The organism is Sphingomonas sp. PP-CC-1A-547 (genome assembly GCF_003610375.1).
Lineage (GTDB): Bacteria > Pseudomonadota > Alphaproteobacteria > Sphingomonadales > Sphingomonadaceae > Sphingomonas.
Map to the genome: position 1 here is coordinate 610266 of NZ_RAPZ01000010.1, position 110707 is coordinate 720972.

119 protein-coding genes and 2 tRNA genes (2 of these 121 only partly in view) are annotated in these 110707 nt (G+C 65.1%); 57 read left to right on the forward strand and 64 right to left on the reverse strand.

Annotation, left to right across the window (positions count from 1 at the left end; genetic code table 11):
- The 3 genes from rpsA to C8J39_RS03555 all read left to right on the forward strand — a co-directional run.
- A protein-coding gene (gene rpsA, locus C8J39_RS03545) for a 30S ribosomal protein S1 (RefSeq protein WP_056060414.1) crosses the window boundary here: on the forward strand, positions 1-1176 show its 3' portion. Its footprint begins 543 nt before the window's first position; 1176 of the gene's 1719 nt are visible here — the last part of the coding sequence; its start codon lies beyond the left edge, outside the window; it ends in the stop codon at positions 1174-1176.
- 175 nt (positions 1177-1351) lie between these two features.
- Positions 1352-1630 (forward strand): integration host factor subunit beta, encoded by a 279-nt coding sequence (locus C8J39_RS03550; protein ID WP_056060417.1) that lies wholly within the window; start codon positions 1352-1354, stop codon positions 1628-1630.
- Between the two features lie 100 nt (positions 1631-1730).
- A tRNA-Leu gene (locus C8J39_RS03555) sits at positions 1731-1814 on the forward strand.
- A gap of 33 nt (positions 1815-1847) precedes the next feature.
- On the opposite strand, the gene C8J39_RS03560 is transcribed toward C8J39_RS03555, so the two are convergent.
- The 3 genes from C8J39_RS03560 to C8J39_RS03570 are packed head-to-tail and all read right to left on the reverse strand — an operon-like array spanning position 1848 to position 4584.
- Positions 1848-2900: a patatin-like phospholipase family protein gene (locus tag C8J39_RS03560; RefSeq protein WP_120299300.1), complete on the reverse strand. Its 1053-nt coding sequence runs from the start codon at positions 2898-2900 to the stop codon at positions 1848-1850.
- Positions 2897-3913, reverse strand: a complete 1017-nt coding sequence (locus tag C8J39_RS03565; RefSeq protein ID WP_220669824.1) for an SDR family oxidoreductase — start codon at positions 3911-3913, stop codon at positions 2897-2899. The genes C8J39_RS03560 and C8J39_RS03565 overlap by 4 nt, the downstream gene beginning before the upstream one ends.
- Positions 3914-3918: 5 nt before the next feature.
- Positions 3919-4584 carry an HAD family hydrolase gene (locus C8J39_RS03570; protein WP_165895112.1) on the reverse strand — a complete coding sequence of 222 codons (666 nt, stop codon included), beginning with the start codon at positions 4582-4584 and terminating at the stop codon, positions 3919-3921.
- Positions 4585-5132: 548 nt separating this feature from the next.
- Between C8J39_RS03570 and C8J39_RS03575 the strand changes: the two genes are divergently transcribed.
- The 4 genes from C8J39_RS03575 (at position 5133) to C8J39_RS03590 (ending at position 7760) form a co-directional block, all read left to right on the forward strand.
- Complete coding sequence (locus C8J39_RS03575) at positions 5133-6305, forward strand: zinc-dependent alcohol dehydrogenase (protein ID WP_056486803.1); 1173 nt, start codon at positions 5133-5135, stop codon at positions 6303-6305.
- 77 nt (positions 6306-6382) lie between these two features.
- A complete protein-coding gene (locus C8J39_RS18645) occupies positions 6383-6841 on the forward strand; it encodes a hypothetical protein (protein WP_183037926.1) in 459 nt (152 codons plus the stop codon).
- An 83-nt stretch (positions 6842-6924) separates the two neighbouring features.
- On the forward strand, positions 6925-7434 hold the full coding sequence (locus C8J39_RS03585) for a ferritin-like domain-containing protein (RefSeq protein WP_120299302.1): 510 nt from the start codon (positions 6925-6927) through the stop codon (positions 7432-7434).
- 74 nt (positions 7435-7508) lie between these two features.
- Positions 7509-7760, forward strand: coding sequence for a hypothetical protein (locus C8J39_RS03590; protein ID WP_120299303.1), 252 nt, complete (start codon positions 7509-7511; stop codon positions 7758-7760).
- 48 nt (positions 7761-7808) lie between these two features.
- Here the strand turns inward: C8J39_RS03590 and C8J39_RS03595 are convergent, their stop codons facing one another.
- The gene (locus C8J39_RS03595; protein ID WP_120299304.1) at positions 7809-9908 is read right to left on the reverse strand and encodes a phosphocholine-specific phospholipase C; all 2100 of its coding nucleotides are present in this window, start codon (positions 9906-9908) and stop codon (positions 7809-7811) included.
- A 349-nt stretch (positions 9909-10257) separates the two neighbouring features.
- Here C8J39_RS03595 and C8J39_RS03600 point away from each other — a divergent pair, with 349 nt between their 5' ends.
- The 5 genes from C8J39_RS03600 (at position 10258) to C8J39_RS03620 (ending at position 14624) form a co-directional block, all read left to right on the forward strand.
- Positions 10258-11694 carry an NAD-dependent succinate-semialdehyde dehydrogenase gene (locus C8J39_RS03600; RefSeq protein WP_120299708.1) on the forward strand — a complete coding sequence of 479 codons (1437 nt, stop codon included), beginning with the start codon at positions 10258-10260 and terminating at the stop codon, positions 11692-11694.
- Between the two features lie 167 nt (positions 11695-11861).
- Positions 11862-12152 carry an I78 family peptidase inhibitor gene (locus tag C8J39_RS03605; RefSeq protein WP_120299305.1) on the forward strand — a complete coding sequence of 97 codons (291 nt, stop codon included), beginning with the start codon at positions 11862-11864 and terminating at the stop codon, positions 12150-12152.
- A gap of 34 nt (positions 12153-12186) precedes the next feature.
- The gene (locus C8J39_RS03610) at positions 12187-12537 is read left to right on the forward strand and encodes a hypothetical protein (RefSeq protein WP_243649709.1); all 351 of its coding nucleotides are present in this window, start codon (positions 12187-12189) and stop codon (positions 12535-12537) included.
- A 78-nt stretch (positions 12538-12615) separates the two neighbouring features.
- The gene (locus tag C8J39_RS03615; protein WP_120299306.1) at positions 12616-14193 is read left to right on the forward strand and encodes an ABC transporter substrate-binding protein; all 1578 of its coding nucleotides are present in this window, start codon (positions 12616-12618) and stop codon (positions 14191-14193) included.
- A 5-nt stretch (positions 14194-14198) separates the two neighbouring features.
- A complete protein-coding gene (locus tag C8J39_RS03620) occupies positions 14199-14624 on the forward strand; it encodes a DUF4112 domain-containing protein (protein ID WP_120299307.1) in 426 nt (141 codons plus the stop codon).
- 134 nt (positions 14625-14758) lie between these two features.
- Here C8J39_RS03620 and C8J39_RS03625 read toward each other — a convergent pair whose 3' ends face one another.
- Positions 14759-16213, reverse strand: coding sequence for a L,D-transpeptidase family protein (locus C8J39_RS03625; RefSeq protein ID WP_259457492.1), 1455 nt, complete (start codon positions 16211-16213; stop codon positions 14759-14761).
- 170 nt (positions 16214-16383) lie between these two features.
- Here C8J39_RS03625 and C8J39_RS03630 point away from each other — a divergent pair, with 170 nt between their 5' ends.
- The 10 genes from C8J39_RS03630 to C8J39_RS03675 all read left to right on the forward strand — a co-directional run bounded on the left by C8J39_RS03630 (position 16384) and on the right by C8J39_RS03675 (position 26523).
- The gene (locus tag C8J39_RS03630) at positions 16384-17109 is read left to right on the forward strand and encodes an endonuclease/exonuclease/phosphatase family protein (RefSeq protein WP_120299308.1); all 726 of its coding nucleotides are present in this window, start codon (positions 16384-16386) and stop codon (positions 17107-17109) included.
- Positions 17110-17143: 34 nt separating this feature from the next.
- Entirely contained in the window at positions 17144-19432 is a 2289-nt protein-coding gene (locus C8J39_RS03635; protein ID WP_120299309.1) for a patatin-like protein, read from the forward strand.
- An 84-nt stretch (positions 19433-19516) separates the two neighbouring features.
- A complete protein-coding gene (locus C8J39_RS03640; protein ID WP_120299310.1) occupies positions 19517-19864 on the forward strand; it encodes a lipopolysaccharide assembly protein LapA domain-containing protein in 348 nt (115 codons plus the stop codon).
- Positions 19861-20535 (forward strand): orotidine-5'-phosphate decarboxylase, encoded by a 675-nt coding sequence (gene pyrF, locus C8J39_RS03645; RefSeq protein ID WP_120299311.1) that lies wholly within the window; start codon positions 19861-19863, stop codon positions 20533-20535. The genes C8J39_RS03640 and pyrF overlap by 4 nt, the downstream gene beginning before the upstream one ends.
- 177 nt (positions 20536-20712) lie before the next feature.
- Positions 20713-21348: a phosphoribosylanthranilate isomerase gene (locus C8J39_RS03650; protein WP_120299312.1), complete on the forward strand. Its 636-nt coding sequence runs from the start codon at positions 20713-20715 to the stop codon at positions 21346-21348.
- A 161-nt stretch (positions 21349-21509) separates the two neighbouring features.
- The gene (gene trpB / locus C8J39_RS03655; RefSeq protein WP_056486842.1) at positions 21510-22751 is read left to right on the forward strand and encodes a tryptophan synthase subunit beta; all 1242 of its coding nucleotides are present in this window, start codon (positions 21510-21512) and stop codon (positions 22749-22751) included.
- A 124-nt stretch (positions 22752-22875) separates the two neighbouring features.
- Positions 22876-23688, forward strand: a complete 813-nt coding sequence (trpA, locus tag C8J39_RS03660; RefSeq protein WP_183037927.1) for a tryptophan synthase subunit alpha — start codon at positions 22876-22878, stop codon at positions 23686-23688.
- Positions 23685-24536: an acetyl-CoA carboxylase, carboxyltransferase subunit beta gene (gene accD / locus C8J39_RS03665; protein WP_056060473.1), complete on the forward strand. Its 852-nt coding sequence runs from the start codon at positions 23685-23687 to the stop codon at positions 24534-24536. The genes trpA and accD overlap by 4 nt, the downstream gene beginning before the upstream one ends.
- Positions 24537-24658: 122 nt before the next feature.
- Positions 24659-25978 (forward strand): folylpolyglutamate synthase/dihydrofolate synthase family protein, encoded by a 1320-nt coding sequence (locus C8J39_RS03670; RefSeq protein WP_120299314.1) that lies wholly within the window; start codon positions 24659-24661, stop codon positions 25976-25978.
- 68 nt (positions 25979-26046) lie between these two features.
- The gene (locus tag C8J39_RS03675) at positions 26047-26523 is read left to right on the forward strand and encodes a DUF6628 family protein (protein WP_056060481.1); all 477 of its coding nucleotides are present in this window, start codon (positions 26047-26049) and stop codon (positions 26521-26523) included.
- Here the strand turns inward: C8J39_RS03675 and C8J39_RS03680 are convergent.
- Together C8J39_RS03680 and C8J39_RS03685 are read right to left on the reverse strand one after the other, a co-directional pair.
- Complete coding sequence (locus tag C8J39_RS03680; RefSeq protein ID WP_120299315.1) at positions 26520-27851, reverse strand: MFS transporter; 1332 nt, start codon at positions 27849-27851, stop codon at positions 26520-26522. The two genes, C8J39_RS03675 and C8J39_RS03680, sit on opposite strands and share 4 nt — an antisense overlap.
- A gap of 87 nt (positions 27852-27938) precedes the next feature.
- Positions 27939-28370: a response regulator gene (locus C8J39_RS03685; RefSeq protein WP_056060487.1), complete on the reverse strand. Its 432-nt coding sequence runs from the start codon at positions 28368-28370 to the stop codon at positions 27939-27941.
- A gap of 120 nt (positions 28371-28490) precedes the next feature.
- Between C8J39_RS03685 and C8J39_RS03690 the strand changes: the two genes are divergently transcribed.
- Together C8J39_RS03690 and rsmD are read left to right on the forward strand one after the other, a co-directional pair.
- Positions 28491-30071, forward strand: a complete 1581-nt coding sequence (locus C8J39_RS03690) for a pseudouridine synthase (RefSeq protein ID WP_120299316.1) — start codon at positions 28491-28493, stop codon at positions 30069-30071.
- Positions 30071-30613, forward strand: a complete 543-nt coding sequence (gene rsmD, locus C8J39_RS03695; protein WP_056060491.1) for a 16S rRNA (guanine(966)-N(2))-methyltransferase RsmD — start codon at positions 30071-30073, stop codon at positions 30611-30613. Before C8J39_RS03690 ends, rsmD begins: the two co-directional genes overlap by 1 nt.
- A 33-nt stretch (positions 30614-30646) precedes the next feature.
- Here the strand turns inward: rsmD and C8J39_RS03700 are convergent, their stop codons facing one another.
- From C8J39_RS03700 to rpsJ, 26 genes are all read right to left on the reverse strand, one after another.
- Positions 30647-31906, reverse strand: coding sequence for an MFS transporter (locus C8J39_RS03700; protein ID WP_120299317.1), 1260 nt, complete (start codon positions 31904-31906; stop codon positions 30647-30649).
- 172 nt (positions 31907-32078) lie between these two features.
- Positions 32079-33425, reverse strand: coding sequence for a HAMP domain-containing sensor histidine kinase (locus C8J39_RS03705; RefSeq protein WP_165895114.1), 1347 nt, complete (start codon positions 33423-33425; stop codon positions 32079-32081).
- Positions 33422-34114, reverse strand: coding sequence for a response regulator transcription factor (locus C8J39_RS03710; RefSeq protein WP_056050249.1), 693 nt, complete (start codon positions 34112-34114; stop codon positions 33422-33424). Before C8J39_RS03710 ends, C8J39_RS03705 begins: the two co-directional genes overlap by 4 nt.
- A gap of 439 nt (positions 34115-34553) precedes the next feature.
- Complete coding sequence (locus C8J39_RS03715; protein WP_120299713.1) at positions 34554-35204, reverse strand: adenylate kinase; 651 nt, start codon at positions 35202-35204, stop codon at positions 34554-34556.
- 52 nt (positions 35205-35256) lie between these two features.
- Positions 35257-36621, reverse strand: a complete 1365-nt coding sequence (gene secY, locus C8J39_RS03720; RefSeq protein ID WP_055872627.1) for a preprotein translocase subunit SecY — start codon at positions 36619-36621, stop codon at positions 35257-35259.
- Between the two features lie 302 nt (positions 36622-36923).
- Positions 36924-37466 carry a 50S ribosomal protein L15 gene (gene rplO, locus C8J39_RS03725; protein ID WP_056047631.1) on the reverse strand — a complete coding sequence of 181 codons (543 nt, stop codon included), beginning with the start codon at positions 37464-37466 and terminating at the stop codon, positions 36924-36926.
- Between the two features lie 120 nt (positions 37467-37586).
- Positions 37587-37763, reverse strand: coding sequence for a 50S ribosomal protein L30 (gene rpmD / locus C8J39_RS03730; RefSeq protein ID WP_055872633.1), 177 nt, complete (start codon positions 37761-37763; stop codon positions 37587-37589).
- 6 nt (positions 37764-37769) lie between these two features.
- Positions 37770-38558: a 30S ribosomal protein S5 gene (gene rpsE / locus C8J39_RS03735; protein WP_120299318.1), complete on the reverse strand. Its 789-nt coding sequence runs from the start codon at positions 38556-38558 to the stop codon at positions 37770-37772.
- Positions 38559-38561: 3 nt separating this feature from the next.
- Positions 38562-38918, reverse strand: a complete 357-nt coding sequence (rplR, locus tag C8J39_RS03740) for a 50S ribosomal protein L18 (RefSeq protein ID WP_031393749.1) — start codon at positions 38916-38918, stop codon at positions 38562-38564.
- Positions 38918-39451 (reverse strand): 50S ribosomal protein L6, encoded by a 534-nt coding sequence (gene rplF, locus C8J39_RS03745; protein WP_056047628.1) that lies wholly within the window; start codon positions 39449-39451, stop codon positions 38918-38920. The genes rplR and rplF overlap by 1 nt, the downstream gene beginning before the upstream one ends.
- Positions 39451-39846 carry a 30S ribosomal protein S8 gene (gene rpsH / locus C8J39_RS03750; protein WP_031393751.1) on the reverse strand — a complete coding sequence of 132 codons (396 nt, stop codon included), beginning with the start codon at positions 39844-39846 and terminating at the stop codon, positions 39451-39453. Before rpsH ends, rplF begins: the two co-directional genes overlap by 1 nt.
- A gap of 10 nt (positions 39847-39856) precedes the next feature.
- Positions 39857-40162: a 30S ribosomal protein S14 gene (gene rpsN, locus C8J39_RS03755; RefSeq protein WP_056015537.1), complete on the reverse strand. Its 306-nt coding sequence runs from the start codon at positions 40160-40162 to the stop codon at positions 39857-39859.
- Positions 40163-40290: 128 nt separating this feature from the next.
- Entirely contained in the window at positions 40291-40854 is a 564-nt protein-coding gene (gene rplE / locus C8J39_RS03760; protein WP_082441396.1) for a 50S ribosomal protein L5, read from the reverse strand.
- A gap of 52 nt (positions 40855-40906) precedes the next feature.
- Positions 40907-41224, reverse strand: a complete 318-nt coding sequence (gene rplX / locus C8J39_RS03765) for a 50S ribosomal protein L24 (protein ID WP_120299319.1) — start codon at positions 41222-41224, stop codon at positions 40907-40909.
- Positions 41224-41592: a 50S ribosomal protein L14 gene (gene rplN, locus C8J39_RS03770; RefSeq protein ID WP_031393755.1), complete on the reverse strand. Its 369-nt coding sequence runs from the start codon at positions 41590-41592 to the stop codon at positions 41224-41226. The genes rplX and rplN overlap by 1 nt, the downstream gene beginning before the upstream one ends.
- 163 nt (positions 41593-41755) lie before the next feature.
- On the reverse strand, positions 41756-42028 hold the full coding sequence (gene rpsQ, locus C8J39_RS03775) for a 30S ribosomal protein S17 (RefSeq protein WP_031393756.1): 273 nt from the start codon (positions 42026-42028) through the stop codon (positions 41756-41758).
- A gap of 10 nt (positions 42029-42038) precedes the next feature.
- Positions 42039-42245, reverse strand: coding sequence for a 50S ribosomal protein L29 (gene rpmC, locus C8J39_RS03780; protein ID WP_055872644.1), 207 nt, complete (start codon positions 42243-42245; stop codon positions 42039-42041).
- 4 nt (positions 42246-42249) lie between these two features.
- A complete protein-coding gene (rplP, locus tag C8J39_RS03785; RefSeq protein ID WP_031393758.1) occupies positions 42250-42684 on the reverse strand; it encodes a 50S ribosomal protein L16 in 435 nt (144 codons plus the stop codon).
- A gap of 15 nt (positions 42685-42699) precedes the next feature.
- Positions 42700-43407 carry a 30S ribosomal protein S3 gene (gene rpsC / locus C8J39_RS03790; RefSeq protein ID WP_055872646.1) on the reverse strand — a complete coding sequence of 236 codons (708 nt, stop codon included), beginning with the start codon at positions 43405-43407 and terminating at the stop codon, positions 42700-42702.
- Positions 43407-43784 carry a 50S ribosomal protein L22 gene (gene rplV, locus C8J39_RS03795; protein WP_056047621.1) on the reverse strand — a complete coding sequence of 126 codons (378 nt, stop codon included), beginning with the start codon at positions 43782-43784 and terminating at the stop codon, positions 43407-43409. The genes rpsC and rplV overlap by 1 nt, the downstream gene beginning before the upstream one ends.
- Positions 43784-44059, reverse strand: a complete 276-nt coding sequence (gene rpsS, locus C8J39_RS03800; RefSeq protein WP_031393761.1) for a 30S ribosomal protein S19 — start codon at positions 44057-44059, stop codon at positions 43784-43786. The genes rplV and rpsS overlap by 1 nt, the downstream gene beginning before the upstream one ends.
- Before the next feature lies 1 nt (position 44060).
- A complete protein-coding gene (rplB, locus tag C8J39_RS03805; protein ID WP_055872649.1) occupies positions 44061-44900 on the reverse strand; it encodes a 50S ribosomal protein L2 in 840 nt (279 codons plus the stop codon).
- Positions 44901-44904: 4 nt separating this feature from the next.
- On the reverse strand, positions 44905-45219 hold the full coding sequence (locus tag C8J39_RS03810; RefSeq protein ID WP_056047618.1) for a 50S ribosomal protein L23: 315 nt from the start codon (positions 45217-45219) through the stop codon (positions 44905-44907).
- On the reverse strand, positions 45212-45838 hold the full coding sequence (gene rplD, locus C8J39_RS03815) for a 50S ribosomal protein L4 (RefSeq protein ID WP_120299320.1): 627 nt from the start codon (positions 45836-45838) through the stop codon (positions 45212-45214). Before rplD ends, C8J39_RS03810 begins: the two co-directional genes overlap by 8 nt.
- Positions 45839-45840: 2 nt before the next feature.
- A complete protein-coding gene (rplC, locus tag C8J39_RS03820; RefSeq protein WP_120299321.1) occupies positions 45841-46587 on the reverse strand; it encodes a 50S ribosomal protein L3 in 747 nt (248 codons plus the stop codon).
- Positions 46588-46875: 288 nt separating this feature from the next.
- Entirely contained in the window at positions 46876-47184 is a 309-nt protein-coding gene (gene rpsJ, locus C8J39_RS03825) for a 30S ribosomal protein S10 (protein WP_007406109.1), read from the reverse strand.
- 301 nt (positions 47185-47485) lie between these two features.
- Between rpsJ and C8J39_RS03830 the strand changes: the two genes are divergently transcribed.
- The gene (locus tag C8J39_RS03830) at positions 47486-47860 is read left to right on the forward strand and encodes an endonuclease domain-containing protein (RefSeq protein ID WP_120299322.1); all 375 of its coding nucleotides are present in this window, start codon (positions 47486-47488) and stop codon (positions 47858-47860) included.
- 114 nt (positions 47861-47974) lie between these two features.
- Here the strand turns inward: C8J39_RS03830 and C8J39_RS18450 are convergent, their stop codons facing one another.
- From C8J39_RS18450 to C8J39_RS03855, 6 genes are all read right to left on the reverse strand, one after another.
- Positions 47975-48487, reverse strand: coding sequence for a hypothetical protein (locus tag C8J39_RS18450; protein WP_132833305.1), 513 nt, complete (start codon positions 48485-48487; stop codon positions 47975-47977).
- Positions 48488-48713: 226 nt separating this feature from the next.
- A complete protein-coding gene (gene tuf / locus C8J39_RS03835) occupies positions 48714-49907 on the reverse strand; it encodes an elongation factor Tu (protein ID WP_031393767.1) in 1194 nt (397 codons plus the stop codon).
- A gap of 213 nt (positions 49908-50120) precedes the next feature.
- Positions 50121-52217 (reverse strand): elongation factor G, encoded by a 2097-nt coding sequence (fusA, locus tag C8J39_RS03840; protein ID WP_120299323.1) that lies wholly within the window; start codon positions 52215-52217, stop codon positions 50121-50123.
- Between the two features lie 147 nt (positions 52218-52364).
- A complete protein-coding gene (rpsG, locus tag C8J39_RS03845; protein ID WP_031393769.1) occupies positions 52365-52835 on the reverse strand; it encodes a 30S ribosomal protein S7 in 471 nt (156 codons plus the stop codon).
- A gap of 50 nt (positions 52836-52885) precedes the next feature.
- Positions 52886-53257 carry a 30S ribosomal protein S12 gene (gene rpsL / locus C8J39_RS03850; protein ID WP_010164594.1) on the reverse strand — a complete coding sequence of 124 codons (372 nt, stop codon included), beginning with the start codon at positions 53255-53257 and terminating at the stop codon, positions 52886-52888.
- Positions 53258-53686: 429 nt separating this feature from the next.
- The gene (locus C8J39_RS03855; RefSeq protein ID WP_243649711.1) at positions 53687-54700 is read right to left on the reverse strand and encodes an alpha/beta fold hydrolase; all 1014 of its coding nucleotides are present in this window, start codon (positions 54698-54700) and stop codon (positions 53687-53689) included.
- Between the two features lie 155 nt (positions 54701-54855).
- On the opposite strand from C8J39_RS03855, the gene C8J39_RS03860 reads away from it, so the two are divergent.
- From C8J39_RS03860 to nusG, 3 genes are all read left to right on the forward strand, one after another.
- A tRNA-Trp gene (locus C8J39_RS03860) sits at positions 54856-54932 on the forward strand.
- A 539-nt stretch (positions 54933-55471) separates the two neighbouring features.
- Positions 55472-55669, forward strand: coding sequence for a preprotein translocase subunit SecE (secE, locus tag C8J39_RS03865; RefSeq protein ID WP_056486886.1), 198 nt, complete (start codon positions 55472-55474; stop codon positions 55667-55669).
- 13 nt (positions 55670-55682) lie between these two features.
- Complete coding sequence (gene nusG, locus C8J39_RS03870; RefSeq protein ID WP_055872668.1) at positions 55683-56219, forward strand: transcription termination/antitermination protein NusG; 537 nt, start codon at positions 55683-55685, stop codon at positions 56217-56219.
- A 262-nt stretch (positions 56220-56481) separates the two neighbouring features.
- Here nusG and C8J39_RS03875 read toward each other — a convergent pair whose 3' ends face one another.
- Genes C8J39_RS03875 through C8J39_RS03885 form a run of 3 tightly spaced genes read right to left on the reverse strand, consistent with a single transcriptional unit; the run spans position 56482 to position 59025 of the window.
- The gene (locus C8J39_RS03875) at positions 56482-57075 is read right to left on the reverse strand and encodes a hypothetical protein (protein ID WP_120299324.1); all 594 of its coding nucleotides are present in this window, start codon (positions 57073-57075) and stop codon (positions 56482-56484) included.
- Positions 57076-57086: 11 nt separating this feature from the next.
- A complete protein-coding gene (locus tag C8J39_RS03880) occupies positions 57087-58244 on the reverse strand; it encodes a M48 family metallopeptidase (protein WP_120299325.1) in 1158 nt (385 codons plus the stop codon).
- Between the two features lies 1 nt (position 58245).
- Complete coding sequence (locus tag C8J39_RS03885) at positions 58246-59025, reverse strand: hypothetical protein (protein ID WP_120299326.1); 780 nt, start codon at positions 59023-59025, stop codon at positions 58246-58248.
- A 575-nt stretch (positions 59026-59600) separates the two neighbouring features.
- On the opposite strand from C8J39_RS03885, the gene C8J39_RS03890 reads away from it, so the two are divergent.
- The 7 genes from C8J39_RS03890 (at position 59601) to rplL (ending at position 64341) form a co-directional block, all read left to right on the forward strand.
- A complete protein-coding gene (locus C8J39_RS03890) occupies positions 59601-60842 on the forward strand; it encodes an EAL domain-containing protein (RefSeq protein WP_120299327.1) in 1242 nt (413 codons plus the stop codon).
- Positions 60832-61116 (forward strand): hypothetical protein, encoded by a 285-nt coding sequence (locus C8J39_RS03895; protein WP_056060523.1) that lies wholly within the window; start codon positions 60832-60834, stop codon positions 61114-61116. Before C8J39_RS03890 ends, C8J39_RS03895 begins: the two co-directional genes overlap by 11 nt.
- Before the next feature lie 183 nt (positions 61117-61299).
- Positions 61300-61731, forward strand: coding sequence for a 50S ribosomal protein L11 (gene rplK / locus C8J39_RS03900; RefSeq protein WP_056047586.1), 432 nt, complete (start codon positions 61300-61302; stop codon positions 61729-61731).
- A gap of 4 nt (positions 61732-61735) precedes the next feature.
- The gene (gene rplA / locus C8J39_RS03905; RefSeq protein ID WP_056047582.1) at positions 61736-62428 is read left to right on the forward strand and encodes a 50S ribosomal protein L1; all 693 of its coding nucleotides are present in this window, start codon (positions 61736-61738) and stop codon (positions 62426-62428) included.
- 543 nt (positions 62429-62971) lie between these two features.
- A complete protein-coding gene (locus C8J39_RS18905) occupies positions 62972-63109 on the forward strand; it encodes a hypothetical protein (RefSeq protein WP_207897045.1) in 138 nt (45 codons plus the stop codon).
- Between the two features lie 277 nt (positions 63110-63386).
- On the forward strand, positions 63387-63902 hold the full coding sequence (gene rplJ / locus C8J39_RS03915; protein ID WP_055879768.1) for a 50S ribosomal protein L10: 516 nt from the start codon (positions 63387-63389) through the stop codon (positions 63900-63902).
- A gap of 64 nt (positions 63903-63966) precedes the next feature.
- On the forward strand, positions 63967-64341 hold the full coding sequence (gene rplL / locus C8J39_RS03920; protein WP_056047577.1) for a 50S ribosomal protein L7/L12: 375 nt from the start codon (positions 63967-63969) through the stop codon (positions 64339-64341).
- Positions 64342-64803: 462 nt separating this feature from the next.
- Here rplL and C8J39_RS03925 read toward each other — a convergent pair whose 3' ends face one another.
- Positions 64804-66219 carry a hypothetical protein gene (locus C8J39_RS03925; RefSeq protein WP_120299329.1) on the reverse strand — a complete coding sequence of 472 codons (1416 nt, stop codon included), beginning with the start codon at positions 66217-66219 and terminating at the stop codon, positions 64804-64806.
- A 284-nt stretch (positions 66220-66503) separates the two neighbouring features.
- Positions 66504-67775, reverse strand: coding sequence for an amidohydrolase family protein (locus C8J39_RS03930; RefSeq protein ID WP_120299330.1), 1272 nt, complete (start codon positions 67773-67775; stop codon positions 66504-66506).
- A 129-nt stretch (positions 67776-67904) separates the two neighbouring features.
- Here C8J39_RS03930 and C8J39_RS03935 point away from each other — a divergent pair, with 129 nt between their 5' ends.
- From C8J39_RS03935 to C8J39_RS03945, 3 genes are all read left to right on the forward strand, one after another.
- Positions 67905-70289, forward strand: coding sequence for a hypothetical protein (locus C8J39_RS03935; protein ID WP_120299715.1), 2385 nt, complete (start codon positions 67905-67907; stop codon positions 70287-70289).
- 88 nt (positions 70290-70377) lie between these two features.
- Positions 70378-70608: a hypothetical protein gene (locus C8J39_RS03940; RefSeq protein ID WP_056047557.1), complete on the forward strand. Its 231-nt coding sequence runs from the start codon at positions 70378-70380 to the stop codon at positions 70606-70608.
- Between the two features lie 52 nt (positions 70609-70660).
- Complete coding sequence (locus C8J39_RS03945; protein ID WP_120299331.1) at positions 70661-70948, forward strand: hypothetical protein; 288 nt, start codon at positions 70661-70663, stop codon at positions 70946-70948.
- A gap of 115 nt (positions 70949-71063) precedes the next feature.
- Here C8J39_RS03945 and zwf read toward each other — a convergent pair whose 3' ends face one another.
- The 4 genes from zwf to C8J39_RS03965 all read right to left on the reverse strand — a co-directional run bounded on the left by zwf (position 71064) and on the right by C8J39_RS03965 (position 76759).
- On the reverse strand, positions 71064-72563 hold the full coding sequence (gene zwf / locus C8J39_RS03950) for a glucose-6-phosphate dehydrogenase (RefSeq protein WP_243649712.1): 1500 nt from the start codon (positions 72561-72563) through the stop codon (positions 71064-71066).
- Positions 72564-72646: 83 nt separating this feature from the next.
- Entirely contained in the window at positions 72647-74194 is a 1548-nt protein-coding gene (locus tag C8J39_RS03955; protein ID WP_165895116.1) for a sodium:proton antiporter, read from the reverse strand.
- A 244-nt stretch (positions 74195-74438) separates the two neighbouring features.
- Positions 74439-75224: a SapC family protein gene (locus tag C8J39_RS03960; RefSeq protein WP_056060547.1), complete on the reverse strand. Its 786-nt coding sequence runs from the start codon at positions 75222-75224 to the stop codon at positions 74439-74441.
- 62 nt (positions 75225-75286) lie between these two features.
- Positions 75287-76759, reverse strand: a complete 1473-nt coding sequence (locus C8J39_RS03965; protein WP_243649713.1) for an FAD-binding oxidoreductase — start codon at positions 76757-76759, stop codon at positions 75287-75289.
- A 187-nt stretch (positions 76760-76946) separates the two neighbouring features.
- Here C8J39_RS03965 and C8J39_RS03970 point away from each other — a divergent pair, with 187 nt between their 5' ends.
- The 3 genes from C8J39_RS03970 to C8J39_RS03980 all read left to right on the forward strand — a co-directional run bounded on the left by C8J39_RS03970 (position 76947) and on the right by C8J39_RS03980 (position 79821).
- Complete coding sequence (locus C8J39_RS03970) at positions 76947-77315, forward strand: hypothetical protein (RefSeq protein ID WP_244647169.1); 369 nt, start codon at positions 76947-76949, stop codon at positions 77313-77315.
- Between the two features lie 272 nt (positions 77316-77587).
- Positions 77588-79297, forward strand: coding sequence for a DEAD/DEAH box helicase (locus C8J39_RS03975; protein ID WP_120299335.1), 1710 nt, complete (start codon positions 77588-77590; stop codon positions 79295-79297).
- Between the two features lie 5 nt (positions 79298-79302).
- Complete coding sequence (locus tag C8J39_RS03980; RefSeq protein WP_120299717.1) at positions 79303-79821, forward strand: thioredoxin family protein; 519 nt, start codon at positions 79303-79305, stop codon at positions 79819-79821.
- 582 nt (positions 79822-80403) lie between these two features.
- Here C8J39_RS03980 and C8J39_RS03985 read toward each other — a convergent pair.
- The 7 genes from C8J39_RS03985 to C8J39_RS04015 form a co-directional block, all read right to left on the reverse strand.
- Positions 80404-81018: a glutathione S-transferase family protein gene (locus C8J39_RS03985; protein WP_120299336.1), complete on the reverse strand. Its 615-nt coding sequence runs from the start codon at positions 81016-81018 to the stop codon at positions 80404-80406.
- A gap of 162 nt (positions 81019-81180) precedes the next feature.
- A complete protein-coding gene (locus C8J39_RS03990) occupies positions 81181-82050 on the reverse strand; it encodes a dienelactone hydrolase family protein (RefSeq protein ID WP_120299337.1) in 870 nt (289 codons plus the stop codon).
- A gap of 34 nt (positions 82051-82084) precedes the next feature.
- Entirely contained in the window at positions 82085-83149 is a 1065-nt protein-coding gene (locus C8J39_RS03995; RefSeq protein WP_120299338.1) for an MBL fold metallo-hydrolase, read from the reverse strand.
- Between the two features lie 447 nt (positions 83150-83596).
- Positions 83597-84274: a DUF1013 domain-containing protein gene (locus C8J39_RS04000; protein ID WP_055873545.1), complete on the reverse strand. Its 678-nt coding sequence runs from the start codon at positions 84272-84274 to the stop codon at positions 83597-83599.
- 99 nt (positions 84275-84373) lie between these two features.
- Positions 84374-85396, reverse strand: coding sequence for a glycosyltransferase family 1 protein (locus tag C8J39_RS04005; protein WP_120299339.1), 1023 nt, complete (start codon positions 85394-85396; stop codon positions 84374-84376).
- A 161-nt stretch (positions 85397-85557) separates the two neighbouring features.
- The gene (locus C8J39_RS04010) at positions 85558-86442 is read right to left on the reverse strand and encodes a UDP-2,3-diacylglucosamine diphosphatase (RefSeq protein WP_120299340.1); all 885 of its coding nucleotides are present in this window, start codon (positions 86440-86442) and stop codon (positions 85558-85560) included.
- Positions 86443-86734: 292 nt separating this feature from the next.
- Entirely contained in the window at positions 86735-87715 is a 981-nt protein-coding gene (locus C8J39_RS04015; RefSeq protein WP_120299341.1) for an NAD(P)H-quinone oxidoreductase, read from the reverse strand.
- A gap of 123 nt (positions 87716-87838) precedes the next feature.
- Between C8J39_RS04015 and C8J39_RS04020 the strand changes: the two genes are divergently transcribed.
- The 14 genes from C8J39_RS04020 to C8J39_RS04085 all read left to right on the forward strand — a co-directional run bounded on the left by C8J39_RS04020 (position 87839) and on the right by C8J39_RS04085 (position 102215).
- The gene (locus C8J39_RS04020) at positions 87839-88033 is read left to right on the forward strand and encodes a DUF1192 domain-containing protein (protein ID WP_056060574.1); all 195 of its coding nucleotides are present in this window, start codon (positions 87839-87841) and stop codon (positions 88031-88033) included.
- 143 nt (positions 88034-88176) lie between these two features.
- Positions 88177-90495: an ATP-dependent Clp protease ATP-binding subunit ClpA gene (gene clpA, locus C8J39_RS04025; RefSeq protein ID WP_056060577.1), complete on the forward strand. Its 2319-nt coding sequence runs from the start codon at positions 88177-88179 to the stop codon at positions 90493-90495.
- A gap of 285 nt (positions 90496-90780) precedes the next feature.
- Positions 90781-92466, forward strand: a complete 1686-nt coding sequence (locus C8J39_RS04030; protein WP_243649714.1) for a diguanylate cyclase — start codon at positions 90781-90783, stop codon at positions 92464-92466.
- A gap of 61 nt (positions 92467-92527) precedes the next feature.
- Complete coding sequence (locus C8J39_RS04035) at positions 92528-92725, forward strand: hypothetical protein (RefSeq protein ID WP_120299342.1); 198 nt, start codon at positions 92528-92530, stop codon at positions 92723-92725.
- 73 nt (positions 92726-92798) lie between these two features.
- Entirely contained in the window at positions 92799-93038 is a 240-nt protein-coding gene (locus tag C8J39_RS04040; protein ID WP_056060585.1) for an exodeoxyribonuclease VII small subunit, read from the forward strand.
- A gap of 13 nt (positions 93039-93051) precedes the next feature.
- Positions 93052-93942: a polyprenyl synthetase family protein gene (locus C8J39_RS04045; RefSeq protein WP_093396812.1), complete on the forward strand. Its 891-nt coding sequence runs from the start codon at positions 93052-93054 to the stop codon at positions 93940-93942.
- Positions 93943-93964: 22 nt separating this feature from the next.
- Complete coding sequence (gene coaD / locus C8J39_RS04050) at positions 93965-94471, forward strand: pantetheine-phosphate adenylyltransferase (protein ID WP_056060588.1); 507 nt, start codon at positions 93965-93967, stop codon at positions 94469-94471.
- Between the two features lie 212 nt (positions 94472-94683).
- Positions 94684-95412, forward strand: a complete 729-nt coding sequence (locus C8J39_RS04055; RefSeq protein ID WP_120299343.1) for a peptidylprolyl isomerase — start codon at positions 94684-94686, stop codon at positions 95410-95412.
- 7 nt (positions 95413-95419) lie between these two features.
- Complete coding sequence (queA, locus tag C8J39_RS04060; protein ID WP_120299344.1) at positions 95420-96445, forward strand: tRNA preQ1(34) S-adenosylmethionine ribosyltransferase-isomerase QueA; 1026 nt, start codon at positions 95420-95422, stop codon at positions 96443-96445.
- A gap of 8 nt (positions 96446-96453) precedes the next feature.
- Positions 96454-96909, forward strand: coding sequence for an EF-hand domain-containing protein (locus C8J39_RS04065; protein WP_243649715.1), 456 nt, complete (start codon positions 96454-96456; stop codon positions 96907-96909).
- A gap of 1 nt (position 96910) precedes the next feature.
- Entirely contained in the window at positions 96911-98062 is a 1152-nt protein-coding gene (gene tgt, locus C8J39_RS04070; protein WP_120299346.1) for a tRNA guanosine(34) transglycosylase Tgt, read from the forward strand.
- On the forward strand, positions 98059-98256 hold the full coding sequence (locus C8J39_RS04075; RefSeq protein ID WP_197978314.1) for a hypothetical protein: 198 nt from the start codon (positions 98059-98061) through the stop codon (positions 98254-98256). The genes tgt and C8J39_RS04075 overlap by 4 nt, the downstream gene beginning before the upstream one ends.
- Before the next feature lie 8 nt (positions 98257-98264).
- Entirely contained in the window at positions 98265-101096 is a 2832-nt protein-coding gene (locus C8J39_RS04080) for a pitrilysin family protein (RefSeq protein WP_120299347.1), read from the forward strand.
- Between the two features lie 144 nt (positions 101097-101240).
- Complete coding sequence (locus C8J39_RS04085; RefSeq protein ID WP_120299348.1) at positions 101241-102215, forward strand: cell wall hydrolase; 975 nt, start codon at positions 101241-101243, stop codon at positions 102213-102215.
- Positions 102216-102362: 147 nt separating this feature from the next.
- Here C8J39_RS04085 and C8J39_RS04090 read toward each other — a convergent pair whose 3' ends face one another.
- The 7 genes from C8J39_RS04090 to C8J39_RS04115 form a co-directional block, all read right to left on the reverse strand.
- The gene (locus C8J39_RS04090) at positions 102363-102593 is read right to left on the reverse strand and encodes a hypothetical protein (RefSeq protein WP_056060610.1); all 231 of its coding nucleotides are present in this window, start codon (positions 102591-102593) and stop codon (positions 102363-102365) included.
- Positions 102594-102698: 105 nt separating this feature from the next.
- A complete protein-coding gene (locus tag C8J39_RS04095) occupies positions 102699-102911 on the reverse strand; it encodes a cold-shock protein (protein ID WP_031394996.1) in 213 nt (70 codons plus the stop codon).
- 278 nt (positions 102912-103189) lie between these two features.
- Positions 103190-103603 (reverse strand): glycine zipper 2TM domain-containing protein, encoded by a 414-nt coding sequence (locus C8J39_RS04100; protein ID WP_156362209.1) that lies wholly within the window; start codon positions 103601-103603, stop codon positions 103190-103192.
- A 77-nt stretch (positions 103604-103680) separates the two neighbouring features.
- The gene (locus C8J39_RS04105; protein ID WP_120299349.1) at positions 103681-104127 is read right to left on the reverse strand and encodes a DUF3597 domain-containing protein; all 447 of its coding nucleotides are present in this window, start codon (positions 104125-104127) and stop codon (positions 103681-103683) included.
- Positions 104124-105437, reverse strand: coding sequence for a hypothetical protein (locus C8J39_RS04110; RefSeq protein WP_120299350.1), 1314 nt, complete (start codon positions 105435-105437; stop codon positions 104124-104126). The genes C8J39_RS04105 and C8J39_RS04110 overlap by 4 nt, the downstream gene beginning before the upstream one ends.
- Positions 105434-105676 carry a hypothetical protein gene (locus C8J39_RS18455; RefSeq protein WP_132833308.1) on the reverse strand — a complete coding sequence of 81 codons (243 nt, stop codon included), beginning with the start codon at positions 105674-105676 and terminating at the stop codon, positions 105434-105436. The genes C8J39_RS04110 and C8J39_RS18455 overlap by 4 nt, the downstream gene beginning before the upstream one ends.
- 548 nt (positions 105677-106224) lie before the next feature.
- Complete coding sequence (locus C8J39_RS04115; protein WP_120299351.1) at positions 106225-106554, reverse strand: hypothetical protein; 330 nt, start codon at positions 106552-106554, stop codon at positions 106225-106227.
- Between the two features lie 170 nt (positions 106555-106724).
- Between C8J39_RS04115 and C8J39_RS04120 the strand changes: the two genes are divergently transcribed.
- Positions 106725-106997 (forward strand): BrnT family toxin, encoded by a 273-nt coding sequence (locus C8J39_RS04120; RefSeq protein ID WP_120299719.1) that lies wholly within the window; start codon positions 106725-106727, stop codon positions 106995-106997.
- On the forward strand, positions 106957-107256 hold the full coding sequence (locus C8J39_RS04125; RefSeq protein WP_120299352.1) for a BrnA antitoxin family protein: 300 nt from the start codon (positions 106957-106959) through the stop codon (positions 107254-107256). Before C8J39_RS04120 ends, C8J39_RS04125 begins: the two co-directional genes overlap by 41 nt.
- On the opposite strand, the gene C8J39_RS04130 is transcribed toward C8J39_RS04125, so the two are convergent.
- On the reverse strand, positions 107253-108689 hold the full coding sequence (locus C8J39_RS04130) for an SEFIR domain-containing protein (protein ID WP_120299353.1): 1437 nt from the start codon (positions 108687-108689) through the stop codon (positions 107253-107255). The two genes, C8J39_RS04125 and C8J39_RS04130, sit on opposite strands and share 4 nt — an antisense overlap.
- Positions 108689-110707: the 3' portion of an excinuclease ABC subunit UvrA gene (uvrA, locus tag C8J39_RS04135; protein WP_120299354.1), read on the reverse strand. 876 nt of this gene lie beyond the right edge of the window; 2019 of the gene's 2895 nt are visible here — the last part of the coding sequence; its start codon lies off the right edge, out of view — the gene reads right to left on this strand; its stop codon occupies positions 108689-108691. The genes C8J39_RS04130 and uvrA overlap by 1 nt, the downstream gene beginning before the upstream one ends.

Genomic DNA, 110707 nt, shown 5'->3' on the forward strand with positions numbered 1-110707 from the left:
GAAGAGACGCGCGCAGAGCAGCGTTCGGGCCTGATCCTCAGCCTGGCCGAGGGTCAGATCATCGATGGCGTCGTCAAGAACATCACCGATTACGGTGCGTTTGTTGATCTCGGCGGCATCGATGGCCTGCTGCACGTCACCGATCTCAGCTACAAGCGCGTCGGTCACCCGAGCGAAGTCCTGAACATCGGCGACACCGTCAAGGTGCAGATCATCCGCATCAACAAGGACACCCAGCGCATCAGCCTCGGCATGAAGCAGCTGGAGAGCGATCCCTGGGATGGCGCGATGGTCAAGTACCCGGTCGGCGCGAAGCTCACCGGCCGTGTCACGAACATCACCGAATATGGTGCGTTCGTCGAGCTGGAAGCGGGCATCGAAGGCCTCGTCCACGTGTCGGAAATGTCCTGGACCAAGAAGAACGTCCATCCGGGCAAGATCGTGTCGACCTCGCAGGAAGTCGACGTCATGGTCCTCGAAGTCGATTCCGAGAAGCGTCGCATCTCGCTCGGCCTCAAGCAGGCTCAGGCCAATCCTTGGGAGGCGTTCGCTGCCGCCCATCCGATCGGTTCGACCGTCGAAGGCGAAGTCAAGAACGCGACCGAGTTCGGTCTGTTCATCGGCCTCGACAACGACGTCGACGGCATGGTCCACATGTCCGACATCGCATGGGGTGTCTCGGGCGAGGACGCGCTCAACCTGCATCGCAAGGGTGAGACCGTCGAGGCTGTCGTGCTCGACATCGACGCCGAGAAGGAGCGTATCTCGCTCGGCATGAAGCAGCTCGAGCGCGGCGGGCCTTCGGCCGGTGGCATCGCAGCGGCAGGCGACAAGCTGAACAAGAACGCGATCGTTACCGTGACCGTTCTCGAAGTCCGCGACGCGGGCCTCGAAGTGCAGCAGGGCGACGATGGCGCGACTGGCTTCATCAAGCGCACGGACCTGGGTCGCGATCGCGACGAGCAGCGTCCGGAGCGTTTCCAGGTCGGCCAGAAGTTCGACGCGATGGTCACCGGCTTCGATCGTTCGAAGAAGCCGACCTTCTCGATCAAGGCCATGCAGATCTCGGAAGAGAAGCAGGCTGTCGCTCAGTACGGTTCGTCGGACTCGGGCGCGACCCTCGGCAACATCCTGGGCGAGGCTCTCAAGGCTCGTACGGACGCCGAGAAGAAGTAAGTGTTAAGAAAAGCCTAACGGCTTATCGATGAAAACGCCCGGCATGTCTCGAACATGTCGGGCTTTTTATTGTCAGATCCACTTTGGTTTTTGACTGTTCGGTAATAAGTGCTAATGCCTCGCAGGTTGACCTGTATCAATCTGTACGCGTTTTTTTAGATGGGCGGGGGCTCGAATGATCCGATCTGAACTGGTCCTTAAGATCGCCGAGGCGCATCCGGACCTACAGCCTAACGAAGTGGAGCTGATCGTCAGCACCTTCTTCGACGAGATATCCAAGCGACTGGCCGCCGACGGTCGAGTCGAACTGCGCGGTTTCGGTGCATTCTCCACGCGTGCGCGCGATGCGCGGACCGGCCGCAACCCGCGTACCGGCGAAGTCGTCGAGGTCGAGGCCAAGCGCGTGCCCTATTTCAAGCCGGGCAAGGAAATGCGCTCACGCCTGAACGTGTGAGCGGTACCATTGCGCGGGACCGTAGACAGTCGAAGAATATGCTGCCGGCCTGGCAAGATGGGTTGACGCTGCGCGCGACCTCGTCTTGTTGGGCGCGTGTGCGGACGTGGCGAAACCGGTAGACGCAGGAGACTTAAAATCTCCCTCCCTAGGAGTGCGGGTTCGAGTCCCGCCGTCCGCACCAATCCTATTTATCTCACCGGACCTGCCTGACCGCTCATCGGTTGGCGCCACTGGGTTGCTGGTAATCGATCTTGGCGATGTTGAAGCCGGGAACGCCGATCGACAGCGTTCCGGCCTTTACCCCCTCGACGGCCAGCATCCCGGCGCGACGACCTGCCGTCCAGCGCTGTTCGATCGTGGGGCCTGAGAAATCTAGCGCCTTGCCGGCGACTTCATCGGCCTGCTCGGTATAGGCGAGTCGGACCAGCGACAGCGCGAAATCCTCGCGGCCGGCATGCGCCGCCTGCCATCGTTCGATCGTGCGGCGGGATTGCGCGGCGAAGATCAGATCCTGCATGCGGCTCGTCGCCTCGCCCAATGTCGTTGGGCGCGGACCGTGGAGCGGCAAGAGGTCGACCGCGATACAGAGTGTCGGTCGCGGTGGCGGTTCGCTGAGGACCGGATCGAGCGGCAGGTTCGCGGACAGGCCGCCGTCGACCACCCAACGTCCTTCGATCTCGACCGGCGGGAAGGCGACCGGCACTGCGGCGCTGGCACGGATATGATCGGGTCCGATTTCCATCGTGACGCTGTCGAACACGACGTCGTCGCCGGTTTCGAGGTCGACGGCGGTCGCGGTGTAGCGGCACGAGCTGGCGTTGAGGCACTCGAAGTCGACCAGCCTCTCCAGCGTTGTCGCGAGTTGGTCGGTTTCGAAGATCGACGGCTGGCTGTCCGTCCACGGAGTCACTGCGGAGAACATCGGTCCGAAGATGCCGGGGCGACCGAGCGTTGCGGCCCAGCCCACCGCGTTCGTGCGGCGGCTGGTTTCGAGGGCACTCAACCACGGAAGGGTAAGCGCTCCGGACGGTGCGGGTCGCCAGAACGTCCGCAATTTTTCGATCCGACGATCGGGAGCGGAACCGGCGATCAGGGCTCCGTTGATCGCACCGATCGATGCGCCGATGATCCAGTCCGGTTGGAGATCGTGCTCATGCAGTGCTTCGTAGACGCCCGCCTCGAACGCGCCGAGCGCGTTGCCGCCGCTGAGGACTAGTGCGACGTCGAAGTCGCGCGCGGCCCCTGCCCGTTCGACGTCAGGTGTCACCGGCTTGTGTCCTTCGGCCGGCTGAGCGCGACCGCTATCCCGGCTCCGACGACACCGAGCAACAGAATGGCGGGGTGGAGTTTCTGTGCCTGCAACACGGTGCTCGATTTCCGCGCGTGGACGTCTTGGCTTCCGCGCAACGCATCGACGCGCGGCTCATAGAGGTTGTCGCGACGCGCCGGGTCGCCGGGATCGTCCGGCTTCTGCTGCGCGACGGTGCCGACCAGTTCCATGATCTTGTCGCTCAACCGTGGCGCGGCGCGCGATAGGAGCGAGGACAACAGCCCCCCGCCCCCGGCATACAGCGTGCGCCGCGGCGTTCCGCAGGCGAACAATACCGCATCGGCGACGACCGAGGGCGCGTAAAGCGGCGGCGGCAGGCGTGGTGGCTGGTCCATGAAATTGCGCGCGTGCTCGGGGAATGGCGTGTCGATCGCGCCGGGCTTGATCAGCGTCACCGAGATCGCGGCGCCCTCCTGCTCCAGTTCCATCCGCAGCGTATCGGTCAGCGCCTGCACCGCATGCTTGGTCGCGCAATATGGTCCCTGCTCGACGATCGCGCGGTCGCTGAGGATCGACCCGACGTTGATGATGGCGCCGCCGCCACGGCTCCGCAGATGCCGCGCGGCGACCAGCGATCCGTGCAGCACGCCGAAATAGTTGACGTCGAATACCCGGCGGTGATCGGCGACCGGGACCTGCTCGAGCGTGCCGTAGGTGCCGGCGCCGGCATTGTTGACCCAGCTGTCGAACCCGCCGAACGCTTTGATCGCGACGGCGGCGACCCGCTCGACCGCGGCCATGTCGCTGACGTCCGCGGCGCAGATCGCGATGCGTCCGCCATCGGCGGACAGGCGATCGCGCAGGGCCTCCAGTGCCGCTTCGTTGCGCGCGGTCGCGACGACGGCGGCACCGCGTTTCACGGCCTCTTCGACGATCGCGAGGCCATTACCGCTGGTTGCGCCGGTGACGACGATGATCTGATCGCGGAGGGGTTTCAGGGTGATGGCCATGGCGATCAGCGTCCCAGCGGCGAGGTTGCGTAGCTGGCGAGCAGGGCCGCCACGTCGTCGTAGATCGCGATCGCGCCTGCCGACTGAAGTTGCTCGTCCTTGAACTTGCCCGATCGGACCGCGACCGCGGCAATCCCGCATTTGGCCGCGGCCTCGATGTCGTAGGGCGTGTCGCCGACGACGATCACCTCGGTGGGATCGATGTTCGGCAGCTTCTTGAGCGCGGTCGCGAAGATGTCGGGGGCGGGCTTGGTCTTCTCGACGTCGTCGCTGCTCGTTGTCGTGGCGATCAGGTCGCGTGCGTCGAGCAGGTCTATGTAATGGTCGAGTTCTGCCTCGGAGGCGGACGATGCCAGTACGACCTGCTGCCCGAGACCATGCGCGTGCGCCAGCAGGTCGTGCGCCTGCGCGAACGGCTTGGCGGTCTCCAGGTATTTCGCCTTGAAGATCGCGCCGTGCGTGTCGCCGAGCTTTTCCTGCTGCTCCTCGTCCGCGTCGGGCAGCAGCGTCGGCACGAGCATGTCGGTACCCTTGCCGATCTGGTCGTGGATCACCTGCCGGTCGAACGACCCACCGACGGTCGCGAACGCCTCCTCCCAGGCGAGTACGTGCATGTCGTTGGTGTCGACCAGCGTACCATCGATGTCGAAGAGAATGGCTTTGATCTGCATGAGGCTATCCCGGATCTGAAATCGTGCACCCGCCCGTCGGAACGCCGCGGCGCCGTGCAAGGCGTGGCGGGCGAACGGCGTCGACAGACTGCAATAGCGTCCTAACGGTCCACACTCCGAATTGGCCCCGGCGTCCGCGAACTTGGTAGGGCGATCGCCGTTGCGCAGAGCAAGCCGCAGCATCAATGTCGCAACCGCAACGATGTCGCAGAGCGATCAAGCTCCACAAGTCCTTACGATTTATGGACTTTCATTGTATAATCTCGATTTAGTTTAAGTTCATCGATATTGATCACAATCAACATGAAATTTTAACTGCGGATATTGGCGTGACGCAGGAACGATGACGCCACTTTGATCGCTATACTCCCCGGGATACGTTCACGCTGACGGCGACGACGCGGAAACGTCGCGGCCGAGACTTCGTGGCGACAGTGCATAGTGTTGATGATGATCAGGCGGCGTTTGCGCCATTGCCGAGTCATGTCTGACGCGATGTCGTGTCGTGCGTGAGCACTAGGCTGCAATTCTATGACGGAGATCTTCTGATGCGCGCACTTGTTTGGCATGGAAAAGGCGATGTTCGGGTCGATACTGTTGCAGATCCCGAGATCAAGCATCCGCGCGATGCGATCATCAAGGTCACGGCCTGCGCGATCTGTGGGTCCGATCTTCATCTGCTCGACGGATACCAGCCGACGATGCAGGCGGGCGACATCTTGGGCCACGAGAACATGGGCGTCGTCGTCGCACTCGGCTCCGAAGTGACCAATTTGAAGATCGGCGACCGCGTCGTCGTGCCGTTCACGATCAGCTGCGGCGATTGCTTCTTTTGTCGCAAGGGCCTGTTCTCGGCATGCGAGCGGACGAACCCGAATGCGGAGATGGCGATCAAGGCGATGGGCCATTCGCCCGCCGGCCTGTTCGGGTTTAGCCACATGCTGGGCGGTTATTGCGGTGGCCAGGCCGAGTATCTGCGCGTGCCGATGGCCGATATCGGCCCGATCAAGGTGCCCGACAGCGTCACCGACGAGCAGGCGCTGTTCCTCTCCGACATCTTCCCGACCGGCTATATGGCCGCCGAGAATGCGCAGATCGAGCCGGGCGATACCGTGGCGATCTGGGGTTGCGGTCCGGTCGGCCAGTTCGCGATCCGATCGGCGCTGATGCTGGGCGCGGGCCGCGTGATCGCGATCGACGAGGTGCCCGAGCGTCTGGCGATGGCCGAGGCTGGCGGTGCGGAGACGATCAACTTCGCCGAGGTCGACAGCGTCTATGACGAACTCCAGTTCCGCACCAAGGGCCGCGGCCCCGACAGCTGCATCGACGCGGTGGGCGCAGAGGCTTCGGGTCATGGCGCGATGGATGCGGTGATCGACAAGGTAAAGGCGGCGACGTTCCTCGCCACCGACCGCGTCCATGTGCTGCGCGAGGCGATCATGAGCTGCCGGATGGGCGGTACGGTGTCGATCCCCGGCGTCTATGTTGGGATGGGCGACAAGATCCCGATCGGCGCGATGATGAACAAGGGGCTGACGATCAAGACCGGCCAGACGCACGTCCAGGCCTATACCAAGCCGCTGCTCGCGCGGATCGAGGCGGGCGACATCGACCCGAGCTTCGTCGTGACGCACCCGGCCAGCCTCGAGGATGCGCCCGAAATGTACCAGAAGTTCCGCGACAAGCAGGACGGGGTCATCAAGGTCGTGCTCCGGCCGTAACCCCTCCTCGGCCCGGTCCGCTCCCGGCGAGCGGACCGGGCCGGTTTTTGATCCGCTACATTCAGAAGGACATACCGATGAGTGACAAGGTTCATACCCCCGTTCCCGGCAATCCAGCGAGCAAGGGCGCACCGGACGGCGTCTCGGACTCGCCACGCGGCAACGATGACGTCCACGGCCGCAGCGAAGGCGGCGAGAGCGGTGGTGGGTCCTATCCCAACCCGCATGCCGGCAAGACCGAGACGAACACCGGCTTCATGGCGCATGGCGGCCAGACCGACATCGCCTATCACGGCGGTGGTCAGGCCGGCGAAGATGGCGGCAATGCCGGAAACGGTGTCGCAGGCTCGGATGGCGGTGACCGCACGACGATCGCCGCCGACCCCGATGCGGATCGCGAGCCCCATGTGATCGCTGGCGAAGGTCGCACGATCGAGGTCGTCGAGACATCGGGCATCGCCGAGGCCGAGGCCAGCGGCAAGATCGGCACCGATGCCAACTACGAGAACGAGCAGAAGCAGCCCGGCGCCGGCTGAGGTCGCCGCGCCCAAGTCTGCATTTCCCGCAATTCCAAACCAGCCGCCGCGCATTCCGCCGGTGAGCCCATAAGGATGATCCCATGTCTGCACCCGAAGATCTCCAGGAAATCTACACCGACGAGCTGAAGGACCTGTGGTCCGCGAACGACCAGATGAAGAAGGTACTGAAGAAGATCACGTCGAAGGCGAGCGACGCATCGCTGAAGGACATGCTGACCAAGTCGCAGGCGGATATCGAGAAGCATACCGACCTGCTCAAGGACCTGATCGCGTCGAACGACGAGAAGGTCTCGAAGGAGCATTGCAAGGGCATGGAAGGCCTCGTCGCCGAAGCCACCAAGCATGTGCTCGAAGAAGGTCCCGAAAAGGGTCCGCTGCTCGATGTGATGATCATCGCACAGTATCAGCGGATGACGCATTACGGGATCGCCGGGTTCGGCACGGCGACGGCGTACGCCAAGGCGCTGGGTCTCAAGGACGACCACAAGAAGCTGAGCGCGGCCACCAAGGACATCTACGGTGGTGATGAATATATGACGAAGCTCGCCGAAACGACCGTCAACATCGACGCCGAAGACGAAGACGAATAACGTCGAATGCCCGCCGGCATGCAGTCGGCGGGCATCCGCATCCCATACAATGCTGGACGGAAGAGACGAGATCCATGACGACCTATCCGCTGAGTGAGCCAGCCACGATCTACCGCACCGACACATCGGGTGGGGAGCGGAAGAGCGTTGCGCGCGGGTCTTTGGCCGACTGTGCCGACATTCTGGCCGGTTGGTCGTCGGAGGATCGCGCTACGGTCGAGATCGAGGTGGACGACATGGCACTGCGCTATGGATCGGACGAGATCGAGGAGCTTCTCCAGTTCCTGCGCGAGGAAGAGGCCGATCGGAAGTCTCCCGCCGGATGACGCGTTTGCGGCTGTGCGGTCGCGTTGGCCTCGGTGGACCGACCAGGTCTACGCGTGCGCGTCAGGCGGAAATGGATCGCTGCACGTGATCCGGCCCGGCGCATCGACGCGGCCGGACACGCGACGCCGAAATTGGGGAGCCGTCGCTGTGGACACCGTGACGTCGTACCAGCCGAAACTGTCGCGGAGAGGCCAGCGATAGCGTGTTTCGGCCAATGGTATCACCTTGGGCGGCATGCCGATCGCCGCAACGCTCGCCACCAGACCATGATCGCGCTGGCTGCCAGGCAGTCGCAGAACGAGATCGTCCGCGGTCGTGATCCACTGCATCCGGTACAGGTGCGCTGGATCGTTTCCGCTGCCGGCGAAATGGCGGTGGAAGCCGTTCGGGCCGAGCACCCACAGATCGTAAAGGCCCGCGTCCTCGAACGGCCAGTGCCCGTCCAACGCGTGTCCGGGCTCGACGGTGAAGCGGCGCGGCGCTTGGGCCAGGCCGGTGCGGTCGTAGACGTGGAACACCGCCGCCTGCGTCCCTTCCGCAGTGAATCGTAGATGGATCGCGCGATCGGCGATCCTCTCGCTGACGGCCAAGACATAGGGCAGCGGACGAGCGCGGCGGATGCCGGGTTCCTGCCATGGGTGCAGCGACCCGGCTGGCGCTTGGGGGCTTATCTGCTTGGGGATCGCCGCGGCCCGGATGGCATCGGGCCGTGGATCGGGCATCGCGGCGAACGGCGCAGGGTCGGCCGCAGTGAAGTCGAACGCGGACGTCAGGTCGCCGCAGACCGCGCGGCGCCACGGCGCGATGTTGGGTTCGTGGAAGTCGAACCGGCGTTCGAGGAAGCGGATCACCGAGGTGTGATCGAACACCTGCGAATTGCCCCACCCGCCCCGGCTCCACGGCGAGACGACGTACATCGGCACGCGCGGGCCCAACCCATACGCCCGGCCGCGATAGGCGGGCAGATCGAGCGCGGCATCGCTTTTGCTCGGGTGGAGGTGATAGCTGCCATCGAGATCGACCGTCGAGCCGCCGAGCAGCGTGCCGTCGGCGGCGTGCGCGGGTGGCGCCGGCGGCGGGACGTGATCGAAGAAGCCGTCATTCTCGTCGAACATCACGAGCAGCACGGTTCGCGCCCAGACCTTGGGGTCCGCGGTTAGCGCGTCGAGTACGTCGGCGGTATAGGCGGCGCCTTGCGCAGGACTTGATGGGCCGGGGTGCTCGGAGCCTTTCGCGGTGGCGATGACGTAGGACACTTGCGGCAGTCGCCCGCCGAGCACGTCGGCGCGCAACACGTCGAGCCCGCGGGTCGTCAGCGCGCGCTCTCGTAATGCAGGATCCCCATCACCCCGGTGCGCATCGCGGAACGCGGCGAAGCCGACCAGCGGGTTGTCGGTGAAATTGTCGGCCATGTCCTGGTAGATGCGCCAGTCGACACCCTTCGCCTGCAACCGCTCGACCACCGTCGTCCAGCGATACGGATCGGCAGCGCCACCGTCCGCGGGAAAACTGTCGTGCGAATTGCCGATCGCCGGACCACCCAGCGTACCGCCGGGATCGTTGGTGCCGCTCCACAGGAACAGGCGGTTTGTGTTGGTCCCGGTCTGGACCGAGCAATGATACGCGTCGCAGACCGTGAACGCCTCCGCGAGCGCGAACTGGAACTGGATGTCCTCGCGTCGATAATGCCCCATCGCGCGCTGGCTCTTGGCTTCGGGCCAGTGCGCCATCCGCCCCTCGTCCCACCCGCGCTGTGCATCGGGCCAGCTATGCGGCGTGCCCTCCATCCGCATCAGGTCGAAATTCGTCCGCGTGGCGAGGTGGAACGGCAGGACCGTGCGCGCGCCGCCGGGGGCGGTTCGATCGCTCTGGTACCAGACCGGCGCCGGCCTCGTCGCGTCGGCCTCGAACGGGACGGGGATCGGCAACCGGTCCGCAAACCCGCGGACGCCGCGCAGCGACCCGAAATAATGATCGAAGCCGCGATTCTCCTGCATCAGGATGACGACGTGCTCGACATCCATGATCGAGCCCGTCTTCACCTCGGGTGCAATCGCCGCCGCCCGCGCGATCGCCGCGGGAAACGCGGACAGCGTCGCACCGGACAGGCCGGCGGCGAGCAGCGTGCGACGAGAAACTTCTGTCATGGCCACGATCCGAATGATGAACGCGCACGATCTGCGCGCGCGCGGGATCGCACAAGATACTGTGCGCCTGCTCCGTATGCCCGATGCGTGTCATGTGCGTGACACGAGGCCTCGCGCGGGGCCGGGCGTCGACGCCAATGATTGGCCCGACGATCGCATCGCTCCGGTTGAGCCTGTGGACCCGCTGCCATATGCTGTGATCGCCGTGCCGGACGATCCCGGCATTTCGCTCGATCGATCCGGCGATTGCCACGTACGATCCCTCGATCGCACCTTGGGTCTTACCGCGGCGACGATCGACGACGACATGACGGTTCAGCCGAACGCGACGCCAACAACGGAGACGATTATGACCACCGCCTATGACACCAAGCTCGGGCTCTACATCGCCGGCGAATGGCTGAGCGGCGACGGTCGCGAGACTCGCGACGTGCTGAACCCGGCGACCGGTGCGGGACAGGCGGCGTTGCCGCTCGCCAATGCCGCGGACCTCGATCGTGCACTGGAGGCGACGCAGCGCGGCTTTATCGCATGGCGTGCGACCCCACCGGAAAAGCGTGCCGCGATCCTGGTCCGGACCGCGCAACTGCTGCGCGAGCGCGGCGATCACATCGCGCGTATCGCAACGCTGGAGCAGGGCAAGATCCAGGCCGAGGCGAAGGGCGAGGTCGCGTTTGCCGCCGCGCTGCTCGATTTCCATGCCGCCGAGGGCCTGCGCGTCTATGGCCGCGTGCTGCCCCGCCCATCGGGTACGCGCAGCCTGGTCCTGCACCAGCCGGTCGGCCCGGTGGCGGCGTTCTGCGCGTGGAACTTCCCGATCATGAACGTGGTGCGGAAGATCGCGCCAGCGGTCGCGGCCGGCTGCTCGATCATCATCAAGCCGTCCGAGGAAACCGCGGGTAGCGCGGTCGAGGTCATGCGCTGCTTCGAGGACGCGGGGTTGCCCGGTGACGTCGCGCAGTGCGTGTTCGGCGTGCCGGACATGGTGTCGCGCCACCTGCTCGCCTCACCGATCACGCGGAAACTAAGCTTCACCGGATCTGTGCCGGTCGGCAAGGCGCTGATGAAGCTGGCCGCCGATACGATGATGCGGACGACGATGGAGCTGGGCGGGCACGGCCCGGTGCTGGTGTTCGACGATTGCGATCTGGAGAAGACGCTCGATACGCTCGTCGCGCACAAGTTTCGCAACGCGGGCCAGGTCTGCGTCGCGCCGACGCGCTTCCACGTACAGGATGGCATCTACGACCGGTTTGCCGCCGGTTTCGCCGAGCGGACGCGCGCGCTGAAGATCGGCGACGGCATGGATGCGGCGAGCCAGATGGGCCCGATGGCCAACGCCCGCCGTCCCGATGCGATCGCCGAGCTGGTCGGCGACGCGACCGGGCACGGCGCGAAGCTGCTCGCGGGTGGCGACTATGGCGGCCAGGGCGGGTTCTTCTTCCAGCCGACCGTGCTGGCCGACGTACCCCTGTCGGCGCGCGCGATGAACGAGGAGCCGTTCGGCCCGGTCGCCCTGCTCAGCCGGTTCGCAACGGACGAGGACGCGGTGACCGAAGCCAACCGCCTGCCGTTCGGGCTGGCGGCGTATTGCTTCACCGAGAATGGCCGTCGCCAGAACATGCTCGGCGACGCGATCGAGGCGGGAATGATCGCGATCAACAATGTCCGGCTCAGCTATCCCGACAGCCCGTTCGGCGGCGTGAAGGAGAGCGGGCACGGTTCCGAGGACGGTCCAGAGGGCATTGCCGCGCATCTGGTCACGAAGGCCGTGCATATCAGCTGACCGGGCGGTGCAAGGCCTTCCGCGGACGGTCGGCCTTGCACGCCGTTGCACTGGATACCGGGGCACGCCCCCGCCCGTTCGATCAAGGCTATCCGGCGTCGGCACCGTCTACCGTTCAGGTTCGGCGCGCTAATCAGGGCGCGGCTTACGGTGACGGGGAGGTGACGATGACGACGATCAAGGGAAGCATGCTGGTGTCGATGCTTGGGCTGGCGTGCCTCGGAGCCTGCGCCTCGACCGGCACGAACGACCGGGCGACGACGGGACTATGCCGCCCCGATGCCGCCGCGGCGCTCGTCGGACAGAGCGCGCCTAGCGACACGAATATTCTTCGCCGGACGGGAAGCGCCGTGGTCCGTCGGCTCGCACCGGGCGATCCGATGACGCGCGATTACCGGCAGGAGCGCGTGACCGTCATTGTCGCGGACGGCCGAGTAGTCTCCGCATCCTGTGGTTGAGCGCGCAGTCTTGATGCGAGCGGTTATCTGCGCATTGGCCGGGACGTTCATCACGGGTTGCACGGCGCAGGTCCCGGTCGAAGGTCCGATAGCGCTTGGCCAGACCGCGTTCGTCGACGGACCGAAAGTGCGCGCGGACCGGGTCATCGAAGACAGTCGATGCCCGGTTGATGCGCAATGCGTCTGGGCGGGGCGGCTCGTGGTGCGCGCGACAGTCATGGGCGGCGGCTGGTCCAGGCAGATCGAGCTGACGCTCGGCATGCCCGTCAACGTCGCGGACGGCGCGCTGACCCTGGTCGCGGCCAGCCCGGTGCGGCGGGTGGATGCTCATCCCGCAAAGGGCAGCGCCTATCGCTTCACCTTCGAATTTCGGGGCGGCCGGTAACGTCGCGAGGCGTTTATCGGGTGGTGCGCGGTGCCCTCTGCGTTGCCCCGCGGGACGTCCGGGCCTACACCGTCGAGGATGCTGACGTCGACGATCCACCAGATTCTTGTGCTGCGATCGGATTCAGGCGGTCGACCTGGTTTGCGACCGGGCGCTGAACGCAGACGACGCACGCGGCTTACGGCGAGCGTCGCGCTATTCGCCGGGTGCGCGGTGCTGGCCGCGTGCGATCGGCGGCCGGATACCGGCGCAGTAGTGGTCAGCGCGATCGGCGGGGTCCCGCATGTCGCCGATGCCAGCCGCGTCGCACTCGACACCCCTGCCCGCCTGCTGATGGATTCGACCGCGCAGGGGCTGGTGCGGTTCGATGCCGCGGGGCAGATCGAGCCGGGGATCGCCGAGCGCTGGATCGTGATCGATGGCGGGATGAGCTACATCTTCCGCCTGCGCGAGGGCGACTGGGGCGATGGTACGCCGGTTACGGCCGAACAGGTGGTGACGATGCTCCAGCGACAGATCGGCGGCCCCGATACCGCACGAGCGGCATCGGGCGCACGCAATCCGCTCGCACCGTTCCTGACCGCGATCGACGAGATCGTCGTGATGACGCCGCAGGTGATCGAGGTGCGGCTGTCACGGCCCCGCCCCGACCTGCTGAAGCTGTTCGCACAACCCGAACTCGCGCTGCTGCGGCTGCGCCCGACCGGCGGGACCGGACCGTTCCGCGTGGCACATCGCGGTCGTGCACCGTTGCTGCGCCCGGCGTTCGATCCCGGCCAGGCCGATCCCGACGACCAGCGCGAGGCAAAGCCGCAGGAGGACGTCCGGCTGATCGGCGAGCGTGCGGCGCGGGCGATCGCGCGGTTCGCCAATCGCGACTCCGATCTGGTGAGCGGCGGCAGCTTCGTCGACTGGCCGTTGCTGGCGGTGACCAGTATCGCGCCGGCGAACATCCGCGTCGATCCGGCGGCGGGGCTGTTTGGCTTGGCGATCGTCCGGCGCGACGGGTTCCTGGCCGATGCCGCCAACCGCGCCGCCGTGTCGCAAGCGATCGACCGGTCGGCGGTGACAGCGGCGGTTGCGCCGAACTGGGACCCGGCGGACCGTCTCCTGCCCGATATCCTCGACTCCGCCTCGCTGCCGCAGGTGCCAGCATGGACGCTGTTGACGCAGGACGAACGTCGCGCCGCCGCGCGCCAGCGGGTTGCAGGCTGGAAACAGCAGATTCCGGGTCCGATCGAACTGCGGGTCGCGCTGCCCACCGGGCCGGGGGCGACGTTGCTGTATGCGCAGGTCGCGGCGTCGCTGATGGCGATCGAGATCGTTCCCCGTCGGGTCGGGATCGACGACGCGGCGGAGCTGAAGCTGGTCGATGCGGTCGCGCCCTATGACAGCGCGCGCTGGTATCTCGCGGCGGCGTGCGTTGCGTGCGGCGATGCGGCGCGGACGGCGCTGGAGGCGGCACGCGAGGCGCCGACGCTCGCCGAACGCGGTGCCAGGATCGCCGCCGCCGATGCCGCGATGAACGAGGACGTGGCGTTCATCCCGCTGGCGCGGCCCTTGCGCTGGTCGCTGGTCTCTACTCGCCTCAGCCAGTGGCAGGCGAACACCCGCGCGTGGCACCCGTTGAACCGGTTGCGCGCCGATACCAACTAGGGTCGATGAACCCGCGCACCACCCGCATCGCCCCCGGCGAGATCTTCCAGACGCTGCCGCTTGGCACGGACGCGCTGTCGGTGCGCCGCCGCGTCGAGGCGATGGAGCGCGTGATGGAGGGGTTGTTCGTCATCCCCGGCACCAACCGCAAGGTCGGCATGGACGTCGTGCTCGACCTTATCCCGTTCGCCGGCAGCACGATCGCAGCGGCGGTCGGCGCGTGGATGGCGTGGGAAGCGCGCAACATCGGCATGTCGAAGATCCAGATGGCGCGGATGTTCGGCAATGTCGGGATCGACTGGGCGTTCGGGATGATCCCGTTCGTCGGCGCGATTCCGGATTTCTTCTTCCGCTCGAACACGCGCAACCTGCGGATCATCAAGCGTCATCTCGACAAGCATTATCCTTCGACGACGACGCTTCAGGGATAAGACGCTCTATACGAGTCATTCCCGCGGAGGCAGGAACCAATACTGACTGACCTCACGAATGAGCCCGAATATTAGCCAGTATGGATCCCCGCCTGCGCGGGGATGACCCAGGGGTGTGCGAGTTAGAGTAGCTATTACGGCCCGACGTCCGCATCACGTGCCGCCGGCTTGTAGCTCGCACTCGTCCCAAGCCCAAGCGCGACCGCGACGCGGTCGTTCCAGCCATAGGGATCGGCGCGGATCACGGGCTCACCGGAGTCGTCGAACAGCACGGTCTGGTACAACAGCCGCACCGGTATTTCCTTGGGCAACTTGACGAACGTCTCCTTGCCGGTCGCGCGGGCGGCGTGCCACTGATCGGTAACGCCCTCGTCCTTCGCGAGCAGCTCGGCGAACCCGAGCGCATCCTCGACCCGGACGCAGCCATGGCTGCGCTGGCGCTGGATCTCCGCAAACAGCTGTTTCGCGGGCGTATCGTGCAGATAGATCGCGTGCTCGTTGGACATGTCGAACTTGACCAAGCCCAGCGAGTTCTTCGGCCCCGACTGTTGCACCAGCCAGCCGTTCTTCCACGCCAGGTTGTTGGCGCGCAGATACCCGGCACCCTTGCCCGCCATCTCCTTCTTCTCGACCGAGCGCGGCACCGTCCAGGTCGGATTGGCGACGAGCCGGAAGATCGGCGACCCGAGCTGCGGCGTTTCCTTGTCGGGTTCGCCGACCACCACCTTGCGGCTGTCGACCAGCTTGCCGTCTCGCCAATAGCTCAGGCGTGCCGCCGCGAGATTGACGTCGATCCGCGTGGTGGGCGCATTGCGATCGAGCCAGCGGAGCCGCTCCATGTTGACCGCGATCGCGCGCGCCCGGTCCGCGTCGGACAGGTTGAGGATGCCGAGCGCCGCGCTGCCGATCATGCCGTCCGGCTTGATGCCGTAATCGGCCTGCATCTTCTTGATCGCGAGGATCATCGCCGGGGTCAGGCGATCGCCCTGCGCCGCCGCCTTTTCGAGATAATCGAACGCGACGAGTTGGTGCGCGATCGCAGGGACGCGCGGATCGGCTTCGCCCGGCTTGATCGGCTTGCCCGTGTCGGGAATCGCGGACGCCGGAGTCTGTTCCCATTTCGGCGTCGCGAGATAGGCCTTCGATAGGCGCGCGTAATTCTCGTCCTGCGGCGCCAGCCCTGCGAGCCACTTGCCGACATCGCCGGCCTGAAGCGCCGCGGCAAGGCCACGACCGAGATCGAGCTGCGGGCGCGGCACGGTGTAGACGTCGAACAACTTGGTCGGATCGGTCGCGCCCTGCGACAGCGCCTTGCCGTATGCGAGCGCGGCCTTGGTCAAGGCGTCGTCGCCGGCACCGGGCTGCGCGCTCGCATCGAAACTCATCCGGTCGAGGCCGTGAGCGCCGCGCGCCGCGATCGCCTTGCGCAACTGCCCGGCGGTGGTGGTGGACCACCCGGTCGACGCAGCCGCCGGAGCCGCCGCCGCCGCGGGCTGCTGCGTGTTCGAGGCGGTCGTCGTCTTCACCTCGCACGCCGAGACTGCACACGTCATCGCCAGCAGCGATGCACCGATCAAACCAAGACGCACCAGCAATTCCCCCACAATCTGGACACACAACGCTCGGGTGTGGGTCTCCGCTCCACGACGGAGGAGCGCCGACGTAATTCTTCCACAAGATCGACCGCCCGTGCCTTTTGCATGTCACGCACCGTCATTCTGCAACCCGGATCGCGCCCGTCGCGTTATAGGGCCCACGCATGATCAAGGTCGCCAGCTACAATATCCACAAGGGCATCGGGCTCGACCGTCGGCGCAATCCCGAACGCGTGGTCGAGGTGCTGCGCGAGATCGATGCCGACGTGATCGCGCTGCAGGAAGCGGATCGGCGCTTCGGGGCCAAGGCCTGCGTGCTGCCGCATCACCTGCTGGAGGAGCATAGCGACTGGAAGCCGGTCGATTTCGGCCTGCGCGCGCTCAGCATGGGCTGGCACGGCAATGTCATCCTGGTGCGCAAGTCGGCGCGGGTGGTCGACAGCGAGCCGCTCCACCTCCCCTCGCTCGAGCCGCGCGGGGCGGTGATGGCCGACGTCCAGTTCGCGAGCGGCATGTTGCGCGTGCTCGGCATGCATCTCGATCTGTCCGGCCTGTGGCGACGCAAGCAGGCCGCCGCGATCATGAACCACGTCGATACCTGCGCGCAGGCGCATCCGACGGTGATGATGGGCGATCTCAACGAATGGAGCGCTGGCGCCGGATGCCTGCGCGATTTCGGCCGCGACTATGCGTTCGCCGAGACGGGCGCGAGCTTCCATTCGCGGCGCGCGGTCGCTCGGCTCGACCGGATCATGGTGTCGTCGGACTTGAACGTGGTCGAGTGTGGCGTCCATGCCAGCCCGGCGGCGCGGAAAGCCTCGGATCACCTGCCGATCTGGGCTATTCTGGAAACGAAAACGCCGACGAACCGAACCGGGGCCACCAGATAAACCCCGAGCGATACCGTCGGCATGAGGATGTAGAATGCGCGAGAAGGAACTGCGACTGGCGCTCGTCTGCTATGGCGGGATCAGCCTTGCGGTCTACATGCACGGCATCACCAAGGAGATCTGGCGCCTCGTCTGCGCCAGCCGCGCGTTCCACGACGGCGACACGCCGAAGGGCGGCAGCGAAGGCGTGTATCACGCGCTGCTCCAGGAGATCGAGGCGCATGGCGCGATCCGCGTCCGCGTCCTGGCCGACATCATCGCGGGCGCCAGCGCGGGCGGGATCAATGGCATCTTCCTCGCGCAGGCGATCGCGACCGGGCAAAGCCTCGACCCGCTGACCGACCTGTGGATGACGTCCGCCGACGTCGAGGCGCTGATCGATACCGAAGCGGCACCCAAATCGCGATTCTCGAAGGCGTGGGCGATGCCGCTCGCATGGATGGCGGCGGGGCGCAGCACCGACAAGGTCGACGCGCTCGACGATCCCACGCGTGAGGAGGTGCGGACCAAGCTGTCGCATTTCATCCGCTCGCGCTGGTTCGAGCCGCCGTTCGGGGGGAAGACCTTCACCAACCTGCTGCTCGATGCGTTCGACGCGATGGCGGCGAGCCAACGCGGGCCCCGCCTGTTGCCGCCGGGCCAGCCGCTCGACCTGTTCGTGACGGTCACCGACTTTTCGGGGCATCCCGAGCGGTTACAGCTCAATTCACCGGCGGAAGTGGTCGAGACCGAACATCGCCTGGTGGTCGATTTCACCGACAATGGCGGAGCGTGCGATACGCTCGCACCACCTGCAGAACTGGCGTTCGCGGCCCGCGCGACGTCGAGCTTTCCGGGAGCCTTTCCGCCGTTCACGGTCGCCGAACTGGACGGCGTGCTGAAGGATCGCGCGATCGTCTGGCCGGAGCGTCCTGCGTTTCTCGCGCGCGTGCTGCCACGGCATACCGCCGCCAACGCCGCCGAGAACGCCGTGCTGATCGACGGTTCGGTGCTCGCCAACGCGCCGTTCCGACCCGCGCTCGACGCGCTCAAGGAACGGCCGGCGCGGCGCCAGATCGACCGGCGGTTCATCTACATAGACCCCTCGCCCGACATCAAGCTGCGGCTCAACCGCGGCGGCGGCACGCCTGGCTTCTTCCAGACGATCATCGGCGCGATCAGCGACATTCCACGCCAGCAACCGATCCGGGACAATCTGGAGGCGATCGCAGAACGCTCGGCGCGGATCGACCGGATGCGCGGCATTCTTACCGCGATCCGTCCAGAGGTGGAGGCCGACGTCGAATCATTGTTCGGCCACACATTGTTCCTCGACCGGCCGACCGCGCCGCGACTGATCGCTTGGCGGCGACGTGCGCAAAAGGCGGCGGCGGCGAGTTCGGGCTATGGCTTCGTCGCGTACGGCCATCTCAAGCGCAGCGCGGTAATCGAGACGCTGGCGTTGCTGTTGTTCGATGCCGGGGAACATCACCGGCCGCGGCGGCTGGCACAGATCCGGGCCGCGATCGTCGCGCATGTCGCCGCATCGGGCGCGGACCTGCTCGGATCGGGCCATGCGGGTGGGGCCAGTGCGGCGTCGATTGCGTTCCTGCGGACCTTCGACATCGGCTTCCGCATCCGTCGACTGCGGCTGTTGGCGCGGCGCTTGTCGGAGGTTGAGACCGCCGCCGACGAACCCGAACTGGGGCCGATGCGCGACGCGATCTACGAGTCACTGTCGCCGTATCTAGATCGGTTGCGCGCCGAAATGCATGCCGGGCTCCACGATGCGGTACGGGCGATGCGCGGCGATGCGACCGCGGTACTGGAGACGCTCGGCCGGACGTTCGACTTGGAGCGCCTCGATGCGGAGACCGACCAGCGGCTGGCGGAGGCGTTCGCCGCGCTCGCCAAGCCGACACGGCGGACGCTGTTGCTGGCCTATCTCGGCTTTCCGTATTTCGACACCGCGACGCTGCCGCTGTTGCAGGGCGAAGGCCTCGACGAGTTCGATCCGATCAAGGTCGACCGGATCGCGCCCGACGATGCGACCTCGATCCGCTCCGGCGGCGCCGAGGCGACGTTGAAGGGGATCCAGTTCGGCACGTTCGGCGCGTTCTTCAGCCGCGCCTACCGCGAGAACGACTATCTGTGGGGGCGGCTGCACGGGTCGGAACGGATGATCGACATCACCGTCTCGACGCTGCCGTCGACCGTCCGCATGAAGCCGGGCCGGGTGGCGGCGATCAAGCGCGCGGCGTTCCTCGCCATCCTCGACGAGGAGGAACCACGGCTCACCGCGATCCTGCCGCTGATCGCGCAGTTGCGGACCGAAATCGGCTAAAGCTGGCCAAAACGCCGATGTGGCGGTAGCTCTGCGTTTCCAACCGCGTTTCGGCGCGATCGGGGTATGATAAAGGGTCGCCGCATGCAGTTCCTGAAAATCCTGTTCTGGTGCCTGCTGGCGTTCATCGCCGCGGTCTTCACCATCAGCAACTGGAACGCCGTCCAGATCCAGCTCTGGGGCGGGCTGATCGCGGACGTGAACCTGCCGCTGCTGCTGTTCGTGACGTTCCTGATCGGGTTCGTGCCGACGATGCTCTACAATCATGCGATCCGGTGGCGGCTGCGCCAGCGGCTGTCGACGTGCGAGCGCGAGTTGCTGGACCTGCGCACGCCGCGGCCGGAACCGGTGGCCTTCGTGCCTGCCGAGCCGTCGGCAACGATCGCACCGATTGGTGCGGCGACCGTTACGCCGCCGGGGTCGCTCCTGTGAGCAACCGTATCTACGTCGCACTCGACACGCCCGACCTCGCCCGTGCCAAGACGATGGCGACGCGCGTCCGCCACCATGTCGGCGGGATCAAGCTGGGGCTCGAATTCTTCTGCGCGCACGGCCAGTCCGGCGTGCATGCGATGGCGGAACTCGGCCTGCCGATCTTCCTCGACCTGAAGCTCCACGACATCCCGAACACGGTGGCCAAGGCGGTGCAGGCGTTGGGCGCGCTGAAGCCGGCGATCCTGACCGTGCATGCGAGTGGCGGGCGGGCGATGCTGGAAGACGCGAAGGCTGCTGCCCCGCTCGGCACGAAGGTGATCGCGGTGACGATGCTGACCAGCCTCGACGCGACCGATCTCGCCGCGACCGGCGTCATCGGCAACGCACACGACCAGGTTTCGCGGCTCACCGAACTCGCCTGCGAGGCGGGGGTCGACGGGATCGTCTGCTCGGGTGCGGAAGTTGCCGCGGCGAAGGCGATCTGGCCCAAGGGGTTCTTCGTGGTGCCCGGCGTGCGCCTTCCCGACGGCCAGGTCGGCGACCAGAAGCGCGTCGTCACCCCGCGCCAGGCGATGGACGCCGGCGCCTCGATCCTGGTAGTCGGCCGCCCGATCACGCAGGCCGAAGACCCCGACATCGCCGCCCGCGCGATCGGCGCGACGCTTTAACCCAAGGCTTAACTTCATAATCCTCCCCCGCCAGGGGGAGGTGGCGCCGAAGGCGTCGGAGGGGGAGGACACGGAACGTCGGTCATCTCTTCCCGCCCCCTCCGTCAGGCTGCGCCTGCCACCTCCCCCTTGCGGGGGAGGATCGTTGGACCTCCGCGATACGTTTTAGGAACCCTCATGACCACCGCCAAGATCTGCGGCCTCTCCACCCCCGCCACGCTCGACGCCGCGATCAAGCACGGGGCGAGCCATGTCGGGTTCGTGTTCTTCCCCGCCTCCCCGCGCCACGTGACCTTCGCCAAGGCGGCCGAACTCGCCGCGCGCGTACCGCGGCATGTCGCGAAGGTCGGCGTGTTCGTCGATCCCGAGGACGACATGCTCGAACAGGCGGTCGGCTCGGCCGCGCTCGATGTGCTGCAACTCCACAAGGTCACGCCAGCGCGCACCGCCGCGATCCGTGCCAAGTTCGGGATCGAGACCTGGGTCGCGGTCGCGGTCCGCACGCGCGGCGATCTCGACGCGGCGCACGGGTTCGTCGGAGTCGCCGACCGCATCCTGTACGACGCGAAGACTCCGGACTCGGCGGCGCTGCCCGGCGGGATGGGCTTGCGGTTCGACTGGGACCTGCTCGACGGCTTCAGGCATCCGCTGCCCTGGGCGCTCTCGGGAGGGCTCGATCCGGCGAACGTAGCAGAGGCAATCCGGCGGACTGGGGCGGAACTGGTCGACGTGTCGTCCGGAGTCGAAAGCGAACCCAGCACCAAGGACGAAACGAAGATCGCATCGTTTCTGAAAGCTGTCGCCACGCGCTAGCACCACCCCGGCGAAGGCCGGGGCCCAATTGGGGGAGACCTGTGACAGTCCCTTCCCGCCGCCATTATGACCTTTCCAATTGGGCCCCGGCCTCCGCCGGGGTGGTCGTTAGCGGAAACGGAAGGGGTGACAGCGATTTACGAAGTGCTAAACGCCCAGTCATGAACGCTCCAACCCTCGCCCCCAACTCCTACCGCGCCCAGCCCGACGAGCGCGGCCATTTCGGCGACTTCGGCGGCCGCTATGTCGCCGAGACGCTGATGCCGCTCGTCCTCGAACTCGACGAGGCGTACCGCGCCGCCAAGGCCGACCCCGCCTTCAAGGCGCAGTTCGACGATCTGCTCGAACATTATGTCGGCCGCCCGAGCCCGCTCTACTACGCCGAACGGCTGACCGAAGCGCTGCGCGAATCCGCGCCCGAGGGCATGGGTGCGCAGGTCTGGTTCAAGCGCGACGAGCTCAACCACACCGGCGCGCACAAGATCAACAACTGCATCGGCCAGATCCTGCTTGCGATGCGGATGGGCAAGACGCGGATCATCGCCGAGACCGGCGCTGGCCAGCACGGCGTTGCCACCGCCACGGTCTGTGCGCGCTTCGGCCTGCCGTGCGTGATCTACATGGGCGCCAAGGACGTCGAGCGTCAGGCGCCCAACGTGTTCCGCATGAAGCTGCTCGGCGCCGAAGTCCGCCCGGTGACGAGCGGCGCGCACACGTTGAAGGACGCGATGAACGAGGGCATGCGCGACTGGGTCGCGAACGTCCACGACACCTTCTACATCATCGGCACCGCCGCCGGCCCGCATCCGTACCCGGAGATGGTCCGCGATTTCCAGAGCGTGATCGGCACCGAGGCACGTGCGCAGATGCTGGAGCGCGTCGGTCGCCTGCCCGACATGCTGGTCGCGGCGATCGGTGGTGGCTCGAACGCGATCGGGCTTTTCCATCCGTTCCTCGACGATGCCGACGTGCAGATGCTCGGCGTCGAGGCGGCGGGCCATGGGCTAGACAAGCAGCACGCGGCGAGTCTCGCGGGTGGCTTTCCGGGCGTGCTCCACGGCAACAAGACGTACCTGCTGCAGGACGAGGACGGCCAGATCACAGAGGCGCATTCGATCTCGGCCGGGCTCGACTATCCCGGTATCGGCCCCGAGCACGCCTGGCTGCGGGACATCGGCCGCGTCCAGTATGACAGCGCGACCGACACCGAAGCACTCGACGCCTTCCAGCTGCTGTGCCGGACCGAGGGCATCATCCCCGCACTCGAACCATCGCACGCGATCGCGACCGTGACCAAGAAGGCCCGCGAGATGCGGCAGGATCAGATCATCCTCGCCAACCTGTGCGGCCGCGGCGACAAGGATATCTTCACGGTGGCCGAAGCGCTCGGGGTAGCGATATGATCGCACTTTTGCTCCCCTCCCGCTTGCGGGAGGGGTCGGGGGAGGGCCTGTTCGCTCCTCGGACCTTGAACTCGGGGCTATGTCAGCCCCTCCCCCAACCCCTCCCGCAAGCGGGAGGGGAGCTTTGAGCCGGCTCGCCGCCACCTTCGCGCGCACCGCCGCCGCCGGCCGCGCCGCGCTCGTCGCGTTCGTCACCGCGGGTGATCCGACTACCGAGGCGACCGGCCCGATCCTCGACGCGCTCGTTGCGGGCGGCGCGGATGCGATCGAGCTTGGCATGCCGTTCACCGATCCGATGGCCGACGGCCCCGCGATCCAGGCCGCCAACATCCGCAGCCTCGCGCAAGGCACGCGCACCGCGGACATCCTCGCCACCGCCACCGCCTTCCGCGCACGCCATCCGGACGTGCCGCTGGTGCTGATGGGCTATGGCAACCCGATGCTCCGGCGTGGCGCGGACTGGTTCGCCGAGGCAGCTGCCAACGCCGGTGTCGACGGCGTGATCTGCGTCGACGTGCCGCCCGAGGAAGACGATGCGCTCGGCCCGCAGTTGCGTGCCGCCGGGATCGACCTGATCCGCCTCGCCACCCCGACCACCGACGCCGCCCGCCTGCCGACCGTGCTCGATGGCGCGAGCGGCTTCCTCTATTACGTATCTGTCGCGGGGATCACCGGGCTCCAGCAGGCGCAACAATCCTCGATCGAGGACGCCGTCGCCCGCCTGAAGGCACAGACCGACATCCCGATTGCGGTCGGCTTCGGCATCCGCACGCCTGAGCAGGCCGCCAATGTCGCCCGCGTCGCGGACGGCGTCGTCGTCGGCTCGGCGATCGTCGAACTCGTCGCGCAGCATGGTGCCGCTGCGGCCGAGCCCGTCCGCGCCTATATCAAGTCTCTCGCCGACGCCGTTGCGAGCGCAAGGAAAGTATCCGCATGAGCTGGCTCAACAGCGTCCGCAACGTCCTGCCCTTCGTCGCGAAGCGCGAGACGCCCGAAAATCTCTGGCACAAGTGCAAGGGTTGCGGGCAGATGGTCTTCACCAAGGAGCTCGAGGACAATCTCTATGTCTGCCCGAAATGCGATCATCACGACCGCATCGGGCCGAAGATCCGCTTTGCGCAGCTGTTCGACGAGGGCAGCTGTTCGGAACTGCCGGCGCCGAAGGTCCCCGAGGATCCGCTCAAGTTCCGCGACCAGAAGCGCTATACCGATCGCCTGAAGGCGGCACGGACGGATAACAGCGAGCAGGACGCGCTGATCAACGCGCGCGGCGCGATCGACGGCCACCGTGTCGTCGTCGGCGTGCAGGATTTCGGCTTCATGGGCGGGTCGATGGGCCTAGCCGTTGGTGAAGCGTTCGTGCGCGGCGTCGAGGCGGCGATCGAGGACCGCGTGCCCTACGTGATCTTCACCGCATCGGGCGGCGCACGCATGCAGGAGGGTATCCTCAGCCTGATGCAGATGCCGCGCAGCACGGTCGCGATCCAGATGCTCCACGATGCCGGCCTGCCGTACATTGTCGTGCTGACCGACCCGACCTCGGGTGGCGTAATGGCGGCGTATGCGATGCTCGGCGATGTCCAGATCGCCGAGCCCAAGGCGACGCTGGCGTTCACCGGCCGTCGCGTGATCGAGAGCACGATCCGCGAGAAGCTGCCCGAGGATTTCCAGACGAGCGAATATTATCTGGAGCATGGGCTGATCGACATGGTGGTCCACCGGAAGGACCTGCGCGAGCAACTCGGCACGGTGATCGGGTATCTCAGCGCGCGCGAGGCCGCGTAACGAACCTACTCCCTCTCCCCTTCGGGGAGAGGGTTGGGGTGAGGGGCAGCCCAGCAGCGCCGCGCCCCGGTACAGCCCCTCACCCCAGCCCTCTCCCCGGAGGGGAGAGGGAGCCTAGAAGAATGCCCGACCACGCCGTTTCTTCCTCGCCCGCAGTTCAGGCGCAGCTCGACCGCCTCACCGCGCTGTCGCCCGGTGCCGACATCCTCGGCCTCGAGCGCATCACCGCATTACTCTCGCGCCTCGGCAACCCGCACCTCGATCTCCCCCCGGTGTTCCACGTCGCGGGTACCAACGGCAAGGGTTCGACCTGCGCCTTCCTCCGCGCGGCGATCGAAGCCGCCGGGCATAGCGTCCACGTCTATTCCTCGCCCCACCTCGTTCGCTTCAACGAACGCATCCGCCTCGCGGGCAAGCTGATCGAAGACGACCTGCTCGCCGCCTTGCTGTCGGAAGTGCTCGACCAAGCCTTAGATCTGCAAGCCAGCTTCTTCGAAGTCACCACCGCCGCCGCATTCCTCGCTTTCGCCCGCACGCCAGCGGCAGCAACGATCGTCGAGGTCGGTCTCGGCGGGCGGCTCGACGCGACCAACGTCATCCCCAACCCGGTCGTCACCGGCATCGCCGCGCTTGGCATCGACCACCAGTCGTTCCTCGGCGACACATTGCTGGAGATCGCCGGCGAGAAGGCGGGCATCGCCAAGCCCGGCGTGCCGCTGGTCACGATGGACTACCCCAAGGCCCTCCGCGCGAAGATCGCTGCGGTCGCCGATGCCGCCGGCGCACCGGTGTTCGCCCGCGGCACCGACTGGACGAGCGAGACCGCACGCTCGACCGTCCGCTACGAGGACACCGGCTTTTCGGCCGTCACCAACCGCCCCCGCCTCGTCGGCGCGCACCAGTCGCGCAACCTCGCGCTCGCGATCGCGATGCTTCGTCACCAGGGCGCGCTGCACGTTCCCGAGGCGGCCATGCGCGCCGCCGCCGACTGGGCGCACTGGCCCGCGCGGATGCAGCGATTGTCGGATGGCCCGCTGCTCGCGCGATTGCCCGACAGCAGCGAATTGTGGCTCGACGGCGCCCACAATCCCAACGCCGCGCAACCGGTCGCGCGCGCGCTGAGGACGCTCGCCAAGGGCCGCCCGGTGACGCTGATCCTCGGCATGCTCGCGAACAAGGATGCGGACGCCGTGATCCGCATCCTGTCGCCTTCGGTCGGCCACGTCATCGCCATCCCCGTCCCCGGCCACGCCCATCACGCGCCCGAGGCACTTGCGACGCTCGCCCGATCGTTCGGAAAGACCGCCGGAACAGCCGCCACGCCCAGTGAAGCGCTAGGCTCGATCGCCGCACAAACCGACCAGCCGCAACTCGTGCTGATCGCCGGCTCGCTCTACCTGGCCGGTGAAGTGCTCGCCGCAAACGACCAACCGCCGGACTGAGTCCTTATTGCTATTGACTATCAATAACCAACAGGCGACTTTGTGGATACCACCACGGAGTCGCGTGAATGACCGATACCCGCCCCAATTCGACGACCAACTCGACGGCCGCCTCGACACAGACCATCGCCAGCGCGACCTCGCTGCTGCCCCATGCGCTACCGCCTTGTGAAAACGCGCGAATCGCGTTGTTTGCGATGCGGCGAATGGGCGCGCACGGCCTCGCCGACGCTCGCGCTTCGCACACAATGTTCACCGCGTTCGGCCAAGGCTTCCGTCGCCCGCTGGTGCTGTTGAGGGCGCTGATGGCGGACCTCGCCGGCACCTCGGCGGGCACGATCGCGATCGCCCCGTGCTGCTGCGCGCGGATGACGCCGGCGGAATCGGCGATGCTGTCGGTACTCGCGCGCGTCGAGACCGCGCCCGAGACCGCACGTTACCTGATGGCCGACCTGCTCGGCGTCCGCCGTATCGACGGCGTCCTCGCCAGCGCCGCCGCGGTCGCAGCCGCCTTCGCCGACGAGGGTCGCCCGATCACGCTCTAGACCGGATCACCGGCGCGGGCGTCGCCTTCACCCTCGACGCCCGCGCTGCCGATCGAACGGTCGATCATCCCCGACCGGCTCATCCACCAGAACAATACGATCCCTGGTACTGCGAGCGCCGTCGTCAGCAGATAGAAATCGACATAGCCAAACGCCTCGATCAGCGCGCCGGCGGTGGTGCCAGTGACGATCCGTCCGACGATGCTTGCCGCCGCCGAGATCAGCGCGAACTGTGCCGCGGTGAAGCGCAGGTCGCACAGAGCCGAGAAGTACGCGATCACGACGACACCGCCAAAGCCGCTGGAGGCATTCTCGAAGCCGATCGCCGCCGCCATGCCGAGGTTCGAGTGCCCGGCCGCCGCCAGCGCCGCGAACGACAGGTTCGAGACGCCCATCAGCACCAGCGACAGCAGCACCGATCGCTTCATCCCTATCCGCGCGTACAGGATGCCACCGATGAAGATGCCCACCAGATAGGCAATGAAGCCGATCCCGACATCGTAGAACGCGATCTCGTCGCCGGTGAAGCCGAGGTCGTCGAACAGCAACCGCAGCGTCAGATTGGCGAGCGTGTCGCCGACCTTGAAGATCAGGATGAAGGCGAGGACGATGAACGCCCCTTCGCGCGAGAAGAACTGAACGAACGGCCCCCAGATCGCGCGAAAGCCTTCCGCGAGACCGCAGCGTTCGATCGGTGGACGGCGGCGTTCGGGCTCACCCAGCGCCAGGCCAGCCACGACCGCGGGCAATGCAAAGACGACGCACGCCAGATAGGCCGCGTTCCAGCCGGCGCGTTCGGCGACCACCAGCGCCAACGCCCCCGAACCCGCCGAGCCGATCCGCCAGCCATATTGGCTCATGCCCGACCCAACACCCAACTGGCGCGGTTCGAGCGTCTCGATCCGGAACGCGTCGATCACGACGTCAAAGGTTGCGCCGGCCGCGCCGACGAGAATCGCTGCGGTCGCTGTCGCCGCAATGCTCGCGGCAGGATCGACCAAGGCAAGATTGATCACCGCCGCGACGACAAGTGCGGCCGTCACGATCAGCCAAGAGACGCGCTGGCCCAGTCTCCCGATGATCGGAAGCCGGACGCCATCGACCACCCACGCCCACAGGAACTTCAGGTTGTAGACGAGGAAGGCGAGGCTGAACGCCGTCACGGTCTTCTTGTCGATACCGCTGGCTGCCAGCCGCGTCGTCAGCGTCGCGCCGATCATCGCATACGGAAAGCCCGAGGATATGCCGAGCGCCAAAGCTCCCAGTGGCGCCTTCTCCGCATACGGCCGGAAGCCGTCGCTCCAGCGCTTGCCTACGGTTCCGTTCATCGCACTTACGCTCCCCACTCGCTCGCGCGAACCCTAACGGGAAATCGCGGATGCGCTACCCGTCAGGCGATAGAGCGTGGGGAAACGTCACGCCGTCCGCGGAAACAATGTGAAGCCCGACGGCACGCGCGTCGGCTTACCACCTCCGAGCATCGCCTCGATCGCCTCGATCGCCGCGATCAGGTCGCGCGGCATATAGGGCTTGGCCATGCAGCCGGCGGCGAGCGTGGTTGCTTCGACCGGACAGCTTCCCGTCACGAACATTACCGGCACGCCGCGAGCCTGTGCCGCGCGCGCGACGTCGATGCCGGAGCCGTCCGCCAGGTTCACGTCCACGAGCACCAGATCGATCACCGTGTCGCTCGCCAGGATCGGCAAGGCCTCAGCGACCCGGTCGATCGTCGCGACGATCGTGAACTTCGCATCGGTCAGGAAATATTCGGTGTCGAACGCGACCAGCGGTTCGTCTTCGACCACCAAAAGCCGGACAATCTGCCGCTTCTTCTTCCCGAACAACATTGCCGACAGGCCCCCGGACGCGAACGAAAGGTCGTTACGCTCGCGAGTTCTAACGCACCGCCGCACGAACGGTCGCAAATATTTTCGCGCTGGACGCCGATCCATAGTATCAGCCGCGCCATGACGACTTCAAAAGACGATAACCCGACTGCCAGCCCGTCGAACGACGCGCCCGCAACCTCCCCCGAAACGCCGACCGCACCGATCAAGGGCGACCGTATCGCCAAGCTCCTCGCGCGCGCTGGGATCGCCTCGCGCCGCGATATCGAGCGGATGATCGCCGAGGGGCGCGTCGCGCTCAACGGCAGCATTCTCGACACGCCGGCGACGATCCTGCGCAACCTCAACGGCGTGACGGTCGACGGCGACCCGGTCGAGGCTCCGAGTTCGGCGCGGCTGTTCCTGTATCACAAGCCGACCGGGCTGCTCGTCACCGAGCGCGATCCCGCCGGCCGTACGACGATCTACGACCGCCTGCCGCAGGATCTGCCGCGGCTGGTGCCGGTCGGGCGGCTCGATCTCAACACCGAGGGGCTGTTGCTTATGACCACCGATGGTGGCCTCAAGCGCCAGCTCGAGCTGCCCGCGACCGGCGTCGAGCGTGCCTATCGTGCGCGTGCGTATGGCAACATCACGCAGCCGCAGCTCGAGGAACTGATCGAAGGGATCGAGATCGAGGGCGTGCGCTACGGCTCGATCAACGCGAATATCGAGCGGCGCACTGGCGCGAACGTCTGGATCGAAATGATCCTGACCGAGGGCAAGAATCGCGAAGTCCGCCGCGTGCTGGAGCATCTCGGGTTGCAGGTCTCGCGGCTGATCCGGACGCGTTATGGCCCGTTCGTGCTCGGCGACCTGCCGCCGGGGCAGATCGGCGAAGTGCTGCAGCACGACGTCGTCGCGTTCCAGAAGGAACTGACGAAGGGGCGCCCCGAGGGTCCGGGCGCGCGCGCGAATATCGGGATCAGTGCGAGCGCCGGTGCGGGTGCCGGGATCGGCGCGCGGTCTAGCCAACGGGGTAGCAATGCGCCGCGGCCTGCTCCGACGGCACGGCCAGCGCCGGGTGCGCGTCCAGTTTCGGGCGCGCGGCCTGCCGTTGGTTCGCGTACGCCGGTTCGCAGTCCGTATGCGGCGCCTGCAAGCTCGGGCTTTTCGAGCGGCGCGGTACCGACCGATCGGCCTTCGCGACCGGCGCGTCCGGAGCGGATCCGTCCGACCGCGGCGATGCAGCGCGGCGACGTCAACGATCCCTGGGCGCGGCCGGATGTGCGGAATGCCGCTCGGCCGGCGGGAACGCATCACGCCCGGCCGACGAGTGGCGAGACGTCCAAGCCGTATTTGCGGCAGGAGCGTGCGGATCGCGGCGAGGAGCTGAGCACAAGCCCCAAGATCAAGCATTTCCGCGCCGCCAAGCCACCGCGGGAGCGCGCTGCGCCGTCGCGCGTCGGTGCTGGCGCTACCGTGCAGCGTCAGGAACAGCCGCGGGGCTTTCGCCCACAGGCCGACGATTCGCGGGGGCGTAGCTCGCTCGACAAGCGCGCGGCGCGGAGTGCCAGCGGACGTCCGGGTGCCGAGCCACGGCCGGTGCGGTCGGAGGGTCCGGCGCGGCCTGAGCGCGGCAGTCGTCCTACTGCGCCTGGCAAGGGTCCGTCGGGAGGGCGCGGTCATCCGCCCCGTGCACCACGTGGAGGGAAGCGCTGATGCGGATCATCGCAGGACTGTACCGCGGCCGTCAGATCGCCGCACCCAAGGGTGACACCACGCGTCCCACCGCCGACCGGATGCGCGAGACGTTGTTCTCGATGCTGACGAGCCGCGTCGGGAGCTTCGAGGGGTTGGCGGTCGCCGATCTGTTCGCCGGCTCAGGCGCGCTGGGGATCGAGGCGCTCTCGCGTGGCGCGGCGACGTGCATGTTCGTCGAATCGGACAAGCTGGCGGTCGACGCGCTCAAGGCGAACCTCGCCAAGCTGGAGATCCGCGGTGATGTCCGCGCGACGTCGGTGATGGCGCTCGGGCCAGCACCGGCGCCGCTCGACGTGATCCTGATGGATCCGCCCTACAACACCGGCGCCGGATTGGTCGCGCTCGACAAGCTGTCGCGGCTGGGTTGGGTCGGACCGGCGACGTGGATCAGCCTGGAGACGGCGAAGGCCGAGGTCGTCGAACTGGCTGGCTTCGAGGTTGACGCCACGCGCGTGCACGGCAAGGCGCGGCTGACGCTGTTGCGGCCGGTGTCCGCGTAAAGGCAGGCTCTTCCGCAGAGGCGGGAGAGCATTCTACCTGTCGGTCGTGCGGCCGAGGATCAGCAGCCCCCCAAGGCTCAGCACCCCGGCCGCCATCAGATACCCGCCGACCAGCCACAACCCATGCGGGGCCAGTGCCTCTGCGACGATCGGCGCCAGCGCACCGCCGAGTACGCCGCCAAGGTTGAACGTCATCGACACGCCGGTGTAGCGCACCCCCGCCGGAAACAGGCTCGGCAACCACCCGCCGAGCGGTCCGTAGGCGAACCCCATCACGAACAGCGCGCCCGACAGCCACAGCCATACGGTGAACAGCGATCCCGAGCCCAGCATCGGCCCCATCAGCGCGCCAACGCCGATGCACCCGGCAAACCCAATCGCGAGCATTCGTGCTGCGGAATGCCGGTCCGCGAGCACGCTGGCCACGATCACGCCGCCCGCCAGGAACCAGATCGCGACGAGTTCGACGCCGAGGAACGCCTCGCGCGAATAGCCGAGCGTCTTGGTGCCGTAACCAAGAGCGAACGCGGTCGCGAGGTAGAATAGCGCGAAGCATGCGATGACCCCGAACGTGCCAGCCAAGGTCGCGCGGAGATGGTGCGTGAGCAGCGTCGCGATCGGTACCTTGGGGAGCGCCTCGGTAGCCTCCGCTTCGAGGAACGCGGGCGTCTCGGTCAGCTTCAGCCGCACCCACAGGCCGAGCCCGACGAGAATCGCGCTGAGCAGGAACGGAATGCGCCAGCCCCAGGCGAGGAACTGCGCCTCGTCGAGCACGAGTCCGATGATCAGGAACAGCCCGTTGGCGGCGAGGAAACCCACCGGGGCACCGAGCGGCGGGAACATGCCCCAGGTGTTCTTGCGGTGCGGCGGTGCGTTCTCGACAGCCAGCAGCGCCGCCCCGCCCCATTCGCCGCCCAAGCCGAGCCCCTGCCCCAGCCGCATCAGGCACAGCAGCGCGGGCGCGATCCAGCCGACCTGCGCGTACGTGGGGAGGAAGGCGATGCCGACGGTCGATCCGCCCATCAGCAACAGCGATGCGACGAGGGTGGACTTGCGCCCGATCCGATCGCCGAAATGCCCGAACACGATCGCGCCGACCGGGCGCGCGACGAAGGCCAAGCCAAATGTGGCATAGCTCAGCAGCAACTGCGCCGAGGCGGACTGGCCCGAGAAGAACAGCGGCCCGAACACCAGTGCCGCGGCGGTCGCGTAGATGTAGAAATCGTAGAACTCGACCGCGGTGCCGACCAGGCTGGCGGCGAGGATGCGGCGATGGGAGGCGAGCGTCGTCATGAACACGGTCTCGCCGCGGTCGCTGTGTAGGTCAACCGGTTGCCACTGCGAATCCTCCCCCGCCAGGGGGAGGTGGCGCGAAGCGACGGAGGGGGAGGAGACGCAACCGAGGTTACCCTTTCCTCCCCCTCCGTCTGGCAAGCGCCAGCCACCTCCCCCTGGCAGGGGAGGATCAGACTGGGAGGACTATACGGGCGACGAGACCGGGCGCGTTGTCGGCGAGTTCGAAGTGGCCATCGTGGAGCCGCGCCACCGCCTCGATCAGCGCCATCCCAAGTCCCGCACCGGGGGTCGATCGTGCGCTGTCGAGGCGGCCGAAGCGCTTCAACGCCTGCGCACGATCGGCGGCGGCGATACCAGGGCCGCGGTCCTCGACCTGGATCGCGACGCCGTCGGTGCGGTGGACGATCCGCAGCGTGACTTCGCCTCCCCCGGCGCCGTGGCGAAGCGCGTTGTCGATCAAGTTGGTGATTGCCTGGCTGATAAGCTCGCGGTGGAGTTTCATCGGCGGCGGGCGATCGTCGATCGCGATCGTGAAGACCAGGCCTGCGTCTTCCGCGACGGGGGCGTAGAGCTCGCCGATCTCCTCCAGCAGACTGGCGGGCGAGACCTCGATGAAACGATCGCGCGAGACCGAGCCAGAACGGCTGATCTCGATCACCATCGTCAGCATCCGCATCACCAGGTCGGTCTCGACCAACAGGCCACCTAGCGCTGCCTCCCGCGCATCGGGATCGGCGATTAACACCGCCTGCTCGGTCTTGGTGCGCAAGCGCGCGAGCGGCGAGCGGAGGTCGTGTGCGAGGCTGTCGGTGACGATCCGCAGTTCGGCCATCACGCCTTCGAGCTTGCCGAGCATGACGTTGAGGCGGGCGGCAAGGCGGTCGAACGCATCGCCGCCCCCCGCGATCATATCGACGCGGCGAGATAGGTCACCTTCACCAGCTGCTTCGATTGCCTTGGCGATGCCGTCGAGACGGCGGCTGACGTAGCGGGTCAGGACCAATCCTCCGACCACGCCGAGCGCTAGCGATAGGAAGACGGCGACCGCGAGCGCACGTTCGATCGCGCGCTCCTCCGCGGCGATCAGGTCGAGATTGCGGCCGGTCAGGAGCCAGTAGCTGCCAAGCGGATGGAGCGCGTACCCCGTCTCGCGTGCGGACCAAAGTTCGTCTGCTCCGAGTCGCGCGATGCGAAACTGCGTAATGCGGAGCGGGACTGCGAGGCGCTCGGGCGCGATGCCGACGACTGCCCTGCCCTTCGGATCGATCACCGCCAGGACGAGTGAGACGTCGCCGGGGACGACTGCGCTATCGATCGCCTGACGGATCGCGGGAAGCCCGCCACCGCGCCAGACCGCGCGCAGGGCTTCCGATTGTTCGGTGGTCTCGCGCCGGATCGCGTCGATCGCGTCCGCGCTGGTGGTCTTCCAGACGAAGCCGACCAGCGCGAGGTTGGAGATCAGCGCCAGCGCGATCGAGAGCAGCGCGATTCGGGCTGTTACCGAAAGGCGAATCACCCTTCTACGGCGAGCCGGTAGCCTGCGCCGCGGACCGTATGGAGGATCGGCGTCGGGAATCCTTCCTCGAGCTTGCGGCGGAGACGGCCGATATGGACGTCGACCACGTTCGAGCCTGGGTCGAAATGATAGTTCCAGATCTTCTCGAGCATCATCGTGCGCGTGACGACCTGGCCGGCATGGCGGGCGAGGAATTCGAGCAGGTTGAACTCGCGGGCGCCCAGCGGGATCGAGCGACCGGCGCGTGAAACGGCGCGGGCGAGCAGGTCGATCTCAAGATCGCCGACGGACAGCTTCGTCTTCTGCGGCTCGGTAGCGGCGCGATCAGAACGGCGGAGCATGGCCTCGATCCGTGCAGAGAGTTCGGCGAACGAGAAGGGCTTGCAAAGGTAATCGTCGGCGCCGGCCTTGAGGCCATCGACGCGGTCGTCGACGGCGGCGAGCGCGGACAGGATCAGAACCGGTGTGGCGATGCCCGCAGCGCGAATCGCGCTGACCATCGACAGGCCATCGAGACCAGGCAGCATGCGGTCCGCGATGATGAGGTCGAAAATGCCCTCGCTGGCGAGGAACAGGCCGTCGCGGCCGTCTGCACAGGCTTCGATTGCATGGCCGGCCTCAGCCAGGCCCTTGGCAAGATAGGCGGATGTCGAGGCGTCGTCCTCGACGATCAGGATCTTGCGGCTCAACGCGGTATCACCTTCCCTGCCACCGATTTCGGTCACCATCTCCTGCCCTTATAAACGGAAAGGCCGGCGGAAAGAACCCTTCCCGCCGGCCCCCACGGTACCCCCGGGAGTGACGGGCACCGATCTCTGGAAACTCATGCGGCCGTTGCTGGCCACGTGTTCGTTCTAGGATCGAGCGGGGGTCAGGGCGATGACCGAGGGGTGACAATTTCGTCATGTTGATGTTGTTGTAGGCCTGAGACGAAAGCGCCTCAGTCCGCTGCCCCACTCCTACCCCGTCATCCCGGCGCACGCCGGGACCCATGGTTGCGGAATGGGGAGTGGTAGCACGCTCTCGCTTGGTCCGCCGTATCCGTGGGTCCCGGCGTTCGCCGGGATGACGGAAGAGGGGCGAGAGCGTGGCCCATAACTACGGCCCCGCCTCCGCGGCGGAACACACTTACTTCTTGTCGAGGATCGCAGCGATCGCCGAGCCGACGTGTGCGATGTCGGCCATTCCGTCGACGCGGTGGACCAGGCCTCGTGCGTCGTAGATCGGCAGGATCGGTGCCGTCTTCGCACGGTATTCGGCCATGCGGTTGTGGACCGTTTCCGCATTGTCGTCGGGTCGACGCTTGAACTCGGTCGAGCCGCATACGTCGCAGACGCCGGCCACGGCAGGCTTCTTGTAGCGATCGTGATAGCCAGTGCCGCATTTGGCGCAGGTGTAGCGGCCGACGACGCGGTCGATCAATGCGGCTTCGTCGACGCCCAGTTCGATGACGTAGTCGAGCGTCCGGCCGCGGTCGGCGAGCAGACCGTCGAGCGCCTCCGCCTGAGCAGCCGTCCGGGGATAGCCGTCGAAGATGACGCCGTTCGCCGTGTCCGGCTGGTCGAGACGCTCGCCGATGATGCCCGACACGATCTCGTCAGAGACTAGACCGCCCGACTCCATCACCGACTTCGCCTGAAGCCCGACCGGCGTTTTGGCGGCGACCGCTGCACGCAGCATGTCGCCGGTCGAAAGCTGCACCATGCCGCGCTCGCTGACGAGCGTGGCGGCTTGCGTACCCTTGCCCGCGCCGGGCGGTCCAAGAAGGATGATATTCACGAAACGCACTCCCCTCGTTCGTGCAGGAATTAAACCGGGTTAGCCCCGCAACTTAACGAAGTCGATTGCCCTTGAGCTTCGCCTTCTTGATCAGGTCGCCATACTGGTGCGCCAGCAGGTGCGACTGGATCTGCGTCACCGTGTCCATCGTCACGTTGACGACGATCAGCAGGCTGGTGCCACCGAGATAGAACGGAATCTGCAACGCGGTCACCAGATACTCCGGCAACAAGCAGATGATCGTCAGATACGCCGCACCGATCACGGTGATGCGCGTCAGCACGTAATCGAAGTAGTTCTCGGTGTTCTTGCCCGGGCGGATGCCGGGGATGAAACCGCCATTGCGCTTCAGATTGTCGGCGGTTTCCTCGGGGTTGAAGACGACCGCGGTGTAGAAGAACGAGAAGAAGATGATGCCGGCGCCGTACAGCAGCATGTACACAGGGCTGCCGTGCTGCAGGTACTGGTTGAGCGTGATGATGAAGTCACCCCACTTCGATTCACCCGCGACGCGCTGTCCGGCGAACTGCGAGATCGTCAGCGGCATCAGCAGCAGCGACGACGCGAAGATCGGCGGGATGACGCCGGCAGTGTTGATCTTCAGCGGCAGATGGCTGCGATCGGCCTGCATGCCGCGCTGCGTCTGGCGCTTGGGATACTGGATCAGGATGCGGCGCTGCGCGCGCTCCATGAAGCAGATGAAGAGGATCAGCACGACCACCGCGACGACGATGCCGATCAGCTTGATCGGATCGAGCGAACCCGAGCGGCCACCTTCGAGCAGGTTGACGAGCGTGACGGGGAGATGCGCGACGATGCCGGCCATGATGATCAACGAGACGCCGTTGCCGATGCCGCGGCTGGTGATCTGCTCGCCGAGCCACATCAGGAACATCGTACCGCCGATCAGCGAGATGACCGCGGCGACGCGGAACATCATGCCGGGCTCGATGACCGCCTGGATGCCCTGCGCGGCGCCGAGCGTCTCAAGGCCGACGGCGATGAAATAGCCCTGCACCGCGGTCAAGCCGACGGTGCCGTAGCGCGTGTACTGGTTGAGGCGCTTGCGGCCCGATTCGCCGTCCTTCTTGATGGCGGCGAGCGTCGGCGACAGCGAGGTCGCGAGCTGCACCACGATCGAGGCGGTGATGTAGGGCATCACGCCGAGCGCGATCAGCGACATGCGGCTGAGCGAACCACCCGAGAAGGTGTTGAAGAAATCAAGCACACCGCCCTGCGTCTGCTGCGAGAGCAGGCCGAGCGCGGTCGGGTCGACACCCGGCAGCGGGACATAGCTGAGCAGGCGGAAAATGATCAGCGCACCGATCGTGAACCACAACCGCTTCTTGAGGTCGGTCGCCTTCGCGAATTTCGAAAGGCTGATGCTTTGCGCCATCTGGTCGGCTGCGGATGCCATGCGTGTGATCGTCCTGGAAACAAAGAAGGCGGGATGCGTTGTGACCGCCCCCGCCGCTCATATAGGCGCAGCAGCGCGCTTGTCTAATGGCTAGACGAATTCCGGTCGCCCCCTGTCCCGTTCGTCCTGAGCGAAGTCGAAGGACATTGCCCAAAGTGACGTACCCTTCGACTTCGCTCAGGGCGAACGGAGGAAGAGAGGTCGCTGATAGGGATCGACAGGAAGTCGGCGGCGAGAAGACGCCAAGTCAGGCAAATAAAAAGGGGGCCAGCGCTTTCGCACCCGCCCCCTTTTTGTCCGGCTTAAGCCTTGAACGACGCCTTGTGCGCCGCACGCTCCTTGTACTTCACGCCCTTCTTGGCGGCAGCCTTCTCGGCTGCGGGGACGAAGTGGATCACCTCGACCTTGCCGCCGATCTTCTCGACCGCTTCGATCGCGCCCTTCGACGCGCCGTCGACGGTGAACGAGAGGACCGTGGTCAGCTCGCCCTTGGCGAGGAGGCGGACGCCGTCCTTGCCGCCGCGTGCCAGGCCAGCGGCCTTCAGCGCGTCGTGGTCGAGCGTGGCGTTAGCCTCGATCTTGCCGGCGTCGACCGCGAGCTGGATCGCGCCGAGGTTGACCTCTGCGAAGTCCTTGCGGAAGATGTTGTTGAAGCCGCGCTTAGGCAGACGCATGTGCAGTGGCATCTGGCCGCCTTCGAAGCCGGCGATGGACACGCCCTCGCGGCTCTTCTGGCCCTTCTGGCCACGGCCTGCGGTCTTGCCCTTGCCCGAGCCGATGCCGCGTCCGACGCGCATCTTGGACTTACGGGCACCTTCGTTATCGCGGAGTTCGTTGAGCTTCATGGTAATGCACTCGCTTTCGCTTGTTACGCGCTGGTTTGAAATCACCGGGTTCGAATCCGGAAATAAGGAAGGGGGCCGTTAGCCCCCTTCCCGGTATTTGTCACTAGGTAGCGTGAAGGCTCAGCCTTCGACGGATACCATGTGCTGCACCTTGCGGATCATGCCGCGGACCTCTGGGCTGTCTTCCAGCTCGCGGGTCTTGTGCATCTTGTTGAGACCGAGACCGATCAGCGTTGCGCGCTGATCCTTCTCGCGGCGGATCGGCGAACCGGTCTGCGTGATCTTGATGGTTGCCATGATCGCTTACTCCGTGATCGCAGCTGCATCGGCCTCGGCGGTCTTCGAACCACCATGGCCGAGCAGGTCGGCGATCTTCTTGCCGCGACGCTGTGCGACGGCCTTGGGCGAGGTCTGCTCGCCAAGGGCCTCGAACGTGGCGCGGATCATGTTGTAGGGGTTCGACGTGCCGACCGACTTGGTCACAACGTCCGCAACGCCCAGCGATTCGAAGACTGCGCGCATCGGGCCACCGGCGATGATGCCCGTACCCTGAGGCGCCGACCGCAGCGTGACCTTGCCGGCACCGAAGTGACCGTTGCCGTCATGATGCAGCGTGCGACCGTCCTTCAACGGAACGCGAACCATCTTCTTCTTGGCAGCAGCCGTCGCCTTCGAGATGGCTTCCGGCACTTCGCGTGCCTTGCCATGACCAAAGCCTGCACGACCCTTGCCGTCGCCGACGACGACCAGCGCTGCGAAGCCGAAGCGCTTACCGCCCTTGACCGTCTTCGAGACGCGGTTGATGTGCACGAGCTTCTCGATCAGCTCTTCGCCGCCATCGTCCGCACCGGGACGACCGCCACGATTGTCGCGACCGCGACCGCCGTCGCGACCACCGCGATTGCCGCCTGGGCCACCGCTGCGGTTACCGCCGGGGCCACCACGACCACCGCCGCCACCGGGACCGCCGCGACCGCGACCGCCACCGTTGTTGCCCTGGTAGCCAGTGCTCTGCGGAACGTTCTGAGCCGTGACGTCCTGTGCGGTCGTCTCGGGAGCGATTACTGCCGGCGTGTTGTTTTCGTCAGCCATGTCTTAGAACTCCAATCCGGCTTCGCGCGCGGCATCGGCAAGAGCCTTCACGCGACCGTGGTAGAGGAAGCCGCCGCGATCGAACACGACCTGGGTCACGCCCGCTGCCTTGGCAGCCTCGGCGACGCGCTTGCCGACCGAAGTCGCCGCGTCGATGTTGGCGCCGGACGTGCCGCGCACGTCCTTCTCCAGCGTCGAGGCCGATGCGACCGTCGTGCCAGCGGCATCGTCGATCACCTGGGCATAGATGTGCTTGCCCGAGCGATGCACCGACAACCGCGGACGGGTGCCTGCACGTGCGCGGAGCGCGGTACGGTTGCGGCGACGCCGCTTGGCGAAAAGAGAAAGTCCCTTGGTCATTACTTCTTCTTCCCTTCCTTGCGGAAGATGAACTCGCCGTCGTACTTAATACCCTTGCCCTTGTAAGGCTCGGGCTTGCGCCACTGACGAATTTCCGCGGCCAGCTGACCGACCATCTGCTTGTCCGAACCCGAGATCTCGATCGTCGTGTTGTCGGGGGTCTTGACTTCGATCCCCTCCGGCACGTCGATGTTGACGTCGTGGCTGTAGCCGAGCTGCAGCTTGAGGTTGCGACCCTGCGCTGCGGCACGATAGCCGACGCCGGTGATCAGCAGCTTCTTGGTGAAGCCTTCCGACACGCCGGTGACCAGGTTCTGCACCATGGTCCGCTGCATGCCCCAGAACGCGCGCGCGCGCTTAGTGTCGTTGGCCGGCTGCACCGAAATGCCGCCGTCTTCGATCGTGTAGCTGATCTCGTCGCGAAGCGGCATCTTGAGGGTACCCTTGGGGCCCTTCATGGTCAGCTGCTTGTTCTCGATGGTCGGCGTGATGCCCGCCGGTACGGTGACCGGCTTCTTACCAATGCGGCTCATCAGAACACCTCCGCGAGGACTTCGCCGCCGACATTCTGCTCGCGTGCTTCGGAATCCGACAGCACGCCGCGGGGCGTCGAGACGATGGTGATGCCGAGGCCGTTACGGACGCGCGGGAGTTCCTGCGAGCCGGAATAGACGCGACGGCCGGGCTTCGAGACGCGCGCGACATGCTTGATCGCAGGCTGGCCCTCGAAATACTTCAGCTCGATGCGAAGGCCGGCCGCGGGGCCCATCTGCTCTTCGCTATAGCCACGGATATAGCCTTCGCGCTGCAGAACGTCGAGCACGCGGACGCGCAGCTTCGACGCCGGCGTGAGGACAGAGTCCTTCTTCGCGCGCTGGCCATTACGGATACGGGTGAGCAAATCACCCAGGGGATCGGTCACTGCCATGATTTAGTCCTTACCAGCTCGACTTCGTGACGCCGGGGATGAGGCCCTTGTTGGCCAGATCGCGCAGCTGAATACGGCAGAGCCGGAACTTGCGGTAATAGGCGCGCGGGCGACCGGTCAGCTCGCACCGGTTACGGATGCGGGTCGGGTTCGCGTTGCGCGGCAGTGCCGCCATCTTGAGGCGAGCGATCAGACGCTCTCCGTCGTCGAGCGTCTTGTCCGCTGCGATTGCCTTCAGTGCCGCGTACTTCGGGGCATACTGCTTGACCATGCGCTTGCGGCGCTCGTTCTTGTTGACTGAACTCAGTTTCGCCATCGACTTAAGTTCTTTCTTTGCTAGCTCCCCTTCCGCTTACGGGAGGGGTTGGGGGAGGGAAGGACCAACGCCTGTTAGGCGCGAGGCCCCTCCCCTGACCCCTCCCGCAAGCGGGAGGGGGACTTAGATTAAGCTGCCTTCTTCTCGTCGGCAGCGTCGTCTTCGATCGGGAACGGGAAACCGAACAGACGGAGAAGCTCGCGAGCCTCGTCGTCGGTCTTTGCGGTCGTCGTCACGATCACATCCATGCCGCGGACCTTGTCGACCCGGTCATAGCTGATTTCTGGGAACACGATCTGCTCCTTGATACCGCAGGCATAGTTGCCACGGCCATCGAAGCTCTTCGGGTTGAGCCCGCGGAAATCGCGGACGCGGGGAAGAGCGATCGTGATGAAACGGTCGAGGAACTCGTACATGCGCTCGCGGCGAAGGGTGACCTTCACGCCGATCGGCATGCCTTCACGCAGCTTGAACTGCGCGATCGACTTCTTGGCCTTCGTCACGACAGGCTTCTGGCCGGCGATCAGCTCCATTTCGGAAGCAGCCTGGTCGACCTTCTTCTTGTCCTGCGTGGCTTCGCCGACGCCCATGTTCAGCACGATCTTGTCGAGCCGCGGGATCTCCATGACGTTCTTGTAACCGAACTTCTCGGTCATCGCCTTGATGATCGTCTCGTCGTACAGCTTGCGCATGCGCGCGACGTAGACGGCCTCGGTGCCGGTGTTCTCAGCGCCAGTGTTCTGATCAACCATTGATCTTCTCCCCGGTCTTGACGGCGACGCGGACCTTCTTGCCGTCCTGCTCCTCGAAGCGGACGCGGGTCGGCTTGCCGTCGGCGGTCACGTGCGCGACCTTCGAAACGTGCATCGGTGCTTCCTTGCGGATCAGGCCACCCTGCGGGTCACCCTGAGTCGGCTTGGTGTGGCGCACGGCGATGTTGACGCCCGATACGACGACCTTGTCGGTCTTCGGCATGGAGGCGGTGACTTCACCGGTCTTGCCCTTGTCCTTGCCGGACAGGACGATGACCTTGTCACCCTTCTTGATACGCTGCGACGCCATTACAGCACCTCCGGCGCGAGGCTGATGATCTTCATGTGCTTCTTGCCGCGCAGCTCGCGAACGACTGGGCCGAAGATACGGGTGCCGATCGGCTCCTCGTTCTTGTTGACCAGCACCGCGGCATTGCCGTCGAAGCGGATGACCGTACCGTCTGCACGGCGGATATCCTTGGCGGTACGCACGATCACCGCGCGGTGAACGTCGCCCTTCTTCACACGGCCACGTGGCTGCGCTTCCTTGATGCTGACGACGATGATGTCGCCAACGCCTGCAACACGACGCTTGGAACCCCCAAGCACCTTGATGCACTGCACCCGCTTCGCGCCGCTGTTGTCAGCGACGTCGAGATTGGACTGCATCTGGATCATGGATCCGTATCCCTTCTCTGTCTCTGGGGTCGATACCGACCGAACCCCGCCTAAAAAATCACCCCGCCACGGACGAACCGCAGCGGGGAGGAGCGGCCGCTTAGCCGTTCCCGTTTACGAAAACAAGAGCGCAGGGAGTTGCCCCCCTGCCCTCGTGTTTGATTCAGCCCTCGGCCGAAGCCCGCTCCGGCGTCGCGTGGGTGTTGACCCGCTCGATCACCTTCCAGGTCTTCAGCTTGGAGATCGGTGCGGTCTCTTCGATCCGCACGGTCTCGCCCTGCTTGAACTCGTTGCTCTCGTCATGAGCATGATACTTCTTCGAGCGACGGATGATCTTCCCGTAGAGCGGGTGCTTCACCTTACGCTCGACGTTCACGACCACCGTCTTGTCGCCCTTGTCGGACACGACCAGACCGGTCAGCACGCGCTTCGGCATGATACGTTCCTTACTTCGCGGCTTCAGCGCTGGTGCGCTGAGCCTGCAGGGTCTTGATGCGAGCGATGTCGCGGCGGACCTCACGAACGCGGCTCGGCTTTTCGAGCTGGTTCGTGGCGGCCTGGAAGCGCAGGTTGAACTGCTCGCGCTTCAGTTCGCCGAGCGACTCCGACAGCTGGTCGTCGCTCTTGGTCTTCATGTCGTCGATACGAGCCATGATCTTACTCGCCTCCCAGATGCGAGGTGTCGCCCAGGCGAGCAACGACCTTTACCTTGATCGGCAGCTTCATGGCCGCCCGCTCGAACGCCTCGGCGGCGATCTTGCCGTCGACGCCGTCGAGCTCGAACAGGATCCGACCCGGCTTGACGCGAGCGGCCCAGTATTCCGGCGCGCCCTTGCCCTTACCCATGCGGACTTCGGCTGGCTTTCCCGAGACCGGAAGGTCTGGGAAAATGCGGATCCACAAACGCCCCTGGCGCTTCATGTGACGCGTGATCGCGCGGCGGGCCGCCTCGATCTGGCGTGCGGTGATCCGGTCGGGTTCCATCGCCTTGAGGCCGTAGGAGCCGAAATTGAGCGAGAAGCCACTCTTGGCGTCGCCCGAAATCTTGCCCTTGAAGGCCTTCCGGAACTTGGTCTTTTTTGGTTGCAGCATGTCTGTTCCTGCCCCTTAGCGACGATCGTCGCGCTGCGGCCGCACGCCGGAGGTTTGAGCCTCCATCATGATGCGGTCGTACGACGTCGGATCGTTGCCGAGAATCTCGCCCTTGAAGACCCAGACCTTCACGCCGCAAACGCCGTAGGACGTGTGCGCCGTAGCCTCGGCATAATCGATGTTCGCGCGCAGCGTGTGCAACGGAACCCGACCCTCACGATAGCTCTCCGACCGTGCGATCTCGGCGCCGCCAAGACGGCCACCGCAGTTCACCCGGATGCCCTCGGCACCGAGACGCATCGCCGACTGGACCGCACGCTTCATGGCGCGACGGAAGGCGATACGACGCTCGAGCTGATCGGCGATGCCCTGCGCGACGAGACGCGCATCGACTTCCGGCTTGCGGATCTCGACGATGTTCAGCGACACGGTCGACGACGTCATCTTGCCGATCGTCGAACGCAGCTTCTCGATGTCCGCACCCTTCTTGCCGATGATCACGCCGGGGCGTGCAGCGAAGATGGAGATGCGGGCCAGCTTTGCCGGACGCTCGATGACCACCTTGGAGATCGCGGCCTGCGGCAGCGTCTTCATGATGAATGCGCGGATCTTGAGATCCTCGAGCAGAAGCCGACCATAGTCGGCGCCTTCGGCGTACCAGCGGCTATCCCAGGTACGGTTGATCTGCAGACGCAGACCGATGGGGTTGCTCTTCTGACCCATTATGCTTCTTCCTGCTCGCGCACGACGATGCGCAGACGGCTGAATGGCTTGAGAATGCGGGTCGACTTGCCGCGGCCGCGGGTAGCGAAGCGCTTCATCGTGATCGACTTGCCGACCGAAGCCTCGGCGACGACGAGTGCGTCGACGTCGAGGTTATGGTTGTTCTCGGCGTTGGCGATGGCCGAGGCCAGCACCTTGCGCGCTTCGATCGCCATGCCCTTGGTCGAGAAGGCGAGGATGTTCATCGCATCGCCGACCTTCTTGCCACGGATCAGCGCGGCCACGAGGCCGAGCTTCTGCGCGGAACCACGGATCTGCGTACCGACCGAAAGCGCCTCGTTGTCCGCGACCTTGCGCGGGCTGACTTGCTTAGACATCAGCGCTTGCCCTTCTTGTCGGCGGAGTGGCCGGGGAAGTAGCGCGTGGGCGCGAACTCACCGAGCTTCATGCCGACCATGTCTTCGTTGACCGAGACGGGCACGAACTTGCGGCCGTTATAGACGTTGAACGTGAGACCCACGAACGACGGCAGGATCGTCGAGCGACGCGACCAGGTCTTGATCGGCGAACGCGCGTTGGTGTCCTGGGCGGTTTCTGCCTTCTTGAGCAGATGAAGGTCCACGAAGGGGCCCTTCCAGACTGAACGAGCCATGTTAGCCCTTCCTCTTCGTCGAATGACGCGACCGGATGATCATCTTGTCGGTCGACTTGTTATGACGCGTGCGCGCACCCTTCGTCGGCTTGCCCCAAGGCGTAACCGGATGACGGCCACCCGAGGTACGGCCTTCACCACCGCCGTGCGGATGGTCGACCGGGTTCTTGGCGACGCCGCGCGTCAGAGGACGGATACCCATCCAGCGCGAACGGCCTGCCTTGCCCAGGTTCTGGTTCTGGTTGTCGGGGTTCGAGACCGCGCCAACCGTCGCCATGCAATCGCTGCGGATGTAGCGCTGCTCGCCCGAGTTCAGGCGGACCATCACCATGCCCTTGTCGCGACCGACGACCTGCACGTACGTGCCGGCCGAACGGGCGATCTGGCCACCCTTCATCGGCTTCATCTCCACGTTGTGGACGATGGTGCCGACCGGCATCTGACCGAGTTCCATGGCATTGCCTGGCTTCACGTCGGTCTTCTTGGCCGCGAGGACCTTGTCGCCGACGGCCAGACGCTGTGGCGCCAGGATGTAGGCGAGTTCCTCGTCCGGGTACTTGACCAGGGCGATGAACGCGGTGCGGTTGGGATCATACTCGATCCGCTCGACAGTGCCTTCGACGTCCCACTTGCGACGCTTGAAGTCGATGTAGCGGTACTTCTGCTTGTGACCGCCGGCGATGCCGCGCGAGGTCACATGGCCCTTGTTGTTACGACCGCCGGTCTTGTGCTTACCTTCGGTCAGCGCCTTGACGGGGCGACCCTTCCAGAGCGACGACTTGTCGACCAGGATGAGACCGCGGCGTGCCGGCGATGTCGGATTATAATGCTTGAGTGCCATGGCCTCAGATCCCCGTCGTCACGTCGATGGACTGACCGTCCTTCAACGTCACGATTGCCTTTTTCATGTCGGAGCGCGAGTAGTTCGTGCCCTTCCACTTCTTGGTCTTGCCCTTCTGGACGAGCGTGTTCACGCCGACGACGTTCACGTCGAACAGCGCCTCGACGGCCGCCTTGATCTCGGGCTTCGTGGCATCGTTCGATACCTTGAACACAACCGCGTTGAACTCCGACAGGGTCGTCGTCTTCTCGGTGATGTGCGGGGCCAGGATAACGTCGTAATGACGATTATCGATGCCCGCCTTCTGCTTCTTAGCCATGGAAGCGCGCCTCCAGCTTTTCGACAGCGGCGCGCGTCAGCACCAGCGTGTCATGCTTCAGGATGTCGTAAACGTTCGCGCCGGCAGCCGGCATCACGTTCACTTCGTACAGGTTGCCCGCAGCGAATGCGAAGCTGGTGTCGACCATGTCGCCGTCGATGACGAGCGCACGCTTGCCGAAGCCGAGCTTTGCGAGATCGCCCTGCAGCGTCTTGGTCTTGCCACCCTCGACAGCCAGGCTGTCCATGATGACCAGCGAACCCGCCTTGGCGTGGCTGCTGAGAGCCATCCGCAGGCCGAGCGAGCGAACCTTCTTGTTCAGCGAAGGGTTGAAGTCACGGACGCGTGCGCCGTGTGCCTTACCACCACCGATGAACACTGGTGCGCGACGATCGCCGTGACGAGCCGTACCGCCGCCCTTCTGGCGACCGAACTTCTTGCCGGTGCGTGCGACGTCTGCGCGCTCACGGGTGCCACGAGCCGTCTCGCGACGCTTCTCGAGCTGCCAGGTGACGACACGGTGCAGGATGTCGGCGCGCGGATCGAGGCCGAAGACCTCGTCGTTGAGCTCGATGTCCGCTGCCTCAGTGCCGGCGAAAGATGAAACCTTGATCTTCACGCTCAGCCCTCCTGGCCGTCGGCTGCAGGTGCGTCGGTCGTTTCGGCCGGCGTGTCTGCTGCGGTGTTGCTGTGCGCGATCTTGAGACCGGCGGGGAACGGTGCGTCGGCGTGGCGCGCGACCTTCACCGAGTCCTTGACGAAGAGCCAGCCGCCCTTGGAGCCAGGAACCGAACCCTTGACGAACAGGAGACCACGCTCGACGTCCGTCGATACGATCTCGAGGTTCTGCTGGGTGCGATACTTGTCGCCCATGTGGCCGGCCATCTTCTTGTTCTTGAAGACCTTGCCCGGATCCTGGCGCTGACCGGTCGAACCGAGCGAACGGTGCGAGACCGATACGCCGTGGGTCGCCCGCAGACCGCCGAAGCCCCAACGCTTCATGCCGCCCTGGAAGCCCTTACCCTGAGTCTTGCCCTGGATATCGACGATCTGGCCTGCGACGTAGTGGTCGGCCGAAATCTCGGCGCCGACGTCGAGCAAGCCGTCTGCGTTCACGCGGAACTCATGGACGACAGCCTTGGGCTCCACTTCGGCCTTGCCGAAATGGCCGCGCTGCGGCTTTGCGACATTCTTCGACTTGGCGACACCTGCACCAAGCTGGACGGCAGTGTAGCCGTCACGATCCATTTCGCGAACGGAAACGACCTGATTGCCTTCGAGTGCCAGAACGGTGACCGGCACGTGCCGACCATCTTCCTGGAACAGGCGGGTCATCCCCATCTTCTTCGCGATCACGCCAGTACGCATGATCTTGTCCCTTCCTAGACAGAGGCCCCGTCGGACTATTCCTCGGGGGCTTGCGGACCATGTCCGGAGCGAACTCCATGATGCGTCCACCTGACCCCATCCCCGGCAAAAGCCCTGAATGGAGTCGGTTCAACCCGGTAAATACGAAACGTGCCCCCGTCCCGGGCTGGTGCTTCCGCGAATGCGGAAGCGTGACGGGGGACGCTGCCCCGTCGGTTTTCACCGACGGCGGTATCCCAATGTCGAACGGCGCGGGACCGTTACCGATCGACCGCGCCGCGCCAGCCCTTAGGCGAGCTTGATCTCGACGTCAACGCCAGCGGCGAGGTCCAGCTTCATCAGCGCATCGACCGTCTGCGGCGTCGGCTGGACGATATCCAGCATACGCTTGTACGTGCGTACCTCGAACTGCTCGCGCGACTTCTTGTCGATGTGCGGGCCGCGGTTCACGGTGAACTTTTCGATGCGCGTCGGAAGGGGAATCGGACCGCGGATGAGCGCGCCGGTGCGGCGTGCGGTGTCGGCGATGTCGCCAGTGGCCTGATCGAGCACACGGTGATCGAACGCCTTCAGACGAATGCGGATATTGCTGTCCATAGTCCCTACCGATGCGAAAGAGCGGGCCCGTTTCCGGGCTCTTGCTGGTTGATGTTTAAACCGAAGGCGGGCCATTACGGGAGAGTCGGGCGAAATGCAACCGCGGGGAGCGGGTTTTCCAGGCGACGGGCAATATCGAGGTGCGCCCTGCCCTCCCCCTCCGTCACCTTCGGCGCCACCTCCCCCTTGCGGGGGAGGATTGAAGATGTCGACGCGCTGCCGCTAAGGTCGTCCCCTCTACTTGATCCTCCCCCGCCAGGGGGAGGTGGCGCGCGAAGCGTGACGGAGGGGGAGGCAAGCGATGCGGCTCGAAGGATCCCTACAAAGCCACAGCAACGCCAAGCGCCTGCGAAAACAGATGACCCCGCCAGAGATAGCGCTCTGGTTGGCACTCAGGCAGAACGAAGAAGGCCTACGCTTCCGCAGACAACACGCCGCGGGCCTTTACGTCCTGGACTTCTACTGCGCCCCAGCCCGACTCGCGATCGAAGTCGACGGCGAAGCCCACAACCACGGCAAACGCCCTGAACGAGACGCAGCGCGAGAGGCATGGCTAACAGCCCAAAACATCCAAGTCCTCCGATACCCAACCCGCGAAATGCTAGTCAACCTCGACGACGTCATCCGCCAGATCACGTCCGTCGCGCTCCAACGCCGAACCATCATCGAGAGCTAATCGCCCCCTCCCCCTCCGACGCCTTCGGCGCCACCTCCCCCTAGCGGGGGAGGATTGTAAGTTGCCGGCTCGCCCCCATTGGTTCCCCCTTGTGCTAGGTGGCTATCGCACCACTCAAAGTATCGACGGTGAGGGACTCGTCGCAAGAATCTCGGGACTGGCGATAATCGGCTCAAGCGGTGGCAGGTCTTGCTCGGCTTCGTAGATGCCACGCGTGGCGTCGCTATAGGCTTGGATCGCAAGCCTACAAAGGTAGTCCGCCCACAGCAGAAGTAGCGGCAGGTCTCGCATCCAAACTTGATGATCGTTCCGTAGATTGATTGCCGATGGATGTAGCCCAGCCTCACTGGTGAACCCATGCACGAGAGTATGACGGGGCTCGACGACGCGCGAGAAGCCATTCCGAAGACCGGTCAATTGTTGATCCAGACGGGATCCGTCGCGAGCTACTAAATCTCGAAGCCTTGCAAGCTTATCAACCATCGGCGTGCGCTGCGCCTTCTCGGTGGTAAGCGTGACACCCGCCAAAAATGACTGATGCCACCATAATTTGGCAGTCACGCTTTCCGCTGAGGCAACCGTAGTTATGAATCGTCCGATATCTGCATAGTCGGAATCACGCAGCATATCGTGGCCTTCCTCAGCAAGCGTGGCCTGTAAGCGACGCGTCAGAACGCAACACTCCCGAACGGACGCTACCCGGCAACCTGACCGAGACGCCATACTCGTAGTTGTGTGATGGCGGACAGCACTGATCAATTTGTCGAGCACCGCACCCTCCAAACACGAAAAAGCCCGGCCTCTCTCGCGAGAAGCCGGGCTCTTTTCGATCAACTCCCGAAGGAGAAGATGCTTACTTGTCGATCTGGCTGACGACGCCTGCACCGACGGTACGGCCGCCTTCGCGGATCGTGAAGCGCTGGCCCACGTCCATGGCGATCGGTGCGATCAACTTGATGCCGAGCGACACGTTGTCGCCTGGCATGACCATCTCGGTGCCCTCAGGCAGCTCGACGGTGCCGGTCACGTCCGTCGTACGGAAGTAGAACTGCGGGCGGTAGTTGGCGAAGAACGGCGTGTGACGGCCACCCTCTTCCTTCGACAGCACGTACACTTCCGAGTTGAAGTCGGTGTGCGGCTTGATCGTGCCTGGCTTGCAGAGCACCTGGCCACGCTCGACTTCGTCGCGTGCGACGCCGCGGATCAGTGCGCCGACGTTATCGCCAGCCTGGCCCTGGTCGAGCAGCTTGCGGAACATTTCGACGCCCGTGACCGTGGTCTTGCGGACGGTCGGGTGGATGCCGACGATCTCGACTTCCTCGCCAACCTTGACGATGCCGGTCTCGACGCGGCCGGTGACGACCGTGCCACGACCCGAGATCGAGAACACGTCCTCGATCGGCATCATGAACGGCTTGTCGAGCGGACGCTCAGGCTGCGGGATGTAGTCGTCGACAGCCTGCATCAGCTCGGTGACGGCGTCGGCGCCGAGCTTCTGGTTCGAACCCGACAGTGCGCAGGTAGCCGAACCCTTGATGACGGGGATGTCGTCGCCCGGGAAGTCGTACGAGCTGAGCAGCTCGCGGATTTCCATCTCGACCAGCTCGAGGATTTCCTCGTCGTCGACCAGATCGACCTTGTTCATGAACACGACCATAGCAGGCACGCCGACCTGGCGTGCGAGCAGGATGTGCTCACGGGTCTGTGGCATCGGGCCATCGGTCGCCGAAACGACGAGGATCGCGCCGTCCATCTGGGCTGCGCCGGTGATCATGTTCTTCACATAATCGGCGTGGCCCGGGCAATCGACGTGCGCATAGTGACGGTTGGCCGTCTCGTACTCGACGTGTGCGGTCGAGATCGTGATGCCGCGCTCGCGCTCCTCGGGAGCCTTGTCGATGTTGGCGAAGTCGACGGCGGTACCGCCGGTCGTCTCTGCCAGAACCTTCGTGATCGCAGCGGTGAGCGACGTCTTGCCATGATCGACGTGACCGATGGTGCCGATGTTGAGATGCGGCTTGTTCCGCTCAAATTTTGCCTTGGCCATTGTTTCCTACCTTCTGATTCGTATTCCGGTGCCACCCCGGGAACCGCGCGAACGCGGCCCAATAGCGGCTGTTAAAGCGTTGCGCCAGCCCCTGCTTGGGGAGAGGCCGACGCGGAAGTGAATTCCGCGTCGTCGAACTTCGGTCGCTGACCGAAGCCGGCCGGCCTTTCGGCGTCTCCGAGCCAGGAAAACCTAGCTCGATGCGCCTCGGGCTTACGCCAGCTTAGCCTTCACCTCGTCAGCAACGTTCTGCGGCACTTCGTCATAGTGCGAGAACTGCATCGAGTACTGCGCGCGGCCCTGCGTGAACGAGCGGAGCGAGTTCACGTAGCCGAACATGTTGGCCAGCGGCACCATCGCCTCGACCGTCTGCGCGTTGCCGCGGCTGTCGGTGCCCTGGATCTGGCCACGACGGCTGTTCATGTCGCCGATGACGTCGCCCAGGTAATCCTCCGGGGTGACGACTTCGACCTTCATGACCGGCTCGAGCAACGTGATGCCCGACTTCTGTGCGACTTCGCGCATCGCGCCACGTGCACAAATTTCGAACGCCAGTGCCGACGAGTCGACGTCGTGATACGCGCCGTCATACAGCACGATCTCGAAATCGATGATCGGGAAGCCGACCAGCGAACCCGACGCAGCGGTTTCGCGGAAGCCCTTCTCGATCGCGGGCAGATATTCCTTCGGAATGTTGCCGCCCTTGATCTCGTCCTTGAACGTGATGCCCGAACCGCGCTCGCCCGGCGTGACCTTGACCTTCACGCGACCGAACTGGCCGGTACCACCCGACTGCTTCTTGTGCGTGTAGTCGACGTCGACCGGCTTCTTCAGATACTCGCGATATGCGACCTGAGGAGCGCCGACGTTCGCCTCGACCTTGAACTCACGCTTCATGCGATCGACCAGGATCTCGAGATGGAGCTCGCCCATGCCCTTGATGATGGTCTGGCCCGACTCGGGGTCCGACGACACGCGGAATGAAGGATCCTCGCGTGCGAGACGATTGAGCGCGACGCCCATCTTCTCCTGGTCGGCCTTGGTCTTCGGCTCCACCGACAGCTCGATCACGGGCTCGGGGAATTCCATCCGCTCGAGAATGATCGGTGCGTTCATCGCGCAGAGCGTGTCACCGGTCGTGGTATCCTTGAGACCCGCGAGAGCGACGATGTCGCCAGCGAAAGCCTCCTGGATATCCTCGCGGCTGTTCGCATGCATAAGCAGCATGCGACCGACCTTTTCCTTCTTGTCCTTGACCGAGTTGGTGACCTGCGATGCGGTCTCCAGCTTGCCCGAGTAGATGCGGGCGAAGGTCAGCGTACCGACGAACGGATCGTTCATGATCTTGAACGCCAGTGCCGAGAACGGAACCTCGTCCGACGAAGGACGCTCGTCCGGCGTCACGCCGTCGAGCTTCAGACCCTGGATCGCGGGAACGTCGAGCGGCGAAGGCAGATAGTCGACGACGGCGTCGAGCAGGGGCTGAACGCCCTTGTTCTTGAACGCCGAACCGCAAACGACGGGGACGAACGCCATGCTCAGCGTACCCTTGCGGATCAGCTTCTTGAGGTCGGCGACGCTCGGCTCGTTACCTTCGAGATAGGCCTCCATGAGGGCATCGTCCTGCTCGACGGCCATCTCGATCAGCTCGCTGCGATACTTCGCGGCCTTTTCGACCAGATCCGCGGGGATCTCGGCATATTCGAACTTCGCGCCCAGGCTCTCTTCGAGCCAGATGATCGCACGGTTCTCGACGAGATCGACGAGGCCCTTGAAGCCGCCTTCCATGCCGATCGGGAGATACAGCACGGCCGGACGCGCGCCGAGACGATCGATGATCGAATTCACGCAGAAGTAGAAATCGGCGCCGGTGCGATCGAGCTTGTTGACGAAGCACATGCGCGGCACGCCGTACTTGTCGGCCTGACGCCACACGGTCTCGGACTGCGGCTCGACGCCGGCAACGCCGTCGAAGCATGCCACTGCACCGTCGAGCACGCGGAGCGAACGCTCGACTTCGATCGTGAAGTCGACGTGGCCAGGCGTATCGATGATGTTGATAAGGTGCTCCTCGCCCTTACCTTCTTCGGCGCGCCACTTGCAGGTGGTCGCAGCCGACGTGATCGTGATCCCGCGCTCCTGCTCCTGCTCCATCCAATCCATCGTCGCGGTGCCTTCGTGCACTTCGCCGATCTTGTAGGACTTGCCGGTGTAATAGAGGATGCGCTCGGTCGTCGTCGTCTTACCGGCGTCGATGTGCGCCATGATGCCGATGTTGCGGTAACGGTCGAGCGGATGGCTGCGGGCCATGATCGTGCTTCCTTAAGGATATGGGGAGCCGAACGTGCCGGCTCCCCAATATATAGGTGTTTGCATGACAGGCGAAAGACCGCCCGTCACACGGATAGCAATGCTAGGCTTCAAAGCCCGCTGTTACCAGCGGCAGGAAGCCCGCTGTTACCAGCGGTAGTGCGAGAATGCACGGTTGGCTTCCGCCATCCGGTGCGTATCTTCACGCTTCTTGACCGCGTTGCCACGGTTGTTGGCGGCATCCATCAGCTCACCCGACAGCCGTGCGGCCATCGTGTTCTCGCTGCGCGAACGCGCCGCACCGATCAGCCAGCGAATCGCCAGCGCCTGTGCACGCTCGGGACGAACCTCGACCGGCACCTGGTACGTTGCACCACCGACGCGGCGCGAACGGACTTCGATGCCCGGCTTCACGTTATTCAGCGCATCGTGGAAAACGCCGATCGGATCGCGCTTGGCGCGGCTCTCGACGGTTTCGAATGCACCGTACACGATCAGCTCCGCGACGGACTTCTTGCCGTCCAGCATGACGCTGTTCATGAACTTCGACAGAACCTCATCCCCGAACTTGGGATCAGGCAGGATGACCCGCTTTTCGGGACGACGACGACGTGCCATTTTGTATTCCTTCTAAACTTCAGCCTTGATGGGTCAGATAACTGCCCGGCTTACTTCGGACGCTTGGCGCCGTACTTGGAACGCGACTGACGCCGGTCCTTCACACCCTGTGTATCGAGCACGCCGCGCAGGACGTGATAGCGAACACCGGGAAGATCGCGGACACGACCGCCACGGATCAGGACAACCGAATGCTCCTGAAGATTGTGGCCCTCGCCCGGGATGTAGCTGATGACTTCGCGCTGGTTGGTCAGGCGAACCTTGGCCACCTTGCGCAGAGCCGAGTTCGGCTTCTTCGGGGTCGTCGTGTAGACGCGCGTGCAAACGCCACGCTTCTGCGGATTTGCTTCCATCGCAGGGACCTTCGACTTGGCCTTCTGCGGATCGCGGCCCTTGCGGACCAGCTGGTTGATCGTCGGCATTGAAGCCTTCACCTTTCAAGTGGTTACTTTGCTGGAGCCATGAGGCGCCTGAGAATACAAAAAGGACCATAGGAACGCGGGAGCGCCCCTCAGGTCCTGGAATGCATCCAGCAATGTTCAAGCATGCCCGGCGGGAAACACTCCCGAAGAACAGGCCGCGCCTATAGGTCAGGAGTCGGTTGCGGTCAACGGGGCGGAATCGGTTTGGGTTGGGGGTAGGTTATTGGTTTCTTGGGGGTGGATGCATCCGCGACCAGCGACCGCCCATAGCTGGTGACCACCCCTCCTGATCCTCTCCCGCCAGGGGGAGGTGGCACCGTAGGTGACGGGGGGGGGGGGGGGCGCGCAACATACGTTGTCGCCCCCTCCCCCTCCGTCTGGCAAGGGCCAGCCACCTCCCCCTGGCGGGGGAGGATCAAGAGGTTCCGGCTACCGCGATCGCGTCCCGAGCACCGCCAGCAGCGTCTTCTCGAATCGCGCAGGGTCCTCGACCTGCGGCGAGTGGCCCAGCCCTTCAAGCATCACCAGGTTGGCATTCGGCATCTGCTTCACCGCCCGCGGCGCGACTATCGGCACAGGCTCGAGGAACTTGCGCAAGTTCGCCGGCGCCTGCGCCCGGCCGAACGCGGTCTTGTCCAGAGTCCCGATGATCAGGGTGGTCGACGGCGTGATCCGGTACAGTTCGTGCGCGACCGATTGCGTCTTGATCATCTCGCTCGTCTTGGCCTGCGCGAGCGCCACGGTGTCGCGCCCTGCCCCCTGGTACATGCCCGCCTGCATCCAGACCCAGCGATCATAGGATGGCTTCCACACGCCGTGGTAATAGTTCTCGAGCTGATACGCCTTGATCGACGCGTAGCTCGTCTTCTTCTCGTTCGCCCAGAGCGTGTCGACGTCGGTATAGGGCACGCCTTCCTCGCCGCGATCCTTCAGGCCGAGCGGATTGACGAGCACCAGCTTCTCGATCGAGGCCGGGTAGAGAATGGCGTATCGCATCGCGAGCATGCCGCCCATCGAGTGCCCGACGAACGTGGCCCGCGTGATGCCACGCGATTCGAGCAGCCGCTTGGTGAACGTCGCGAGCATCTCGAAGCTATACTGTGCTGCGCGAGGCTTGGACGATTTGCAGAAGCCGATCTGATCGGGAACGATCACGCGGTAGCCGACCTCGCTTAACGCCCGCGCGGTGCTGCCCCAGGTCGCGCCGCAGAAGTTCTTGCCGTGGAGCAGGACGACCGTGCGACCATTGGGACGCTGTGGTGCGATATCCATGAACGCCATCTGCGCAGGGCTGCCGACGATATCGACTTCCATCGTCTGCACCGGCCACGGATAGGTGAAGCGTTCGAGCTGCGGCCCCAGATCGGGCACTTGCGGCACCGGCCCCGCCCCCATGAGCAACGCCGCCACCGGCAGCGCCAGCGTCATCAATCCCGCCTTCATACGATTACGTTCCCCACACCCAACGAGACGACTTCACGGTTAACGGGGGAATAAGACTTCGTCCAATTCATGATCCTCGCGCCGATGGTCCCGGACGAATTGCACGCAAGACGCTTGCCCTTCCCGAAAACGCTGGGTAAGGGGCGCGTCCGTGTAGGAGTGTAGCTCAGTTGGTTAGAGCGTCGGTCTCCAAAACCGAAGGCCCTCGGTTCGAATCCGAGCACTCCTGCCACCCCCTTTAAATTCTTGGCAAAAATCGCGGCGGTTGCTCCCGCCGTTTTCGCGCGTCCATCACGATTGCAGAAATTGCATTTCATAATGCAATTTTCGCAATTGATCTATGATGTGCTGCGATGCACAACGATCAGGCCTTTCAGGCATCCTCTCCTAAAAACTTTCACGGCCGGTCTTGTACCGGCCTTTTTTTTGGTCTCGATCGCGCGTACACCATCCGTGCCGTCGTCAAGCCGAACGATAAATAGAAACCGTGGGAGCGGAGCCGCCGGTCAAACCGGCACCGGCAAGACGATCGTGCGGGGGATCGAGTGACCCAAGCGCTCTCCCCCGCCACTTCTCCCGGTCACCGCCGTGTCGCTTTCGATACGACGCGCGCCCCTCTCCTGCCGCGCACTTGCTTTCACCTGTGACGGCAGCTATCTGCCGCGCTTCCGACAGCGAGGACGGACCTGCCGCCGCTGCCCTTCACAGGGAGCGGCTAGTGGGTCTATGTCTCGCATCTCAGTTTCTCAATCAGCGGGTTCGAAGAACATCGTGGCGAAGACGTCCCCCCTCGAATTCATCCAGCAGGTCCGCAACGAGACCGCGAAGGTCACGTGGCCGACGCGTCGCGAGACGGTCATGACCGGCGTGATGGTGGTGATCATGACGACGATCCTCGCGGTCTTCTTCTTCGGCGTCGACTCGATCCTGCAAGCGATCGTTTCCCTGCTCCTCAAACTCGCTCAGTAAGCAAGGTTCCGTCATGGCGCGCTGGTACATCATTCACGCCTATTCGGGCTTCGAGGGCAAGGTCCGCGACTCGATCATGGCCGAGGCGACCCGGATGGGTCTCGAACAGCTCGTCGAGCAGATCGAAGTCCCGACCGAAACCACGACCGAAGCCCGTCGCGGCAAGAAGATCGCGGTCGAGCGCAAGTTCATGCCGGGCTACGTGCTCGCAAAGCTGAACATGAACGACGACGTGTATCACCTGGTGAAGAACACGCCGAAGGTCACCGGCTTCCTCGGCAGCATGGGCAAGCCGCAGGCGATCAGCGAGGCGGAAGCCACGCGGATGCTGAACAGCAAGGAAGAAGCCGCTGCTGCGCCCAAGCAGAAGGTCAAGGTCGACTACGAGATCGGCGATCAGGTCAAGGTCCTCGACGGTCCGTTCGCGACATTCAACGGGCTCGTGGAAGAACTCGACTTCGACCGCAGCCGCGTCAAGGTTTCGGTGTCGATCTTCGGGCGTGCGACGCCTGTGGAGCTCGAGTTCGAGCAGGTCGAAAGAAGCAAGTAAGGCCAAGCCGCACGCGATTAGCCCAAGGCTAATCGCGAGACGGCGCCAGCCCGGCCGGCGGGCCCAAGGCCCGGCCGACGACGCGGGATTTATTCCCGCGTCGCGTTACCATTTAGTTTGTGTCGACATATAAGGCTTGTTTCCCCGCGAAGGCGGGGATCCAGACTGGGCTCCCGCCTTCGCGGGAGAACAAGGCAGGCGTAGTGATCGCCCTAGACCGTGCCTATGTCCGGTCGGGATAACTGCCAACCGATCGCGAGCCTCAAAACCGAACGCTATCCGCCACCACCCGAGCCGCCGCCGCGCTACGGTCGTAGTAGTACAAACTCGGCGCCTCGTACGTCACCAGATACAGCTTCCCACCGATCACCGCACCACGTGCTTCGCCATGCCGCTGCAACGTCTCGTTCTGCTTCGCGAAGGTGTAGGTAAAACGCACGCCCTTGCTGCCGGCGAACTGGATCGGCGCGATCGTGTCGATCGCCATCGACGATGCGTCGCGCGCGATACGGTAGCTGTTCTCGAGCAGCACCGGGATGTCGGTGATCAGCATCGTCGCCGAGACCTTCGGCAACGGCTTGTTCTTCTTGTCGACTTCGCGAAACAGCGGCCTGCCGGACTCGATGCCACCATAGAAGCTGAGATCGTTCAGTTCGTCGCCGTCCTGCGTCCAGGTTTCTGCATTCCGACCGGGGCGCTCCGAGAGCTTGTTCCACTCCGCGCCCGGCTGCACGGTCATCGCCGACTTGGCGACCGCGATGCGCTGGCCGGCGGGGATGAGCTTGTTGCCGGCCGCGACGGGGGCTGCGCACGCGAGCGTTGCGACCGCGGCGAGCAGAGCGAGTTTCTTGGACATGGTCGTCCTCCTTACGAGATCAGCGTGGCGATGAGCGCGGCGTCGGTCGCGGCGGGCTTGAGGCGGAGATACGTCGCGAGCGCGGCCTGGCCTTCGGCAACCTGCTGGCTGCGGAGCAACGCCAGCCCGAGACCGCGATACGCCTCGGGCGGCGCGTCGCCCTTGCCGATCGCCTCCTGGTAGAATTGCGCAGCACTGACGAGGTCGCGGGGATTGCCACGCTCGCGGTACAGGTCGCCGCGGGCGCACAGCAGCGGCGTCGTCCAACCGGTACCCTCCGCCAGATTGGCGAGCAGATACTCGCTGCCGCCGAAATCGTTGAGCTTGATCTGGTCGCTGAGGAAGATCGGCAGCCACGTCGCCATCGCGGCCTGATGCGTGTCGACGACCGCCGGCTTGACGTCATGCGCCTCGATCGACGCGGCGCGGAGATACGTGGCGCGCGCGAGATCGGTCGGGTGCGTGGCGAAGAAGCCCGCGACGTATTTCTGCTGCACCTTACGCTTACGACCGATCGCAGTGGCGTCGGCCTCGCCCATCATGTGATCCCAGACGTCCGCAGCGGCCGACGACGGATATTGCGAGCGGGCTAGATATTGGAAGCCAGTCATGTCGGCCTCGCGTTCCTGATCGCGCGTGAACGAGAACATCTGTCCTTGCGCAGCATAGCGAATGTCGCCGCTGTTACGGAGCAGGACGGACGCCCACGCCATCAAGTCGGTGCCGCTGCGCCGATTCTTGAACCGCAATAACGAGTGGCGAAGCTCGAAATGACCGAACTCATGCCCAAGAACCGAACCCAGCTCAGCCTCGTTGCGAACCCGCAGCAAAAGCCCAGACCAAACTACCATCGCGCCATTCGGCGTCATAAACGCGTTAAATTCGGGAATCTCATCAATGTAGAGCCGCACGGACTTGCAACGATCGTCGCCGACGGTTCGGCAAAGGACCCCTCTCACATAGGCGTTCAGCGCGGCGTCACGAATAAGCGAGCGGGACTCGCGGAGCCCCCGTTCCTGTTCGTCCGATTGCATCCAGATACCGCGCTCGTCGACCGTCGTCGGTGTATAGGCCTGCGTATAAGTCGGTAGAGGCAGGCGCTTGTCCGCGGCGAACGCGGACGTACCGATCGCGGTGGCGAGCAGAAGCCCGACCATAGGGATCCGCATCTCAGTGCGCCGAAGCTACGGCGGGCGCGGCTGCAACAGTAGTGACGGCGACTGGAGCTTCGGCCGGCTTACCCGGGAAACCCTCTAACAACTGCCGCACGCGCTTGTCCGCGCCCTCCGCGTCACGGACGTCCCCGCCCATCTGCATATCTGCGTTCAGCCAGACGAGTTCGCCGGTACGCAAGTCGACCAGCCCAGCGAATCCCTTGTGCACGCCCGCCGTGACGCCGACGCGCGCCATCGCCGCGAAGACCTGCAGCACCTTCCGCCCAGTCGAGCCGAAATGATCCTCGGTGGTGATGAACAGCGCATAGTCCGCTTTATCGAGCCCGGGCAGCGCGCGGACATCGGGGCCAAGCCCCCATTCGAACTGGTCCTTCCGCTTCTTGGTGGGCAGACGGTTGCCCTTGAAGAACTGATACTCGATCACCGACGACGCGACCGCCCCGAACAGTTCCTGATACTCCGTGACCTTGGCCGAACCCGCGCCGACCGGATCTACATAGCCGACGACGCTGTTTCCTAGACCGGTCTGCGCCTTGGCGAGCGCGGTGGCGATGTTCTCCTTCGCCTGATCCGTCCAGTCGGCGTTCGGCTCGTACATCCCGCCGGTCGACTGCGCACCGACCCGGATCGACGGCCGCATCAACACGATCCGCGCCGTACCGGGCGCCAGGACGAAACCAGGCTTCAATCCCGTCTTCTCCTGCGCATACGCCGGCGCGATCGCCGAAACCCCGAGTATCAGCGCGACCAGAGTCGCCCGGCACAAAATGATCATACCCACCCCTGTTCCCGGATGCCCCCATCCGATTCCCGGTGATACTAGAGTTGGTAACGTCAATCGGCCGAGAATTATTCGGTTCAAAATGAGTGCTTTCAAGTCTCCGCCCCGTCGCGCTCATCTCATCCGCATGATCTGCACGTCACACCCGTCCCGGCCATTCAATAAGGTCTTGGCCGATATGATCGCTGGGTAGAAAGCGATGCACCGAACATGGCCGGCGTTGCTTCGATCCTTTTACTTGCGCCGCAATATCATTCGGCAACGAAAATATATTTCAGTCGCGATATGTCGGACAGGTCACTCCAGCTGTCATAGATTTGTTCATTATCATTGAGTTGGCTTACGTCCTCGTTGTCGACCCAAACCGCATGATTCGCGTTAAGACTCGATTAACCATCATCAATCATATAGCGCTAACACTTGTAGGACAGTCCACGTATAAGACGTTGCATAGTTGCCAGTACGCTTTCGCATATGACGACCGGCGTATTCGATAAACTCTATGTACCCCATGACCAGCTTGACTCGCATGCAACCGTATTCAGCGATCCGCCTACAGGAAATGACTGATGCCCTTGACGAACACGGCCCTGAAAACATCGTCCTTGCGTGGCGATCACTTACGCTCGGCCAGTGCGGGGAGTCGTCTTTCCCCGGATTTAACCGGGACCGGTCATCGCATCTTGTTTCTCGATCTTGAAAATGCGGCTCACAACGGCGTTCATCGTGAACTCGAAGAGATGGGCCACAAAACCGCGTGGATCGGCATGGCCAGCGAAGAACGTGCCGGGCTGGCGTTTCAACCGGATCTGATCGTGATGAACCCGGATGCCTCGATCGGCAATCGTCACGCGTTCATCGCCTTATTGGACAAAGAACAGTTTTCCGGGACGCTGACGCTGTTACGGCCAAGCGTGCATTTCCCCGACGCTATCGCCCTCGCAGAACAGTCCGGCATCGGTCATGTCGACTGGCTCGACACGCCCTATTCCGCGCAGGACATCGTCGACCGCCTGGCCCATATCGTCCGGCAACCGCATGACGGCGACATCGGCGATCGCCACTTCCTGTCCTGGCTGATCCAGCAAGGCCGGCTGCTGCCCAATCTCACGCATGAATTTCATGAGAAACGCAGCCTGCACGACGATAGCATCGCTGGCTACGAAACGCTGACGCGGTTGCGCAATCGACCGTCGCTCAACCCGGAGCATATCTTCGCGCCATCGACGATCCTCTCGCTGGAGGTCGCCGCGACGTCGCTTGCGGTGGAAGCGGCGGCTCGCCTGCTCGCGGCGCTGGCAGCGGACGGCAAGCCGGTACCGATCGCGGTGAACTGCAGCGCGGCGGTGCTCGCGCATCCGGATTTCCTCGCCGCGATGCCGATCCTGCTGCGACGCCATCATGTCGCCCCCGGCATGCTTGGGATCGAACTCACCGAGATCAGCTATTCGGGGCTCGACGGCCGCCTGCTGGAAAACATGCGCGAGCTTGGCACGATGGGCGTTCCCATCTCGCTCGACGATTTCGGCAAGGGCGCGACCAACTTCGACCGCATCTCCGACCTGCCAGTGTCCGAGGTCAAGATCGACCGGAAGATCTTCCAGAAATGCCGCAAGGGTGAGTTCCCGCCGTCGCTGCTGAAGGAAATCATCGATTATTGCCGGAGCCGGTCGATCGGAACCGTGATCGAGGGCATCGAGACCGCCGACGACCTCGTCCTGGCGAAATCGCTCGGAGCCGATTGTGGGCAAGGCTTTTACTGGGGAAAACCCGTGCCGATTGAATCGATCGTACCCCATCATGGTGCCTGACAACAGGTTCGGCCGCTTTATAGGCCGGACGCTCGACGAGGCTGAGCCCGTCGCCACGAACCCGGTCGAAGGTGAACGGCCCTCGATGCGGCTCGAACTCCGTGAGGTCGAGGGGCTCGACCTTTCGCCACCCCTCGTGCTTGCAGGTGCCTGGGCATGGTTGTTGTTTCACGAGGCTGGCGGGCTGATCAGCTATTCAGATGGATACGCCACGCGGTCGGCCTGTTACGCCGCAGCCAAGCAGATCGCCTGGCCAGTCGACGTCTTCGAATAAACCGCGGTCGATCGCGCAGCCTCCCCCGTCTCCGCCTCCGCCTCCGCGTGACGACGCGAACGCCGGTTGCCGCCCCCCGCGTTTTCGGCTATGCGCGCCGGCTTCCACCTTCATTGATGGAATTTGCGGGAGGCTGTCGCGAGACGGCCGCCATAACCGCTAGGCTCACATAAAGAGAGTGACATGGCTAAAAAGATTACCGGATACATCAAGCTGCAGGTGCCTGCAGGCGAGGCAAAGCCCGCGCCGCCGATCGGGCCTGCGCTGGGTCAGCGCGGCGTGAACATCATGGAGTTCTGCAAGGCGTTCAACGCCGGCACGAGCGAACTGAAGAAGGGCATGCCGATCCCGACCGTCATCACGGTCTATGCGGATCGCTCGTTCTCGTTCGAGACCAAGACCCCGCCAGCATCGTACCTGATCAAGGAGGCCGCCGGTCTCAAGTCGGGTTCGAAGGAGCCGGGCAAGGTCGTCGCCGGCACGATCAAGCGCTCGCAGCTGAGCGAGATCGCCACGACGAAGATGAAGGACCTCAACGCCAACGATATCGACGCTGCGACGAAGATCATCGAAGGCAGCGCCCGCGCAATGGGCCTCGAAGTGGTGGAGGGCTGATATCATGGCTAAGCTGAGCAAGAAGCAGAAGGCCGTCACGGTCGACCTCGTCAAGCTGCACGGCATCGACGAGGCCATCGGTCTCGCACGGTCGGGCGCCACGTCGAAGTTCGACGAGACGATCGAAGTCGCGCTGAACCTGGGCGTCGATCCGCGTCACGCAGACCAGATGGTCCGCGGCGTCGTCACGCTGCCCAAGGGCACCGGCAAGACCGTCCGCGTCGGCGTGTTCGCCCGCGGCGCGAAGGCTGAAGAGGCCCTCGCAGCAGGCGCAGACGTCGTCGGCGCCGAAGACCTGATGGAAATCATCCAGGGTGGCACGATCGATTTCGATCGCTGCATCGCGACCCCGGACATGATGGGCATCGTCGGTCGCCTCGGTAAGGTGCTGGGTCCGAAGGGCCTGATGCCGAACCCGAAGCTCGGCACGGTGACGATGAACGTCGCGGCCGCCGTCCAGGCAGCCAAGGGCGGCCAGATCGAATACCGCGTCGAGAAGGCCGGCATCATCCACTCGGGCATCGGCAAGGCGTCGTTCCCGGCGGAAGACCTGCGCGCGAACTTCGACGCACTGGTCGACGCAGTGGTCAAGGCCAAGCCGACCGGCGCCAAGGGCAAGTACGTCCAGAAGGTCGCGATCTCGTCGACCATGGGTGCAGGCATCAAGGTCGACACGACCGAGGTTGCTGGCGCGTAAGCCGCACGTGGCTAGCGAAAGCTGGCCACGAGACGGCGAGCGCCCGGCCGGCGCGGGCAACCGCGACCGACGAGGACGGGATTTACTCCCGTCCTGCCGCTACAGTTAAGAAGGGCCGGGAGCGATCCCGGCCCTTTTTCCGTGCGGGCCATATCGGTCGTTCGGCTAAGATCGCCCCTACCCCACTCCGTCATCCTGACGAAAGTCAGCATCCAGGGTTACAAACGTCGCCCCTCTCGGCTCTGGATCCTGACTTTCTTCAGGATGACGGAGGTCGTGGGAAAATACGTGAACCGCGCGCCATTATGGTCCACGTCATGACGCATGATCGAAGCTTCCTGCCACTGTGGCGCGGTAACGCTGTCCGCCGACCTACCGCCTGAATGGGTAGCCGACTGCAACTGCTCGATCTGTCGGCGTTATGGAGTCCTGTGGGCTTATTACCGGGCCAGCGAAGTACGCGTCGCAGCATCCGTTCCGATCGACATCTATAGTTGGGGTGCCAAGACATTACGCTTCCATCGCTGCGGCGAATGCGGATGCGTGACGCATTGGACCAAGGTCGACCCCGCGATCGACCGGATCGGCATCAACGCCCGCCTGATGCCGCCCGACATCCTGGCGGCGGCCCGCATGCGCCGGCTCGATGGCGCGGATACCGGGCTATACCTCGACGCCTGACCCTCTCGGCAATTGACTCCCCCGCCAATTCCGCTAAGGCGCGGCTTCGTTCGGCGGGCTTGCTCGTCGAACTCCGTCCGAGACAGTGGGTGCAGCGGGTTTGCCGGTGCTTAATCTCCCACCTAGACGGGGAATGAGATTTTGCGGAGCGCCTCGTGCGCCTGCCCTCTCCCATGCCCCATCGACGAGACACCCGGAAGCGCGGGCTTGTCTGCGCCTCCGGTAGTAACCGGGTCGTTCGTTTCGGCGGACAGCCCGATAAAACGTGGAGAATGGCATGGATCGTGATCAAAAGACCGCGGCCGTAGCCGAGCTGAACCGTACCTTTTCCGAGGTCGGCGTCGTCGTTGTCACGCGCAACCTCGGCCTGACCGTCGCACAGTCCACTGTGCTGCGGAACAAGATGCGCGACGCCGGCGCGACCTACAAGGTCTCGAAGAACAAGCTTGCCAAGATCGCAATGGACGGCACCGACTACAGCTCGCTGGGCGACATGCTCACGGGTCCGGTCGGTCTGGCCAGCTCCATCGATCCCGTCGCGGCCGCCAAGGTGGTCGTGGAATTCGCGAAGACGAACGACAAGTTCGAAATCGTGGGTGGGGCGATGGGCGCGACGACCCTCGACGTCGACGGTGTGAAGGCGCTCGCAACGCTGCCCTCGCTGGATGAACTGCGTGCCAAGATCGTTGGCCTCATCGTCGCACCCGCGACGAAGCTGGCAACGATCACGCAGGCTCCGGCAGCGCAGCTCGCGCGCGTGCTTTCCGCCTACGCGGAGAAGGAAGCCGCCTGATCTTGCAGGCCTTTCGTTACCTTTTTGAACTGATGGGGCACGAGCCCCGAGATGGAGATTTATCATGGCAGACCTGAACGCGCTCGTTGAGAGCCTGAGCGAACTGACCGTTCTCGAAGCAGCTGAGCTTTCGAAGCTGCTCGAAGAGAAGTGGGGCGTTTCGGCCGCAGCAGCGGTTGCAGCACCGGCAGCAGGCGGCGGCGCCGCTGCTCCTGCAGCAGAAGAGCAGACCGAATTCGACGTCATCCTGACCGGCGACGGTGGCAAGAAGATCAACGTCATCAAGGAAGTCCGTGCGATCACCGCGCTCGGCCTGACCGAAGCCAAGACGCTGGTCGAGTCGGCTCCCAAGGCCGTCAAGGAAGGCGTGTCGAAGGACGAGGCAGCCAAGATCAAGGCTCAGCTCGAAGCAGCTGGCGCTACGGTTGAGGTTAAGTAAGCCGCAGCTGGAGAGACGATTTAGCGTAGCCTAAATCGCACTCCAGCAAGGCCGGCCGGCGGCATTCATGCCGACCGACGAAGCAGGGGCTTTGCCCCTGCTGGCCGCAGCTAAGAAAAAGGGCGGCCCCAGCGATGGGGTCGCCCTTTTTCGTGTCTGGTGATATCGCGTTGCTCATTCCAGCAGGGCTCGCTTCACGCCGGTTCCGATGCGCATCCAAGGTTCCGCAACCAGTCGCGCGCGTAGTGATGGGCGTCGGACGAAAGCAGTCAGCCTTCTGCGGCATAGCTGCGCTGTCCAGCCTCCGCCGCAACCGCGGCATTGTTCTCCCGCGAAGGCGGGAGCCCGGTCTGGGTCCCCGCCTTCGCGGGGAAACAAGTTTTACGTGTACGCCCGGTGTTACCGCTCGAAGCAAGGACATGACCGGGTGTCGAAGGTCAGCACGCCGCGCGAGCCCCTCACCTACCGATCGAACGTTACCGCATGCGGCCGTGCGGCAACCGTCGTGTACATCCGCGCCGGCGCATCGAGCCAGAACGGCGCGAGCTTGGCGGAGTCGACACGTTCGATGCCAACCACCCACGCGCGCGCTGCCTGCGCCTCGTCGCCAGCCGTCACGTACAGGATGTTGGTCGCGACGACCGGCACGAACATCGGCCGGTTGGCCGCGGTCATCGTCCGGATCGCCTCCCGCGCGATCGCCGTCACGGTACGGATCGTCCGCGTTTCGCCAGCCGCCAGCGCGAACGGCGGGGCGACGGGCCGCATAACGGGCGCCGCGTTGAACTGCGCAAGGTCCTGATCCTGATCGGCGTGCGCGGTAAGCAACGCGACGCCGGTGCGGATCGCTTCGGCCGACGCGGTGCCCGTGTTGGTCACGACGAGTTCGCACTCGACGGTTGCGCTCAGCAGATTGAGGCCGGCGCGCAGCGGGCGCAGTTCGCAGGTCAGCCGGGCACGCGCGGCGACTGGCGGAGTAGGTGGCGCCTTGCCCCTAGGCTCGAGAAATTTGGGCGCGGCCATTGGCACGGCAGCAACGGGTTCGACCGCAGATGCCGTGGCAGGGGTGACAGCCGCCGGGGTTTGGACCGGTTCGGAGACGACTGGCTTTGGGGCGACGGGTTTGGGGGCGACGGGCGGGGCGACCAGCTTCGCGGCAACGGGCGGCGGAGTCGGATCGGCATAGGCTTCGGGTTCGATGCTCCCGTACCGGTGGCTGCGCGGCTTGCGGCGGAGCGCCCACAGCGCGCCGAGAACCACGACAATCGCCGTCAGCGAAAGCCACAGCGGCATCGCGCTGCCCTTTTCCGGCGTCGAGAGGGTGGATTCCGGGGTTGAGGCCGGCGTCGTTGCTGGCACCGACGCGGTGGGCTGCGGCGCGGTGGGCTGCGGCACCACTTCGGTGGTCGGGGTCTGCGGTGGCGACGATTGGAGAGCGGGGTCGGGCGCGGGCGCGGCGACGGGTGCCGGTTCGGCCGATGTCGGCGGACGCATTGGCTCGTCGTCCGAAGCGCGCTGTCGGGTCGTTTGTTCCGGCGTTGTCCGGGTGGTTACTCGTTCGCGCGTGGGCGCTTCGGTCGTCGTGCGATCGACGCCTGCACGTTGCGTAGTCGCGCGATCCGTGGCTGGCTTTGCCGCAGCGGTCGAGCGGGGAGTACGACGGGGGGCGGGCGTGGTGTTCGGCAGGACGATCGTCGGCGCGGCGGGCACCGGAATCACGGCGGCATCGGGGTTCGCCTGCGTGCCGGGGGTCTGGAGGCGCTCCAGGCCGCGCACGGGTGCGGCCGGCTCGGTTTGCGCGGCCGCCGGGGTCGCTGTGGCGGCCAGGACGGTCATGGTGGCGAGCAGGGCGGCCAGCGCCCCGCGGTCGGTCGTCATCGTCGAAATCCCCTGCGCGCGGTCGTCGCGGCGTTGTGGGCGGGGGAGGCTGAACGTGACCCGACGGCAACCCGTGATGCGACGAGTTGCTTCTGGGTAGCGGTGAAACGTTGACGGCATGTGAGCTGCTGGCATCGGTGGACTGCACTCCGCCCTTGCCAGCGGAGAGTGTTGCCGCAGGTATCGGAAAGAGCGGACACGGAGCAGGGCGCTTCCCTTACCTCCCCCTCCGTCTGGCAAGGGCCAGCCACCTCCCCCTTGCGGGGGAGGATCAGTAGGCTGGCTTACTTGGGTGCGACGACCACTGAGCCGCCCTTCATCACGAAGGCGGGGTGTTCCAGTTGGCGGACGTCGGCGAGCGGATCGCCGTCGACTGCGACGAGATCGCCGAACCGGCCCGGCTGGATCGCACCGACGTCTGCGGTTCTGGCCAACGCGGTCGCGGCGCTGGAAGTGGCGGCCTGGATCGCCTCCAGCGGCGTCATGCCCCATTCGACCATCTTGGCGAACTGGAGCGCGTTGTTGCCGTTGGGATAGACCCCGCCATCGGTGCCGAACAGCATCTTCACACCGGCGGCGTGCGCCGCGCGGAAGGTCTGGCGCTGCTTGAGGCCGACCTGGCGTTCCTTCTCCAGGCTCTCCGGGAAGACACCGTTCTTGGCGCCCTCGGCGAGGATATAGTCGTCGTCGTAGATATCCATGTCGAACCACGCCCCGCTCGCCTTGGCCAGCTTGAACGACTCGGCGTCGGCGAGGCTGGCGTGTTCGATCGTGTCGACGCCTGCGCGCAGTGCGTCGTTGATCCCCTCGGCGCCGTGCGCGTGGACCGCGACCTTCATGCCGAGCATGTGCGCTTCCTCGACGATCGCCTTGATCTCGGCGAGGCTGATCTGCTGCGCGCCGACGGCGTCGGTCTTCGAGAGGACGCCGCCGGTCATGCAGACCTTCACAACCTCGGCGCCGTATTTGCGGATCGTCCGCACGGCGCCGCGAAACTCGTCGGGGGTGTTGGCGATCTGCGGGTGCGGGACCTGAATAGAGGGCGGGAACTCGGTCGCGTCGCAGTGGCCGCCGGTGGCGCCGAGCGCGTAGGTGGCGGGGACGATGCGTGGGCCGGGAACATAGCCGCGCTCGATCCCTTGTTTCAGCGCGACGTCGTCGTAATTGGCCGAGCCGACGTTGCGGACGGTCGTGAAGCCCGCATCGAGCGTCTTCCGGGCATTCGCCACGCCGACGACGGTCCAGAAATTGTCGGTGAATTCGAGCTGCCGATAGCCGCTGAGCGTCGGGTCGCTGGTCAGATGGACGTGCATGTCGATCAGGCCGGGGAGCAGCGTCCGCTCTCCCAGATCGACGCGTTCGGCGCCGGCGGGCACCGCGTCGCCCTTGCGGCCCACTGCGGTGATGCGGCCATCGACGATCGTCACCTGCGGGTTGTCGACTCGCTTGCTCGCAAGGACGTCGATCATGTGCGCTGCGGTAACGACGACGGTCTTCGCATCGGCATTGGCGGTGGTCGTCGCGAGTAGCGTCGCGATGAGAATGCGCGCGATCATGTAGGTCCCCTTCCCCGTGTTACGCGCTGTGTGCGGTACCGCGGGCGATCGGGCAAGTGCCGCATCTTGCCCTATTGTCGACACCGGTACAGGCCATCTGTGATGCTTCCGACGACGAGATCGCCCGTGATGATGCTTCGATTTCTTCCGTTCTGCGCGCTGGCTGCTGCGCTGGTGCCCTTGGCTGCGCGCGCCGATCCGGCACCGTTCGACCTGACCGGGCCCAGCCTGCGCGTTGGCGTGACGCATGGGACGACGACGTTGCCGATCGCGCAGGTGCCGAGGCTCGCGACCGGTGACCGCGTGTCGATCGCGGCGGATCTGGCCGTCGGCAAGAAGGACGACGGCGCACGCTATCTGCTGGTCGCGGCATTCCTGCGCGGGGCGACCGAGCCGCCGCCGAAGTCGTGGTTCTTCAAGGCCGAGACGTGGAAGGCGAAGAAGAACGCGCTGGCGCTAACGGTACCCGACGGCGCGCGGCAACTGGTGGTGTTCCTGGTGCCCGAGAGCGGCGGGTTCGATGCCGTCGTGTCGGCGGTGCGCAAGCAGCCGGGGGCGTTCGTGCGTGCGGTGCAGGATCTCGACCAAGCGTCGCTCGATCGAGCGCGGCTCGATGCGTTTCTCGACGGGATCCATGCGCTGGAGCGGACGCGGCCGGAGCGGATCGAGGCGGTATCGCCGCTGCTGTCGCGCAGTCTGGCGATCAAGCTGAAGGCGGAGTGCCTCGATCTCGCGGCGGACCTGCAAGCCTCCTGCCTGACGCAAAGCCGCGATTCGCTGGTGCTGGCGGATGGGCAGAGTTCGACGCTGGCGGATACTCTGGTGGGGGCGCCGACCGATCTGGCGCTGCAATTGAGCGCGACGCCGGAGGGCGGGCTTGGCTATTACAGCCCGTATATCGGCGTGGTGCGCGATCTGGCGAAGATCTTCGGCGCGTTCCAGACGACGCAGTTCCGGTACATTCCGGCACTGGCGCGGGCGCATGACGATCGGCTGGCGCTGCTGCTAAACGCCGCGCCGTCGTTTGCCAGCCCGAAGTCGGTGATGGTCGTGGCGATGCCGGTGATCGAGACGGACGCGTCGCAGACCCCGACGATGCGGCGCGCGGAGGCCGATCGGCTGGTCTGCGCGGCCAAGCCCGATCTGGTGCTACCGGTCGAGGGGGCGCCGCTGATCTATGCGACCAAGTTCGCGCATGACATGAGCTTGCGGGTGACGACGCCGCAGGGGGGCGTGGTCGAACTGCCGGTGCAGGCCGATGCCGAGCGTGGCGGCTATGTGCTCGACCAGGTCGGGATGCGGACCGCGGGATTGAGCAGCGTGACCGATGCGACGTTGCACGGCCGCTGGGGCTTCACGCCGTTCGATGGACCGCGGTTTTGGTTGCAGGTGCCGCGTGCGGGCGGGTGGCAAATGGTCGATACCGACCCCGAGAGTCTCGTGGTCGGGCGTGACAACGCGGTCTCGCTGGCGGGGCCGACGCCGAGTTGCGTGGAGTCGGTGACATTGGTTGGTGCGGCGGGCGATGTACCGCTCGCGTGGACGTCGACCGGCGATCGCATTGGCCTGACCTTGCCGTTGGCTAAGATCGCGCCGGGAAAATTGTCGCTGCTCGTGAAGCAATACGGGGTCGAGGCGCCGGACAAGATCGCGTTGATCGCACTCGCAGAGGCAGGGCGGATCGATGGTCTGACGCTGTATGCCGGCGATGCGTCGGGGACGCTGAATGGGACGCGGCTCGATCTGGTGGCGTCGATGACGATCGACGGGGTCGCGTTCAAGCCGGGCGACGTCGTGCGGGCGGACAAGGCGGATCGGCTGGCGCTGGTGGCGGGTACGGTGCCGACGTTCGCGGCGGGCCAGGCGAAGACGGCGCTCGTGACGCTGACCGATGGACGGAAGCGGTCGGTAAAGTTCACCGTCGCGGCGGCGCGGCCCAAGGCGACGCTGATCGCGAAGAGCGTGGTCGTGCCACCCTCCCCTGGCCTGCCGGTCGTGCTGGCCGGGGATACGGCGATCGCGCAGGGTGCCCGCCTGACGTTCTCGCTGCGTGCGGAGGGAACACGATTTTCTGCGGGCGACAGTGTCGAGATCGCGACGGCGGATGGCGCCATGACGACCAGTGTCACGTCGGGGCGCGGGCTGACGGTGCAGGACGATCGGATCGCTGTAGCATCGGTGGAGCCGGGCAAGGCGCTCGGGGTTTCCGCGCATGGGCCGCTCAAATGGCGACTGGTGCAAGGCGGCGTTGCGGGGGATTGGGTGCCGCTCACGACGCTGGTGCGGACGCCGGCATTGGCTGGGGTCGCGTGCAAGGAGACCTGTACGCTGACCGGGACCGACCTGTTCCTGATCGAGTCGATTGCGGCGAATGCCGGGTTTGCCGACGCGATTCGCGTGCCGGACGGGTTCACCGGGGCTTCGCTCGCGGTGCCGAAGCCGGTCGGCGGGACGCTATTCCTGCGGCTGCGGGACGATCCGGGCGTAACGGCGTCGATCGCAGTCGGTTCGTAGCGTTCGCCGTTTGGCGCGCGATCAGTAGTCACCATCGCTGGCCCGTTTGCGGTGGCGGCGGGCGGGCGATTGTCGCTATGGGGCGCGGATGACCGCATCGGATCTCCAGAGCCTGTTCGTCACCAACCTCGTCCGGTACAATAGCGGCGACCGGCGACGGTGGCGGCTGATCGTCGGCGACGTGAAGGTCTACAGCCTCGCGACGCACGCGCATTGCAACTGGGCAGTGACCCCGTCGGGCAGCGCGAGCGAGGTCGACGCGGTCGAGCGGCTGGCGGACCGGCTGCGCGAGGATCATCCCATCATCACCGCCGGCTGACGGCGTCTCATATACCCTGGCGGACGGCCTTTTATCTACGCAGGAGCGACACATGGCGAAGCAATATTGGGCGCAGATCATCGAACTCGACGAGGAAATGACCGCCGCTACGATTCCGGGCGCGACCGATCACGAAGATGCAGCGGATTCGCTGGTGGCGGATTTCGTCGGCGCGATGGGCGGAGAGATCATTTCCGGCGCGGTGCGCGTCTGGGTGCAGGGCGGGGTCGAGAAGGTCTATGACTGGAAGGCGGACTTCACGATGCCCGACATGGACGACATGGGTGACGAGGACGAGATGGAGGTCGAGGGCGAGATCGAGCTGACCGAGCGGGTTTGACCCTGCTCCCCTCCCTGAACTGGAGGGGTTGGGGGTGGGTCGGCCTGTTGGCGGACGTCGTCCGTTCCAAGCAGCCGCCCCCCCCCTGCCCCTCCCTATCAGGGAGGGGTGAAAGTCAGGGGACGGTTTGGCCTGCCGGCGCGAGTTCGTGCCACGTGTGGTCGTCGTGCGCCAGGAGCGCGTCCGCAGCGGCTGGGCCTAGCGTCCCGGCCTCGTAGAGTTCCGGCATGCCAGCGTCATGGGCCCAGAGGTCGAGGAACGGCTGTACCGCGGCCCAGCCCGCCTCGATCGCGTCCGCCCGTTGGAACAGCGTCTGGTCGCCGACGAACAGGTCGTAGATCAGCGACTCGTATCCGGTCAGATGACCGATATCGAAGGCGTCGGCATACCGGAAATCGAGCGCAATCGGCGCGGTCGCCACTTCAAGGCCGGGTCGCTTGATGTTGATGTCCATGCTCAGCCCTTCGTCGGGCTGGATCTGGATAATCAGGCGGTTGGGCGGCAGCATGTCGGCGGCGGCACCGGGGAACGACGCGAATGGGACCGGCTTGAAGGTGATCGCGATCTCGGTGTCGCGACACGCCATTGCCTTGCCGGTGCGCAGATAGAACGGCACGCCCGCCCAGCGCCATGTGTCGACCATCAGCTTCAGCGCGACATAGGTTTCGGTCCGGCTGTCCGGCGCGACGTCGGGCGAGGCGGTGTAGGCGGGGACATCGACCCCCTTCACTTTTCCCGCGGTATACTGGCCGCGGACGCCGTTGCGCTTCGCCTTGCCGGGCGAATAGACGCGAACGGCTTTGAGCACCTTGCCCTTTTCGTTGCGGATCGCCTCGGCATCGAAGCTCGCGGGCGGCTCCATCGCGACCATCGCGAGCAACTGGAACAGGTGGTTGGGGACCATGTCGCGTAGCGCGCCGGTGCCGTCGTAGAACTTGCCGCGGGTGCCGACGTCGACCGTCTCGGCGGCGGTGATCTGGACGTGCGCAATGCAGTCCGAATTCCAGACGCGCTCGATCATCATGTTCGCGAACCGCGCGGTCATGATGTTCTGGACGGTTTCCTTGCCCAGGAAATGGTCGATCCGGTAGATTTGCGCCTCGGACACGCGGGCGAGGATGCGTGCGTTGAGATCGCGGGCGGAGGCAAGGTCGTGGCCGAACGGCTTCTCGATCGCGATCCGGCGGAAGCCATGCGGCGTCTCTGCCATCAGGCCGTGGTCGGCGAGCTTGTCGACGATCGTGCCGAAGAACTTCGCGGGCACCGCGAAGTAGAACGCGACGTTGCCGTTCACCCGGGCCTTGAGTTGCTCGAAGACGTCGTCCTTGGTGAAATCGCCCTGGAGATAGCCGACTCGGTCCTTGAGCCGCGCCCATGCGTCGCCCTTCTCGCCATCGCCCTCGCCGCCCTTCGCATCGAACGTGCCAAGCGCCTCGCGCAACGACTGGTCGTTTCCTTCGTCGATGCCGACGCCGAGCACATGGAAATCATTCCCGACCAGCCCGAGCCGGGTCATGTTGATCAATGCCGGCATTAACAAGCGGCGGGTCAGGTCACCGAAGGCACCGAAGATCACGAGCGTCGTCGGCGGTGCGGGCTTCACGGACTTGCTCACGAATTCGCCTCTGGCATGCATCGACCCTTTCTGCGGTGGTTCCTTCAAACCGCATAGCGTGTGCCGATGTTCCCCGCACGCCCTCAGGTCGCCGTGAGGATGTTGTCCCCGAACGCACGCGCGTCGACCTCCGCCCAGTCGAGTTCTTCCTGCAGGCGGCGATAGACGTCCTCGGCTACCTCGCCCTTGTCGCGCATCTCGTGGAGCACGACACGCTGGCAGGCGATCATTTCCAAGTGGAGTTCGTCGAATTCGGAGGTCGCCTGCGGATCGTCCGCTTCGGCGGTGACCTTGCCCGCCGCGCCATAACGGAACCTCAATGCATCCGCCGCCGCGCCCTCGCGTGCCGGCAGCACCGCAAGTCCAGCATCGATCAGCCGCTTACGCGCGGGGGCGATCTCGTCGGCCAGCCCGGTATCCGCGCCAAGTTCCAAGCGACGGATCAGCGGGCCGAGCGTCAGCCCCTGCAGCACCAGCGTGCCGATCACCACACCGAATGCCGCCAGCACGATCAGGTCGCGCCCCGGTACCGACCGCGGCAGCGCGAACGCGGTCGCGAGCGTCAGCAGGCCTCGCATGCCCGACCAGGACAGGATGATCGACGCATTCCACGGGGGCGGCTTGGGCAGCCAGGACGGCGCGTAGCGGTTGGCGATTACGCCCTCGACGAACCGCACGAAGAACACCCAAGCGATACGCATGACGAGTACGGTCGCCAGCACCGCGGCGGCGAACCCGATCGCGGGCCAGCGCTCGGCGGCGGGCAGGCCGACCAGCACGTCGCGCGATTGCAGCCCCATCAATGCGAACGCGATGATGTTGAGGACGAGGACCGCCGCCGACCATACCGCCGCGCCCTGCAACCGATCGCGCGCGGGCTGGCCGATCGGGCGGCGCTGCGACACGATCATCCCGAACGTGACGACCGCGAGCACCGGCGAGATATGCAGCCGCTCGGCGAGCAGCCAGATCCCGAACGTTACCGCAAAATCGGCGAGGCTCGCGCCGAGCGTCCGCGCGAACAGCGGCGTCACGCGGAGATACAGCCACGAGGCGATGACGCCGAGGACGATCCCGCCCGGCACCGCCGCGGCGAGCGCGAGTGGCGTCACCGGCGTGTCGGAATGCGTCGCGAACGCCACCGCGAGCCCGAACAACAACAGCGCCGTGGCGTCGTTGAGAAGGCTCTCCCCCTGCAGCAACAACAGGCCGCGGCGCGGGATGCCGACTTCGCCGAGCACCGCTTCCGATGCGGCGGCATCGGGCGGTGCGACGATCGCACCCAAGGCGAACGCGGCGGCTAGCGGTAAACCGCCTAGCGTGACACCGACTAGGGCGACCGCTGCGGCGGTGACGAGTACGGCGAACACGGCGAGACTCAGCAGTGGGAACCAGTGTCGCCGCAACGCGCGCGGGCTGGTGTGATACGCGGCGTGGAGCAACGCAGGTGCGATGAACAAGGCCAGCGCCAGATGCGGCTCGACCATGATCTTCGGTGCGAATGGCAGCGCGGCAAAGCCGATCCCGGCCACTGCCAGCAAGGTGGGATACGGCACGTTCAACTTGCGCGCGAGGACCAGCAGGACCAGCGCGGTCAGCAGGATGACGTCGAGACTTTCGAATAATTCCACGGGCACGCAACGGGTGGGAGGAGCGGACGGGCCCGCCGCATTGCGCAGGCCAAAAAAAACCACCCCGTGCGTATCGCACGGAGTGGCCTAGGTTCAGGGAGGAGGGACGCTAGAAGCGTCCCGTACGGCGCCGCGAAAGGGGGGGACACGATGCCGTACAGGACCTAAATGGGTGAGCGCCGTTTTGGTTCAACCCCTGCTGCACCGCACCCCAAATAATTTTCGCGGCCTGCCGGTTTCGCTATCAGACGTTGAACTGCGCAGGGGCCGGCATCTGCTGCTGCGGGGTCATGCCGAGCTGCGCCTGGCGCGCGAAGATGTCGCGCATCAACGACAGCGAGAACAGGTGTGCGTACAGCAGCGGGAGCATGCCCGACTTGCTCATCTTGCGCAGCGCGTCGCCGCGCAGGTCGATCAGCTTTTCCTCGTTGATCATCTGGAAGCCGCGATAGACGAACGGCTGCTCGGCGCCGTCGGGCTGGATCGTGACTTCGCCGTCCATCAGCAGTTCGAGTTCGCGCAGCTCGTTCATGAAGTTCTGCGTGCGTGCGCCGGCCTGTTCGAACGACTCGTTGAAGCCGAGGATGTTCTTGGTCAGCTCGGTCGGCTGGCCGTTCTCGAACAGCGCATCGCCGTCCTCGAAATCGCCGATCGCCTGCGAGGTCGGGTCGAAGCAGAGCGACAGCTCCTGCGCATCGGGATGCAGGCGCGCGAGCATGTACGGGTAACGGCGGACGTACGCCGGTACGTAGAAGGTGTTCTCGGTCAGCTTGCCGTCTTCGCCGACGAACACGTTGACGCCCTCGTTCAGGCCCATCAGCGCGAGCGGGATCGCGTCGTCACCGACCGAGAAGACGATCGGCATGTGACGCTGGACTAGCGGAAACTCGTCGACGGTGATCGGGATCGCATGCTGGCCGACCAGGAACGGCGCGCTGTCCTGCGGGCGGACCTTGTAGTTGGCATGCGTGTCGCTCGAAAGCGGCTCGAGGCCATTGTAGAAAAGCGGAAGCTGGGCGGTGCTGGCCATGTTACTCTCCGGATCGGTCGGTCGAAATGCCGGTGGCTCATGCCACCGATTGGGGCGAGGCTCTATGGTGCGCCGGGCGGGCGTGCAAGTGTGACAAGCTTGCCGGGGTTGAGGATGCCGAGCGGATCGAGCGCGGACTTGATCGCGCGGAGTGCCGTCATGCGGGCGGGCGACGAGAGGCGTTCGAGTTCGTCGCGCTTCATCTGGCCGATGCCGTGCTCCGCCGAAATCGAGCCGCCGGCCGCAACGACGAGGTCGCCGACGAAGCGGGTGACGACCGGCGCATCCTCGGCATACCAATGCGAAGGGTCGGTGCCGGGCGCGGCGCGGACGTGGAAATGGACGTTGCCGTCGCCGAGATGGCCGAAGCCGCTCGCGTGCGTGCCGGGGAAATGCGCGTCGCACGCCGCCGCCGCCTCGATCATGAAGCGCGGCATCGTCTCGACCGGGATCGAAATGTCGTGCTGCGTCGCAGGGCCAAGCGCGCGTTCGGCGGCGGAGAGCGAGTCGCGCAGGAGCCAGAACGCCTGCGACTGGGCTTCGCTGGTGGCGATCGTCGCGTCTTCGATCGCGCCGTCTTCGAGGGCTTTGCCGAGCAGGCGTTCGAGCAGCGCGGACGGGGACTCGCCTTCGGTGGTGGCCGAGGTCGCCTCGATCAGGAGGTGCCAGGGGTAGCGGCCGGCGAGTGGCGCGCGGGCGTTCGGGAGGTGCGCGATGGCGGCGTCGAGCGACTCGGCGGGGAGTATCTCGAAGCTTTCGATCGCGTCGGTCTTCGCCTGCATCGTGCGCAGGAGCTTCAGCGCGGCCTGAGGGGACGCTATGCCGACCCACGCCGTGCCGCGCCCTGCGATTGCGGGGGCGAGGCGAAGCGTGGCGGCGGTGACGATCGCCAGCGTGCCCTCCGCCCCGATGAAGAGCTGGTCGAGGTCGTAGCCGCGGTTGTCCTTCTTGAGCGCGGACAGGCCGTCGTAGATCGTCCCGTCGGCGAGCACCGCTTCGACGCCTGCGACTAGGCCGCGCATCGTGCCGAACTTGAGCACCTGCGTGCCACCAGCATTGGTCGAGACGAGGCCGCCGATCGTCGCCGTGCCACGCGCGCCGAGCGTCAGCGGGAAGCGCCAGCCCTGCCCTTGCGCAGCGCCGTCGAGGTCGGCGAGGATCACCCCGGCTTCGGCGATGGCGAGCCCGGCGTCGGCATCAAGGCTGCGGATGCGGTTCAGGCGACGCAGCGACAGAATCAGCGCACTGCCGTCGGCGGGGGCGGTCGCGCCGCCGACCATCGAGGTGTTGCCGCCTTGCGCGACCAGCGGAACGCGGTGTTCGGCGGCGGCCGCGACGATCAGCGCGACTTCGGCGGTCGAGGCCGGTGCGAGCATCGCAAGCGCGGCGCCGTGGAAGCGGCCGCGCCAATCGTGCAGCCAGGGATCGATATCGGCGGGGTCGGTGACGATCGCCTTCGCGTCGAGATGCGAGGAGAGCGATTCGAGCATTGCCGCCTGCGAAGGCGTCAGGATTGCTGACTGAATTTCGGCCATGTACGCGGCGCTAGACAAAATTCATCGCGCGTTCAACGATAGGCGCTAACGATTACGTCAGCATGATCCAGACACCATGATTCACCCCGCGATACCCGCCACCCTGCTCGCGCTCGCGGGTCCCTTTGCTGTGGCATTGCGCGATGTACCGTCACCCGGGCAGTCTTCGGGATTCGAGCTTGATGGCATGCAGATCGCGCAGGTCTCGATCCACGAACGCATCATCATCCGCGTCCCCCGGATGAGCCGAGCCCCCGTCCGCACCTACGCGCCGCCGACCGAGTGGAAGGAGCATAAGGGCCCCAAATGCATCGCGGTCGACGAGATCGCCGGCGCCATGCTCAACAAGGATGGCGCGGTCGACCTGGTGATGGACGACACGACGCGGTTGCGCGCGCGGCTCGACGGAGACTGCAAGCCGCTCGATTATTATTCGGGGTTCTATCTGCGGCCGGGCCCGGACGGGATGATCTGCAAGGACCGCGATGCGATCCGGATGCGATCGGGTGCGCGTTGCGAGATCGAAGGGTTCAAGAGCTTGCGGGCGAAGAAGTAGCGGGGGGCCGGCCAGTCGCGTGTGTGGCGAACGCAGTCTCACCTAGCTCCGCCATCCTGACGAAAGTCAGGATCCAGAGTAACTGACGGTACGCTGCTTGGCTCTGGATCCTGACTTTCGTCAGGATGACGGGGGTTTTTGCGGAAATACGCCGCCCGCCGCCCGGTCCCCACCCTCGATTCACCGCGTTTCCTTGACATTTGTCGTTAAATCGGCGAGCGCCGGAACGCTTGAGGGCAGTGCATTTCACCCTCCATTTACCGGACATTTGCATGAGTTTTGCCGATCTCGGCCTCTCCGACGAACTGCTAAAGGCAGTCACCGACTCCGGCTATACCGAGCCGACCCCGATCCAGGCCGGCGCGATCCCGTCGGTGCTGATGATGCGCGACATCATCGGTATCGCCCAGACGGGCACCGGCAAGACCGCGTCGTTCGTGCTGCCGATGATCGACATTCTCGCGCATGGCCGCAGCCGCGCGCGGATGCCACGCTCGCTGATCCTCGAGCCGACGCGCGAACTCGCCGCGCAGGTGGCGGAGAATTTCGAGAAATACGGCGTCAATTCGAACCTCTCGATGGCGCTGCTGATCGGTGGCGTGTCGATGGGCGACCAGCTTGCCGCGCTCGAAAAGGGCGTCGACGTCCTGATCGCGACGCCGGGCCGGCTGATGGACCTGTTCGGGCGCGGCAAGATCATGCTCAACGGCTGTTCGATGCTGGTGATCGACGAGGCGGACCGGATGCTCGACATGGGCTTCATCCCCGACATCGAGGAAATCTGCACCAAGCTGCCGAAGCAGCGCCAGACGTTGCTATTCTCGGCGACGATGCCGCCGCCGATCAAGAAGCTGGCGGACAAGTTCCTGACCAATCCCAAGACGATCGAGGTATCGCGCCCGGCGTCGACCAACCTCAACATCAAGCAGTATCTGGTGCCGGTGCCGAGCCAGACCGCCAAGCGCGATACGCTGCGCCGCATCCTCGCGCAGGAAGAGGTGACCAACGCGATCATCTTCTGCAACCGCAAGACGACGGTGCGCGACCTCAACAAGGTGCTGAAGCAGGCAGGCTACAAGTCGGGCGAGATCCACGGCGACATGGAACAGCCGCAGCGGCTGGCCGAGCTCGAGCTGTTCAAGTCGGGCGCGGTGACGATCCTCGTTGCTTCGGACGTCGCGGCGCGCGGGCTCGACATCAAGGGCGTGTCGACGGTGTTCAACTATGACGCGCCTTGGCATCCCGACGACTACGTCCACCGGATCGGTCGGACGGGGCGCGCCGGGGCGACGGGGACGGCGTACACGTTCGTAGCGCCGGACGATGCGGAGAATATCGTCAATATCGAGAAGCTTACCGGGCAGACGATCGAGCGGTTGAAGGTTGCCGAGCCGAAGACCGCACCGGTCGCTGCCGTGGCGGAGGACGACGAGGTCGCGCCGCGTCGCGATCGGTCGCGGAACCGTCGTAGCGGGCGTTTGGAGGATGTCGCGCCGGATGCCGCTGCTGTGGACACTGGCCGCGAGCGGTCGCGGACGCGTCGTGTTCCGCGCGAGGACACGGTTGCGCCAGCGGTCATCGCCGAGGTGTTGGCTGCGGTCGAGCCAGTGGTGGCGAAGCGGCCGCGCTGGGAGCGGACGCCGATCGACGAGCCCGTGCCCGCGGTCAAGCCGCGCGTTGCGGAGCCCACACGGGTCGAGCCGGTGCAGGTCGAGCCCGCGTATGTCGAACCCGAGTATGTCGAACCGGTTCGCACAGCGCCCGTTCGGTCTGAGCCAGTGCAGACGGAGCCGGTGCGGTCGGAACCGGTTCGCTCGCAAGCTGTTCGTTCGGAAGTAGCAAAGGTCGAACCGCCTCGGACGGAGCGCATTCCTGCGGATCCAACCGGTGGTCGCCGCCAACCGGTCGCCGATACGCCGGCGGATGGCTGGAACGGGCCATTCCCGAGCTTCCTGAATGCCGTGATCGGAGGATATGAATGATGTCGATGCGCCGTCTCGCCGCGCTTGCCTTGCTCGCAACTGCCGTGGCCGCCCCCGCCGCGCCACGCGCGAAAGTCGTGGCGCCGCACGTCAACACGGCGAGCTTCGACAAGCTACCCCAGCCCTTGCCGCTGCCGTATAATGAGTCGGCCAACGCCAATGCGCAGGTTGCGGCGGCACGTGCACGCGCGCTGAAGACGCACAAGCGGTTGTTGATCGACCTCGGTGGCAACTGGTGCCTCGATTGCCGCCTGCTGGCAGGAACGATCGACCTGCCCGAGATGAAGCGCTTCGTTGACAGCAAGTTCGTTGTCGTGACGGTCGATATCGGCCGCTTCGACAAGAATGGGCAGATTGCGGCGGGCTACGGGATCAAGGGCCGCCTCAAGGGCGTGCCGGCGGTTCTGATCGTCGATCCGCGCAGCAACAAGTTGCTGAACGCCGGGCATGAGACCGAACTGGCGGATGCGCGGTCGATGGGGCCGCAGGCCTTGGCCGACTGGCTGGCGAAGTGGGCGGCCTGATCGGAATTTGAGAGTCGGCGTGCGCTGATTGACGCCTGGCGACTGACGCCGACATCCTTGGCTGATCTGGGTCGTGGTGGGCGTTGCCTCGCCGAGGCCGGCTCGATTGGATTTCGATCGACGATCGACGATCGGTGCCACGTCGTGAAGAAGTGGTTCCTGCTTGCCAGAACCGGGGTCGATAGACGGTATTAGCTGGCCGGTAGCCTTCTGGCCACGGCGGCGGTCACGCGGTCTGAGCCGCAAGCGTGTTTCCCCGCGAAGGCGGGGCCCCAGTCTGGGCTCCCGCCTTCGCGGGAGAACAAGGGGGCGGTAGCGATGTTGTTGGTCCGCAGGTACGGGGCCTGCCGGATCATGGCCGGGCCAATCCCGGGTGGTGGAACGAGTTTGCAACCTTCGAACTCGCAATACGCAATCGGTTCTGCCAGGAATCCAGTTGCAACACGCCCGGGCGGGCCAATAGCAGCGTCATCCTGACGAAAGTCAGGACCCAGGATACCAAAAGTTAGCGCCTGTGGCTCTGGATCCTGACTTTCGTCAGGATGACGGGTTGAGTGGCTGGTCGCACGCCGTCGGTCGACCTCAAGCTGCGGCTGCGATCAGGGCGTCGTCCAGATCTCCAGCCCGCTTGTACGCCGGACGCTCGATCAAACGGGCGGCATAGTCCGTGAAGGTTGGGCGCTTAGGCAGCCAGCCGAACTGCATACCCCAGATCACTTGCGATCCGACATAGACGTCGGCGGCGGTGGCGCGGTCGCCGGCGATGTACGGGTGCGCGGCAACCGCCTGTTCGAGGACGTCGATGACGCGGTCGAGGCTGCCATAACCGATCATCCGCTGTTGCGCGGCGTCCGGCACTACACCGAGTGCGCGGTTACCAACGGCCGCTTCGACGGGGCCGGCAGCGTAGAAAAGCCAGCGATAATAGTCGGCGCGTTCGTCATCGCGTGGCGCGAGGCCGGCTTCGGGGAATGCTTCGGCGAGATAGGCGCAGATCGCAGCACATTCTGTGATGGTTTTGCCGTTGTCGACCAGAGCGGGGACCTTGGCCATCGGGTTGATCGCGCGATACGCGTCGGCCTTCATCGATTTGTCGTAGTCGAGGACGACGGTCTCGTACTCGGCGCCGACCTCTTCGAGCATCCAGCGCGCGATGCGACCGCGCGACATCGGGTTAGTGTACAGGGTCAGGGCCATGCGACTCTCCTTGAGAACGGATCGTGAACAATGGTCTCATGGAGCAGGGGTTCGGTCAAGGCCGTGCAGAATGTTTCCCCGCGAAGGCGGGGATCCAGACTGGGCTCCCGCCTTCGCGGGAGTACAAGGATAAGGGGCGCCGTACAGTGGAGCCCCCTCACCTCACACCAGCGCCTTGTCGAACAGCGCGAGCATGCGGGCCCAGGCCTTGTCCGCCTGGACCGGATTGTAGACCTTTGAGTCGGGCGGGCACCAGCCGTGCATGGTGCCAGCGTACACCTCGATCTCGGCTGGGAGTTTCGCCGCGGCAAACGCGGTGCGGAGCGTGTCCTTCTCGGTCGGCGACCGCGCGTCGTCATTGGCGGCGATCGCGATGAGGTATTGCGCCTTCATCTGCGGGATCAGGAGGTGCGGGCTGTCGGGCTTGTCGGTGACGAAGCCGCCGCCGTGGAAGGTCGCGCCTGCGCGGATGCGGTTCGCCACGGCTGCAGCGGTGCGCATGACCATCGGGCCGCCCATGCAATAGCCGGTGGTGGCCATGCCACGCTTGCGATCGACCTGCGGTTGCGCGTCGAGGAAGGCGGCGAAGGCTTTCGCGTCGCGAACCGTCCCTTCGGACGTGAGGGCTTCCCGGAATGGGGCGATGCGGCTTTTGACTTCGGGTTGGTCGTAGGATTCGCCGGGCTTCAGGAACGGCGCCTTGGTCGAGCGGTAGAACTGGTTGACGACGAGCACTGCATAGCCCGATTGCGCGAGGCGGTCGGCCATCTGGCGGAAGGCGGGGCGCAGGCCCATGATGTCGGGCCAGACCAGCACGCCGGGGTGCTTGCCGGTGGCGGGCGCGACGAAATAGGCGTCGGCCTTGCCGTCGGGCGTTGCGATCGACACGTCGCGACCCTTGATGACCGCAGCGTTCGCGGGCGCGGGGAGCAACATCGTCAGGCCCATCGCGCCGGTCATCACGCCGAACTGGCGGCGCGAGACTCCGGCCAGATAGGCTTCGTTATCGTCTGCTGTATGCTCGTCGCACATGGGCCTATCCTCGTGAATTCGGCCGCATGCTAACTCAGGCCGCGCGCCACCACCATACGCCATCGTGCGTGTCGCGGGTCGCTCGGCCTTCGACTTCGAGGCGGCGGAGATGCGCGAGTGCCTCGCCGGTCGCCATGCCGAGCACGTCGGGTCCGATCGCGCGGCGGAACAGGCGGCCGAAACAGTCGACTGCGCGGCGGGGTTCGGCGAGGAAGACGGCGAGCTCGTCGAGCCGTTCGCGGTGTTCGCGGTCCATCGCGTCGAGACGGGTGTGGAGGCCGGTGAACGGGTCGCCGTGGCCTGGGAGGACGAGCAGGTCTGCTGGCAGCGTCTTTAGTTTGGTGATCGAGGCGAACCATTCGCCCAGCGGGTCGGCGTTCGGTTCGGTGACGCCTAGTGAGACGTTGGGGCTGATGCGGGGGAGGACCTGGTCGCCCGCGATCAGGATGCCGCCGGCTTCGTCGTACAGGCACGCGTGTTCGGGAGAATGGCCGGAGCCGGTGACGATCCGCCAGTCGCGCGCTCCGATGGTGAGCGTGTCGCCGTCTTCGATGCGGGTGTAGCTGAGCGGGAGCGGCGTTATGATCTTGCGGAAGCCGGCCCAGCCCTTGGCGGTGGCGTGGTCGATCTGCGCGGCGTCCCAGCCTGCGCTGCGCCAAAAGACGAGCATTTCGTGCGGGACGGCGTCGCGGGCGTCGGCGGCGAGCATGCGCGCGGTGAGCCATTCGGCTCGGGTCATGATGAGGGGGGCGGCGTGGTGGTCGCACATCCAGCCGGCGAGGCCGATATGGTCCGGATGGAAGTGGGTACCGATCATTCGCGTAATGCGAACGTCCGCCTTGGGACCTTTGAAAATGGCTTTCCATGCGTCGCGTGCGGCCGCGGTGCTCATGCCGGTGTCGACCAGCGCTTCGCCGTCGGTGTCGGCGAGGAGCCAGCAATTTACGTGGCGCAAGGGGCCGGGAATGTGGAGGCGGACCCAGTCTATGCCGGGGGCGACCTGCATCGTTTCGCCCGATGCGGGCTCCGCGCCGCCGAAGGGGTAGGTCAGCCCTTTGTGACTGGTCGGCGCCAAATCGGTGTCGGGTGCGGTTGCCATCCGTTGCGGTTAGCAACTGGATGTGGCCGGAGATAGTGCTGCTTGCAGCTGACCTTCTCTCGATCCTCCCCCGCTAGGGGGAGGTGGCACCGCAGGTGACGGAGGGGGAGGACACGGGACGGACGTTTCGCATGCCTCCCCCTCCGTCTGGCAAGTGCCAGCCACCTCCCCCTGGCGGGGGAGGATTAGGTTGGGTTTGGGTGAATTTGCCCGCGCTCCGTCACTCCGAACTGGTTCGGATCCTATCCGGTTGAAGCGGGGGAAGCTTGTTTCCCCGCGAAGGCGGGGACCCAGACTGGGCTCCCGCCTTCGCGGGAGAACATGGAGGCGCGGACTGTTCGACATCACGGCCGCCGCCTTGTGCGTCGACTAATCTCGCTAGCCGTATCGTATGAGGTTAGCGTGGGCTCACCCCTGCCCCCTCCCGCTTGCGGGAGGGGAAGTGCGTCAGCGCTTGAAGGGGTCGTCGAACAGCGGCTTGACGGGCAACACGCCGCCGTCTGCCACGAACTGCGCGTCCGCTGCCGCCTGGGTGCGTTCGGCGCGGAGCTGCTGGAGGAGCACTTCGCGGTCGCCTTCGAGGCGCGTGTCGGTCGGCGCTTCCATGCCGGCTGCCTTCGCCGCCTTCGCCACCGCTGCGTCGAGCTCGCGCTGCGAGGTCAGGCCGAGCGTGACCGGGTCCTTCGGCGTGATGTTGGCGATGTTCCAGTGGCTGCGATCGCGGATCGCGGCGATCGTCGTGCGCGTGGTGCCGATCAGCAGCGAGATCGCGCCGTCTGTGATCTCCGGGTGATTGCGGATGATCCACGAGATGCCGTCGGGCTTGTCCTGGCGCTTCGAGACCGGCGTGTAGCGCGGCCCCTTGGTACGGCGGACCTGCTCGGGGCCCTTGATCATCTTGAGCTGGTAATCGGGATCGGCGGCACCCTTGTCGATCTCGTCCTGCGTGACCTCATGCGCGCGCACGGGATCGCGGCCGGTCAGCTTGGTCGAGGTGGTGTCGTCGGCGATCGCCTGGATCTCGAGGATGTGCAGACCGCAGAAGTCCGCGATCTGCTCGAAGCTGAGCGCGGTATTGTCGACCATCCAGGCGGCGGTCGCGTGGGGCATGAGCGGCTGGGCCACGGCGGAAACTCCGTAAAAATAGAAAGGGCCGCCCCTTTCGGAGCGGCCTGACATGAGAGAGACTTAGTGCGCGCGGCGCTATCAAGCAAGCGAACAAGCTCAGGCGGCCATGAGCTTTCCTTCGAGGGGGACGAGCGCGTGGAGGAACTGGCGTGCACTGGCAGGCCAGCTGTAGCGCGCGGCATAGGCGGCGCAGGTGACGCTGTCGCGGGTCAGCGCGGTGGCGATCGCGATGTCGAGGTCTTCGTGCATCGCGCCGACGCGGTCGTCGAGGACGTCGATCGGCCCGGTGACCGGGTAGGCCGCGACGGGTGTTCCGCAGGCCAAAGCTTCGATCATGACGAGGCCGAACGTGTCGGTGCGGCTTGGGAAGACGAGGACGTCTGCTGTGCGATAGGCGGCAGCGAGGTCCAGGCCGGAGCGCTGGCCGAGGAAGACGGCGTCGGGGAAGCGGCGGGCGAGCGTGGCGCGCGCGGGGCCGTCGCCGACGACGACCTTGGTGCCGGGATGCGCGGAGGACAGGAACGCCTCGATATTCTTCTCGACCGCGACGCGCCCAACATACAGGAGGATCGGGCCGGGCAGCGCCGCTATCTCGGGATCGCGCGCGCCGTCGAGGCCGAACTGCGCGAAGTCGACGCCCCTGCCCCATTCGCGGACCTGGTGCAGGCCTTGGGCTGCGAGCGTTGCCGCGACCGAGGGCGTGGAGACTAGGATCGACTGGGCGGGGCGGTGGAACCAGCGGATGTAGCGCCAGATCCAGTCGGGGTTCGCGCCGGTGCGAGCGGCGATATAGTCGGGAAACTGCGTGTGATACGCGCTGGTGAACGGGAGCGCGCGGGCCAGGCACCAGTTGCGGGCGGCGAGGCAGACCGGCCCTTCGGTGGCGAGGTGAATTGCGTCGGCACCGAAGGCGGCGAGCATGCGACCAACGGCACCCGAGCGGGCGAAGGCGAGGCGAATCTCGGGGTAGGTCGGGCAGGGCATCGAGGCGAAGCGTTCGGGGGAGACTACCAGGACCTCGTGGCCGACGGCTTCGAGCTCGCGCTGGACCGACTGGAGGGTGCGGACGACGCCGTTGACTTGCGGGCTCCAGGCGTCCGTGACGATTGCGATACGCATCGTGTCTTCTCCGTTTTGCCCCTCTCCCATGGGGAGAGGGAGGGGCCCGGCCGGCGCAGCCGGGTGGGAGGGTGAGGGCACGCTTTAACTCGCGTCGTGGACTTGCCCTCACCCGCGTCGCTGACGCGACTTGCCCTCTCCCCGGCGGGGAGAGGGTTAAGTCAGGCGGCCAGGCTTATGACCTTGTCGCGTTCGCGGGCGGCGATTTCGTCGCCCCAGTGGAGCAGCTCCATGCGGCCGTCGAAATGCTCGACCAAGGCCGTGCAGCCCTCGACCCAATCGCCATCGTTGTAATAGGCGACCCCGGCGATCTCGCGCATTTCGGCGGTGTGGATGTGACCGCAGACCACGCCTTCGACGCCGCGGACGCCGGCGGCGTGCGCGACGACTTCCTCGAAGTGCGAGATGAAGGCGACCGCGTTCTTGACCTTCGCCTTGGCGTGCTTCGACAGCGACCAATAGGGCATGCCCATGCGGCGGCGCGCGCCGTTGACCCAGCGGTTGAGGCCCATCAGCATCGTGTAGGCAGCGTCACCGATATGCGCGACCCAGCGGTGTGCGAGCGTGATCGCGTCGAACTCGTCGCCGTGGAGGACCAGCAGGCGGCGACCGTCGGCGGTCTCGTGGATCGCGTTGCGGCGGATCGAAATGCCGCCCAGGTCGAGCCCGGAATATTGCCGGAACACCTCGTCGTGGTTGCCGGGGATGTAGACGACGCGGGTGCCGCGCTTGGCGCGCTTGAGCAGGCGCCAGATCACGTCGTTGTGCGCGGCGGGCCAGTAGAATTTCTTCTTGAGGCGCCAGCCGTCGATCATGTCGCCGACCAGGTACATCGTCTCGCTGTCGACGTGATCGAGGAAGTCGTTGAGCATCCCGGCGTTGCAGCCACGCGTGCCGAGATGGACGTCGGAAATCCAGATCGTACGATATTGGCGGCGTTCGACGACCGGCTCGGGTACGGCAGGCCGGGAGTGGATGAAGTCGGCGATATCGGTGATGTCGGCGCCAACGAAGCTAGATGGCGAAAACGTCGTAATGGCGTTCATGAGCCTGCCCCCGCAAAACTATCCTTGCCGCGAGTATTAGGCGAGTATTGTTACACGGTAGTCGCAGTCCGGTGACTGTTCCAAGTCATGGGCGAGGATAGATTGTTTTCCCGCGAAGGTGGGAATCGAGACTGGGCTCCCGTCTTTGCGGGAGAACAAGATACAATTCCACCCCGGCGAAGGCCGGGGCCCAAATGGGGATGCTGAGTAAGGACCCGGTGTGCGTCATCACAACGACCTTACCACTTGGGCCCCGGCCTTCGCCGGGGTGGCGGCATTAGTGGTATGCCCCTCACTCCATCGTCAGCACGATCTTCCCGACGTGGTCGCCTGCTTCCATCCGCGTATGCGCCGCCGGGGCGTCGGCGAAGGCGAACACGCGGTCAATTACTGGCTTCAGCTTGCCGGCCTCGACGTGCGGCCACACCGTCCGCGCGAGTTCGTCCGCCACCAGCGACTTGAACGCCGTGTCGCGCGGGCGGAGTGTGGAGCCGGTCAGCGTCAGGCGGCGGCGCATGATCTCGAACAGGGGGACGGTTGCCGTCGCGCCGCCCATGACCGCGATCGACACGTGGCGGCCGTCTTCCGCGAGGCATTGCAGGTTGCGGGGCACGTAGTCGCCACCGACCATGTCGAGCACCGCGGCAACACCCTTGCCGCCAGTGATCTGCTTCACGCGCTCGACGAAATCCTCCGACTTGTAGTCGATCGCGTGGGTCGCCCCGAGGCTCAGCGCCGCTTCGCACTTCGCCTTCGAGCCTGCCGTCACGATGATGTCGATGCCGAACACGTTGCACAGGCCAATCGCCATCGTGCCGATGCCCGAAGTGCCGCCGTGGACGAGGACGGTGTCGCCCTCCATCGCGTAGGCGCGCTCGAACAGGTTGGTCCAGACGGTGAAGAGCGTCTCGGGCATCGCCGCCGCCTCGACCATCGTCAGCGCCTCGGGGACGGGGAGGCACTGGCCGAACGGCGCGACCGCATATTCCGCATACGCGCCGCCCGAGATCAGCGCGCAGACGAGCTGGCCGATCTGTTCGTCGCCGACGCCTTCGCCGACTGCGACGATCGTGCCGGAGATTTCCATGCCGAGAATCGAGGGGGCACCCGGCGGCGGCGGATACTTGCCCTGGCGCTGCATCACCTCCGGTCGGTTGACCCCGGCGGCTGCCACCTTGACCAGCACCTCGCCCTGCCCCGGCTTGGGCACGGGACGGTCGACGAGGACCAGCACTTCGGGACCGCCGGGCTGTTCCGGATCGATCGCCTTCATCACCTCGGGTACACGTAAGTTACTGGATTGGTTTTCGGGTATCGCGGTCATTGCTCGTCACGTCCCTTTAGATTTCCGCGCCTTATTGACATCACTCGGGTGCGGGTCAACGTTACAGAAACTATGGAACCGGACGACACCCCCTCCCGTCCCGACGATCTGCTCGACGCGCTCGTGCGACAGGACCTCGATCCGTTGTCGGTCGCCGAGCTCGATGCGCGGATCACCGTGCTGCAGGGCGAGATCGCGCGCTGCCAGCTGAAGAAGGACCGCGCGGTCAGTCACCGCGCCAGCGCCGACGACCTCTTCAGGCGGTGATCGCGCTGCCCGCCTCCACAAGCGTCGCATTTAGGCAGCGCAGGAACGGACGGGGCCGGGTTCAAGTGCTTGATGCGACCGATATCAGTTCCGACATAGTGGCAAAGGACTCGCGTTCTCGCGGCCCGACAGGAGTATTGTAAATGCCATCATTTGCACCCGCCCTCGAGACCACGCTGCACAAGGCGCTCGAGGCGGCATCGTCCCGGCGCCACGAATATGCGACGCTGGAGCATCTGCTGCTCGCGCTGATCGACGACGAACATGCGTCGAAGGTCATGACCGCGTGCAACGTCGAGATCGGCGATCTGAAGAACACCGTCTCGCACTACCTCGACAGCGAACTCGATGCGCTGAAGGTCGATGCGGCGACCGATCCCTCCCCCACCAGCGGGTTCCAGCGTGTCGTCCAGCGCGCGATCCTGCACGTCCAGTCCTCGGGCCGCGACGAAGTGACCGGCGCCAACGTGCTCGTCGCCTTGTTCAGCGAGCGCGAGAGCTATGCCGTCTATTTCCTGCAACAGCAGGACATGAGCCGCCTCGATGCGGTCAGCTTCATCAGCCACGGTGTCGGCAAGGGCGGACAGCAGGCGACCGAAGCATCCACGCCAAAGGGTGCGGACGACGAGAAGCCGGCCAAGGGACAGGAGAAGGGCAAGACGGAAAGCGCGCTCAAGCAATTCACGGTCGACCTCAACGAGAAGGCCAAGAACGGCAAGGTCGATCCCCTGATCGGGCGCGGGCCGGAGGTGGATCGCACGATCCAGATCCTGTGCCGCCGGTCGAAGAACAACCCGCTCTATGTCGGTGATCCCGGCGTCGGCAAGACCGCGATCGCGGAGGGGTTGGCGCGGAAAATCGTCGAGGGCGATGTGCCCGACGTGCTGTTGCCTGCCGTCATCTACTCGCTCGACATGGGCGCGTTGCTGGCGGGTACGCGGTATCGTGGCGACTTCGAGGAGCGGCTAAAGGCGGTCGTCAACGAGCTCGAGAAGCTGCCAGACGCCGTGCTGTTCATCGACGAGATTCACACCGTGATCGGTGCGGGTGCAACGAGTGGCGGGGCGATGGATGCCTCGAACCTGCTCAAGCCGGCGCTGTCGGGCGGCACGATCCGCTGCATCGGCTCGACGACGTACAAGGAGTTCCGCAACCACTTCGAGAAGGACCGCGCGCTGCTGCGGCGCTTCCAGAAGATCGACGTGAACGAGCCGACGATCGAGGACACCATCAAGATCCTCGCGGGCCTGCGTTCGGCGTTCGAGGATCACCACAACGTCAAGTATACGCCCGATGCGATCAAGTCGGCTGTCGAGCTGTCGGCGCGGTACATCAACGACCGCAAGCTGCCGGACAAGGCGATCGACGTGATCGACGAGGTCGGCGCGATGCAGATGCTGGTGCCGCCGAACAAGCGCAAGAAGACGATCACGCCGAAGGAGATCGAGCAGGTCATCGCGACGATGGCACGCATCCCGCCGAAGTCGGTCTCGACCGACGACAAGTTGGCGCTGGCCACGCTCGAGACGGATCTCAAGCGCGTGGTGTTCGGGCAGAACGCGGCGATCGAGAAGCTGTCGTCGGCGATCAAGCTGGCGCGGGCAGGTCTGCGCGAGCCCGAGAAGCCGATCGGCAACTATCTGTTCACCGGACCTACGGGTGTCGGCAAGACCGAAGTCGCCAAGCAATTGTCGACGATCCTGGGCATTCCGCTCCAGCGGTTCGACATGTCCGAATATATGGAGCGGCATTCGGTCAGCCGTCTGATCGGTGCGCCTCCGGGCTATGTCGGGTTCGACCAAGGCGGTCTGCTGACCGATGCGATCGATCAGAACCCGCACTGCGTCCTGTTGCTCGACGAGATCGAGAAGGCGCATCCGGACCTGTTCAACATCCTGTTGCAGGTGATGGATAACGGGCGGCTGACCGACCAGCATGGCAAGTCGGTCGATTTCCGCAACGTCATCCTGATCATGACGACCAATGCGGGTGCCAGCGACATGGCACGCGAGACGGTCGGCTTCGGCAACCTGTCGCGCGAGGGCGAGGACGAGGTGGCCGTGACGAAGATGTTCACGCCGGAATTCCGCAATCGTCTCGATGCGGTGGTGCCGTTCGGGTATCTGCCGACCGAAGTGGTGGCGCGGGTGGTGGACAAGTTCATCCTCCAGCTCGAGCTGCAGCTGGCGGACCGCGGCGTGCACATCGTCCTCGACGACGAGTCGAAAGCGTGGCTGACGACCAAGGGCTATGACAAGCTGTACGGCGCACGGCCGATGGGTCGCCTGATCCAGGAGAAGATCAAGCAGCCGCTCGCCGAGGAACTGCTGTTCGGCAAGCTGGTCCATGGTGGCGAGGTGACGGTGAAGATGAAGGACGGCGCGCTGTCGTTCGCGATCGAGCCGGCTGCACCGAAGAAGCCGAAGAAGAAGGGCAAGACCGAGACGGTCGACGCCAGCTGACGATTATCAACCTGGTTCAGCGAGAGCTGGACCAGGTTTGATTTGGAAAAGCTGGATGAACAGCACTCCAAATTCTACCAATCCGCTTTCGGCTCGCGCCCGGTTCCGTCGTTAAGACACGATCGGCGGTGAGCACGAAACGACCTCGCGAAGCCGATAGCGTGGTTCGAATTGCGAGCCAAATCGGCATAAATCGATCCAGTATGGTCGAAATCCGATTGATTACGCCGTCGTACGGGCGCCTCTTTACCATTAATTGGCGAAGGCGGCTTAGACGGTGTCTGCATGACGTTCGGGTTTCGTATCACTTGGCTCATCGGCATCGTTGCGACGGCGTTGGCGATGCTCGGTGCTGCACCGGCCGAGGCCCGGACCGGGCAACTGCTCGATGTCTGTATTACGCGGGCTACCCCAGGACTTTCCGTACCTGCCTTGTTTCGAACGCCTTCACGGTTCGACTGCACCACCCCCCAGTCGGCCTATGGTTCGGGCGATTTCTGGGTTCTGTCGCAGGTTTTGCCGACGAACCTGACGCACATCCCTGATCTGCGTGCCCTGACCGCGAGCGTCTGGCAGGATCGCGTCACGCTCTTCGTTCTTTATGCAGACGGCGCAATCCGCCGCACCGGGTTCACCAGTCGTACGTCCGGCCGCCATCTCATGATCGGCGCAACCCTGTCTCTGACGCTGCCGCCGCACGTTGCGCCCCCCGTCCGCCTGCTTTGGCACGTCGAGGGTTCGGCGAATTTGCGGGGCGTCGTACTCGGACCGACACTCGCAACGGCCGCGGAAGCCGCAGAGAGCGAGATCATCCTGTCGGCGCTGTATGCAAGCTTCGGCGGGATGGCGATCGCGTTGATCGTCTACAATCTCGCGTTGTGGGGGGCGCTTCGACAGTCGTTCCAGCCGGTCTATTGCCTGCTGGTGCTGTGCTTGCTCGGATACGCCTTTTCGTCGTCGGCCGCGCTGGGCCAGCTTGTGCCGTCGCTCGACAACAACGTCCGCTTGAAGCTCAACGTATGCCTGCTGGCGATCTGTGCGGGCATGGTCCTCGTCTTCGCGCGTGCTTTCTTCGAGCGCACAGTGTTCGACGGCTGGCTGCGCCCCGCCAGCAACGTGGCGCTCGCGACGCTCGCTACTGCCGGGATTGCGTTCGCGATCCTGGCACCGTGGCAGATCTACTGGCTCGATCGGTTGCTGACGCTCAGTTACATCCCGCTGATCGCGCTGGTGCCGCCGGTGCTGTACCGAGCCTGGCGGGTCCGCAGCAGCTACCTCTGGATGTTCACGCTCGCCTGGGGCGCGCCCATCGTCTTTGCCAGCCTGCGGATCGCCGGTGCGCTGGGGCTGATGTCGTGGAGTTTCTGGATCGATAATTCGACGATGATATCCATGATGCTGGAGGCGTTGCTGTCCAGCCTGGCGATCGCGTACCGGATCCGGCTGCTCAGCGTCGAACGCGACGACGCGCGCGAACAGGAGATCGCGGCGCGGTTGCTGGCGGATACCGAACCCCTGACTGGGTTACTTAATCGTCGTGCGTTCCTGGATCGCGCGATCGGACGCACGGGCGATCAAATGCTGCTGATTGCCGACGTCGATCACTTCAAGCACGTCAACGAGACGATCGGCCACGATGGCGGCGACGAAGTCCTGAGAGTCGTGGCGCGGGTGTTGCGCAACGCGGTGCCGCCCGACGCTCTGGTCGCGAGGATCGGCGGCGAGGAGTTCGCTATCCTCATCGACGCGACCACGCCGGTCCTGCCCGACACGATCCTCGAGCGATTGCGCAGCCAGCGCATGCCGTTCGACATGGCGATAACCGCCAGCATCGGCTGCTGTACGGGGCCGCTGCAGCGCGAATCGGACTGGAAGGCGCTGTATCGCAGCGCCGATCGCGCGCTGTTCGCGGCCAAGGGCGCCGGGCGCGATCGGTCGCGCGACGCAGGCATACTGCCGATTGCCGCTTAAAGCCGGTTCGCTTGCGAAACGGCAACGCGTGAGCCATGATCGCACGCCTGGGAGATCGACGATGCGGAACCGGAAACTTGTGCTGGCGGTGGCGGGGCTTGCGCTCGTGACGCTCGCCGTGCGTCATCCGACCGCAGACTTCCGGCTGATTACGCACGACAACAGCGACCCGTCGCCACACCGGATGCAGGCCGTCGTCGATTTCGGACTGGTCGGTGTCTCGGTCTTGTACACCTGGACCGTCAACCGCCTGCGGTAAGCGCCTGCCGCATATCTGGCGTCCTCTCGCGCGTCCTTGACCCTCGTCGCGTGCCTGCGCCATAGCGACGGACATGGACACGCCGATCGAAGACCTCGCGTTCGAGGATGCACTGAAGGAACTCGAGCTTATCGTCGGGAAGCTGGAAAGTGGCGACACGCCGCTTCAGCAGGCGATCGAGCTGTACGAGCGCGGCAACAAGCTGCGCCAGCGTTGTGCCGACCGGCTCGATGCGGCGCAGGCGCGGATCGAGGCGATCCGGCTCGACGGCGACGGCAAGCCTGCCGGCGTCCGCCCGTTCGCGGCGGGCTGACGCGGTGAGCGGGATGCCCGTCACGCTTGATGCCGCGCTTGCCGAGGTCTCCGCGGAGATCGACCGGCAATTCGACCAGTTGCTGACCATTCCGGACGATCCGCGCGGCGACCTGTACCGCGCGATGCGGCATGCGGCGATCGGTGGCGGCAAGCGACTGCGGCCCTTGCTCGTGTTCGCGACCGCCAATCTGTTCGACGTGGCGCGCGAATGCTCCGCACGTGCGGCGACCGCGATCGAGGCGATCCACGTCTATTCGCTGATCCACGACGACCTGCCGTCGATGGACGACGACGACATGCGCCGCGGCAAGCCGACCGTGCACAAGGTGTTCGACGAGGCAACCGCGATCCTGGCGGGCGATTGCCTGCACGCGATGGCGTTCGAGATCCTCGCCGATCCGGCAACGCACGCCGATCCGTTCGTTCGGATCGAACTGGTCATGGACCTCGCGCGGGCTTCCGGGCCGAACGGTATGGCGGGTGGCCAGAAGATGGATATCGAGGCGGAGAACACGCGCTTCGACCTCAACACCGTGACTCGGTTGCAGCAGATGAAGACGGGTGCGCTGATCTCGGCTTCGGTCGAGGCTGGCGCAATTCTCGGGCGGCTGCCGCCGGAAGGTCGCGTGGGACTTCGCGGCTATGCGCATGACCTGGGGCTCGCGTTTCAGATCGCCGACGATCTTCTCGATGCCGAGGGCGACGAGGCGGTGGTCGGCAAGTCGCTGCGCAAGGACGAGGTGGCGGGCAAGGAGACGTTCCTGTCGCTGCTCGGGCCCGAGCGTGCGCGCGAACAGGCGCGGATGCTCGTCGACCAGGCGGTCGCGCATCTGCACAGCTATGGCAAGGAAGCCGACCTGTTGCGGGATATCGCCCGTTTCGTGCTCGAACGCGACCGCTAGAACTACAACCGGGGAGATCGGCATGACGGCACGGATTGGGGTTTACCCGGGGACGTTCGATCCCGTCACGCTGGGGCATATGGACATCATCCGGCGCGGCGCGAAGCTGGTCGACCGGCTAGTGATCGGCGTCACGACCAATCCGTCGAAGTCGCCGATGTTCACGATCGAGGAGCGGATGGCGACGGTGCGCCGCGAGGTTGCGGACGTCGATGGCGATATCGAGGTGGTCGCGTTCGATTCGCTGCTGATGGACTTTGCCGAGCGGCAGGGCGCGAAGGTGATCGTCCGGGGCCTGCGGGCCGTCGCTGATTTCGAATATGAATATCAGATGGCGGGGATGAACCAGCAGATCAATCCGCGCGTCGAGACGGTGTTCCTGATGGCCGACGTAGCGTTGCAGCCCATCGCGAGCCGGCTGGTGAAGGAGATCGCACTGTACGGCGGAAATATCGCCAAGTTCGTGCCGGAGTCGGTGCGCGAAGAGGTGGTCGCGCGGGTCGAGAAGATCGGCCGCAAGGGTAGCTGACTTTCTTTGGCCCTCCCTGGAAGGGAGGGTTGGGGGTGGGTCGGGTTCCGCTTGGCCGAACGTTTGAGGCTCAAGCGAGCCTACCCACCCCCAGCCCTTCCCTTTCAGGGAGGGGAGCAGTGATCCCCCTCACGTTCAGATTGGCGCAAGCGGGGATTTGCTCTAAGTGGCGGCAGCCTGGTTGCGCCGGGCCTCTTTCGAGTGGGAATTTGATGCGCTTTTTCGTCGGAATGTTCGCGTTGCTCGGGTGCCTGGTCACGGTACCGGCTGGTGCAGCGCAGAAGAAGGAAGTCGTGGCGCCTGCCGTTCGCGCGACCCCGCCCCTGACCACGGATACGCAGAACCTGCTGCTGCTCGACCTGTCGACCGGCGGGCGCGTGACGATCTGGCTGCGCCCGGACGTCGCGCCGCTGATGGTCGAGCGGATCAAGACGCTCACCCGCCAGCATTTCTATGACGGCCTCGCGTTCCACCGCGTGATCGATGGCTTCATGGCGCAGGGCGGCGATCCCAAGGGCGACGGCACCGGTGGCTCGACGCTCCCCGACGTGAAGGCGGAGTTCAATTACCTGCCGCATGTTCGTGGTGCCGTCTCGGCGGCGCGGTCGGACAAGGAGGACAGCGCGAACAGCCAGTTCTTCATCGTCTTCCAGCCGCGACTGAGCCTCGACAAGAAATATACCGTGTTCGGTCGCGTGCTCGACGGAATGCAGTATGTCGACGCGATCGAGCGCGGCGAGCCGCCGGCGAACCCGTCGCGGATCGTCCATGCGTATATCGCGGCCGACAATCCTCCGGCGTACATGGCTGGGCCGCCTGCCCCCGCGCTCGGTGCACCGGTGACGTTGCCGGGCACGGCTTCGGGGCCGAGCGCGGCCAAGCCAAAGCTCGCGCCGGCCGCTCGCAAGGCGCCGGTAAAGAAGGCTCCTGCAAAGAAGTGATTCCACGTTGAACGTCGACCTTTTCGACTTCGACCTGCCGACCGACAACATCGCGCTCCGCCCCGCGGCGCCGCGCGATGCTGCGCGGATGCTGGTGCTCGAAGGTGATGCGACCCGCGATGCGGGCGTATCCGACCTGCCGTCAATGCTCCGGCGCGGCGACATGCTCGTGTTCAACGATACGCGCGTGATCCCGGCGCAGCTCGACGGGCGGCGCGGCGATGCAAAGATCGGCGCGACGCTCCACAAGCGCGAGGGGCCAAGGCGGTGGCGCGCGTTCATTCGCAACGCGCGGCGGCTGCGCGATGGCGACGTGATCGAGTTCGGCAACGGCGTCAGCGCAGCGGCGGTCGATCGCGAGGACGATGGGAGCTACGCGCTAGTGTTCGCGGGCGACGAGCCGGTCGAACTGCTGCTGGAACGCGCGGGCCACATGCCCCTGCCCCCGTATATCGCCGGCAAGCGCCCCACCGACGAACGCGATGCGGACGATTACCAGACGATGTTCGCATCCGAGCCGGGCGCGGTCGCGGCGCCGACCGCTGCGCTGCACTTCACGCCGAAGCTGATGGCAGCGCTGGAGGCGGCGGGGATCGAGCATGCGACGCTGACGCTGCATGTCGGCGCGGGGACGTTCCTCCCCGTGAAGGCGACCGACACCACCGAGCACAAGATGCACGCCGAGTGGGGCCGGATCGACGCCGCCACCGCCGATCGGCTTAACGCGGTCCGCGCGAACAATGGTCGCGTCATCGCGGTGGGGACAACGTCGCTGCGGCTGATCGAGAGCGCGACCGGCGAGGACGACGTGATCCGTCCATTCGACGGCGACACCGCGATCTTCATCACGCCGGGATACCGGTTCCGCGGGATCGACGGGTTGATAACCAATTTCCACCTGCCGCGCTCGACGTTGTTCATGCTGGTGTCGGCGCTGATGGGGCGCGAGCGGATGCAGGCGGCATATGCGCATGCGATCGCCGGGAAGTATCGTTTCTACAGCTATGGCGACGCCTCGCTTCTGCTGCCATGACGGGCGGCATGCTGCTCGCGCTCGCTCTGCTCCAGGCCATCGTTGCCGCCCCGCCGCCCGCGGGCACACCGCAGCCCCCCGCGACGATCTTCGCTGAGCCGGCTGCGCTGTTCATCGCCGCGTGCGATGCGAACGGTGATGGCCGCGTGACGCAGGCCGAACTAACCGTGGGCATCGTGCGGAGTTACGCCACGGCTGAAGGCGCCGCGTCGGGCTCGATCGGGTACATCGCCTTTGCCGACTGGGCGCAGGCGTGGCTCGGCGATCGCAACGCATTGCCGAGCCCGTTCGAGGTCGACCGCGATGGCGATAACCGGATCACGCTGGCCGAACTCCAGGCGCGGTTCGCGCAGTTCTTCGCGCGGTTCGATCGCGACAAGGATGGCATGCTGACTCGCGCCGAACTCATCACCATCCGCGGCGCGCCGGCCGGCGATCGCTACGGCATCCGCAAGAAAAAGTAACATGACCACCCGCCCTCGCTTCGACTTCACCATCTCCGCCACCGACGGCAAGGCGCGTACCGGCGTCATCGCGATGCAGCGCGGCGACATCCGCACGCCTGCGTTCATGCCGGTCGGCACCGCCGCGACCGTCAAGGGGATGAAGCCCGCTGACGTTGTCGGTGCGGGCGCGGACATCATCCTCGGCAACACCTATCACCTGATGCTGCGGCCGGGGGCCGAACGGGTCGCGCGACTGGGCGGACTGCACGCGTTCTCGGGCTGGTCGAAGCCGATCCTGACCGACTCCGGCGGCTATCAGGTGATGAGTCTCGCGGACCTGACCAAGCGCTCCGAGGAGGGCGTGTCGTTCAAGTCGCACCTCGACGGCACGCGGCATCTGCTGAGTCCCGAGCGGTCGATCGAGATCCAGCGGCTGCTCGGCTCGAACATCGTCATGGCGTTCGACGAGCTCGTGCCGACGACTTCGACGCGGGAGGTGCAGGCGGCGGCGATGGAGCGATCGATGCGCTGGGCCAAGCGGTCGCGCGCGGCGTTCGATGCGGGTGAAGATCACGCCGAGAACAACGCGATCTTCGGCATCCAGCAGGGTGCGCTGAACGAGGGCTTCCGCAAGTCGTCTGCGGATGCGCTGATCGATATCGGCTTCGATGGCTATGCGGTTGGCGGGCTCGCGGTCGGCGAGGGGCAAGAAGCGATGTTCGGCTGCCTCGATTTCGCGCCGGACCAGTTGCCGGTCGACAAGCCGCGCTATCTGATGGGGGTCGGCAAGCCCGACGACATCGTCGGTGCGGTCGAGCGCGGGATCGACATGTTCGATTGCGTAATGCCGACCAGATCGGGGCGCACCGGCCAGGCCTTCACGCGGACCGGCCCGATCAACATCCGCAACGCGAAGTTTGCCGAGGACATGGGGCCGCTCGATCCCGCCTGCCCCTGCCCCATCTGCGCGACCTGGGGCCGGGCGTATCTGCATCATCTCGTCCGATCGGGCGAAATGCTTGGCGCGATGCTCATGACGGAGCATAACATCTGGTTCTACGAAACGCTGATGGCGGATCTGCGGGCGGCGATCGCCTCGGGCACGCTGACGCAGTTCGCGAATGAATTCCGTGCGGTGTATGCCCGGAAGAGTGAAGGAGAGCCCAAGTGACCATCAAGATCGACAGCGACACCCCGAACGAAATCCTTGCCGCCGCGAAGGAAGCGAAGTTGCAGGCGGAAGCCGCCGCGCACAACGCCGCGGAGAAGGCCAAGAGCTGGCCGCTCGCGAAGATCGGCCTGGGCGTCGGCATCGGCTCGGCGGCGATCGCGGGCGCGGTGCTGTTCGCGAACCGCAACAAGTAAGGATCCCGATGCGCCTTCTCCGCTCCGCTTTGCTGCTGACCGCAGCTTCTTTCCCGGTAGCGGTGGGGGCGCAGACCGCACCTACCCCGACGCAGGTTTCGGTTAAGCCGATCGCCTATACCGAGCGCACGCTGCCGAACGGCCTGCGGGTGTATGCGATCCGTGACACGGGCACGCCAAACGTGTCGGTGCAGGTGTGGTACGACGTCGGCTCGAAGGACGATCCCAAGGGCAAGTCCGGGTTCGCGCATATGTTCGAGCATCTGATGTTCAAGTCGACGCGCAACCTGGTGTCGGAGCAGATGGATCGGCTGACCGAGGATGTCGGCGGCTATAACAATGCGTCGACCAACGACGACTATACCAATTATTACGAAGTGATTCCGGCCAACCACCTCCAGCGTCTGCTGTTCGCGGAGGCGGACCGGATGGCGAGCCTCGTCGTCGAGCCCAAGAGCTTCGGCTCGGAGCGCGACGTGGTGAAGGAGGAACTGCGCCAGAGCACGCTCGCGCGGCCGTACGGCAAGCTGTTCTCGCTCTATTATCCGGCACTTGCCTATTCCACACATCCTTATGCGCGTGGAACGATCGGCAGCCTGGAAAATCTGGAGGCCGCCGGGATCGACGACGTCCGGGCGTTCCATGCGACCTATTATCGGCCGGACAATGCCATCCTGGTGGTGTCGGGCAATTTCGATCCGGCGCAGTTGAACGGCTGGGTCGACCAGTATTTCGCGGGCATCAAGAAGCCGAGCGCAGCGATCCCGCGCGTGACGGTGGCCGAGCCTGCGCGAACCCAAGCCGTGACGCGCACGGTGTACGAGCCGAACACGCCGCTGCCTGCGGTGCTGGTCAGCTATCATGTGCCGGCGGACCGCGATGCGGATATCGCCGCGTTGACGGTGCTGAAGGCGGTGCTGGCGACCGGCGAGAGTTCGCGGTTGTACGAGAGCGTCGTGTACCGTGACCAGCTTGCGCAGTCGGCCGAAGCGTTCCTGGATACCAAGCAGGCGACCGGCAACATGGTCGTGTATGCGATCCTCGCGGGCGGCAAGACGGTCGAGGCGGGTGAAGCCGCGTTGAAGCGCGAGATCGCTCGGTTCGGCGATGCGCCGGTGACCACCGCCGAACTAGCGGAGGCGAAGAACGAGATCCTTACCCAGTCGATCCAGTCGCGCGAGACGGCCGAAGGCAAGGCAAGTACGCTGGCGTCTGCAGTGCTGGTCGACGGCGATCCGCAGGCGGCTGACAAGCAATTGGCGGCCATCGCGCGGGTGACGGCGGCAGATATCCAGCGGGTTGCGCGGAAGTACCTCGGCGACAACCAGTCGGCGACGATCCGGTACATGCCGCTTTCGGCCAAGCCTGCGGGCGGTGTCGCGGATGCGATCACGGTTGCACCGACGGTGCAGGTTGCCGACCTGAAGGCGCCGGCGAACATCGAGATCGTGACGCCCGCGCCTGAGGGGCAGCGCGTCCAGCCGCCCGCGCCGAGCGCGTCGGTTTCCCCGACGATCCCGCAGCCGGTCGAAACGCGGCTCGCCAACGGCATGCGGCTGGTGACGGTCGAGCGGCACGACCTGCCGATCGTCACCGCGTATCTGGTGACTGCCGGTGGTGCAGCGACCGATCCGGCTAACCGGGCCGGCGTAAGCAGTTTGTCGGCGGAACTGCTTACTAAGGGCACGCGGACGCGCTCGGCGACGCAGATCGCACGTGCGGTCGAGGGACTTGGCGGGTCGATCGGCAGCTCGGCTGGCAGCGATGGCGCCGCGGTCGACGTGACGGTGAAGTCGGACCAGCTCGCGCCGGCGATGGCGATCCTCGCCGACGTCGCGATCAACCCGGCGTTTGCGCCCGAGGAGATCGAACGGGCACGGACGCAGCAGGTCGATGCGGTGACGCTGGCGTTGAAGGATCCGGCGCAGGTCGCGGGTCTGGTTGCGGATCGTGCCGTGCTCGGGGCGTCGCCCTATGGTGCGCCGAACGGGGGCACGCCGCTGTCGTTGAAGGCGATCACGCGGGCCGACATCACGGCGGCGTATGCGCGGAGTTTCCAGCCGGGCCAGACAACGCTGATCATGGTAGGCGACATCACTGCCGCGCGCGCCAAGGCTTTGGCGGAGGCGCAGTTCGGTTCTTGGAAATCGACCAGCACGGCAACCGCGAGCGCGCCACAGGTCACGTACCCGAAACCTCGTGTCATCGTCGTCGACATGCCGGAAGCGGGTCAGGCGGGCGTCGTGGTTGCGCGTCCTGCGATCGCGCGGTCGGATGCACGCTATTATCCGCTCGCGGTCGGCAATACCGTCCTGGGCGGCGGCTTCTCGTCGCGGTTGAACCAGGAGATCCGGATCAAGCGCGGGCTTGCGTACGGCGCGGGCAGCGGGCTCGATGCGGGGAAGACGCAGGGCACGGTCGCGGCGCGGACTCAGACCAAGAACCCGACGGCAGCCGAAGTCGTGACGCTGATCGCCGCCGAAATGACGCGGATGGGGGCGTCTCCCGTGCCCGCTGCAGAACTCGATACCCGCAAGGCCGTGCTCGTCGGCAATTTCGGACGCGGGATCGAGACGACGTCGGGCGTTGCCGGGATTTTGGGCGCCTATGTCCAGAACGGCGTGCCGCTCGGCGAACTCCAGCGCTACACCGGTTCAGTGGGCGCCGTTGATCCGGCGGCGGTACAAGCCGCGGCGGTCGCGCTGCTCGACCCGAAGGCAGCGAGCATCGTCGTGGTGGGCGACGCCAAGCAGTTCATCGAACCGCTGCGCAAAGCCTATCCGAACGTCGAGGTCATCCCCGAAGCCGCGCTGAAGCTCGACACCGCAACCTTACGGTAAGCGCTTGCTGCTACGGTGACCGTCCGTCCCGCGGTGGGACGGATTGAATCCGTGCGCGATCGGTCCGGCCAAATCGGCTATGCCCGGCTCGACAGGCAAGTACGAGGAAAGCGATTGCGCGTTCGGTTGCAGACGGTTCGGTTGATGAAGCGCATCTGGGCGGCGATGGTCGTCACGTTGTTGATCATAGGTGCCGGAATCTCTGCCCACGCCGCACTCCGGGCGATATCGGCCCGGAACGCGGCGAACGACCGCGCCAGCGTCGCCTCTCCGGTACAGGTCACGGCCCCCGCCGCTACGCTGGCCGAGCAGGAGATCGCCGCTCCTGCGGCTGGTGTTACGGGGACCATCGACCTCCCGGATTTGCCAATCCCGGCCGGTGCGACGCTCGACGCGGGCATCGTCCCCGCACGGCCTTTCTCGATGGCAGGCGCATCGGCGCTGGACCGCGACCGCGCGCTGCAATGCCTCACCGCGGCGATCTATTACGAAGCGGCGTCGGAACCCGATGTGGGCCAGCAGGCGGTCGCGCAAGTCGTCCTCAATCGTGCGCGGCATCCTGCCTTCCCGGGAACGGTGTGCGGCGTGGTTTACCAAGGCTCCGAACACGCAGGGTGCCAGTTTAGCTTCGCGTGCGACGGCGCGATGACTCGGGTGCCGGCGCGCGGGGCGTGGGTCCGCGCAGCGCGCGCGGCAGGTATGGCGCTGGCCGGCTATGTCTACGCACCGATTGGGTTGGCGACGCACTATCATACCTATGCTGTGACGCCTGCGTGGAACCGGAGCATGGTGATGACCGATGTCGTCGGTGCGCATTTCTTTCATCGGTGGAAGGGGTATTGGGGTACTTCGGCCGCGTTTAGCCAGCGTTACGCCGGTGGTGAACCGGTGCCTGGGCCACATATGTCAGTGCAACCGATTGCGCCGCCCACACCGCAGATGATCGCAGCTGCCACGGCTGGAGCTGTCTCCGTCCCAGTGCCGGCTACGGTGGTAGCGACTGTTGCGCAGGCCAAGCCTGCTACTCAGACACCCGCAATACCGGCTGCTTCCGACATGCTACCGCCAGAGTCGCAGATCCTCGACCGGTGGAAGGATTCGGGTAAGCCACTGAAGTAAGTTGCGGCAACCTTCCACGGTGCTGCGTAAGCGGCCTCGGAGTTGACGTTCCTCAGAAGTTGTTTCGCACAAAGACACAAAGAAAAACCCGGGTGCATCGCTGCATCCGGGTTCTACTAAAAACAAATCGAACCTTGGAGATCGAGCCTATTCGGCGGGGACCATCGACGGGGTGCCGATCATCATGCGCTCGCCACCGGGGGGAGCGGCTTCGCGGGCGGCGCGGAGGATTTGGGTGCGTTCGGCGCGTGAGGCCATGTCGTCCCACGCCTTTTCGGCGCGGCGGCAGCGATCGCGGACGTTGTCGAGGAGGGCGGCATCGCCGTTGCGACGCTCTTCATCAGCACGGGCCCGGTAAAATTCTGGATTATCGGCCATGCTGGTGCGCTCCTGCGGGAAATTTCAAAGGGGTGATGCGGCGACCGTAATGGCCGCCGCATCGCAACCGAGATCAGGTTGGCGGACAATAATCCGCCAGCGAGATCAATCGGCTGGCTGGAGGTTCACGGCCGACTGCTTGCCACGCTTGTCGGGCTCGAGCTCGTAGGTGACGCGCTGGTTCTGGTTCAGCGTCGGCATGCCGGCGCGCTCAACCGCGGTGATGTGCACGAATGCATCGTTGCCGCCGCCATCCGGCGCGATGAAGCCATAGCCCTTGTCGGCGTTGAAAAACTTGACGGTTCCGGTGATAGCCATGAAGTGGCTCCTTCTTAGTAGAGAGTAACCCGACGTTCGGGCGACCCGTGCCGCGGAGCAGGGAAAGAAGGAGAAAGGTGCCGCAAAGCGCCAAGAACCGTCGATATGCGACTGTAGCTGAGCGCTATATGGGCCAAGACCGCCCGAATTGCAAATCTTGCCGGTAAAATGGGTCAAGAACTGCGTCGATTTACGCAGATAATATTTTCGCGCGCGCCGCGGGTCGCAGCGATAATTTAAAACGACCGGCGCCGATATTTCGGCGCCGGTCGAGGGATTTAACGGCAGCGGGTGTCGTTGCTGGAGCGATCCACCGCACGCCCTGCGAGCGCGCCGCCGGCCGCACCGAGGACGGTGCCGAGCAGGCCCGAGCCACCGGGAGCGATGACGTTGCCGAGCACGCCGCCTGCGACTCCGCCGACGATCAGGCCGGTGGTGCCGTCGTTGCGGCGGCAATAATACCGGCCGTCATTGCCACGATAGACACGGTCGTTGCGCGACAGGCGGCGCTCGCGATACCGCGCATCGTCGCGGTAATAGCGGCCGGCGTCGTAGCCGCCGTATGCAGGATCTACCCGGTTATAGTCGTAAGAGCGGTAGCGCGGGTCGACGCCGTAGCGGCTGCCTCCGTCGCCGACGCAACCGGCGACCATGGTGGAGGCGGCCAACAGGCCCAGCATCGCAACGCGCATTTCGTGTCCTTTCAGTAGGTTGATACTGGAAGCGTAATGATCGGCGCCATCATTTGGTTGCCGGCGCCTATCCCAGATCAATCCTTGAGGTTGGCTGGCACGGTGCCGCCGTTCTTCTCCAGCTCGCGCATCACGGCCTTGATCAGCCACATGTTCATTTCGGCGCTGCCGTCCTTAGCGCCTGTGTAGCCGAGCTCGGTGGCGAGCTCCTTGCGGTTGTCGAGGCTCGAATCGAGATCCAGCAGCTTCATCAGGTCGACGATCGAGGTGCGCCAGTTGAGATCGGAGCCCTTCTTCGAGGCGATGCCAGCGAGGACGGCCTCGACGTCGACAGCCTGGGCGGGCGCGGCAGGCGCAGCCTGCGGGGTCGGGGCGGCGGGCGTCGGTGCAGGCTGGGCGGCCGTGGTCTGCGGTGCGGGCGCGGGTGCCGGTGCGGGCGCAGCCTTGGGCGTGCCAAAATGGCCGCTGCCGAGCGGGCCGTGCTCACCGAAGATGGCGGACTTGATCTTGCTGAAGATGCTCATGGGGGTACTCCGTTGACTATGCGTATGGCGGGAGAACGCCCGGTGGCGGATTTGGGTGCAGCGTCCGCAGGCGTCGGCGCCAGATTGGGTGCGGTGTGCGATTGGCCGGGCGGCTGGCCGGGCGACTGGCCGGGACCGGCGCCGGACGAAGCGTCGTTACGGGGTTCTGGGTCAGGCTTTCTCGGGCGATCCGGATCGAAATCACGGGCCAGCGCAGCGACGCGCGCCATATCGGTCGCGGCGACCGCATCGACCTCGTCGTCCTCGATCAGCCCGCAGCTCACCGCATAGCCGATGAACCAGCTGTAACGGTCGGCGCCCTCGACGACGACGCGCTCGGCGGTCTCTCGGTCGTACGGCGCATCGAGGATGATCGCCTCCTCCCGGGAACATTCGCGGCTGTAACCGTCGTCGCCGAAAGTGCCGCCATTGCCTTCGTCGAAGTCGCTCAGCGGCGGGAAGCGGGTGCGCCAGGCACTGGTGAACTCGTCCCACCAGACCGGACATTCGCCGTCGGGTCCGCCCGGTTCGACCGCCGGAAGTGCAGAAAGTGCAGACGCTGGCGCAGGTTTTGCGGGCGCAGGTTTGGCGACAGGTTCGGATGCGAGACTGAGCAACCCGGCGGCCTCGGCGCGTGCCCATTGCTCGGCGGTCCAGCCGGCGCGGGCGGCGGGATCGAGATCGGCGACGTCGATCTCCGACGCGAGGCCTGCGTTGCTGCGAAGCCAGCGGTCCGCGCGGGCCAGCGCCACGATCGGCGCCATCCCCTCCCCTGCGTCGGACGATCGGACACGCTCGCCGAGGAACAGGCCGGCGCGGGCGGGCCCTGCGTCGCGCTCGACGAGGTCGAGGAACGCGTCGAACTCGGTCGCGATCAGGCGTGCGGCGGCATTGGTGGTCTCGCTCTCCTCGGCATGGCGATCGAGCCGGGCGAGCAGCGACATGGCGAGGCGGTTGTCGAAGCGGTGGCGTTCGATCACGTCGCCGTCGGGCTTCGTGAGACGCTCGATCTGGCCGAGCATCGCGCGGCAGAACAGCGCCTCGGCGACGATCGGCCGCGCGACGAGCTTGGCGGCGTCCCAGCCGAGCGCGAACGCCGCGCCCGCTGCACGGCGGCGCAGGCTGTACGCGGCGCGTGGCGACAGGCCGACGCTGGCGGTCGCCTCGTCGACGGTTGCGCCCTCGGCGATGCGTTCGAGGAAGCCGCGCTGGCGCTCGGGCGACCAGCCGTCGATGCGCTGGCGATGTTGCCGCGTGAAGGAGTCGATGGGCGGCGCGTCGACACCCTGGTCATGGAGAGCGGCGGTCACTTGCGCATGGTCCGGGCGAGTGCGGTCCATCGGTCGCGGTTGGCGGCGATCTCGGGCGATACGGGGATGCGGTTGCCGATGCGGCCGGCGTCGACATGCGCTTGCCACGCCATGACGTGGCGGACCGCGTCTGGGAGATGGTCGGGGATTGGGGGTTCGTATCGCGGCCTGGGCGCGGGGACCGCGCGCCTGGCCAAGTGGCAGGGTCGCGGATCGGCCGGGGTGGGTGCGTTTGCCATGATCGATCCTCGCCTGAGAGAGGACCGATCAGGTATGCCGGATCGGGGTGTGTAGGACAGCGGTTTTATGGGGTAGGTGCGGGATGCCGCGGTGGGTTGGAGTTGCGGTCTTGTTCCCTCGCGAACGCGGGGGTCCAGGAGCCACGAGTGCTGTCCCGCTTGGTCCTGGGCTCCTGCGTCCGCAGGAGAACACGGGGGGATATGATGGCCCCTCTCCCGTCACACCGGACCCTTCGGCTTTGCTCAGGAGAGCCTTGTTCCGGTATCCACCGTTCCGCACACCGCCGCTATCGAGTTCGCGGAACCGTGGACCCCGGAACCAGTCCGGGGTGACGGAGCAGGGGCGGTGGCGTTGAGATCAGCTTTGACGGGCCGGGCCATTGCGATCCTCCCCCGCCAGGGGGAGGTGGCACCGCAGGTGACGGAGGGGGAGGTGGCACCGCAGGTGACGGAGGGGGAGGACACGGAACGAAGGTGGTCGCCCCCTCCCCCTCCGTCTGGCAAGCGCCAGCCACCTCCCCCTTGCGGGGGAGGATCAGGAAGGCGTCTCAGCCGAGCGTCGAGCCGCGATCCGCGGCGAACGACGGGGCCGGGCCGGTGGCCGGGCGGAGCGACTCGCGCTCGGCCTTGGTGGGGACCGCAGTGGGGTCGGGGCGGAAGGCGTCGGGCGCGCGATCGGTCGCACCCGGGCGGGGCTTGTCGAGCGCGAGATCGGGCGCGGCATGCTCGGCGGGGTTGGCCTTCGACCGCAGGAACACCGCCAGCAACGCACCCCCGAGAGCGATCGCCGCGGCCCCGATCGACAGCGCGTTGATGCCGAAGGTCTTGGCCTTTGGCTTGGGGCTGGGGGCGGGCTTGTGCGGGTGAGGCTTGGTCATGGGAATGTCCTTTGATGCAGCGTCGGAAACGGACGGTCGGCGGCAGGGGTTCCGCTTTGCGCTGGCGACCGAGATGCGTCCGTTACCGATGCGATTACCCTTGCTGTGTGTGATGCCACGCTATGCTCTCATTGACGGTCACATTGTTGTAGTTACCTAAAGGGTCGGATGTGGAGATCAGCTTCGACCCGGTAAAGCGCGCTTGGACGCTGGCGGAGCGAGGTCTGGACTTCGCCGATGCAGGCAAGGTGTTTGCGGGGACGGTTTTCGAGTTCGAGGACGAGCGCGTCGCGTATCCCGAGCGCCGCTATTCGACGATCGGCATGCTCGAAGATCGCATGGTCGTGGTAATATGGGTCGATGCCGAAGACGGTCGGCGCGTCGTATCGATGAGGAAGGCCAATGCCCGAGAACGCACGCGATTTGAACGCTACCTCGCTTGATCCCAACGACGACGCGCCGGAGTGGACGGACGAGATGTTCGAACATGCCGAATTGGCGATCAACGGCAAGGTGATCCGGCCGGCGACGGGCTATCTGGGACCAAACGGCGTCGTAAAGGGTCGCCCGCCGCTGCGCGACCGGGCCAAGCAGCAAGTGACGTTGCGGATCGACCCGGACGTACTGGCGAAGTTTCGCGAGGGCGGGCCGGGCTGGCAAGGGCGGATCAATGCGGCTTTGCGAGAGGCGGCGGGGCTTTAGTCCTTCCACGACTCAAGTATTGCAACAAGATTGGTTAGCTGAACAACGTCAACAGAAGACCAAGCTCCGCTCCACTCCGGATTCTTGATTTGTCTCGTATTAAACTTTTCTATCAGCGCCGCTAAATCAGCTTTCGTTTTCAGGCCCAGCAAACTTAGGATCGAGCTTCTACTTTTTGAACTTGTTGCTCGAATGTACCATGGCAGTACGCCATGTGCGTCTGAAACATATACCGCCGAGTCTGGCCACCAACGGTCTCCTGAATTAGCGGATCGAATGAACAGGGCTATGTCAGCTTGTACAAAGTTCCTGAAACTAAATCCCGCAGTATCGCATACTTGTTTAATCAGGTCTCCATGTAAAGAAAGCCGCCTAAGCTTAAGACGGTCGTTTCGTGCCTCAAGTGAGCGTAGATAGGATCCTATCCGACCAAACGATACGCTTTTGGCGGTCATGCCGCCATGCTCATCCAAAACAAACGGCTCGGCCAGTATTGCGTCAGCCGCCTGCCCGTGACCATTGTCCATAAGAACGGCTACCGACGCTACAAGCATGAATTGCCCGTAAAATTTTACGAAATCCCCACTCCAGTTGGTATTTCCGCCTTCGTATTTTGAAAGCAATCGCTCGAGGTAGCGATGCATTTCATCGCTAGCAGTTTGAGCCGAAAGCTCGCTCTTTCGCACGGACTGCTCAAACACCGTAATTACGCGTGAAATCAAGCCCGGCAACGCGAGAATATCGTTATAGATCTGCTCGTCCTTTGGCACACCTTCAACATCTTGAGAAAATGGCAGAGCCTCATCAGTCGATATATTACGAAAGAACTCTACTACCGCGCTTACACTACCCGATCCGTCCGGTTGAGTGCGGGTTATTCGGCTAAATTCTGCTTGACGGCGAATGACCGGAGATATGTTATTATCACTGAAAGCCGGGGGCTGCCCAATTTCTGGTTCAATATACAAGGGCTTATCGTAACACCATCTCAATAGTTGCTCTAAACGATCCTCATACAAATCGTCATTAACAAAATCTATATAGATACGGGATCGAAGAAATGCGGGTAGTATTGCTCGGTCATTTTCGTCATTTTCGCGACATATGGCAACAAACTTGGTCTGGTCAACTTTTCCGTACAGTTCACTTGACATAATCTGAGATTCGGCACCAACACCACCGACGCGCTGATCCGCGCGCTCCGCATACTTCCGGTCGCTTATAATAATAACTTTGTTTACATCTGCATCTGTAACCATTTGCTCCATAAATGCATGAGCATCCTGACCCTCTCTCAGATGCCACTTGTCAAGAACAGTATCTATCCCGTTTGTTCGCAAATCAGTAGCAAGTTGGATTACCCAATCCATATGCTTTTGATCGGTCCAACTATAAGACACGAACAGTTTGCGTTTAATTTCTTCGATCGCCATTACGCCGCCACTACCCGCTTCTCCAGCAACGGCGCCAGATACTTCCCCGTAAAGCTGCCCTTGGCCTTTGCCACCTTCTCCGGCGTGCCTTCGGCGATGATCTCGCCGCCCTTGACGCCGCCTTCGGGGCCCAGGTCGAGGACCCAGTCGGCGGTCTTGATGACGTCGAGATTGTGTTCGATCACGACGACCGTGTTGCCTTGCTCGACCAGCGCGTGGAGGACCTCCAACAACTTGCGTACGTCCTCGAAGTGGAGCCCGGTGGTGGGTTCGTCTAGGATATACAGCGTGTTGCCGGTGGCGCGGCGCGAGAGTTCCTTGGCGAGCTTGACGCGTTGCGCTTCGCCGCCCGAGAGCGTCGTCGCCTGCTGGCCGACCTTGACGTAGCCGAGGCCGACCTCGACCAGCATCGCCATCTTGTCGCGGATCGGGGGGACCGCCTTGAAGAACTCGGCGGCGTCCTCGACCGTCATGTCGAGCACGTCGGCGATCGAATGGCCCTTGAACTTCACCTCGAGCGTCTCGCGATTGTAGCGCGCGCCGTGGCAGACGTCGCAGGTGACGTAGACGTCGGGGAGGAAGTGCATCTCGATCTTGAGCACGCCGTCGCCCTGGCACGCCTCGCAGCGGCCGCCCTTGACGTTGAAGCTGAAACGGCCGGGCTTGTAGCCGCGCGCCTGCGATTCCGGCAGGCCGGCGAACCAGTCGCGGATCTGCGTGAAGCTGCCGGTGTAGGTGGCGGGGTTGCTGCGCGGGGTGCGGCCGATCGGCGACTGGTCGATGTCGATGACCTTGTCGAGATACTGGAGGCCGGTGATCTTGTCGTGCTTGCCCTGGACGATGCGCGCGCCGTTCAGCTCGCGTGCGGCGGCGGCGTAGAGCGTGTCGATCGTGAAGCTCGACTTGCCCGAGCCGGACACGCCGGTGATGCAGGTGAAGGTGCCGAGCGGCAGGCTGGCGGTGACGCCGCGCAGATTGTTGGCGACCGCGTTGTGGACGGTGAGCTTCTTGCCATTGCCCTTGCGCCGCGTGGCGGGGACGGGGACTTCGCGCGTGCCGTTGAGATAGTCGGCGGTGATGCTGCCTTTCGACTTGAGGATCTGCTTCAGTGTGCCCTGCGCGACGACCTGGCCACCGCGGACGCCGGCGCCGGGGCCCATGTCGATGATGTAGTCGGCGGTGCGGATCGCGTCCTCGTCATGCTCGACGACGAGCACGGTGTTACCGAGATCGCGCAGACGGCGGAGCGTCTTGAGGAGCATGTCGTTGTCGCGCTGGTGCAGGCCGATCGAGGGCTCGTCGAGGACGTAGAGCACGCCGGACAGGCCGCTGCCGATCTGCGACGCGAGGCGGATGCGCTGGGACTCGCCGCCTGACAGTGTGCCGCTGGTGCGGTCGAGGTTGAGGTAGTCGAGGCCGACATTGTTGAGGAAGCCCAGTCGCTCGACGATCTCCTTGAGGATGCGTTCGGCGATCGCGTTCTGCTGGTCGCCGAGATGCTGCGGCATGTCGGTGAAGAACTGGAGCGCGTCGACCACCGAGAGATGCGTGGCGTAGGAGATGTCCTTCATCGCGATCTTGACCGCGAGCGCTTCGGGTTTCAGGCGCGCGCCGCCGCAGACCTCGCAGGGGGCGGCGGACTGGTACTTGCTGAGCTCCTCGCGCATCCAGGCGGAGTCGGTCTGGAGCATGCGGCGGTTGAGGTTGCCGATGACGCCCTCGAACGGCTTGCTGACGTCGTATTTCTTCTTGCCGTCGATGAAGGTGAGCGTGACGGGCTTGCCCTTCGAGCCGTGCAGGATGACGCTCTGGACCTCCTGCGGGAGGTCGGACCAGGGGGTCTCGATGTCGAACTTGAATTCGCGCGCGAGACTGCCGAGGACCTGCATGTAATAGGGCGACGGCGGGTTGGATTTCGCCCAGGGCACGACCGCGCCCTTCTTGATGCTGAGCATGTGGTTGGGGACAACGAGGTCTTCGTCGAACAGCAGTTTCTCGCCCAGGCCGTCACAGGCCGG

What these genes read in the sequence shown, in the direction of transcription:
- C8J39_RS03550 (WP_056060417.1), top strand. Translation starts at nt 1,352, where the DNA reads ATGATCCGATCTGAACTGGTCCTTAAGATCGCCGAGGCGCATCCGGAC.
- C8J39_RS03565 (WP_220669824.1), bottom strand. Translation starts at nt 3,913, where the DNA reads ATGGCCATCACCCTGAAACCCCTCCGCGATCAGATCATCGTCGTCACC.
- C8J39_RS03570 (WP_165895112.1), bottom strand. Translation starts at nt 4,584, where the DNA reads ATGCAGATCAAAGCCATTCTCTTCGACATCGATGGTACGCTGGTCGAC.
- C8J39_RS03575 (WP_056486803.1), top strand. Translation starts at nt 5,133, where the DNA reads ATGCGCGCACTTGTTTGGCATGGAAAAGGCGATGTTCGGGTCGATACT.
- C8J39_RS18645 (WP_183037926.1), top strand. Translation starts at nt 6,383, where the DNA reads ATGAGTGACAAGGTTCATACCCCCGTTCCCGGCAATCCAGCGAGCAAG.
- C8J39_RS03585 (WP_120299302.1), top strand. Translation starts at nt 6,925, where the DNA reads ATGTCTGCACCCGAAGATCTCCAGGAAATCTACACCGACGAGCTGAAG.
- C8J39_RS03590 (WP_120299303.1), top strand. Translation starts at nt 7,509, where the DNA reads ATGACGACCTATCCGCTGAGTGAGCCAGCCACGATCTACCGCACCGAC.
- C8J39_RS03595 (WP_120299304.1), bottom strand. Translation starts at nt 9,908, where the DNA reads ATGACAGAAGTTTCTCGTCGCACGCTGCTCGCCGCCGGCCTGTCCGGT.
- C8J39_RS03600 (WP_120299708.1), top strand. Translation starts at nt 10,258, where the DNA reads ATGACCACCGCCTATGACACCAAGCTCGGGCTCTACATCGCCGGCGAA.
- C8J39_RS03605 (WP_120299305.1), top strand. Translation starts at nt 11,862, where the DNA reads ATGACGACGATCAAGGGAAGCATGCTGGTGTCGATGCTTGGGCTGGCG.
- C8J39_RS03615 (WP_120299306.1), top strand. Translation starts at nt 12,616, where the DNA reads ATGCTGACGTCGACGATCCACCAGATTCTTGTGCTGCGATCGGATTCA.
- C8J39_RS03620 (WP_120299307.1), top strand. Translation starts at nt 14,199, where the DNA reads ATGAACCCGCGCACCACCCGCATCGCCCCCGGCGAGATCTTCCAGACG.
- C8J39_RS03630 (WP_120299308.1), top strand. Translation starts at nt 16,384, where the DNA reads ATGATCAAGGTCGCCAGCTACAATATCCACAAGGGCATCGGGCTCGAC.
- C8J39_RS03635 (WP_120299309.1), top strand. Translation starts at nt 17,144, where the DNA reads ATGCGCGAGAAGGAACTGCGACTGGCGCTCGTCTGCTATGGCGGGATC.
- C8J39_RS03640 (WP_120299310.1), top strand. Translation starts at nt 19,517, where the DNA reads ATGCAGTTCCTGAAAATCCTGTTCTGGTGCCTGCTGGCGTTCATCGCC.
- C8J39_RS03650 (WP_120299312.1), top strand. Translation starts at nt 20,713, where the DNA reads ATGACCACCGCCAAGATCTGCGGCCTCTCCACCCCCGCCACGCTCGAC.
- trpB (WP_056486842.1), top strand. Translation starts at nt 21,510, where the DNA reads ATGAACGCTCCAACCCTCGCCCCCAACTCCTACCGCGCCCAGCCCGAC.
- accD (WP_056060473.1), top strand. Translation starts at nt 23,685, where the DNA reads ATGAGCTGGCTCAACAGCGTCCGCAACGTCCTGCCCTTCGTCGCGAAG.
- C8J39_RS03670 (WP_120299314.1), top strand. Translation starts at nt 24,659, where the DNA reads ATGCCCGACCACGCCGTTTCTTCCTCGCCCGCAGTTCAGGCGCAGCTC.
- C8J39_RS03675 (WP_056060481.1), top strand. Translation starts at nt 26,047, where the DNA reads ATGACCGATACCCGCCCCAATTCGACGACCAACTCGACGGCCGCCTCG.
- C8J39_RS03680 (WP_120299315.1), bottom strand. Translation starts at nt 27,851, where the DNA reads ATGAACGGAACCGTAGGCAAGCGCTGGAGCGACGGCTTCCGGCCGTAT.
- C8J39_RS03685 (WP_056060487.1), bottom strand. Translation starts at nt 28,370, where the DNA reads ATGTTGTTCGGGAAGAAGAAGCGGCAGATTGTCCGGCTTTTGGTGGTC.
- C8J39_RS03690 (WP_120299316.1), top strand. Translation starts at nt 28,491, where the DNA reads ATGACGACTTCAAAAGACGATAACCCGACTGCCAGCCCGTCGAACGAC.
- rsmD (WP_056060491.1), top strand. Translation starts at nt 30,071, where the DNA reads ATGCGGATCATCGCAGGACTGTACCGCGGCCGTCAGATCGCCGCACCC.
- C8J39_RS03700 (WP_120299317.1), bottom strand. Translation starts at nt 31,906, where the DNA reads ATGACGACGCTCGCCTCCCATCGCCGCATCCTCGCCGCCAGCCTGGTC.
- secY (WP_055872627.1), bottom strand. Translation starts at nt 36,621, where the DNA reads ATGGCATCCGCAGCCGACCAGATGGCGCAAAGCATCAGCCTTTCGAAA.
- rplO (WP_056047631.1), bottom strand. Translation starts at nt 37,466, where the DNA reads ATGAAGCTCAACGAACTCCGCGATAACGAAGGTGCCCGTAAGTCCAAG.
- rpmD (WP_055872633.1), bottom strand. Translation starts at nt 37,763, where the DNA reads ATGGCAACCATCAAGATCACGCAGACCGGTTCGCCGATCCGCCGCGAG.
- rpsE (WP_120299318.1), bottom strand. Translation starts at nt 38,558, where the DNA reads ATGGCTGACGAAAACAACACGCCGGCAGTAATCGCTCCCGAGACGACC.
- rplR (WP_031393749.1), bottom strand. Translation starts at nt 38,918, where the DNA reads ATGACCAAGGGACTTTCTCTTTTCGCCAAGCGGCGTCGCCGCAACCGT.
- rplF (WP_056047628.1), bottom strand. Translation starts at nt 39,451, where the DNA reads ATGAGCCGCATTGGTAAGAAGCCGGTCACCGTACCGGCGGGCATCACG.
- rpsH (WP_031393751.1), bottom strand. Translation starts at nt 39,846, where the DNA reads ATGGCAGTGACCGATCCCCTGGGTGATTTGCTCACCCGTATCCGTAAT.
- rpsN (WP_056015537.1), bottom strand. Translation starts at nt 40,162, where the DNA reads ATGGCGAAACTGAGTTCAGTCAACAAGAACGAGCGCCGCAAGCGCATG.
- rplE (WP_082441396.1), bottom strand. Translation starts at nt 40,854, where the DNA reads ATGCGCAAGCTGTACGACGAGACGATCATCAAGGCGATGACCGAGAAG.
- rplX (WP_120299319.1), bottom strand. Translation starts at nt 41,224, where the DNA reads ATGGCGTCGCAGCGTATCAAGAAGGGTGACAAGGTCATCGTCCTGTCC.
- rplN (WP_031393755.1), bottom strand. Translation starts at nt 41,592, where the DNA reads ATGATCCAGATGCAGTCCAATCTCGACGTCGCTGACAACAGCGGCGCG.
- rpsQ (WP_031393756.1), bottom strand. Translation starts at nt 42,028, where the DNA reads ATGCCGAAGCGCGTGCTGACCGGTCTGGTCGTGTCCGACAAGGGCGAC.
- rpmC (WP_055872644.1), bottom strand. Translation starts at nt 42,245, where the DNA reads ATGGCTCGTATCGACGACATGAAGACCAAGAGCGACGACCAGCTGTCG.
- rplP (WP_031393758.1), bottom strand. Translation starts at nt 42,684, where the DNA reads ATGCTGCAACCAAAAAAGACCAAGTTCCGGAAGGCCTTCAAGGGCAAG.
- rpsC (WP_055872646.1), bottom strand. Translation starts at nt 43,407, where the DNA reads ATGGGTCAGAAGAGCAACCCCATCGGTCTGCGTCTGCAGATCAACCGT.
- rplV (WP_056047621.1), bottom strand. Translation starts at nt 43,784, where the DNA reads ATGTCTAAGCAAGTCAGCCCGCGCAAGGTCGCGGACAACGAGGCGCTT.
- rpsS (WP_031393761.1), bottom strand. Translation starts at nt 44,059, where the DNA reads ATGGCTCGTTCAGTCTGGAAGGGCCCCTTCGTGGACCTTCATCTGCTC.
- rplB (WP_055872649.1), bottom strand. Translation starts at nt 44,900, where the DNA reads ATGGCACTCAAGCATTATAATCCGACATCGCCGGCACGCCGCGGTCTC.
- C8J39_RS03810 (WP_056047618.1), bottom strand. Translation starts at nt 45,219, where the DNA reads ATGGCTAAGAAGCAGAAGGCGGGCATCGATAATCGTCATTACGACGTT.
- rplC (WP_120299321.1), bottom strand. Translation starts at nt 46,587, where the DNA reads ATGCGTACTGGCGTGATCGCGAAGAAGATGGGGATGACCCGCCTGTTC.
- rpsJ (WP_007406109.1), bottom strand. Translation starts at nt 47,184, where the DNA reads ATGGACAGCAATATCCGCATTCGTCTGAAGGCGTTCGATCACCGTGTG.
- C8J39_RS03830 (WP_120299322.1), top strand. Translation starts at nt 47,486, where the DNA reads ATGCGGCTCGAAGGATCCCTACAAAGCCACAGCAACGCCAAGCGCCTG.
- C8J39_RS18450 (WP_132833305.1), bottom strand. Translation starts at nt 48,487, where the DNA reads ATGCTGCGTGATTCCGACTATGCAGATATCGGACGATTCATAACTACG.
- tuf (WP_031393767.1), bottom strand. Translation starts at nt 49,907, where the DNA reads ATGGCCAAGGCAAAATTTGAGCGGAACAAGCCGCATCTCAACATCGGC.
- fusA (WP_120299323.1), bottom strand. Translation starts at nt 52,217, where the DNA reads ATGGCCCGCAGCCATCCGCTCGACCGTTACCGCAACATCGGCATCATG.
- rpsG (WP_031393769.1), bottom strand. Translation starts at nt 52,835, where the DNA reads ATGGCACGTCGTCGTCGTCCCGAAAAGCGGGTCATCCTGCCTGATCCC.
- rpsL (WP_010164594.1), bottom strand. Translation starts at nt 53,257, where the DNA reads ATGCCGACGATCAACCAGCTGGTCCGCAAGGGCCGCGATCCGCAGAAG.
- C8J39_RS03855 (WP_243649711.1), bottom strand. Translation starts at nt 54,700, where the DNA reads ATGAAGGCGGGATTGATGACGCTGGCGCTGCCGGTGGCGGCGTTGCTC.
- nusG (WP_055872668.1), top strand. Translation starts at nt 55,683, where the DNA reads ATGGCGCGCTGGTACATCATTCACGCCTATTCGGGCTTCGAGGGCAAG.
- C8J39_RS03875 (WP_120299324.1), bottom strand. Translation starts at nt 57,075, where the DNA reads ATGTCCAAGAAACTCGCTCTGCTCGCCGCGGTCGCAACGCTCGCGTGC.
- C8J39_RS03880 (WP_120299325.1), bottom strand. Translation starts at nt 58,244, where the DNA reads ATGCGGATCCCTATGGTCGGGCTTCTGCTCGCCACCGCGATCGGTACG.
- C8J39_RS03885 (WP_120299326.1), bottom strand. Translation starts at nt 59,025, where the DNA reads ATGATCATTTTGTGCCGGGCGACTCTGGTCGCGCTGATACTCGGGGTT.
- C8J39_RS03890 (WP_120299327.1), top strand. Translation starts at nt 59,601, where the DNA reads ATGCCCTTGACGAACACGGCCCTGAAAACATCGTCCTTGCGTGGCGAT.
- C8J39_RS03895 (WP_056060523.1), top strand. Translation starts at nt 60,832, where the DNA reads ATGGTGCCTGACAACAGGTTCGGCCGCTTTATAGGCCGGACGCTCGAC.
- rplK (WP_056047586.1), top strand. Translation starts at nt 61,300, where the DNA reads ATGGCTAAAAAGATTACCGGATACATCAAGCTGCAGGTGCCTGCAGGC.
- rplA (WP_056047582.1), top strand. Translation starts at nt 61,736, where the DNA reads ATGGCTAAGCTGAGCAAGAAGCAGAAGGCCGTCACGGTCGACCTCGTC.
- rplJ (WP_055879768.1), top strand. Translation starts at nt 63,387, where the DNA reads ATGGATCGTGATCAAAAGACCGCGGCCGTAGCCGAGCTGAACCGTACC.
- rplL (WP_056047577.1), top strand. Translation starts at nt 63,967, where the DNA reads ATGGCAGACCTGAACGCGCTCGTTGAGAGCCTGAGCGAACTGACCGTT.
- C8J39_RS03925 (WP_120299329.1), bottom strand. Translation starts at nt 66,219, where the DNA reads ATGACGACCGACCGCGGGGCGCTGGCCGCCCTGCTCGCCACCATGACC.
- C8J39_RS03930 (WP_120299330.1), bottom strand. Translation starts at nt 67,775, where the DNA reads ATGATCGCGCGCATTCTCATCGCGACGCTACTCGCGACGACCACCGCC.
- C8J39_RS03935 (WP_120299715.1), top strand. Translation starts at nt 67,905, where the DNA reads ATGATGCTTCGATTTCTTCCGTTCTGCGCGCTGGCTGCTGCGCTGGTG.
- C8J39_RS03940 (WP_056047557.1), top strand. Translation starts at nt 70,378, where the DNA reads ATGACCGCATCGGATCTCCAGAGCCTGTTCGTCACCAACCTCGTCCGG.
- C8J39_RS03945 (WP_120299331.1), top strand. Translation starts at nt 70,661, where the DNA reads ATGGCGAAGCAATATTGGGCGCAGATCATCGAACTCGACGAGGAAATG.
- C8J39_RS03960 (WP_056060547.1), bottom strand. Translation starts at nt 75,224, where the DNA reads ATGGCCAGCACCGCCCAGCTTCCGCTTTTCTACAATGGCCTCGAGCCG.
- C8J39_RS03965 (WP_243649713.1), bottom strand. Translation starts at nt 76,759, where the DNA reads ATGGCCGAAATTCAGTCAGCAATCCTGACGCCTTCGCAGGCGGCAATG.
- C8J39_RS03970 (WP_244647169.1), top strand. Translation starts at nt 76,947, where the DNA reads ATGCAGATCGCGCAGGTCTCGATCCACGAACGCATCATCATCCGCGTC.
- C8J39_RS03975 (WP_120299335.1), top strand. Translation starts at nt 77,588, where the DNA reads ATGAGTTTTGCCGATCTCGGCCTCTCCGACGAACTGCTAAAGGCAGTC.
- C8J39_RS03980 (WP_120299717.1), top strand. Translation starts at nt 79,303, where the DNA reads ATGCGCCGTCTCGCCGCGCTTGCCTTGCTCGCAACTGCCGTGGCCGCC.
- C8J39_RS03985 (WP_120299336.1), bottom strand. Translation starts at nt 81,018, where the DNA reads ATGGCCCTGACCCTGTACACTAACCCGATGTCGCGCGGTCGCATCGCG.
- C8J39_RS03990 (WP_120299337.1), bottom strand. Translation starts at nt 82,050, where the DNA reads ATGTGCGACGAGCATACAGCAGACGATAACGAAGCCTATCTGGCCGGA.
- C8J39_RS03995 (WP_120299338.1), bottom strand. Translation starts at nt 83,149, where the DNA reads ATGGCAACCGCACCCGACACCGATTTGGCGCCGACCAGTCACAAAGGG.
- C8J39_RS04005 (WP_120299339.1), bottom strand. Translation starts at nt 85,396, where the DNA reads ATGCGTATCGCAATCGTCACGGACGCCTGGAGCCCGCAAGTCAACGGC.
- C8J39_RS04010 (WP_120299340.1), bottom strand. Translation starts at nt 86,442, where the DNA reads ATGAACGCCATTACGACGTTTTCGCCATCTAGCTTCGTTGGCGCCGAC.
- C8J39_RS04015 (WP_120299341.1), bottom strand. Translation starts at nt 87,715, where the DNA reads ATGAAGGCGATCGATCCGGAACAGCCCGGCGGTCCCGAAGTGCTGGTC.
- C8J39_RS04020 (WP_056060574.1), top strand. Translation starts at nt 87,839, where the DNA reads ATGGAACCGGACGACACCCCCTCCCGTCCCGACGATCTGCTCGACGCG.
- clpA (WP_056060577.1), top strand. Translation starts at nt 88,177, where the DNA reads ATGCCATCATTTGCACCCGCCCTCGAGACCACGCTGCACAAGGCGCTC.
- C8J39_RS04030 (WP_243649714.1), top strand. Translation starts at nt 90,781, where the DNA reads ATGACGTTCGGGTTTCGTATCACTTGGCTCATCGGCATCGTTGCGACG.
- C8J39_RS04035 (WP_120299342.1), top strand. Translation starts at nt 92,528, where the DNA reads ATGCGGAACCGGAAACTTGTGCTGGCGGTGGCGGGGCTTGCGCTCGTG.
- C8J39_RS04040 (WP_056060585.1), top strand. Translation starts at nt 92,799, where the DNA reads ATGGACACGCCGATCGAAGACCTCGCGTTCGAGGATGCACTGAAGGAA.
- C8J39_RS04045 (WP_093396812.1), top strand. Translation starts at nt 93,052, where the DNA reads ATGCCCGTCACGCTTGATGCCGCGCTTGCCGAGGTCTCCGCGGAGATC.
- coaD (WP_056060588.1), top strand. Translation starts at nt 93,965, where the DNA reads ATGACGGCACGGATTGGGGTTTACCCGGGGACGTTCGATCCCGTCACG.
- C8J39_RS04055 (WP_120299343.1), top strand. Translation starts at nt 94,684, where the DNA reads ATGCGCTTTTTCGTCGGAATGTTCGCGTTGCTCGGGTGCCTGGTCACG.
- C8J39_RS04065 (WP_243649715.1), top strand. Translation starts at nt 96,454, where the DNA reads ATGCTGCTCGCGCTCGCTCTGCTCCAGGCCATCGTTGCCGCCCCGCCG.
- tgt (WP_120299346.1), top strand. Translation starts at nt 96,911, where the DNA reads ATGACCACCCGCCCTCGCTTCGACTTCACCATCTCCGCCACCGACGGC.
- C8J39_RS04080 (WP_120299347.1), top strand. Translation starts at nt 98,265, where the DNA reads ATGCGCCTTCTCCGCTCCGCTTTGCTGCTGACCGCAGCTTCTTTCCCG.
- C8J39_RS04085 (WP_120299348.1), top strand. Translation starts at nt 101,241, where the DNA reads ATGAAGCGCATCTGGGCGGCGATGGTCGTCACGTTGTTGATCATAGGT.
- C8J39_RS04090 (WP_056060610.1), bottom strand. Translation starts at nt 102,593, where the DNA reads ATGGCCGATAATCCAGAATTTTACCGGGCCCGTGCTGATGAAGAGCGT.
- C8J39_RS04095 (WP_031394996.1), bottom strand. Translation starts at nt 102,911, where the DNA reads ATGGCTATCACCGGAACCGTCAAGTTTTTCAACGCCGACAAGGGCTAT.
- C8J39_RS04100 (WP_156362209.1), bottom strand. Translation starts at nt 103,603, where the DNA reads ATGCGCGTTGCGATGCTGGGCCTGTTGGCCGCCTCCACCATGGTCGCC.
- C8J39_RS04105 (WP_120299349.1), bottom strand. Translation starts at nt 104,127, where the DNA reads ATGAGCATCTTCAGCAAGATCAAGTCCGCCATCTTCGGTGAGCACGGC.
- C8J39_RS18455 (WP_132833308.1), bottom strand. Translation starts at nt 105,676, where the DNA reads ATGGCAAACGCACCCACCCCGGCCGATCCGCGACCCTGCCACTTGGCC.
- C8J39_RS04115 (WP_120299351.1), bottom strand. Translation starts at nt 106,554, where the DNA reads ATGACCAAGCCTCACCCGCACAAGCCCGCCCCCAGCCCCAAGCCAAAG.
- C8J39_RS04125 (WP_120299352.1), top strand. Translation starts at nt 106,957, where the DNA reads ATGCCCGAGAACGCACGCGATTTGAACGCTACCTCGCTTGATCCCAAC.
- C8J39_RS04130 (WP_120299353.1), bottom strand. Translation starts at nt 108,689, where the DNA reads ATGGCGATCGAAGAAATTAAACGCAAACTGTTCGTGTCTTATAGTTGG.